This is a genomic window from Mycobacterium paragordonae (assembly GCF_003614435.1).
GTDB lineage: Bacteria > Actinomycetota > Actinomycetes > Mycobacteriales > Mycobacteriaceae > Mycobacterium > Mycobacterium paragordonae.
In genome coordinates this window covers 6,028,159-6,143,501 of the sequence record NZ_CP025546.1, presented here as the reverse complement: position 1 = coordinate 6,143,501, position 115,343 = coordinate 6,028,159, and the positions used below count along the sequence as shown (strand labels likewise).

Genomic DNA, 115,343 nt, shown 5'->3' with positions numbered 1-115,343 from the left:
AGCGCAGCCTGCAGGATTGCGGTCTGACTGCGAGAAGAGAAAGTCCGGTAGCCGCGCTCGGCGAGTTCACGCCGGGCTTGTTCGTCGGCGAGGAGTTGTACACACGTATCTGCCAGTTCGCTATATTCTGCGAACATGACGGCCGACTCCAGCTCACGCTCTTCAATTGAACTGACACCGCGCTCGGAAACCACCGCGCGTTTGTTGGCGAGCAGATATGACACACGCGCGATTTCAAAAACTTTCGTTTCCCAGTGATGGATGTTTAGGACGATCTTCGAGCGAGCGATCCAGGCATCGCGGCTGGCGCCGTAGACGCCGCAAAATCCAACGACACGAATATTCCGGGCCTGTAAATCTTCTAGGACAGCACGCCGCCGGTCGTTGATCACGCCATAAAAAAGCACGTCGATGTCCTCCGCGATGGGTGCGATCCGCGTCAGTTCGGGGACATATCCGATCTGAACGTATACGGGCCGAGGGACATCCATGGCGGCGAGCTGCTCGATGTTTGCCCTGCTGTAGTCCCAGACCGGATAGTGCCGGAAAAGAGTGAGCAGCTCAGGCGCCATCTGCGGCCAATTGCTTCCAACCTGTTCGAGGTTGTAGAAGATCGGCTTTTTTGGCAGCCGCAAGCCGTAGTGGATGGCGACACTCGGGTTGAGCAGAATGGTAAAGCGCTCGTCTAGATCGAGGCGATCAGTCAGCACCGAGTCGTAGCCGAGGGCAACGAGAGCGTAATGCACACCCTCGGCGACCTCCCGTACTGCTTCGCCGTGCTGGTAGTCGGGGGGTGACACAACTGCGACCGCGAACCGCACGCGTGAAACGTATCGCAGCTCAATCGATGCTGGTGGGCAGCACGCGGCGCAGGATGTCGGCCTGGCTGCGTGCGGAGAAAGTCTGGTAGCCGCGTTCGGCGAGTTCACGGCGGGCGTCCTCGTCGGCGACTAGCTCCACACACCGATCGACCAGTTGGTCGTAATCCGCGAACGCGATGCCCGGCTCTAAGTCGCGCTCCTCAGTGGGATCGGCACCGCGCTCGGAGACCACGGCGCGCCTATTGGCGAGTAGGTATGACACACGGACGATTTCGAAGACTTTCGCTGTCCATTGGTGGATGTTGAGGACGATCTTCGAACGCGCGATCCATGCATCGCGGCTCGCGCCGTAAACCCCGAACAACGATTCAACGCGAAGACCTCGAGCGCGAAGGTCGTCCAGAACGGCACGTCTGCGATCGTTCGGCGAGCCGTAGAACAGCACGTCGATGTCCTCGTGAGCCGAGGCGATCCGGGTCAGCTCGGGGACATATCCGATCTGAACATGCGTTGGTCGACAAACTTGCCGGGCAGCGAGCCGCTCGATGTTGGACCTGCTGTAGTCCCACACCGGGAAGCGGCGGAAAAGCTCGGGTATCAACGGTTTCATCCATGTTGAGTCGTCACCGACTTGCTCAAGGTTGTACAGGATGGTGTTTTCTGGCGGCAGCAAGCCGTAGTGGGCGAGGAATTGCGGCTGGAGCACGATAGTGCGGCGATCCTCGAGATCGAACCGATCGCTCAGCATCGAGTCGTGGCCGAGGGCCAGCAGGGCGTGGTGCAGGCCCTCTGCGACCTCCCGAAATATCTCGCTGTGCTCATAGCCGGGGCGTGTCAGAACCGCGACGGCGAACCTCACGGTTGCAAGGTACCGAAAGAGGGTGCTCCGTCAACGCGTACCCGCAGGCATGGCTCCGCTTCTCGACGATGGTATCCGCCAGCTAAGGTCGTCGCGGCAGCTTGCCGGCCAGCCACGTCCGTTACCCGTCACGCGCTTCGATCACCGAAACCCGACGCATCAAATAGACGCCTTCACATCGATCGACGTGAGCGATCCGATTCGGTCGTCGAGCGATCCCCAGCGGGAGCTAAAGCTAAGGCACCCCCCCGCCTTTGCCGCCGGTGCCGCCGGTGCCGCCGGTGCCGCCGGTACCGCCGCTGGTGCCACTGGGGGTAAGGCCGACGCCGCCAGATGTGCCGTTCACGCCGGAGCTGCCGGCAGCCAGGAGTCCGGTGCCGCCGGCGCCTCCCTTGCCGCCGGTGCCGCCGAGGCCGCCGTAGCCGCCACTCGCGGTGCCTGTGCCGGTGCCGCCTCTGCCGCCGGTGCCGCCTGCGCCGCCGGCCCCACCGGTGCCTCCCTTGAGGGTCGTTGTACCCGCGCCGCCGGTGCCGCCGAGACCGCCGGTGCCGGCGGTGCCGCCCGCGCCGCCGGTGCCGCCGGCACCGCCTCCGGTGGCACCGCCCTGCCCGCCAGTGCCACCGGCCCCGCCTGCCCCGCCGGTGCCACCAGTTGCGCCAGTAACCACGGTGTTGCCTCCGGTGCCTCCGGTGCCGCCGGTGCCGCCGATGCCGCCGACGCCGCCCTGGCCAGCCGTGCCGCCGGTGACGCCGGCGCCGCCGGTGCCGCCTTGGCCTGCGGCGCCGCCGGTGCCGCCGGCGGTGCCCGTGACATCGGTGCCGCGTTGCCGACCGGCGCCGCCGGTGCCGCCCTGGCCTCCGGTGCCTCCGGTGCCTCCGGTGCCCGCAGCTGCGGTGGCGCCGCCGCCGGTGGCGCCGGCTGTACCTGCCGTGCCGCCCGCGCCGCCGGCGCCGCCGGTGCCACCAGTGGCGCCGTTGACGGCGCCGCCGGTGTCGGGGCCGCCGGCGCCGCCAGTGCCGCCCTGGCCTCCGGTGCCGCCGACGCCGCCGCGGCCAGCGGTGCCTCCGGTGACGCCGGCGCCGCCGGTGCCGCCTTGGCCGGCGGCGCCGCCTGTGCCGCCGGCGGTGCCCGCAGTGTCGTTGCCCCCGGCGAGGCCGGAGCCGCCGGCTCCGCCCTGGCCGCCGGTGCCTCCGGTGCCGCCGGTGCCCGCAGCTGCGGTGGTGCCGCCGCCGGTGGCGCCGGCTGTACCTGCCGTGCCGCCCGCGCCGCCGGCGCCTCCGGTGCCACCAGTGGCGCCGGGAATGGCGCCGCCGGTGTCGGGGCCGCCGGTGCCTCCGGTGCCGCCCTGGCCGCCTGTGCCGCCGACGCCGCCGCGGCCGGCGGTGCCTCCGGTGACGCCGGCGCCTCCGGTGCCGCCTTGGCCGGCGGCGCCGCCTGTGCCGCCGGCGGTGCCCGCGACGTTGCTGCCGCCGGCGAGGCCGGTGCCCCCGGTTCCCCCTTGGCCGCCGGTTCCGCCGGTGCCGCCGGTGCCCGCAGCTGCGGTGGTGCCGCCGCCGGTGGCGCCGGCGGTGCCCGCCGTGCCGCCCGCGCCGCCGGCGCCTCCGGCACCGCCAGTGGCGCCGGGAGTGCCGCCGCCGGTGTCGGGGCCGCCGGTTCCGCCGATGCCGCCCTGGCCGCCTGTGCCGCCGACCCCGCCGCGGCCGGCGGTGCCTCCGGTGACGCCGGCGCCTCCGGTGCCGCCTTGGCCAGCGGCGCCGCCTGTGCCGCCGGCGGTACCCGCGGTGTCGTTGCCGCCGGCGAGGCCGGTGCCGCCGGTGCCGCCCTGGCCGCCGGTTCCGCCGGTGCCGCCGGTGCCCGCAGCTGCGGTGGCGCCGCCGCCGGTGGCGCCGGCGGTACCCGCCTTGCCGCCCGCACCGCCGGCGCCTCCGGCTCCACCCGTGGCGCCGGCGCCTACGGTGGCGGGGCCGCCGCCGCCGCCGGCGCCGCCCTGGCCGCCGGTGCCGCCGACCCCGCCGACGCCGGCGGTGCCGCCGGTGCCGCCGGTGCCGCCGGTGCCGCCTTGTCCGGCTGCGCCGCCTGCGCCGCCGGTAGCGCCCGCGGTGTTGTTGCCGCCGGTGGCACCGCCGCCGCCGGCTCCGCCCTGGCCGCCGGTGCCGCCGGTGCCGCCGGTGCCCGCAGTTCCAGTTGCACCGCCACCGGTGGCGCCGGCCGCACCCGCTGTTCCGCCCGCGCCTCCGGCCCCGGCGGTGCCGCCAGTGCCGCCGGTGGTACCCAGAGCGCTACCGGTGCCACCGGTGCCACCGGTGCCGCCTGCGCCTCCGGCGCCCCCGGTGCCAGCGGTGCCGCCAGTGAGGCCTGCGCCACCGGTGCCGCCTGCGCCGCCGGTGCCGCCTGCGCCGGCGGCGCCGCCTGCGCCGCCGCTGCCCGTGCCGGTGGTACCGGTGCCGCCAAGTCCTCCGACGCCGCCGGTCCCGCCGGTGCCGCCCTTACCGCCGGCCCCACTGGCCCCGGCGGTGCCGCCGGCTGCCGCACCGCCCGTGCCGCCGGCCCCGGCCGTGCCACCCGCGGCGCCCTGCCCACCGGTCGCGCCGACCGCCCCGAAGGTGGTGGCCGCCGCCCCGGTCAGACCGGTACCGCCCAGACCACCGACCCCGCCCGTGCCGCCCTTACCGCCGGTGCCGGTCGCCCCGGTCGCCCCGGCCGTGCCGCCCGCGGCCGCGCCGCCCGTGCCGCCGGCCCCGGCCGTACCGCCCGCCGCGCCCTGGCCACCGGTCGCGCCGACCGCCCCGAAGGTGGTGGCCGCCGCCCCGGTCAGACCGGTACCGCCCAGCCCACCGACCCCGCCCGTGCCGCCCTTACCGCCGGTGCCGGTCGCCCCGGTCGCCCCGGCCGTGCCGCCCGCGGCCGCGCCGCCCGTGCCGCCGGCCCCGGCCGTACCGCCCGCCGCGCCCTGGCCACCGGTCGCGCCGACCGCCCCGAAGGTGGTGGCCGCCGCCCCGGTCAGACCGGTACCGCCCAGCCCACCGACCCCGCCCGTGCCGCCCTTACCGCCGGTGCCGGTCGCCCCGGTCGCCCCGGCCGTGCCGCCCGCGGCCGCGCCGCCCGTGCCGCCGGCCCCGGCCGTACCGCCCGCCGCGCCCTGGCCACCGGTCGCGCCGACCGCCCCGAAGGTGGTGGCCGCCGCCCCGGTCAGACCGGTACCGCCCAGACCACCGACCCCGCCGGTGCCGCCCTTACCGCCGGTGCCGGTCGCCCCGGTCGCCCCGGCCGTGCCGCCCGCGGCCGCGCCGCCCGTGCCGCCGGCCCCGGCCGTACCGCCCGCCGCGCCCTGGCCACCGGTCGCGCCGACCGCCCCGAAGGTGGTGGCCGCCGCCCCGGTCAGACCGGTACCGCCCAGCCCACCGACCCCGCCCGTGCCGCCCTTACCGCCGGTGCCGGTCGCCCCGGTCGCCCCGGCCGTGCCGCCGGCTGCCGCGCCGCCCGTGCCGCCGGCCCCGGCCGTACCGCCCGCCGCGCCCTGGCCACCAGTCGCGCCGACCGCCCCGAAGGTGGTGGCCGCCGCCCCGGTCAGACCGGTACCGCCCAGCCCACCGACCCCGCCCGTGCCGCCCTTACCGCCGGTGCCGGTCGCCCCGGTCGCCCCGGCCGTGCCGCCGGCTGCCGCGCCGCCCGTGCCGCCGGCCCCGGCCGTACCGCCCGCCGCGCCCTGGCCACCAGTCGCGCCGACCGCCCCGAAGGTGGTGGCCGCCGCCCCGGTCAGACCGGTACCGCCCAGCCCACCGACCCCGCCCGTGCCGCCCTTACCGCCGGTGCCGGTCGCCCCGGTCGCCCCGGCCGTGCCGCCCGCGGCCGCGCCGCCCGTGCCGCCGGCCCCGGCCGTACCGCCCGCCGCGCCCTGGCCACCAGTCGCGCCGACCGCCCCGAAGGTGGTGGCCGCCGCCCCGGTCAGACCGGTGCCGCCCAGCCCACCGACCCCGCCCGTGCCGCCCTTACCGCCGGTGCCGGTCGCCCCGGTCGCCCCGGCCGTGCCGCCGGCTGCCGCGCCGCCCGTGCCGCCGGCCCCGGCCGTGCCGCCCGCCGCGCCCTGCCCACCGGTCGCGCCGACCGCCCCGAAGGTGGTGGCCGCCGCCCCGGTCAGACCGGTGCCGCCCAGCCCACCGACCCCGCCGGTGCCGCCCTTACCGCCGGTGCCGGTCGCCCCGGTCGCCCCGGCCGTGCCGCCCGCGGCCGCGCCGCCCGTGCCGCCGGCCCCGGCCGTACCGCCCGCCGCGCCCTGCCCACCGGTCGCGCCGACCGCCCCGAAGGTGGTGGCCGCCGCCCCGGTCAGACCGGTGCCGCCCAGCCCACCGACCCCGCCGGTGCCGCCCTTACCGCCGGTGCCGGTCGCCCCGGTCGCCCCGGCCGTGCCGCCGGCTGCCGCGCCGCCCGTGCCGCCGGCCCCGGCCGTGCCGCCCGCCGCGCCCTGCCCACCGGTCGCGCCGACCGCCCCGAAGGTGGTGGCCGCCGCCCCGGTCAGACCGGTGCCGCCCAGCCCACCGACCCCGCCGGTGCCGCCCTTACCGCCGGTGCCGGTCGCCCCGGTCGCCCCGGCCGTGCCGCCGGCTGCCGCACCGCCCGTGCCGCCGGCCCCGGCCGTGCCACCCGCGGCGCCCTGCCCACCGGTCGCGCCGACCGCCCCGAAGGTAGTGGCCGCCGCCCCGGTCAGACCGGTACCGCCCAGACCACCGACCCCGCCGGTGCCGCCCTTACCGCCGGTGCCGGTCGCCCCGGTCGCCCCGGCCGTGCCGCCGGCTGCCGCACCGCCCGTGCCGCCGGCCCCGGCCGTGCCACCCGCGGCGCCCTGCCCACCGGTCGCGCCGACCGCCCCGAAGGTAGTGGCCGCCGCCCCGGTCAGACCGGTACCGCCCAGACCACCGACCCCGCCGGTGCCGCCCTTACCGCCGGTGCCGGTCGCCCCGGTCGCCCCGGCCGTGCCGCCGGCTGCCGCACCGCCCGTGCCGCCGGCCCCGGCCGTGCCACCCGCGGCGCCCTGCCCACCGGTCGCGCCGACCGCACCGAAGGTAGTGGCCGCCGCCCCGGTCAGACCGGTACCGCCCAGACCACCGACCCCGCCGGTGCCGCCCTTACCGCCGGTGCCGGTCGCCCCGGTCGCCCCGGCCGTGCCGCCGGCTGCCGCACCGCCCGTGCCGCCGGCCCCGGCCGTGCCACCCGCCGCGCCCTGGCCACCGGTCGCGCCGACCGCACCGAAGGTAGTGGCCGCCGCCCCGGTCAGACCGGTACCGCCCAGACCACCGACCCCGCCGGTGCCGCCCTTACCGCCGGTGCCGGTCGCCCCGGTCGCCCCGGCCGTGCCGCCGGCTGCCGCACCGCCCGTGCCGCCGGCCCCGGCCGTGCCACCCGCGGCGCCCTGCCCACCGGTCGCGCCGACCGCACCGAAGGTAGTGGCCGCCGCCCCGGTCAGACCGGTACCGCCCAGACCACCGACCCCGCCGGTGCCGCCCTTACCGCCGGTGCCGGTCGCCCCGGTCGCCCCGGCCGTGCCGCCGGCTGCCGCGCCGCCCGTGCCGCCGGCCCCGGCCGTGCCACCCGCGGCGCCCTGCCCACCGGTCGCGCCGACCGCCCCGAAGGTAGTGGCCGCCGCCCCGGTCAGACCGGTACCGCCCAGCCCACCGACCCCGCCGGTGCCGCCCTTACCGCCGGTGCCGGTCGCCCCGGTCGCCCCGGCCGTGCCGCCGGCTGCCGCGCCGCCCGTGCCGCCGGCCCCGGCCGTACCGCCCGCCGCGCCCTGGCCACCGGTCGCGCCGACCGCACCGAAGGTAGTGGCCGCCGCCCCGGTCAGACCGGTACCGCCCAGCCCACCGACCCCGCCGGTGCCGCCCTTACCGCCGGTGCCGGTCGCCCCGGTCGCCCCGGCCGTGCCGCCGGCTGCCGCGCCGCCCGTGCCGCCGGCCCCGGCCGTACCGCCCGCGGCGCCCTGCCCACCGGTCGCGCCGACCGCCCCGAAGGTGGTGGCCGCCGCCCCGGTCAGACCGGTGCCGCCCAGACCACCGACCCCGCCGGTGCCGCCCTTACCGCCGGTGCCGGTCGCCCCGGTCGCCCCGGCCGTGCCGCCGGCTGCCGCACCGCCCGTGCCGCCGGCCCCGGCCGTGCCACCCGCGGCGCCCTGCCCACCGGTCGCGCCGACCGCCCCGAAGGTAGTGGCCGCCGCCCCGGTCAGACCGGTACCGCCCAGCCCACCGACCCCGCCCGTGCCGCCCTTACCGCCGGTGCCGGTCGCCCCGGTCGCCCCGGCCGTGCCGCCGGCTGCCGCACCGCCCGTGCCGCCGGCCCCGGCCGTGCCACCCGCGGCGCCCTGCCCACCGGTCGCGCCGACCGCCCCGAAGGTGGTGGCCGCCGCCCCGGTCAGACCGGTACCGCCCAGACCACCGACCCCGCCCGTGCCGCCCTTACCGCCGGTGCCGGTCGCCCCGGTCGCCCCGGCCGTGCCGCCGGCTGCCGCACCGCCCGTGCCGCCGGCCCCGGCCGTGCCACCCGCGGCGCCCTGCCCACCGGTCGCGCCGACCGCACCGAAGGTAGTGGCCGCCGCCCCGGTCAGACCGGTACCGCCCAGACCACCGACCCCGCCCGTGCCGCCCTTACCGCCGGTGCCGGTCGCCCCGGTCGCCCCGGCCGTGCCGCCGGCTGCCGCACCGCCCGTGCCGCCGGCCCCGGCCGTGCCACCCGCGGCGCCCTGCCCACCGGTCGCGCCGACCGCACCGAAGGTAGTGGCCGCCGCCCCGGTCAGACCGGTACCGCCCAGCCCACCGACCCCGCCCGTGCCGCCCTTACCGCCGGTGCCGGTCGCCCCGGTCGCCCCGGCCGTGCCGCCGGCTGCCGCACCGCCCGTGCCGCCGGCCCCGGCCGTGCCACCCGCGGCGCCCTGCCCACCGGTCGCGCCGACCGCACCGAAGGTAGTGGCCGCCGCCCCGGTCAGACCGGTACCGCCCAGACCACCGACCCCGCCGGTGCCGCCCTTACCGCCGGTGCCGGTCGCCCCGGTCGCCCCGGCCGTGCCGCCGGCTGCCGCACCGCCCGTGCCGCCGGCCCCGGCCGTGCCACCCGCGGCGCCCTGCCCACCGGTCGCGCCGACCGCACCGAAGGTAGTGGCCGCCGCCCCGGTCAGACCGGTACCGCCCAGCCACCGACCCCGCCGGTGCCGCCCTTACCGCCGGTGCCGGTCGCCCCGGTCGCCCCGGCCGTGCCGCCGGCTGCCGCACCGCCCGTGCCGCCGGCCCCGGCCGTGCCACCCGCGGCGCCCTGCCCACCGGTCGCGCCGACCGCACCGAAGGTAGTGGCCGCCGCCCCGGTCAGACCGGTACCGCCCAGACCACCGACCCCGCCGGTGCCGCCCTTACCGCCGGTGCCGGTCGCCCCGGTCGCCCCGGCCGTGCCGCCGGCTGCCGCACCGCCCGTGCCGCCGGCCCCGGCCGTGCCACCCGCGGCGCCCTGCCCACCGGTCGCGCCGACCGCACCGAAGGTAGTGGCCGCCGCCCCGGTCAGACCGGTACCGCCCAGACCACCGACCCCGCCGGTGCCGCCCTTACCGCCGGTGCCGGTCGCCCCGGTCGCCCCGGCCGTGCCGCCGGCTGCCGCACCGCCCGTGCCGCCGGCCCCGGCCGTGCCACCCGCGGCGCCCTGCCCACCGGTCGCGCCGACCGCACCGAAGGTAGTGGCCGCCGCCCCGGTCAGACCGGTACCGCCCAGACCACCGACCCCGCCGGTGCCGCCCTTACCGCCGGTGCCGGTCGCCCCGGTCGCCCCGGCCGTGCCGCCGGCTGCCGCACCGCCCGTGCCGCCGGCCCCGGCCGTGCCACCCGCGGCGCCCTGCCCACCGGTCGCGCCGACCGCACCGAAGGTAGTGGCCGCCGCCCCGGTCAGACCGGTACCGCCCAGACCACCGACCCCGCCGGTGCCGCCCTTACCGCCGGTGCCGGTCGCCCCGGTCGCCCCGGCCGTGCCGCCGGCTGCCGCACCGCCCGTGCCGCCGGCCCCGGCCGTGCCACCCGCGGCGCCCTGCCCACCGGTCGCGCCGACCGCACCGAAGGTAGTGGCCGCCGCCCCGGTCAGACCGGTACCGCCCAGCCCACCGACCCCGCCGGTGCCGCCCTTACCGCCGGTGCCGGTCGCCCCGGTCGCCCCGGCCGTGCCGCCGGCTGCCGCACCGCCCGTGCCGCCGGCCCCGGCCGTGCCACCCGCGGCGCCCTGCCCACCGGTCGCGCCGACCGCACCGAAGGTAGTGGCCGCCGCCCCGGTCAGACCGGTACCGCCCAGCCCACCGACCCCGCCGGTGCCGCCCTTACCGCCGGTGCCGGTCGCCCCGGTCGCCCCGGCCGTGCCGCCGGCTGCCGCACCGCCCGTGCCGCCGGCCCCGGCCGTGCCACCCGCGGCGCCCTGCCCACCGGTCGCGCCGACCGCACCGAAGGTAGTGGCCGCCGCCCCGGTCAGACCGGTACCGCCCAGACCACCGACCCCGCCGGTGCCGCCCTTACCGCCGGTGCCGGTCGCCCCGGTCGCCCCGGCCGTGCCGCCGGCTGCCGCACCGCCCGTGCCGCCGGCCCCGGCCGTGCCACCCGCGGCGCCCTGCCCACCGGTCGCGCCGACCGCACCGAAGGTAGTGGCCGCCGCCCCGGTCAGACCGGTACCGCCCAGACCACCGACCCCGCCGGTGCCGCCCTTACCGCCGGTGCCGGTCGCCCCGGTCGCCCCGGCCGTGCCGCCGGCTGCCGCACCGCCCGTGCCGCCGGCCCCGGCCGTGCCACCCGCGGCGCCCTGCCCACCGGTCGCGCCGACCGCCCCGAAGGTAGTGGCCGCCGCCCCGGTCAGACCGGTACCGCCCAGACCACCGACCCCGCCGGTGCCGCCCTTACCGCCGGTGCCGGTCGCCCCGGTCGCCCCGGCCGTGCCGCCGGCTGCCGCACCGCCCGTGCCGCCGGCCCCGGCCGTGCCACCCGCGGCGCCCTGCCCACCGGTCGCGCCGACCGCACCGAAGGTAGTGGCCGCCGCCCCGGTCAGACCGGTACCGCCCAGACCACCGACCCCGCCGGTGCCGCCCTTACCGCCGGTGCCGGTCGCCCCGGTCGCCCCGGCCGTGCCGCCGGCTGCCGCACCGCCCGTGCCGCCGGCCCCGGCCGTGCCACCCGCGGCGCCCTGCCCACCGGTCGCGCCGACCGCCCGAAGGTAGTGGCCGCCGCCCCGGTCAGACCGGTACCGCCCAGACCACCGACCCCGCCGGTGCCGCCCTTACCGCCGGTGCCGGTCGCCCCGGTCGCCCCGGCCGTGCCGCCGGCTGCCGCACCGCCCGTGCCGCCGGCCCCGGCCGTGCCACCCGCGGCGCCCTGCCCACCGGTCGCGCCGACCGCACCGAAGGTAGTGGCCGCCGCCCCGGTCAGACCGGTACCGCCCAGACCACCGACCCCGCCGGTGCCGCCCTTACCGCCGGTGCCGGTCGCCCCGGTCGCCCCGGCCGTGCCGCCGGCTGCCGCACCGCCCGTGCCGCCGGCCCCGGCCGTGCCACCCGCGGCGCCCTGCCCACCGGTCGCGCCGACCGCACCGAAGGTAGTGGCCGCCGCCCCGGTCAGACCGGTACCGCCCAGACCACCGACCCCGCCGGTGCCGCCCTTACCGCCGGTGCCGGTCGCCCCGGTCGCCCCGGCCGTGCCGCCGGCTGCCGCACCGCCCGTGCCGCCGGCCCCGGCCGTGCCACCCGCGGCGCCCTGCCCACCGGTCGCGCCGACCGCACCGAAGGTAGTGGCCGCCGCCCCGGTCAGACCGGTACCGCCCAGACCACCGACCCCGCCGGTGCCGCCCTTACCGCCGGTGCCGGTCGCCCCGGTCGCCCCGGCCGTGCCGCCGGCTGCCGCACCGCCCGTGCCGCCGGCCCCGGCCGTGCCACCCGCGGCGCCCTGCCCACCGGTCGCGCCGACCGCACCGAAGGTAGTGGCCGCCGCCCCGGTCAGACCGGTACCGCCCAGCCACCGACCCCGCCGGTGCCGCCCTTACCGCCGGTGCCGGTCGCCCCGGTCGCCCCGGCCGTGCCGCCGGCTGCCGCACCGCCCGTGCCGCCGGCCCCGGCCGTGCCACCCGCGGCGCCCTGCCCACCGGTCGCGCCGACCGCACCGAAGGTAGTGGCCGCCGCCCCGGTCAGACCGGTACCGCCCAGACCACCGACCCCGCCGGTGCCGCCCTTACCGCCGGTGCCGGTCGCCCCGGTCGCCCCGGCCGTGCCGCCGGCTGCCGCACCGCCCGTGCCGCCGGCCCCGGCCGTGCCACCCGCGGCGCCCTGCCCACCGGTCGCGCCGACCGCACCGAAGGTAGTGGCCGCCGCCCCGGTCAGACCGGTACCGCCCAGACCACCGACCCCGCCGGTGCCGCCCTTACCGCCGGTGCCGGTCGCCCCGGTCGCCCCGGCCGTGCCGCCGGCTGCCGCACCGCCCGTGCCGCCGGCCCCGGCCGTGCCACCCGCGGCGCCCTGCCCACCGGTCGCGCCGACCGCACCGAAGGTAGTGGCCGCCGCCCCGGTCAGACCGGTACCGCCCAGCCACCGACCCCGCCGGTGCCGCCCTTACCGCCGGTGCCGGTCGCCCCGGTCGCCCCGGCCGTGCCGCCGGCTGCCGCACCGCCCGTGCCGCCGGCCCCGGCCGTGCCACCCGCGGCGCCCTGCCCACCGGTCGCGCCGACCGCACCGAAGGTAGTGGCCGCCGCCCCGGTCAGACCGGTACCGCCCAGACCACCGACCCCGCCGGTGCCGCCCTTACCGCCGGTGCCGGTCGCCCCGGTCGCCCCGGCCGTGCCGCCGGCTGCCGCACCGCCCGTGCCGCCGGCCCCGGCCGTGCCACCCGCGGCGCCCTGCCCACCGGTCGCGCCGACCGCACCGAAGGTAGTGGCCGCCGCCCCGGTCAGACCGGTACCGCCCAGACCACCGACCCCGCCGGTGCCGCCCTTACCGCCGGTGCCGGTCGCCCCGGTCGCCCCGGCCGTGCCGCCGGCTGCCGCACCGCCCGTGCCGCCGGCCCCGGCCGTGCCACCCGCGGCGCCCTGCCCACCGGTCGCGCCGACCGCACCGAAGGTAGTGGCCGCCGCCCCGGTCAGACCGGTACCGCCCAGACCACCGACCCCGCCGGTGCCGCCCTTACCGCCGGTGCCGGTCGCCCCGGTCGCCCCGGCCGTGCCGCCGGCTGCCGCACCGCCCGTGCCGCCGGCCCCGGCCGTGCCACCCGCGGCGCCCTGCCCACCGGTCGCGCCGACCGCACCGAAGGTAGTGGCCGCCGCCCCGGTCAGACCGGTACCGCCCAGACCACCGACCCCGCCGGTGCCGCCCTTACCGCCGGTGCCGGTCGCCCCGGTCGCCCCGGCCGTGCCGCCGGCTGCCGCACCGCCCGTGCCGCCGGCCCCGGCCGTGCCACCCGCGGCGCCCTGCCCACCGGTCGCGCCGACCGCACCGAAGGTAGTGGCCGCCGCCCCGGTCAGACCGGTACCGCCCAGACCACCGACCCCGCCGGTGCCGCCCTTACCGCCGGTGCCGGTCGCCCCGGTCGCCCCGGCCGTGCCGCCGGCTGCCGCACCGCCCGTGCCGCCGGCCCCGGCCGTGCCACCCGCGGCGCCCTGCCCACCGGTCGCGCCGACCGCACCGAAGGTAGTGGCCGCCGCCCCGGTCAGACCGGTACCGCCCAGACCACCGACCCCGCCGGTGCCGCCCTTACCGCCGGTGCCGGTCGCCCCGGTCGCCCCGGCCGTGCCGCCGGCTGCCGCACCGCCCGTGCCGCCGGCCCCGGCCGTGCCACCCGCGGCGCCCTGCCCACCGGTCGCGCCGACCGCACCGAAGGTAGTGGCCGCCGCCCCGGTCAGACCGGTACCGCCCAGACCACCGACCCCGCCGGTGCCGCCCTTACCGCCGGTGCCGGTCGCCCCGGTCGCCCCGGCCGTGCCGCCGGCTGCCGCACCGCCCGTGCCGCCGGCCCCGGCCGTGCCACCCGCGGCGCCCTGCCCACCGGTCGCGCCGACCGCACCGAAGGTAGTGGCCGCCGCCCCGGTCAGACCGGTACCGCCCAGACCACCGACCCCGCCGGTGCCGCCCTTACCGCCGGTGCCGGTCGCCCCGGTCGCCCCGGCCGTGCCGCCGGCTGCCGCACCGCCCGTGCCGCCGGCCCCGGCCGTGCCACCCGCGGCGCCCTGCCCACCGGTCGCGCCGACCGCACCGAAGGTAGTGGCCGCCGCCCCGGTCAGACCGGTACCGCCCAGACCACCGACCCCGCCGGTGCCGCCCTTACCGCCGGTGCCGGTCGCCCCGGTCGCCCCGGCCGTGCCGCCGGCTGCCGCACCGCCCGTGCCGCCGGCCCGGCCGTGCCACCCGCGGCGCCCTGCCCACCGGTCGCGCCGACCGCACCGAAGGTAGTGGCCGCCGCCCCGGTCAGACCGGTACCGCCCAGACCACCGACTCCGCCGGTGCCGCCCTTACCGCCGGTGCCGGTCGCCCCGGTCGCCCCGGCCGTGCCGCCGGCTGCCGCACCGCCCGTGCCGCCGGCCCCGGCCGTGCCACCCGCGGCGCCCTGCCCACCGGTCGCGCCGACCGCACCGAAGGTAGTGGCCGCCGCCCCGGTCAGACCGGTACCGCCCAGACCACCGACTCCGCCGGTGCCGCCCGTGCCGCCGGTGCCGGTGATGCCGGTGGCCCCGGCTGTGGTCCCGGCGCCGCCCTGGCCGCCGGCCCCGGCGGTGCCGCCGGTCGCGCCGATGCCGCCGGTGCCGCCCAGGGCGCCGAAGGTGGTGGCCGCCGCGCCGGTCAGGCCGGTGCCGCCCAGGCCGCCGGCGCCGCCGGTGCCGCCCGTGCCGCCGGTGCCGGTGATGCCGGTGGCTCCGGCTGTGGTCCCGGCGCCGCCCTGGCCGCCGGCCCCGGCGGTGCCGCCGGTCGCGCCGATGCCGCCGGTGCCGCCCAGGGCGCCGAAGGTGGTGGCCGCCGCGCCGGTCAGGCCGGTGCCGCCCAGGCCGCCGGCGCCGCCGGTGCCGCCCGTGCCGCCGGTGCCGGTGATGCCGGTGGCTCCGGCTGTGGTCCCGGCGCCGCCCTGGCCGCCGGCCCCGGCGGTGCCGCCGGTCGCGCCGATGCCGCCGGTGCCGCCCAGGGCGCCGAAGGTGGTGGCCGCCGCGCCGGTCAGGCCGGTGCCGCCCAGGCCGCCGGCGCCGCCGGTGCCGCCCGTGCCGCCGGTGCCGGTGATGCCGGTGGCTCCGGCTGTGGTCCCGGCGCCGCCCTGGCCGCCGGCCCCGGCGGTGCCGCCGGTCGCGCCGATGCCGCCGGTGCCGCCCAGGGCGCCGAAGGTGGTGGCCGCCGCGCCGGTCAGGCCGGTGCCGCCCAGGCCGCCGGCGCCGCCGGTGCCGCCCGTGCCGCCGGTGCCGGTGATGCCGGTGGCTCCGGCTGTGGTCCCGGCGCCGCCCTGGCCGCCGGCCCCGGCGGTGCCGCCGGTCGCGCCGATGCCGCCGGTGCCGCCCAGGGCGCCGAAGGTGGTGGCCGCCGCGCCGGTCAGGCCGGTGCCGCCCAGGCCGCCGGCGCCGCCGGTGCCGCCCGTGCCGCCGGTGCCGGTGATGCCGGTGGCTCCGGCTGTGGTCCCGGCGCCGCCCTGGCCGCCGGCCCCGGCGGTGCCGCCGGTCGCGCCGATGCCGCCGGTGCCGCCCAGGGCGCCGAAGGTGGTGGCCGCCGCGCCGGTCAGGCCGGTGCCGCCCAGGCCGCCGGCGCCGCCGGTGCCGCCCGTGCCGCCGGTGCCGGTGATGCCGGTGGCTCCGGCTGTGGTCCCGGCGCCGCCCTGGCCGCCGGCCCCGGCGGTGCCGCCGGTCGCGCCGATGCCGCCGGTGCCGCCCAGGGCGCCGAAGGTGGTGGCCGCCGCGCCGGTCAGGCCGGTGCCGCCCAGGCCGCCGGCGCCGCCGGTGCCGCCCGTGCCGCCGGTGCCGGTGATGCCGGTGGCTCCGGCTGTGGTCCCGGCGCCGCCCTGGCCGCCGGCCCCGGCGGTGCCGCCGGTCGCGCCGATGCCGCCGGTGCCGCCCAGGGCGCCGAAGGTGGTGGCCGCCGCGCCGGTCAGGCCGGTGCCGCCCAGGCCGCCGGCGCCGCCGGTGCCGCCCGTGCCGCCGGTGCCGGTGATGCCGGTGGCTCCGGCTGTGGTCCCGGCGCCGCCCTGGCCGCCGGCCCCGGCGGTGCCGCCGGTCGCGCCGATGCCGCCGGTGCCGCCCAGGGCGCCGAAGGTGGTGGCCGCCGCGCCGGTCAGGCCGGTGCCGCCCAGGCCGCCGGCGCCGCCGGTGCCGCCCGTGCCGCCGGTGCCGGTGATGCCGGTGGCTCCGGCTGTGGTCCCGGCGCCGCCCTGGCCGCCGGCCCCGGCGGTGCCGCCGGTCGCGCCGATGCCGCCGGTGCCGCCCAGGGCGCCGAAGGTGGTGGCCGCCGCGCCGGTCAGGCCGGTGCCGCCCAGGCCGCCGGCGCCGCCGGTGCCGCCCGTGCCGCCGGTGCCGGTGATGCCGGTGGCTCCGGCTGTGGTCCCGGCGCCGCCCTGGCCGCCGGCCCCGGCGGTGCCGCCGGTCGCGCCGATGCCGCCGGTGCCGCCCAGGGCGCCGAAGGTGGTGGCCGCCGCGCCGGTCAGGCCGGTGCCGCCCAGGCCGCCGGCGCCGCCGGTGCCGCCCGTGCCGCCGGTGCCGGTGAGGCCGGTGGCTCCGGCTGTGGTCCCGGCGCCGCCCTGGCCGCCGGCCCCGGCGGTGCCGCCGGTGGCGCCGATGCCGCCGGTGCCGCCCAGGGCGCCGAAGGTGGTGGCCGCCGCGCCGGTCAGGCCGGTGCCGCCCAGGCCGCCGGCGCCGCCGGTGCCGCCCGTGCCGCCGGTGCCGGTGAGGCCGGTGGCTCCGGCTGTGGTCCCGGCGCCGCCCTGGCCGCCGGCCCCGGCGGTGCCGCCGGTGGCGCCGATGCCGCCGGTGCCGCCCAGGGCGCCGAAGGTGGTGGCCGCCGCGCCGGTCAGGCCGGTGCCGCCCAGGCCGCCGGCGCCGCCGGTGCCGCCCGTGCCGCCGGTGCCGGTGAGGCCGGTGGCTCCGGCTGTGGTCCCGGCGCCGCCCTGGCCGCCGGCCCCGGCGGTGCCGCCGGTGGCGCCGATGCCGCCGGTGCCGCCCAGGGCGCCGAAGGTGGTGGCCGCCGCGCCGGTCAGGCCGGTGCCGCCCAGGCCGCCGGCGCCGCCGGTGCCGCCCGTGCCGCCGGTGCCGGTGAGGCCGGTGGCTCCGGCTGTGGTCCCGGCGCCGCCCTGGCCGCCGGCCCCGGCGGTGCCGCCGGTGGCGCCGATGCCGCCGGTGCCGCCCAGGGCGCCGAAGGTGGTGGCCGCCGCGCCGGTCAGGCCGGTGCCGCCCAGGCCGCCGGCGCCGCCGGTGCCGCCCGTGCCGCCGGTGCCGGTGAGGCCGGTGGCTCCGGCTGTGGTCCCGGCGCCGCCCTGGCCGCCGGCCCCGGCGGTGCCGCCGGTGGCGCCGATGCCGCCGGTGCCGCCCAGGGCGCCGAAGGTGGTGGCCGCCGCGCCGGTCAGGCCGGTGCCGCCCAGGCCGCCGGCGCCGCCGGTGCCGCCCGTGCCGCCGGTGCCGGTGAGGCCGGTGGCTCCGGCTGTGGTCCCGGCGCCGCCCTGGCCGCCGGCCCCGGCGGTGCCGCCGGTGGCGCCGATGCCGCCGGTGCCGCCCAGGGCGCCGAAGGTGGTGGCCGCCGCGCCGGTCAGGCCGGTGCCGCCCAGGCCGCCGGCGCCGCCGGTGCCGCCCGTGCCGCCGGTGCCGGTGAGGCCGGTGGCTCCGGCTGTGGTCCCGGCGCCGCCCTGGCCGCCGGCCCCGGCGGTGCCGCCGGTCGCGCCGATGCCGCCGGTGCCGCCCAGGGCGCCGAAGGTGGTGGCCGCCGCGCCGGTCAGGCCGGTGCCGCCCAGGCCGCCGGCGCCGCCGGTGCCGCCCGTGCCGCCGGTGCCGGTGAGGCCGGTGGCTCCGGCTGTGGTCCCGGCGCCGCCCTGGCCGCCGGCCCCGGCGGTGCCGCCGGTCGCGCCGATGCCGCCGGTGCCGCCCAGGGCGCCGAAGGTGGTGGCCGCCGCGCCGGTCAGGCCGGTGCCGCCCAGGCCGCCGGCCCGCCGGTGCCGCCCGTGCCGCCGGTGCCGGTGAGGCCGGTGGCCCCGGCTGTGGTCCCGGCGCCGCCCTGGCCGCCGGCCCCGGCGGTGCCGCCGGTCGCGCCGATGCCGCCGGTGCCGCCCAGGGCGCCGAAGGTGGTGGCCGCCGCGCCGGTCAGGCCGGTGCCGCCCAGGCCGCCGGCCCCGCCGGTGCCGCCCGTGCCGCCGGTGCCGGTGAGGCCGGTGGCCCCGGCTGTGGTCCCGGCGCCGCCCTGGCCGCCGGCCCCGGCGGTGCCGCCGGTCGCGCCGATGCCGCCGGTGCCGCCCAGGGCGCCGAAGGTGGTGGCCGCCGCGCCGGTCAGGCCGGTGCCGCCCAGGCCGCCGGCCCCGCCGGTGCCGCCCGTGCCGCCGGTGCCGGTGAGGCCGGTGGCCCCGGCTGTGGTCCCGGCGCCGCCCTGGCCGCCGGCCCCGGCGGTGCCGCCGGTCGCGCCGATGCCGCCGGTGCCGCCCAGGGCGCCGAAGGTGGTGGCCGCCGCGCCGGTCAGGCCGGTGCCGCCCAGGCCGCCGGCCCCGCCGGTGCCGCCCGTGCCGCCGGTGCCGGTGAGGCCGGTGGCCCCGGCTGTGGTCCCGGCGCCGCCCTGGCCGCCGGCCCCGGCGGTGCCGCCGGTCGCGCCGATGCCGCCGGTGCCGCCCAGGGCGCCGAAGGTGGTGGCCGCCGCGCCGGTCAGGCCGGTGCCGCCCAGGCCGCCGGCCCCGCCGGTGCCGCCCGTGCCGCCGGTGCCGGTGAGGCCGGTGGCCCCGGCTGTGGTCCCGGCGCCGCCCTGGCCGCCGGCCCCGGCGGTGCCGCCGGTCGCGCCGATGCCGCCGGTGCCGCCCAGGGCGCCGAAGGTGGTGGCCGCCGCGCCGGTCAGGCCGGTGCCGCCCAGGCCGCCGGCCCCGCCGGTGCCGCCCGTGCCGCCGGTGCCGGTGAGGCCGGTGGCCCCGGCTGTGGTCCCGGCGCCGCCCTGGCCGCCGGCCCCGGCGGTGCCGCCGGTCGCGCCGATGCCGCCGGTGCCGCCCAGGGCGCCGAAGGTGGTGGCCGCCGCGCCGGTCAGGCCGGTGCCGCCCAGGCCGCCGGCCCCGCCGGTGCCGCCCGTGCCGCCGGTGCCGGTGAGGCCGGTGGCCCCGGCTGTGGTCCCGGCGCCGCCCTGGCCGCCGGCCCCGGCGGTGCCGCCGGTCGCGCCGATGCCGCCGGTGCCGCCCAGGGCGCCGAAGGTGGTGGCCGCCGCGCCGGTCAGGCCGGTGCCGCCCAGGCCGCCGGCCCCGCCGGTGCCGCCCGTGCCGCCGGTGCCGGTGAGGCCGGTGGCCCCGGCTGTGGTCCCGGCGCCGCCCTGGCCGCCGGCCCCGGCGGTGCCGCCGGTCGCGCCGATGCCGCCGGTGCCGCCCAGGGCGCCGAAGGTGGTGGCCGCCGCGCCGGTCAGGCCGGTGCCGCCCAGGCCGCCGGCCCCGCCGGTGCCGCCCGTGCCGCCGGTGCCGGTGAGGCCGGTGGCCCCGGCTGTGGTCCCGGCGCCGCCCTGGCCGCCGGCCCCGGCGGTGCCGCCGGTCGCGCCGATGCCGCCGGTGCCGCCCAGGGCGCCGAAGGTGGTGGCCGCCGCGCCGGTCAGGCCGGTGCCGCCCAGGCCGCCGGCCCCGCCGGTGCCGCCCGTGCCGCCGGTGCCGGTGAGGCCGGTGGCCCCGGCTGTGGTCCCGGCGCCGCCCTGGCCGCCGGCCCCGGCGGTGCCGCCGGTCGCGCCGATGCCGCCGGTGCCGCCCAGGGCGCCGAAGGTGGTGGCCGCCGCGCCGGTCAGGCCGGTGCCGCCCAGGCCGCCGGCCCCGCCCGTGCCGCCCGTGCCGCCGGTGCCGGTGAGGCCGGTGGCCCCGGCTGTGGTCCCGGCGCCGCCCTGGCCGCCGGCCCCGGCGGTGCCGCCGGTCGCGCCGATGCCGCCGGTGCCGCCCAGGGCGCCGAAGGTGGTGGCCGCCGCGCCGGTCAGGCCGGTGCCGCCCAGGCCGCCGGCCCCGCCGGTGCCGCCCGTGCCGCCGGTGCCGGTGAGGCCGGTGGCCCCGGCTGTGGTCCCGGCGCCGCCCTGGCCGCCGGCCCCGGCGGTGCCGCCGGTCGCGCCGATGCCGCCGGTGCCGCCCAGGGCGCCGAAGGTGGTGGCCGCCGCGCCGGTCAGGCCGGTGCCGCCCAGGCCGCCGGCCCCGCCGGTGCCGCCCGTGCCGCCGGTGCCGGTGAGGCCGGTGGCCCCGGCTGTGGTCCCGGCGCCGCCCTGGCCGCCGGCCCCGGCGGTGCCGCCGGTCGCGCCGATGCCGCCGGTGCCGCCCAGGGCGCCGAAGGTGGTGGCCGCCGCGCCGGTCAGGCCGGTGCCGCCCAGGCCGCCGGCCCCGCCCGTGCCGCCCGTGCCGCCGGTGCCGGTGAGGCCGGTGGCCCCGGCTGTGGTCCCGGCGCCGCCCTGGCCGCCGGCCCCGGCGGTGCCGCCGGTCGCGCCGATGCCGCCGGTGCCGCCCAGGGCGCCGAAGGTGGTGGCCGCCGCGCCGGTCAGGCCGGTGCCGCCCAGGCCGCCGGCCCCGCCCGTGCCGCCCGTGCCGCCGGTGCCGGTGAGGCCGGTGGCCCGGCTGTGGTCCCGGCGCCGCCCTGGCCGCCGGCCCCGGCGGTGCCGCCGGTCGCGCCGATGCCGCCGGTGCCGCCCAGGGCGCCGAAGGTGGTGGCCGCCGCGCCGGTCAGGCCGGTGCCGCCCAGGCCGCCGGCCCCGCCGGTGCCGCCCGTGCCGCCGGTGCCGGTGAGGCCGGTGGCCCCGGCTGTGGTCCCGGCGCCGCCCTGGCCGCCGGCCCCGGCGGTGCCGCCGGTCGCGCCGATGCCGCCGGTGCCGCCCAGGGCGCCGAAGGTGGTGGCCGCCGCGCCGGTCAGGCCGGTGCCGCCCAGGCCGCCGGCCCCGCCGGTGCCGCCCGTGCCGCCGGTGCCGGTGAGGCCGGTGGCCCCGGCTGTGGTCCCGGCGCCGCCCTGGCCGCCGGCCCCGGCGGTGCCGCCGGTCGCGCCGATGCCGCCGGTGCCGCCCAGGGCGCCGAAGGTGGTGGCCGCCGCGCCGGTCAGGCCGGTGCCGCCCAGGCCGCCGGCCCCGCCGGTGCCGCCCGTGCCGCCGGTGCCGGTGAGGCCGGTGGCCCCGGCTGTGGTCCCGGCGCCGCCCTGGCCGCCGGCCCCGGCGGTGCCGCCGGTCGCGCCGATGCCGCCGGTGCCGCCCAGGGCGCCGAAGGTGGTGGCCGCCGCGCCGGTCAGGCCGGTGCCGCCCAGGCCGCCGGCCCCGCCGGTGCCGCCCGTGCCGCCGGTGCCGGTGAGGCCGGTGGCCCCGGCTGTGGTCCCGGCGCCGCCCTGGCCGCCGGCCCCGGCGGTGCCGCCGGTCGCGCCGATGCCGCCGGTGCCGCCCAGGGCGCCGAAGGTGGTGGCCGCCGCGCCGGTCAGGCCGGTGCCGCCCAGGCCGCCGGCCCCGCCGGTGCCGCCCGTGCCGCCGGTGCCGGTGAGGCCGGTGGCCCCGGCTGTGGTCCCGGCGCCGCCCTGGCCGCCGGCCCCGGCGGTGCCGCCGGTGGCGCCGATGCCGCCGGTGCCGCCCAGGGCGCCGAAGGTGGTGGCCGCCGCGCCGGTCAGGCCGGTGCCGCCCAGCCCGCCGGCCCCGCCGGTGCCGCCCGTGCCGCCGGTGCCGGTGAGGCCGGTGGCCCCGGCTGTGGTCCCGGCGCCGCCCTGGCCGCCGGCCCCGGCGGTGCCGCCGGTGGCGCCGATGCCGCCGGTGCCGCCCAGGGCGCCGAAGGTGGTGGCCGCCGCGCCGGTCAGGCCGGTGCCGCCCAGGCCGCCGGCCCCGCCGGTGCCGCCCGTGCCGCCGGTGCCGGTGAGGCCGGCAGTACCGCCATGAGCGTCTCCTGCCGCGCCACCGAGTCCACCGGTACCGCCCGCACCGCCCTGCCCGCCAGCTTCGCCATAAGACGTTGCCGTCCCACCGGTTGCGCCGATTCCGCCGGCGCCGCCGGTCCCGCCGGTCCCGGCCGTGCCCGCTTTGCCTTGAACACCCCCGGTGCCACCAAAACCGGCGTCGCCGCCACTACCGCCTAATCCACCGGTCGCTCCGGCCCCGTTATTGCTGCCGTCGACCCCGACGCCGCCCTGGCCGCCACCGCCACCAACACCGCCGGTACCGCCGACACCGCCCGCCCCCTGATGGCCATCTATCCCGCTGCCCGCGGCTCCGCCGACTCCACCGGTGCCGCCCGCGCCGCCCGCGCCGCCAGTAGCGCCCTGGACACCGGGCGCGGCAACACTGGCGCTGTTGTCGGTGCCGGCACCACCAATGCCGCCGGTGCCGCCTACGCCGCCGCGGCCAGCGGTACCGGTGGCACCAGGCGTCGACCCAACCCCGCCCGTCCCGGCATCGCCGCCGGCACCGCCTACACCGCCCTGACCACCCGCTGTCGCGGCCGTCGATGTCGTACCGTCAAGACCGGTACCACCGACGCCGCCGGCACCGCCGGTACCGCCCGCCCCGCCCTGGCCGCCGGCGCCTTGATTTGCGCCGCTTCCTCCGCCTGCTCCACCCGTGCCGCCCTGGCCGCCTGCAAAGCCGGTACCGCCGTCAGCCCCGGCAGCGGAAGCGCTGGCGCCGACCAGCCCGGCCCCGCCCGCGCCGCCGGCGCCACCGGTACCGCCCACGCCCATGCCGCCCGCCGCGCCACCGCAGCTGAGTAATCCACCGGACCCGCCGGCACCACCGTGTCCGGCCACACCGCCGGTACCACCACCCCCGCCGGTACCACCTATGCCGGCAAGCGCACCATCGCCGCCAGATCCGCCAACACCGCCAGTACCGCCCGCGCCACCGGCGCCGCCGTGCCCACCCGGACCCAGCAGCCACGCACCCTTGCCGCCGGCACCGCCGTCACCCCCGGCCCCGCCCAGCCCACCCGTTTGGCCCAGTACGCCGCCGCTGGCACCGGCAAAACCAAGCCCGCCGGCACCTCCGGCTCCGCCAGCACCACCCGGGGCGAACAGCCCGCCGGCCCCGCCGACCCCACCCTGGCCGCCCGCTCCGGCCGGACCTGCGAGAACGGCATCGGCGCCGGCTCCGCCCGCCCCGCCGGCGCCACCGTGTCCCCAGAAGAAGGACGCGGCGTGACCGCCGGCCCCGCCGGTCCCGCCGCCGTAGCCGCCGGCGCCGCCCGCACCGCCGCCGCCCCATAGCAGCCCGCCACCACCGCCCAGTCCCCCCGTACCGCCGCCGTAGCCGCCAGCGCCCCCGGCGCCGCCGCCGCTCCAGACCCAGCCACCGTGACCCCCCGCTCCGCCGGTGCCTCCGCCAGAGCCTCCCGCGCCACCGTCGCCGGCCGCCCCGAAGAACCATTCCCCGCGTCCGCCGGCGCCCCCGGTGCCACCGCCGACGCCGCCGTTACCCCCGGTGCCGCCACCACCCCACCACAGCCCACCGTTGCCACCCGCCCCGCCGGTCCCTCCGCCGGTCCCTCCCATTCCGCCGGTACCGCCGACACCCAGGAGCCATCCGCCGTTGCCACCGGCCCCGCCGCTGGCACCGGCGCCGCCCGCACCTCCTTGACCGCCGTTACCCCAGAGCCCTGCGGATCCGCCCGCGCCGCCGGCCTGACCGACAGCACCAGGGGCGCCGGCGCCACCGTTGCCGAACAGGATGCCGCCGTCTCCACCCGTGCCTCCCGGAACGGTTGCATTGGCGCCGTCACCGATCAGTGGACGTCCCAGCAGTGTCTGTGTCGGCGAGTTGATCACATCGAGCAATGTCTGCTGGACGTTCTCGATCTCGGTCCAAACATACGAGCCGGCGCCCGCTCGCAAGGCCTGCACGAACTGGGCGTTGAACTGCGCCACCTGAGCGCTCACAGCCTGGTATTCGCGGCCGTGTCCGCCGAACAGTTCTGCGATGCGCAGCGAGACCTCGTCGGTTGCAGCAGCCGCCACCTGGGTGGTCGAGAAGACGGCGGCCGCGTTAGCCGAGTTGACGTCCGAACCGAGTCTCGCTAACTCCGCGGCCACTCCCGCCACATAGGCGGGGGAGACCCAGAGGGACGACATCGGAGAACTCCAGGCGGCAGGGAACGAGTTCACAATCTCGACCCTCGCCGAAATCGCTTGCGCGAATCTTATGGTTTTGCAGGTAGCTTGTCATCGTTTCAGCAAATCTCAGTACTTAACGTGTTGTCTGAGTGAAATGAGCTGTTCATTGGGTCTGATGATGCGCCTTCGCTAAATGACCTGTGTCGACAGAAAGCGGACAGAGTCGTCTGCGCCATACCCGAGCGCTGATGCCGCGAACGGAGGCCGCGAGCCTGTTTAGCTAACGGGCGATGGGCGGATGTTGAGGCGCCAGGCTCGCCCTGTGTTACCTGCCTCGCCCGGGGTTGTCATTGCCGCTAACGCCTACGCCGCCCCGCCCATCGTTACCGGAAGTACCAACTATCAAGCCAAACTGACCCGGCGAGACGGCGTCCCCACCCGGGCCGCCCTGACCCTCGGCTCCAGACGCCACCAATGGGTCCCCCCGCACTCCCGCCGGCAACACCGGAGCCAACCCGCCCCGCGAACGTTGAATGGTGTGCTCGCACTGCCTTTACCGCCCGCACTGCCCAGCTCACCGCTACCACCGCAGCCCTCCCCGGCGGCACTGCAAACGACGTTCGAATTCTGGCCGCAAATGCTTGCCTTTTCATGAATTCAAAGTCACTTGCCGAGCGGGATCTGAAAGTGCTCATTGGGGCTTCGAGTTCGGTCCATAGGTCGCGCCGTCTACAGTCCGAGCGCATGTTGTGCATCAGCTCACCGGCGTCCACGTGACGGATTTCGTCAAGAGCAATCCCGCCGCCCCCGCCGGCTTCTTTGCCTGCGAGGCGGCCGGGCTGCGATGGCTCTCCGGCGTTGAGTGCGGCGTGCCGTGCGCGGAGGTACTGCACGTCGACGCCACCAGTCTGACCTTGCGCCGGCTCGAGTCGGTGCCACCCAGTCCCGACACCGCGCGCGAATTCGGCGCCGGGCTTGCCGTCATGCACGACGCGGGTGCCCCGGCATTCGGCGCAGGACCCGACGGATGGGACGACCAGGGGTTCTTCGGTCCGCTGTCACAACCCCTGCCCATGTCTTTGCGACGGCACCGGCACTGGGGTCCCTTCTACGCCCACGAGCGGCTGGCTCCAATGGTCGAGTTGGCGAACAAACGGCTCGACGCAGCGACGCGGGAAGCGATCAATGCGGTCATGGCCCGGTGCGCAGCGGGAGATTTCGACGACGACGACCCGCCGGCCCGGCTGCACGGAGACCTGTGGAGCGGCAACGTCATGTGGACCCCGGACGGCGTGGTGCTGATCGACCCCGCTGCCCACGGGGGTCATCGCGAGACCGACCTGGCCATGCTGGCGCTGTTCGGCTGCCCGCACTACGACGCGGTCCTGGCCGGATATCAGCAAGTCCGGTCGCTGAAAACCGGCTGGCGCAACCGGATCGGGCTGCATCAGCTCTACCCGCTGCTGGCGCACGTGGTGCTCTTCGGCAGCGGATACGTGCGGCAGACGAGCGCCGCCGCCCGTTCCGCGCTGGGTGCCTGAACACCAGCTGGTGTTGGATGGCCCGCCTCCTCGTCCCGGAGCTGCCGCGCCGGGCATCGTCGGCGGGCTATGGCTGGATTGCCCGCCTCCTCTTCCCGGCGCTGCCGCGCCGGGCATCGTCGGCGGGCTATGGCTGGATTGCCCGCCTCCTCTTCCCGGCGCTGCCGCGCCGGGCATCGTCGGCGGGCTAGAGTCAAATCCGCGATGACGATCGATGTGTGGATGCAGCATCCGACGCAGCGGTTCCTGCGCAGCGACATGTTGGCCTCGCTGCGCCGCTGGACCGGTGGGTCAATGCCCGATACGGAAATCCCGATCGAGGTCACCGTCGCCGCGATGGACGCCGCGGGCGTCGAACTCGGGCTGCTGAGCGCCTGGCTCGGTCCGGCCGGTCAGGACCTGGTGTCCAACGACGAGGTTGCTCAGTGGATTGCGTTGCATCCCAATCGATTCAATGGCCTGGCGACGGTGGATCTGGACCGCCCGATGGCCGCGGTCCGCGAGCTGCGCCGCCGGGTGGCCGAGGGGTTCGTCGGGTTGCGGGTGGTGCCGTGGCTCTGGAACGCCCCGCCCACCGACCGGCGCTACTATCCGCTGTTCGCCCAGTGCGTCGAGTCCGGCGTGCCGTTCTGCACCCAGGTCGGGCACACCGGTCCGTTGCGACCGTCGGAGACCGGACGCCCGATCCCCTACATCGATCAGGTCGCCCTCGACTTCCCGGAGTTGGTGATCGTCTGCGGACACGTCGGCTACCCGTGGACCGAGGAGATGGTCGCGGTGGCCCGCAAGCATGAGAACGTCTACATCGACACGTCCGCCTATACCATCGCGCGGCTCCCGGACGAATTGATCAGGTTCATGAAAACCGTTACCGGACAACGCAAAGTCCTGTTCGGCACCAACTATCCGATGATCGCCCATGCGCATGCGCTGGCGGGTCTTGACGATCTCGGCCTCAGCGACGAGGCTCGTCGGGACTTCCTGCGCGACAATGCCGAGCGGGTCTTCAGGTTGCAACGAAAGGTGGACACGTGAACGGTGCGCAGGCTCTGATCAACACCTTGGTGGATGGCGGCGTCGACGTCTGCTTCTCCAACCCGGGCACCTCGGAGATGCACTTCGTCGCGGCACTGGACACCGTCGACCAAATGCGGGGCGTGTTAACCCTTTTCGAGGGCGCGGCCACCGGGGCGGCCGACGGGTACGCGCGGATCGCCGGCCGCCCGGCGGCGGTTCTGCTGCATCTCGGACCCGGACTGGGTAACGGCCTGGCCAACCTGCACAACGCGCGCCGCGCCCGGGTGCCGATGGTCGTCGTCGTCGGCGACCACGCCACCTACCACAAAAAGTACGATGCCCCACTGGAATCCGACATCGATGCACTCGCCGGCACCGTATCGGGGTGGGTGCGCCGGACGGCGACGGCGGCCGATGTCGGCGCCGACACCGCTGAGGCGATCGCGGCCGGCATGTCGGGGTCGTTCGTGTCGACGTTGATCCTGCCCGCCGACGCATCCTGGTCCGAGGGCGCCCAGCCGGCCACCGTCGCCCCCGCCGCGCCCGAGGCGCCAAAAGCCGACATAAATGCGGTAGCCGAGGTGCTGCGCTCGGGCGAGCCCGCCACCATCCTGGTCGGGGGAGACGCCACCCGCGCACCGGGATTGGCGGCGGCCGCGCGGATCGCCGAGGCCACCGGCGCCCGCCTGCTGTGCGAGACGTTCCCCACCCGGCTGGAGCGTGGCGCCGGCGTGCCCGCCATCGAACGGCTGGGCTACTTCGCCGAGGCGGCGGCCGCCCAACTGGACGGCGCCAAGCATCTGGTGCTGGCCGGCGCCAGGTCGCCGGTGTCGTTCTTCGCCTATCCCGGGATGCCGAGCGACCTGGTCCCGTCCGGGTGCGACGTGCACGTCCTGGCCGAATTCGACGGTGCCGCAGCGGCTTTAGCTGCCCTGGCCGACGAGGTGGCACCGGGGACCACCGCGCCCACCGCGCCCGCCAATCGTCCCCAGCTGCCCTCAGGCGCCCTGACGTCCGCGTCGGCGGCCGAGGTCATCGGTGCCCTGCTGCCCGAGCGGGCCATCGTCGTCGACGAGTCCAACACCTCGGGCCTGTTGCTACCGCAAGCCACCGCCGGAGCGCCGGCCCACGACTGGCTGACCCTGACCGGCGGGGCCATCGGCTACGGCATCCCGACCGCGGTCGGGGCCGCGGTGGCCGCGCCGGACCGTCCGGTGCTGTGCCTGGAATCCGACGGGTCGGCGATGTACACGATCTCGGGGCTGTGGTCGCAGGCGCGGGAGTTGCTGGACGTCACCACCGTCATCTACAACAACGGCGCCTACGACATCCTGCGGCTCGAGCTGCAGCGCGTGGGGGTCGAAGCCGGTCCCGGTCCCAAAGCCAAGGATCTTCTCGACATTTCCCGTCCCACGATGGATTTCGTCAAGATCGCCGAAGGTATGGGGGTGCCGGCACGGCGGGCGACTACCTGCGAGGAGTTGGCTCAGGCGCTTCGCGACGCGTTCGCCGAGCCTGGGCCGCACCTGATCGACGCGGTGGTGCCTTCCTTGCTGGGGTAATCAAGGTCAGCGCGGAATCGCGAACACCGGTTCGCCGCAGTCGACGCCCTCGGCGGAGAGCTGTCGTTTGAGCACCTTGAAAGTCATCGTGCCGGGCAGCCCGGCGCTCACCCGCACGTACGACGGCCACTGCTTGGGTCCTAGATCGGCTTGCTCGGCCAGGAACTCCCGGAACCGGTCCGGGTCGAACTGCGTGCCCGGCGCCAGCACGACCGCCGCCATCACCTGGTCGCCCACCGCCGGATCCGGTACCGGGTAGACCGCCACCTCGGTCACCGCCGGATGGCGCAGTAGCACCCGTTCGATCGGGGCGGTGCCCAGGTTCTCGCCGTCCACGCGCATCCAGTCGCCGAGCCGGCCGGCGAAATAGGCGTAGCCCGCTTCATCCCGGTAGGCCAGATCGCCGCTGTGGTAGATGCCGCCGGCCATCCGTTCGGCTTCGGCGGCGGGGTCGTTGTAGTAGCCCTCGAAACCGCCGGCGCCCTTGGTGTTCACCAGCTCGCCGGCCACTCCCGGGGGACAGGGCGCTCCGGTCTCCGGGTCGACGATCTCGACGCCGTCCGGCAGCGGGCCCAGCGATCCCGCCGGCGTGTCGGGCGTGCGGGCGATCGCCACACCGAGTTCGGTCGATCCGAAGCCGTCTTGGACGCGGCAGCCGAATCGGGCGCCGAAGCGTTCGATGTCACGGGGCACCCCCTCGTTGCCATAGACGGCCCGCAACGGGTTATCCGCGTCATCGGGCTGCTCGGGGGTCGCCAGCACGTAGGACAGCGGCTTACCCACATAGTTGGCGTAGGTGGCGCCGTACCGGCGCACATCGGGCAGGAACCCGGACGCCGAAAACCGGCGCCGCAGGGCCATCGAGCCCTGGCACGCCGCGGCCACCGCCCAGCCGACCAGCACCGCATTCGAGTGGAACAGCGGCATCGACACATAGCAGACGTCGTCGGCGCCGAGTCGGAAACGCTGCGCCATTCCCATGCCGGCTCCCGCGACCTTGCCGTGGCTGCACTTCACCGCCTTTGGTTCCCCACTGGTGCCCGAGGTGAAGATCAGCATGAAAAGGTCTGCCGGAGAGGCGGACTGAAATGTCAGATCCGCATCCCTATAAGCGGCGACTTCGTCGGCCCACTCGGCTGAGTCGACGTTGAGGTGATCGATACCTTCCAGCGCCGCGGCAGAATTCGTATCCGCGAGCACCAACTGGCAGTCGGCGTGGTTGATGTCACGGGCCAGGGCCGCGCCACGGCGCACCGGATTCAGCCCCACCGGCACGATGCCGGACAGTCCGCCCGCAACCAGCATCGCCGAGAAGAACGGCGTGTTCTCCAGCAGCACCCCGACGTGCGGCGGCCGGGTCGGGTCGAGGCGCTCCCGCAGCGTCGCCACCAGGGCCGCGGCATCGCGGAGGTGTTCACGCCAACTGGTGAACGAGTCCTCGAAGTACACGCCGCGGTCGTCGATCTCGGCCAGCGGTCGCATCAGCGCGGCGACCGTCGGTTCGCTCAAGCGGGAGTCTCCGCGAGTTCGCGGCCGATCTGCCGCAACTGCCCGGTGGCTCCGCCCAGCGCGAACTCAGTTTCCTTGGCCGACAGGAAGTATCGGTGCACCGGGTGATCGGTGTCGACCCCGACACCGCCGTGCACATGCACGATGCTGTGCGCCACTCGGTGGCCGGCGTCGGCCGCCCAGAAAGCTGCGGACGCCACGTCGATCTCCGCCGGGATGTCCTCGGCGACCTTCCACGCGGCCTGGGTCAGCGTCAACCGCAGGCCTTTCACGTCGATGTATCCGTCGGCCAGACGCTGACCCACCGCCTGGAAGCTGCCGATCGGGCGGTCGAATTGCTCACGGGTGCGGGCATATTCGGCCGTAATCTGCAAACCGCGCTCCAGCACACCGAGTTGGTAGGCACTGCGGCCCAGCGTCGAGATGGTGCGCAGCCAGGTAACCACCTCAGCGCCTCCAACACGACGCGAATCGTCCACGGCGACACCGTCCAGCGCCAGATGCCCGACGCTGCCCAGCCCGGTGGTCTGCAGCGGCGTCACCGTCACCCCGGGGTCGTCCGCGGCGACCAGGAAAACCGCTGTGCCGGAGTGGGTTTCGGCGGGCACCAGGAAGGCGTCGGCGGCCGGGGCATAGAACACCTGGGTGCGACTGCCCGTCAGCCGGCCGTCCACCGCCTGCACCGGCCCGTCGCCCATCTCCCCGTCCAAAGCGACCGTCAGGGTCTTCTCGCCGCGCACCGCCTCGGAGCCCCAGCTCTGCTGCAACTCCTCGGAGCCGAACCGCGCCAGCGCGCCGGAGCCCAGCACGATCGACTCGAGGTAGGGCACCGCCGCCAACTGATGTCCCAGCGCGACCAGGATCGCGACCTGCTCGAGCACCCCGAAACCGTCGCCGCCCACCTGGGTGGCGGCCGCGCTGGTCAGGATGTCGCTGTCGATCAGCTTGCGCCACAGGTCGCGGTCGAATCGTTGGTCAAGCTTGTCCAGCTCGCGCTGGTGTGCGGGCGTGCACACCGAGTCGACGATGGTGTCGACCAGACCGCCCAGGTCCTGCGCCGCTTCGGTTGTCGAGAAATCCATGAATATCCTTCTCCTGCCGGAAAATTCAGCGGTTGGCCCGGGGCAGGCCCAGGGCAACCATGCCGATGATGTCGCGCTGGACTTCGTTGGTGCCGCCGCCGAAAGTCAGGATCAGGCACGCCCGGTGCATCCGTTCGACGCGGCCGCGCAGCAGGGCGCCGGGGGAGTCCTGACGCAGCGTCGCCGCGGTGCCCAGCACCTCCATCAGCAGCCGGTAGGCCTCGGTGGCCAGCTCGGTCCCGAACACCTTGGCGGCCGAGGCATCCGCAGGCGAGAGGTTCTCGCTCGACGAGGACGCCAGCTCCCAGTTGATCAGCTTGAGCACCTCGACCTTGGCGTGCACCCGCGCCAGGTTCAGTTGCACCCATTCCGAGTCGATCAGCCGCCCGCCGCCGGCGTCCTTGGTGTTCTGTGCCCACTCGCGAACTTCCCGCAGGCACATGAAGATCGGTGCCGGGGAGACCAGAGCGACGCGCTCATGGTTGAGCTGGTTGGTCACCAGCTTCCAGCCCGCGTTCTCCTCGCCGATCAGGTTGGTCACCGGCACCCGCACGTCGCTGTAATACGTGGCGCTGGTGTCGGGACCGGCCATGGTGTGCACCGGCGTCCACGAGAAGCCTTCGGCAGTGGTGGGTACCACCAGCATGGAGATGCCGCGATGCTTCTTGGCCTCCGGGTTGGTGCGTACCGCGAGCCAGACCCAGTCCGCGTAGGCGATCAGGCTGGTCCACATCTTCTGGCCGTTGATGACGTACTCGTCGCCGTCGCGGACGGCGGTGGTGCGCAGGTTGGCCAGGTCGGTGCCCGCCCCCGGCTCCGAATAGCCGATGGAGAAATGCAACTCGCCCGCCGCGATCTTGGGCAGGAAGAACTTCTTCTGCTCTTCGGTGCCGGAGGCCATGATCGTCGGCGCCACGCTGTTGATCGTCAGGAAGGGCACCGGCGCACCGGCGATGGCGGCCTCGTCGGTGAAGATCAGCGAGTCCATCGGCTCCCGGTCCTGGCCGCCGTACTCCTTGGGCCAGTTCAGGGTCAGCCACCCGTCCTTGCCCATCTGCGCGACGGTCTCGCGGTAGACGTTGCCGGTGCCGTATTCGCCCTGCACCGAACTCAGCGCCTCGCGGCGCTCCGGTGTCATGAGCTTGGTGAAGTAGGACCGCAGCTCGCGACGCAGCTCCTCCTGTTCGGGGGTGTAACTGATGCGCATTCCCGCCGCCTCCGATCGAGCGATCGTCTCTGTATGCCGGCCACCGAAACCCACGCCGGGGGCCACCCATTCGTTCTCCCGGTTGTAACACGTTCTAGTCTGGGAATCCAGCGACCCTATGGTCACGGGTATCGGGGCCCTATGGTGGTGCTACAAATTGATCGAGTTCGGACCAGGGGTGTTTCCTGACTCCAGCCCAGCTGCCAAGGAGGGTGCCGTGCGAGTGATTGTCGACCGTGACCGGTGTGAAGGTAACGCGGTGTGCTTGGGAATTGCGCCCGATATCTTCGACCTGGACGACGAGGACTACGCCGTGGTGAAGACCGATCCGATCCCGCCGGATCAGGAGGATCTGGCCGAGCAGGCGATCGCGGAATGCCCACGCGCGGCACTGTTGCGCGAGGACTGACGAAGAAACTAGAGGTATTCATAAATTGACTGCAGCGAATACGAACGCGACCGATCTCTCCGGCAAGGTCGCGGTGGTGACCGGTGCCGCCGCGGGCCTGGGTCGCGCCGAGGCGATCGGCCTGGCCCGGTTGGGCGCCACCGTCGTCGTCAACGACATCGCGTCGGGCCTGGACGCTTCCGACGTCCTCGACGAGATCAGCTCGGCGGGTTCCAAAGCGGTGGCGGTGGCCGGCGACATAAGCAAGCGCGAGACGGCGGACGAACTCATCTCCACGGCCGATGGTCTGGGCGGCCTGAACATCGTCGTGAACAACGCCGGCATCACCCGCGACCGGATGCTGTTCAACATGAGCGACGAGGACTGGGACCAGGTGATCGCCGTGCACCTGCGCGGTCACTTCCTGCTGACCCGCAACGCCGCCACCTACTGGCGTAGCAAGGCAAAAGAAGGCGACGGCCGCGTCTTCGGCCGCATCGTCAACACGTCGTCGGAGGCCGGACTGGTCGGCCCGGTGGGGCAGGCCAACTACGGCGCCGCCAAAGCCGGCATCACCGCGCTGACGCTGTCGGCGGCACGGGCACTGGGCCGATACGGCGTGTGCGCCAACGCGATTTGCCCCAGGGCACGCACGGCGATGACGGCCGACGTGTTCGGCGCGGCACCGGAAGACGCCGAGATCGACCCCCTGTCGCCCGAGCACGTGGTGAGCCTGGTGCAATTCCTGTCGTCGCCGGAGGCCGCCGCGGTCAATGGCCAGGTGTTCATCGTGTACGGTCCGCGCGTGACACTGGTGGCGGCGCCGACGGCCGAGCACCAGTTCGACGCCGGCGGCGCGGCCTGGGAGCCCGCGCAATTGAGCGCGACACTGAAGGACTACTTCGCCGAGCGAGACCCGGAAGTGAACTTCGCCGCGACCGGCCTGATGGACTGACAGGCGCCGGAACCCGCATTGACGGCTTAGGTAGAGGGGAAATACCAGCTAGGCATAATTGCCACAAAATTTTTGGAGCTTCATCGACACTCAGAACTTGTTCTAGTTACTTCGACCTGAAAAAGGGTTGATGGCGACGGCTTCGTCGGTGGCAGTGACGGCGGGTGCTCGGTGCTGGCGGGAGTTTGTTGTCATGAGGCCAGGGCGCTGATCTTGACGAGGTTGTGGGCGAACACCCCGTGTCCGCACCAGGTCCTGGCTCCGGTGAGGGTGGTCAATTCCGTGCGGTTCCAGCTGTAGCTGCGTTTGAGGTGGTTGATGCGTCCTTCGCATCCGGTTCGCCATTTGATTTTGGCGCGGAACGCTTTTCGGTGTTCGAACTCGCGGCGAGCGGCACTCGGTTTACTGGCACGCGGAATCGCGACATGGCGGACTCCTTGCTCGTGCAGATCGTTTTCGACCGAGGCGTATCCGTAGCCGCGATCGGCGGTAACTGCCCTGGGGGCGTGGCCGGCGCGGCGAGTGATCCGGGCGATCGCTGGAGCCAACTGCGGGGCATCGGCGGGGTTTCCGATCTCGACGCTGTGGTCGAGGATGACTCCATCGGCGTTATCGACGACCTGGGCTTTGTAGCCGAACTCCACGGGCTTGCCCAGTCGTCCTTTGCGGATCGGGCGGGCATCGGGGTCGTGGAAACTGACCAGCCGGCTCGCCGAGTCCGGCATCACCCCGGTCAGGCGGCTACGGGCTTGGGTGACCACGCGTTGGGCCTTATCCATGATCGCGGCCAAGTCGTTGATCGCTCGAGATAGCCGAGCCCGGCGGACCCCGGTCGCGTTGCGCACAGCCCGGCGGGCATTGCGCCGCACCGCGGCCGCTTCCCGCATCGCCGATTCGGCGATGCCGGCCAACTCCCCGGTGATCCGCGCGACCACGGCTTGAGCTTCCTCACGGGCCACCGCACCGCGAAGCCGCAGTTTGGAGGCGATCGAGCGGGCCCGCTGGCCCGCTGAGCGGCTGCGGTCACGGGCATGGGTACGCACCGCCCCGCCAGCGTTGTGGATGCGGGTGATGGTGCGGGCGATCGTGGTCACCGCCTTGGCCAGGAGCCCCGAGTCGGTCGGATAGGCCACTGCGGCCTCAACCACGGTGGTGTCAGCACGCACCTTGTCAGTGCGCAACAGTTTGGCGTCGGCGGCCTTGGCCAACAAGGCCTCATTGAGGCCGGCCACTGCAGCGTCCCCACACCGAGTGGTCAGTTTCATCAGCGTGGTGGGGTGCGGCACACGCGTCCCGAACGGAATCCGGCAAAACCGTTGCCAGGAAATCGAATCGCCGACCTCACGGCACAACGCCTCAAAGCCCAGCCGGTAGCGGAACTTCAAGAACATCATCCGCAGATAGGTCTCCATCGGAATCGACGGACGACCGATACGGGTGTCGAAGTACGGCGTGAACGGCGCGAAGAACACCGGATCATCTAGCAGCGCGTCTACCCGCCCCAACTCCCTCGGTAACACCAACAGCTCCGGCGGCAGGATTGCATCCCACAACGACAACTGGTCATTTACAGTTCTAAGCACGATGGCCTCGATCCCTTCTAGCCCAAGGGTTCGAGGCCATCATCTCGTCAAACAAAGCCCAATTCAGCCACCGCCACGCCCTGACTTTTTCAGGTCGAAGTAGTTAGTATGAGCCGGCTCACACCAAGCAACGAGTCATCCAACGGTGTGTTCAGGGCAGACAGCACTTCGCCGCGAGCAACAGATTGGGGGGACCGGGCTTGTTGCAGAAAGTTGCCGTGCCGGCCCGCGCAGTCGGCGGCTTCTTCGAGATGTCGATCGAGACCGCACGGGCCGCCTTCCGGCGGCCGTTTCAGATGCGGGAGTTCCTGGACCAGACCTGGATGGTCGCGCGGGTGTCGCTGGTTCCCACGCTGCTGGTGTCGATTCCGTTCACCGTGCTGGTCGCCTTCACCCTGAACATCCTGCTGCGCGAGATCGGCGCGGCCGACTTGTCCGGCGCCGGAACGGCATTCGGCACCATCACCCAGCTCGGACCGATCGTCACCGTGCTGGTGGTGGCCGGCGCCGGGGCCACCGCGATCTGCGCGGACCTGGGAGCCCGCACCATCCGCGAGGAAATCGACGCGATGCGGGTGCTCGGCATCGACCCCATCCAGCGACTCGTGGTGCCCAGGGTGCTGGCCTCCACGCTGGTCGCCCTGCTGCTCAACGGACTGGTGTGCATCATCGGCCTGTCCGGGGGCTACGCTTTCTCCGTTTTCCTGCAGGGCGTCAACCCTGGTGCGTTCATCAACGGGCTGACTGTGCTCACCGGACTGCGCGAGCTCATCCTCGCCGAAGTCAAGGCGCTGCTGTTCGGAGTCATGGCGGGTCTGGTCGGCTGTTACCGCGGTCTGACCGTCAAGGGCGGTCCCAAGGGAGTCGGCAATGCGGTCAACGAAACCGTCGTCTACGCCTTCATCTGCCTCTTCGTCATCAACGTCGTCATGACCGCCATCGGCGTCAGAATCTCGGCCAAGTAGGGGACGGGGTAACACATGACGGCGGACGAGCGATGGTGATCATGCGATGAGCTACGACGCCACCCTCCGCTTCAAGCGCTTTTTCTCGAGATTTGCCGCACCGGTCGACAACTTCGGGGAGCAGGCGCTGTTCTACGGCGAAACCGTGCGCTACATCCCCAACGCCGTCACCAAATACCGCAAGGAGACCATCCGGCTGATCGCCGAGATGACGCTCGGTGCCGGTGCGCTGATCATGATCGGCGGCACCGTCGGCGTCGCCGCATTCCTGACACTCGCCTCCGGCGGTGTGATTGCCGTGCAGGGCTATTCCTCGCTGGGCAACATCGGCATCGAGGCCCTGACCGGCTTCCTCTCGGCGTTCCTGAACGTCCGCGTGGTCGCGCCGGTCATCGCCGGCATCGCGCTGGCCGCCACCATCGGCGCCGGCGCCACCGCCCAGCTCGGCGCGATGCGGGTCTCCGAAGAGATCGATGCCGTCGAATGCATGGCGGTGCACTCGGTTTCCTACCTGGTGTCGACGCGGCTCATCGCGGGACTGGTGGCGATCATCCCGCTGTACTCACTGTCGGTGCTGGCCGCGTTCTTCGCCGCCCGCTTCACGACCGTGTTCATCAACGGCCAGTCCGCCGGCCTGTACGACCACTACTTCAACACCTTCCTGATCCCGTCGGACCTGCTGTGGTCCTTCGCCCAGGCCATCGCTATGTCGATCGCGGTCATGCTGGTGCACACCTACTACGGCTATAACGCCAGCGGCGGCTCGGTCGGCGTCGGCATCGCCGTCGGTCAGGCTGTTCGTACCTCGCTGATCGTCGTCGTCGTCATCACCCTGCTCATCTCGCTCGCGGTTTACGGAGCGACCGGCAACTTCAACCTCTCCGGGTAACGGCTATGGCAGGCATGGGATCACGACGAACCGCCGGCCGGGTGGCCGCGGCGACGCTCGCCGGTTTGATGGTGGCGGCGGCGGTCCTGACCTACCTGTCCTACACCGCCGCGTTCACCTCGACCGAGACCGTGACGGTCGCGTCCAAGCGCGCCGGACTGGTGATGGAGCCAGGTGCCAAGGTGAAGTTCCGCGGCATCCAGATCGGCAAGGTCGAAGACATCAGCTACAGCGGCGACCAGGCGCGACTGAAGCTGGCCATCTACAGCCACAACCTGCATTACGTCCCGTCCAACGCCACGGTGCACATCGCGGGGAACACCATCTTCGGCGCCAAGTCGGTGGAGTTCATCCCGCCCCAGACCGCGGCCGCGACGTCGCTGCGCCCGAACTCCACGGTGGAGGCCTCCGCGGTGCAGCTGGAGGTCAACACGCTGTTCCAGTCGCTGATCAACCTGCTGCACAAGGTCGACCCGGTCGAGTTGAACGGCACGCTCAGTGCGCTGTCGGAAGGCCTGCGCGGCCACGGCGACGACCTGGGGGCGCTGCTGTCGGGGCTCAATACGCTTACCCGCCAAGCGAATCCGAAGCTGCCGACCCTGCAGGAGGATTTCCGCAAGGCCGGCATCGTGACCAACATCTACGGGGACGCCGCACCCGACCTGAACACGGTGTTCGCGAACCTGCCGACGATCAGCAAGACGGTCGTCGACGAGCAGTCCAACCTCAACACCACGCTGTTGGCTGCGATCGGCCTGGCCAACAACGGTTACGAGACGCTGGCACCGGCCGAGCAGAATTTGATCGACACCATCAACCGGCTGCGCGCCCCGCTCAAGGTGGCGGCGGACTACTCGCCGGAGTTCGGCTGCCTGCTGGCCGGCATCGATCGCGGTATCAAGGAGTTCGCCCCGTTGATCGGTGTGCGGAAGGCGGGTCTGTTCACCTCGTCGAGCTTCGTCATCGGCGCCCCGTCCTACACCTATCCCGAGAGCCTGCCGATCGTTAACGCCTCCGGCGGCCCGAACTGCCGCGGTCTTCCGGACATCCCCACCAAGCAGACCGGTGGGTCGTTCTACCGGGCGCCGTTCCTGGTCACCGACAACGCGAACATCCCGTACGAGCCGTTCACCGAGTTCCAGTTCGACGCGCCGTCAACGCTGCAGTTCCTCTTCCACGGCGCCTTCGCAGAGCGGGATGACTTCTGATGGCCTCCGGAGCAATGCCGTCGCACCGGTCGATGATGATCAAGGTCGGCGTCTTCGTCGTGACGATGGTGCTGGCCAGTGCCGCGCTGGTGGTGGTGTTCGGCGACTTCCGGTTCGGTTCCGAGAACACCTACCACGCGACCTTCCTGGACGCCTCCAAGCTCAAGGGCGGCCAGAAGGTGCGCATCGCCGGCGTGCCCGTCGGCGCGGTGTCCGGCGTCAAGCTCAACCCCGACAACACCGTCGACGTGGAATTCGGCGTCGACGCCCGCTACACGCTCTACTCGTCGAGTCGCGCGGTGATCCGCTACGAGAACCTCGTCGGCGACCGGTTCCTGGAGATCACCTCGGGCCCCGGCGAACTGCGCAAGCTGCCACCCGGCGGGACGATGAACTCCCAGCACACCCAGCCCGCGCTCGACCTCGACGCGCTGCTCGGCGGGCTGAAGCCGGTGCTGAAAGGCCTGGACGCGGACAAGATCAACACGATCAGCAGCGCTGTCATCGAACTGCTGCAGGGTCAGGGCGGCGCGGTGGCCAACGTGCTCGCCGACACCAGCAGCTTCTCCAATGCGCTGGGTAAGCGCGACCAGCTGATCGGCGACGTGATCACCAACCTCAACACCGTCCTGGGCACCGTCGACCAGCGCAGCGCACAGTTCTCGGCCAGCGTCGACCAGTTGCAGCAGCTGATCGAGGGGCTGGCCAAGAACAAGGACACCATCGCCGGCGCGATCCCGCCGCTCGCCTCGACTACGACGGATCTGACTGAGCTGCTGCGCAATTCGCGCCGGCCGCTGCAGGGCGTCCTGGAGAACGCGCGGCCGTTGGCCACCGAACTCGACAACCGGAAAGCCGAGATCAACAACGACGTCGAGCAACTCGGCGAGGACTACCTGCGGCTGGCGGCGTTGGGCACCTACGGCTCGTTCTTCAACATCTACTTCTGCTCGGTGACGATCAAGATCAACGGGCCGGCCGGCTCCGACATCCGGATCGGGATGGGCGGCCAGGTGGATTCCAGCAAGGGGAGGTGCGCCTTTGCCAAGCAATAGCAAGAAGCCAAGCAAACGCGACCAGGATCCGCTCCGCACCGGCATCATCGGCCTGGCGGTGGTGACCTTCGTCGTCCTCATCGCATTCGGTTACTCGGGGTTGCCGTTCTGGCCGCAGGGCAAGACCTACACCGCCTACTTCAGCGACGCGGGTGGCATCACGCCCGGCAACAACGTGCTGGTCTCGGGCGTCAAGGTGGGCAAGGTGTCCGATGTGGCGCTGGCCGGTGACACCGCCAAGATCACCTTCAGCGTCGACCGGCACGTCGTCGTCGGGGACCAGTCGCTGGCCGCGATCCGCACCGACACCATCCTCGGCGAGCGCTCGGTCTCGGTGAGCCCGGCCGGCTCGGGCAACGCCACCACCATTCCGCTCAGCCGGACGACGACGCCCTACACCCTGGCCGGGGCACTCGAGGACCTCGGGCAGAACGCCAACAACCTGAACAAGCCCCAGTTCGAGCACGCGCTGAAGGTGCTCACCGAGACTCTGCACGACGCCACCCCCGGGTTACGGGGCGCGCTGGACGGCGTGACCACGCTGTCACGCACCCTGAACAGCCGCGACGAGGCGCTGCAGGGTCTGCTGGCCCACGCCAAGTCGGTGACGGCGGTGTTGTCCGATCGGGCCGGCCAGGTGAAGAAGCTGGTGGACCAGGGCGACCAGTTGTTCGCCGCGCTGGATGAGCGCCGCTCGGCGTTGAGTGCGCTGATCTCCGGCATCGACGACGTGTCCGCGCAACTGTCCGGCTTCGTCAACGACAACCGGAAGGAATTCGGCCCGGCCCTGACCAAGATCAACCAGGTGCTGGCCAACCTGAACGAGCGTCGCGACTACATCACCGAGGCCCTCAAGCGGCTCCCGACCTACGCCACCACGCTGGGCGAGGTGGTCGGCTCCGGCCCGGGATTCAACGTCAACGTCTTCGGCGCCATCCCGGCGCCGCTGGTGGCCACCATGTTCGACGTGGTCTTCCAGCCGGGCAAGCTGCCCGATAGCTTCGCCGACTACCTGCGCGGCATGATCCAGGAGCGCTGGACGATTAGGCCGAAATCACCATGATCGAGTCCATATGACAACAGCGAAGCGCTTCGGCAGCAAGGGCTGGCGGACCGTCACCATCGTCGTGTTGGTGGCGGTGCTGGTGGGCGGCGCCTACGTGCTGTTCTCGGCCGGGGGCGGTGGACGCAAGCTCACCGCTTACTTCACCTCGGCCGTCGGGCTCTACCCCGGGGACCAGGTGCGCATTCTGGGCGTGCCGGTGGGGGAGATCGACTCCATCGAACCGCGTGCGTCCGACGTCAAGATCACCATGAAGGTGAAGGACGGCGTCAAGATCCCGGCGGACGCCAAGGCCGTGATCATGTCGCCGAACCTGGTGGCGGCCCGCTTCATCCAGCTCACTCCGGCGTTCACCGGCGGCCCCTCGTTGCCGGACGGCGCCAGCATCGACCTGACCCGCACCGCGGTCCCGGTGGAGTGGGACGAGGTCAAGGAAGCGCTGACCCAGCTGTCCGTCTCGCTCAGCCCGGCGGCCGGCGAGATGCAGGGCCCGCTGGGCGCGGCGATCAACCAGGCCGCGGACACCCTCAACGGCAACGGCGACTCCTTCCACAACGCCCTGCGTGAGCTTGCGCAAGTGGCTGGGCGCCTTGGGGATTCGCGCAGCGACATCTTCGGCACGGTGAAGAACCTGCAGGTGCTCGTCGACGCGCTGTCGCAGAGCAACGAGCAGATCGTTCAGTTTGCTGGGCACGTGGCCTCGGTCTCCCAGGTGCTCGCCGACAGCTCCCGGGACCTCGACCACACGCTCGGATCACTGAACCAGGCCCTGTCGGACGTCCGGGGATTCCTGCACGAGAACAACTCGACGCTGATCGAGACGGTCAACCAGCTGACCGACTTCACCCAGACCCTGAGCGACCAGAGCGAGAACATCGAGCAGGTTCTGCACGTCGCGGGTCCCGGTATCACGAACTTCTACAACATCTACGACCCGGCGCAGGGCACCCTGAACGGTCTGCTGTCGCTGCCCAACTTCATGAACCCCGTTCAGTTCATCTGCGGTGGGTCCTTTGACACCGCGGCCGGGCCGTCCGGGCCGGAGTACTTCAAGCGCGCCGAGATCTGCCGGGAGCGCCTCGGCCCGGTGCTGCGCCGGCTCACCGTGAACTTCCCACCGATCATGTTCCACCCGATCAACATGATCACCGCCTACAAGGGGCAGATCATCTACGACACCCCCGCCACCGCGGCCAAGGCGGAAACCCCGGTGCCGGAGCTGACCTGGATTCCGGCCAAGGGTTCGGGCCAGCCGGCGCCGACCAACATCACGGACCTGCAGAACCTGTTCGTGCCCACCACGCCCGGCCCGGGCCCGGCGTCGCCGCCGGGGTACGGGCCCGCACCGGGACCTGCACCAGGACCCGCACCCGCGGCACCGGCCGCGGCGCCGGGGCCGGCACCCGGACCGCTGCCTGCCGAGCAAGGAGCGGGACGATGAAGCGAATCCTGTTGCGCGCCACAGTGTTTGTCGTCGGCAGCACGCTGCTGGCCGGGTGCTCGTTCGGCGGGCTGAATTCCCTGTCGATGCCCGGCACCGCAGGCCACGGCGGCGGCGCGTACTCGATCACCGTCGAACTGCCCGACGTGTCGACGTTGCCGCAGAACTCCCCGGTGATGGTCGACGACGTCACCGTGGGCAGTGTGGCCGGCATCTCGGCCGAGCAGCGTTCCGACGGATCCTTCTATGCCGCAGTGAAACTGGCGCTGGACAAGAACGTGGTGCTGCCGGCCAACGCGGTGGCCAAGGTGGCCCAGACCTCGTTGCTGGGTTCGCTGCACATCGACCTGGCTCCGCCGACCGACCAGGCGCCGACGGGCCGGCTGGTCAACGGGGGGCGCATCCCGGAGTCCAGGACGGGCCGCTTCCCGACCACCGAGGAAGTGTTCTCGGCTCTCGGTGTGGTGGTCAACAAGGGCAACGTCGGTGCGCTGGAAGAGATCACCGACGAGACCTACCAGGCCGTGGCCGGCCGGCAGGGCCAGTTCGTCGACCTGATGCCCCGGCTCGCGGAGTTGACTTCGGGTCTCAACAAGCAGGTCAACGACATCATCTCCGCGGTCGAGGGACTCAACCGGTTCTCCTCGATCCTGGCGCGCGACAAGGACAACCTGGGCCGGGCGCTGGACTCGTTGCCCGAGGCGCTGCGCGTGCTCAACAAGAACCGCGACAACATCGTCCAGGCCTTCAGCGCGCTGAACCGGCTGGCTCAGGTCACCTCAAACGTGTTGTCCAAGACCAAGACCGACTTCGCCGCCGACCTCAAGGACCTGTACTCGGCGATCAAGGCGCTCAACGATAACAAGAAGAACTTCGTCACTTCGCTGCAGATCATGCTGACGTTCCCGTTCCCCAACTTCGGCATCAAGCAGGCGGTGCGCGGTGACTACCTCAACGTGTTCACCACGTTCGACCTGACCCTGCGCCGGCTCGGTGAGACGTTCTTCCCGACGAGCTACGCCCTGGACCCGAACATGATGCACATGGACGAGGTGCTGAATGCGCCGGACTTCCTGATGGGCCAGTTGGCAAACCTGTCCGGGCAGGCGGCCGACCCGTTCAAGATTCCGCCCGGCACGGCGGCGCAGTAGAGGCGGCGGCGATGATCGACAGACTAACCAAAATCCAGCTGTCCATATTCGCGGCGATCACCGTGATCACGCTTACCGTGATGGCGATCTTCTACCTGCGGCTGCCGTCCACGTTCGGCATTGGAACCTACGGCGTGAGCGCCGATTTCGTAGCCGGCGGTGGCCTGTACAAGAACGCCAACGTCACCTACCGCGGCGTCGCCGTAGGCCGGGTGGAGTCGGTGCAACTCAACCCCAGCGGCGTCACCGCCGAGATGCGGCTCAACAGCGGCACCCCGATCCCGTCGAACGTCACCGCGACGGTCAAGAGTGTGTCGGCGATCGGTGAGCAGTACATCGACCTGGTGCCGCCGGCCAACCCGGCGCCCGGCAAGCTGCGCAACGGCGCCAAGATCGACCGGGCCAACACCCGCATCGGCCAGGACGTCGCCGACCTGCTGAAGAAGGCGGAGACGCTGGTCAACAGCCTCGGTGACACCCGGTTGCGCGAGGTGCTGCACGAGGCGTTCCTGGCTACCAACGGCACCGGACCCGAACTGGCCAGGCTGGTCGAGTCGGCGCGGCTGTTGGTCGACGAGGCCAACACCAACTACCCGCAGGTCTCCCAGCTGATCGACCAGGCCGGACCCTTCCTGCAGGCCCAGGTCCGCGCCGGCGCCGACATCAAGTCGCTGTCCGACGGGTTGGCGCGCTTCACCTCCGAGGTGCGCCGGGCCGACCCGCAGTTGCGTGACACGCTGGCCACCGCGCCGGGCGCACTGGACCAGGCCAACGAGACCTTCAGCGGTATCCGCCCGTCCTTCCCGGCGCTGGCGGCCAACATGGCCAATTTGGGCCGGGTGGGCGTGATCTACCACAAATCGATCGAGCAACTGCTCGTCGTCTTCCCGGCGCTGTTCGCCGCGATCACGACGGCGGCCGGCGGTGCACCGCAGGACGAAGGCGCGAAGCTGGACTTCAAGCTCGACCTCAACGACCCGCCGCCGTGCAGCACCGGCTTCATACCGTCACCGTTGATGCGCACGCCGGCCGACGAGACGGTGCGGGAAGTCCCGCGCGACATGTACTGCAAGACCGCACAGAACGACCCGACCACCGTGCGTGGCGCACGCAACTATCCGTGCCAGGAGTTCCCGGGTAAGCGGGCGCCGACGGTGCAGTTGTGCCGCGACCCGCGTGGGTATGTGCCGATCGGCACCAACCCGTGGCGCGGGCCGCCGATCCCGTACGGCACCCCGGTCACCAACGGGCTGAACGTGCTGCCGCCCAACCACTTCCCGTTCATCCCGCCGGGAGCCGATCCCGATCCGGGGACCCCGATCGTCGGTCCGCCGCCGCCCGGGGTGACGCCCGGCCCGGGTCCGGCGCCGCATCAGCCTGCCTACGACCCGCCGCCGCCCAACAACGTCCCGCCACCCCCGGGTAACCCGTCGTGGATGCCGCCGAACTATCCGCCGGTACCCCCGCAGTTGCCCTACCCCAAGTTCATCGAGCCGCCGGGGCCACCGGTCGGCACGGGTCCGGCGGAGGCCAACGGGGCTGCCTACACCACCACCTATGACCCGTCTACCGGCCGGTTCAAGGATCCGGCGGGCGGCACTGGTATCTTCGCGTCCGGCGTTACCGGGACCTCCAACGCCGAGAGCTGGGTGGACCTCATGCTCGCGCCGAAAAACTCTTAGTGGATCCAGTGGTGACAGAAGAACACGCGACGACCCAGCGCGTCCGCCGCCGGGCGTCGCGCGCGGCCGGTCCGCCGAAGGACGCGGCGGTCAGCGCCCCGGTAGCCGACGACGGCGAGGTCCGTGCCGACGACACCGCGGTCAAGACCAAGCCCGCACCGACGCGCCCCGCGAAGAAGTCCACGTCCATCAGCGCCCGGCCGCCCCGGCGGCGCCGGCCGAATAGCCGGATGGTCGGCTGGGTGTCCCTGGCCGCCTCGGTTCTGGTGATCGCCGGACTGGTGTGGGGTGTCGTGGTTCTGGCCGGCCAGCACCGCGCGGCCGACGCGCGGCAGGCCCGCGAGCAGCGCTTCGTCGACACGGCCTCCCAGACCGTCGTCAACATGTACAGCTACACCCAGGAAACCATCGACGAATCGGTCACCCGGTTCGTCAACGGCACCAGCGGCCCGCTGCGCAGCAAGTTCGGCAGCGAGAACGTCGAGTTCCTCAAGCAGCTGTACCGCAAGACCAACGCGACCTCCGAGGCGGTCATCAACGGCGCCGCCCTGGAAGGCATCGACAACGTCAGCGACAACGCGTCGGTGCTGGTTGCGGTGCGGGTGACCGTCGCTGACATCGACGGTGTCAACAAACCGTCCGAGCCGTACCGGTTGCGGGTCATCGTGCACCAGGACGAGCGCGGCCAGATGACCGCCTAACGACCTGATGTATCCCAACGGAGGCAACTGATGCGCCGGCTGCGGTGGCTTCTCCCGGTCGCCGGCGCCCTGGCCATCGTCGCGGTGGTGGCGTTGTCGGCGATCGGCGGCTGGTTCTACTGGGACCGGGTGGAGACCCGCGGTGAACAGGCCGCCCGGGCGGAGCTGCCGAAGCTGGCCGAGAAGGAGATCCCGCAGTTCTTCGGCTACGACTTCCAGACCATCGAGCGCAGCCTCAACGACGTCTATCCGTTGCTGACGCCGGACTACCGCCAGGAGTTCAAGAAAGTCGTCAACGCGCAGATCATTCCCGAGGCGAAGAAGCGGGAGATGGTGGTCCAGGCGGACGTGGTGGGCGTGGGAGTCATGGCCGCCAAGCGCAATTCGGCGACCGCGATGGTGTACATGAACCGCATCGTGACGGACAAGTCACGCGAGCCGCACTATGACGGCAGCCGGTTGCGCGTCGAATTCAAGCGCATCGGCGGTAAGTGGCTGATCTCCTACATCACGCCGATCTAGCCGGCCGTTCCGTTAGAAGCACATCGCAATGTCGTTGCACCGCAACGGATAGCGCTCGATCGGGCTCGCCGGGGGGCCGATGAGCTGCAGTGAGAACGGCTCTTTCTTCATGTCCGACTGCAGGCCGCAGACCGCGCCGTGCAGGATCGTGTGCGTACCGGCCATCGTCTCGTTGTCGAACGCGTAGGTTTCCTGGGTCGGGCCGGTCCCGCCGCCCGGGCACGAAACGCCGGTGGCCTTGTCGACCTGGAATGTCCACAGTCCGTTGGTCAGCCGGGCTCTGCCGCTGAAGTTCTGCAGTTGGTCCTGGTTGGTGATCGGCGCCTGGGGCGTGGCGCTGACCACGTTGAGAGCGCAGAAGTCCGCCATGATGTCCGGGTTGTCATAGTCCTTGTAATAGCGGCTGCCGTTGACCTGAATGCACAGCACGCCGATCGTCCAGGTCGCCGGAACCCCGGGTCCGTTGAAGGTGTACACGCCATCCGCCGGGGGTGCGACCGCATGCGCCGGGTCACCCGATTGCAGCACGAACCCGGTCGAAACGGCCAGGGCTACGCCCGCACCGGCGGCCAGCCCACGACGGATCTTCACGGTGCTCTCCCTTCCTGCCTACAGGTTCCACGCGCTGCATCTGAGTATCACAGCGATTGGCCGCGAAAACCAAGGAATCGGGCGGTCAGGTCCGCGCGCTCGGTTGCGTGTCTTCGGCCCCCGACGCCAGCGCGTCGAGAAATGAACGGGCCCAACGGTCTACGTCGTGGGCGAGCACCTGGCGGCGCATCGCGCGCATCCGGCGGCGACCCTCGTCCTCGGTCTGGGTGAGCGCCGCCTCGATCGCGTCCTTCACACCTTCCAGGTCATGCGGGTTGACCAGATACGCCTGACGGAGTTCTGCTGCGGCGCCGGTGAATTCGGACAGCACCAGGGCGCCGCCCAGGTCGCTGCGGCAGGCGACGTACTCCTTGGCCACCAGGTTCATCCCGTCCCGCAGCGGGGTGACCAGCATGACGTCGCTGGCCACGAAGAAGGCGATGAGTTCGTCGCGGGGGACCGGGCGGTGCAGGTAGTGCACCACCGGGTGGGCGACCTCGGCGTACTCGCCGTTGATGTGGCCCACCTGCCGCTCGATGTCGTTGCGCAGGATCTGGTAGCTCTCGACGCGCTCGCGGCTGGGCGTGGCCAACTGGATCAGCACGGTGTCGTCCCGCTTGGCGCGGCCCTCTTCCAGCAGCTCGTTGAACGCGCGGAGCCGAACGTCGATGCCCTTGGTGTAATCGAGTCGATCGACGCCGAGCAGCACCTTGCGCGGGTTGCCGAGTTCGGCGCGGATCTCCCGCGCCCGGCGCCGGATGTTGCGGTCCCGGGCAGCGTGGTCGAGCGCGCCGGAGTCGATGGAGATCGGGAACGCGCCGACCCGCACGACGCGGGACTCGTATTCCACCTCGCCGAACCGCGACCGCACCCCGACCGAACCGCGCGAGGTGTTGGCGCCGATCAGTTGCCGGGCCAGGACCAGGAAATTCTGGGCGCCGCCGGCCAGATGGAAGCCCACCAGGTCGGCGCCGAGCAGACCCTCGACGATCTCGGTGCGCCACGGCAGCTGCCGGAACAGTTCCACCGGTGGGAAGGGGATGTGCAGGAAGAAGCCGATGGTCAGGTCCGGCCGCAGGCTCCGCAGCATCTTGGGCACCAGTTGCAGCTGGTAGTCCTGGACCCAGACGGTGCCGTTCTCGGCGGCCGCGCGTGCGGTGGCTTCAGCGAACCGGCGGTTGACGTCGACGTAGCGGTCCCACCATTCGCGGTGGTAGATCGGCTTGACGATGACGTCGTGGTACAGCGGCCACAGGGTGGCGTTGGAGAATCCCTCGTAATAGTCCGCGACATCCTCGGCGCTCAGCCAGACCGGATGAAGCTGGAGTTCGTCCTGGACGATCGGCTTCTCGTCCGGTTCAGCGACATCGTCACTGACCAGGCCGGGCCACCCTATCCAGGCGCCGCGGCGCTTGCGCAGCAGCGGCTCGAGAGCCGTGACCAGGCCGCCGGGGCTGCGCTTCCACGTGGTGCTGCCGTCGGGCAGCCGTTCCATGTCGACGGGTAGCCGGTTGGCCACCACCACGAAGTCGGAGTCGCCGAAGCCTGCCTTCGCAGACCGGCCGCTCCTGGCAGCCATTAGTTTTCGTGCTTCGCCGGACCAATACCGAGCATGGACAGGAAGACGCGGCACTCATCGGCGTCGGTGGCGTACGCGGCGACCACGCGCCGGGCCTGACTTGCGGTGCTGTCGGCCAGCGGTTCCACGTCGCCGATGTCACCATGGTCCGTTTTTGTTGGCATTGGTCAATGCTAAGCCAAGACGTGCTATGGGCCCGTCGCCAGTCGGCAACCCAGCCGTATCCCGGTTACACACTCGCCGTAATGTGTAAAGCCCAAGCCCCGTGACAAGTGAGGTGGGCGGAATGACACTTTCCGATCAGACCAGCGCTGGCGCTGAGTCCCAGAACGCCGATACCCCGCAGATGGTGGTCTACGAAACGCTGGATGAGGGCCGTATCGCGCGGATCTGGCTGAACCGGCCGGACGCCCACAACGCGCAGAACCGCACCCTGCTGGTGCAGCTGGACGAGGCGTTCGCGCGTGCCGAGGCCGACGACACCGTGCGTGTGGTGATCCTGGCGGCGCGCGGCCGCAACTTCTCCGCCGGCCACGACCTCGGGTCGGAGGAGGCGATGCTGGAGCGCAAGCCCGGGCCGCACCAGCATCCGACGTTCCGCTCGCACGGCGCCACCCTCGAGCCGATCGTTGAGAAGCTCTACCACCAGGAGTGGCACTTCTTCTTCGAGAACACCCGTCGCTGGCGCGACCTGCGCAAGATCACCATCGCCCAGGTGCAGGGCAACGCCATCTCGGCCGGGTTGATGCTGATCTGGGCCTGCGACCTGATCGTGGCCGCCGACAACGCCAAGTTCAGCGACGTGGTCGCGGTGCGGCTGGGCATGCCGGGCGTCGAATATTATGCGCACCCTTGGGAATTCGGCGCGCGCAAGGCCAAAGAGCTACTGCTGACCGGTGATTCGCTGGATGCCGACGAGGCCTACCGGCTCGGCATGGTGTCCAAGGTCTTCCCGCTCGACGACCTCGAGGAGAAGACCCTCGAGTTCGCGCGGCGCATCGCCGAACGACCCACCATGGCGTCGCTATTGGTGAAGGCCTCGGTCAACGCGGCCGCCGACGCCATGGGCTTCACCGAGGCGCTGCGCCACGCGTTCCACGTCCACGAACTCGGGCACGCGCACTGGGCGGCGCACAACGAGAACAGATTCCCGGTCGGGTTGCCGCCCGACGTCGAGGACTGGCGCACCGCCCGGCCGACCAAGGTCGCCCGCCGCGATATCCCATAGCGCGCATGGTTCGATAGTTAGAACCTGTTTCAGTTTCGGCGCGAGGGGCTCTCAGTGCAGCTTTCATTCACCGACCGGACATACCTGGTCACCGGCGGCGGCAGCGGTATCGGCAAGGCGGTGGCGACCGGCCTGGTGGACGGCGGCGCATCGGTGATGATCGTCGGCCGAAACGCCGACCGGCTGGCCGAGGCCGTCGCCGAGATCGAAGGGCTGCAATTGTCCGGCTCGATTCGCTACGAGCCGGCCGACGTCACCAACGAAGACGAGGTCGTCCGGGCCGTGGATGCCGCAACGGCATGGCATGGCCGGCTGTACGGGGTGGTGCACAGCGCGGGCGGCTCGCTGACGGTCGGACCGATCACCCACACCGATTCGGAAGCCTGGCGGCGCACCGTCGACCTGAACGTCAACGGCACCATGTATGTGCTCAAGCACGCCGCGCGGGAGTTGGTGCGTGGCGGGGGAGGGTCCTTCGTCGCCATCTCTTCGATCGCCGCCAGCAACACGCACCGCTGGTTCGGGCCGTACGGGGTCACCAAATCGGCCATCGACCACATGATGCAGCTGGCCGCGGATGAGCTCGGGGCGTCGTGGGTGCGGGCCAACAGCATCCGTCCCGGCCTGATCCGCACCGACCTGGTGGACGCCAGCGTCATCCAGTCGCCGGAGATCAGCGGCGACTACGCGCTCTGCACGCCGCTGCCCCGGATCGGTGAGGTCGAGGACGTCGCCAACCTGGCCATGTTCCTGCTCAGCGATGCGGCCAGCTTCATCACCGGCCAGTGCATCAACGTCGACGGCGGCCACATGGTGCGGCGCGGACCGGACTACTCCTCGATGATGGAGCAGATGTTCGGCGCCGACGCGCTGCGCGGAGTGGTGTAGGCCGCCCGAGCCGCCCGATTCGCCCGAGCAGCCCGAGCCGCGCTTTATTGCGGTGCGCTAAGTAATTGCGGGCAATTTGGTACGCCCGTTGCGCATTCCCCATTATTTGTGAAGTCCTTTGACAACACCGCCCTGTGTGTTCAAATTCGCTGTTTCTGAACACCCTGTAGACCAGTGCGTGCTACGTTCGGCCGATGTGTTCGTTATCCGTTCGATATATGCCTGTTATAGGCAGATATTGCTCGTGATCTAAGGAATTAGACATGTCGTATGTGATTGCCGAACCAGAGCTGCTGGCGGCCGCGGCGGCGGATTTCGCCGGTATCGGCTCGACGCTGACGGCGGCCAACACCGCGGCCGCGGTGCCCACCACCCAACTGGCGGCGCTCGGCGTGGACGAGATATCGGCCGCGGTCAACGGATTCCTCAACCTGCAGGCCAGGCAGTACCAGGCGATCAGCGCGCAGGTGGTTGCCGCCGTCAACGCCCGCATCGTGCAGGCGCTGAGCGCGGGCGCGCAATGGTATGCCGGCACCGAGACGGCGGTCGCGGCCTCGCTGCGCAACGCGGAGCAGCAGGTGCAGGCCCAGTTGCAGGGTGTGGTCAGCCTGCTGACGGGTCGCCCGGCTCCGGCCACCCCGTCCACGTCGACCCCGACCGAGCCCACGACTCCCACCACACCGACGACGCCCACCACGCCGACGACGCCCACCACCCCGACCACGCCCACCACGCCGACGACGCCGACCACGCCCACCACCCCGGCCGGTCTGTCCGCGACGTACACGACGGCCTCGCAATGGGACGGCGGTTTCATCGGCAAGTACACAATCACCAATTCCACGGCCACGCCGATAAACAATTGGCAGCTGCAATTCACCATGCCTACCGGCTCGTCGGTGTCCAGCGCCTGGGGCGGCCAACTCGCCCCGACGACAACGCAGCAGTACACCGTGACGCCGGCGAGCTACAACGCGACGATCGCACCCGGGACCTCCGTCGAGGTCGGGTTCCAGGCCGCCCACACCGGCGCCTACGCGCCCCCGACCAATCCGCTGATCACCGGCACCCCCGGCACCACGACGCCGACCACCCCCACCACGCCCACCACCCCGACCACTCCGCCGACCCTCCCGACCGGCGGAACCGTCATCTCCACGCAGTACGGATCGACGACGATCACCGGCGGCTACGTGGTGCAGAACAACGCCTGGAACAACCCGGGCGGTCAGGCCATCACGGTCAGCCAGACCGGGTTCACCATCACCACCGAAAACGGCTCCGCCCCCACCAACGGCGCCCCGCTGGGCTATCCGTCGGTCTACGCGGGCGTGCACTACGGCAACGCGTCGACGGGCACCAACCTGCCCATTCAGCTGGGTCAGATCAACAGCGCGACCACCAGCATCGACTACAACTACGTCACCGGCGGAACCTGGGACGCGGCCTACGACATCTGGCTGGACCCCACACCCAAGACCACCGGAGTGAACAACCAGGAGATCATGGTCTGGTTCAACCACCAGGGCCCCATCCAGCCGGTCGGCGCCCCGGTGGGCAGCACCACGATCAACGGCAAGACCTTCACGGTGTGGGACGGCAGCAACGGCCAGAACAACGTCATGTCCTACGTCGCGAACCAGCCCATCGAGGTGTGGACCTTCGACGCGATGGACTTCATCGACCACACCGCCACGATGGAGTCGATCACCGACTCGTGGTACCTGACCAGCATCCAGGCCGGCTTCGAGCCGTGGAGCGGCGGCGTCGGACTGGGGGTCGACTCGTTCTCGGCGACGGTGAACTGAGGTTCCCTGCGCGCGTTACGCTTCCGGCATGAAGCGACTGGATGGTCAGCGGATCCTGGTGACCGGCGCCGGATCGGGGATCGGGCAGGCCACCGCGCTGCGCCTGCTCGACGAGGGGGCCACGGTGGTGGGCGCCGACGTCGTGGTGGACGGCCTGGTGACCACACGGGACCGGGCGGCCGAGTCCGCCGAGCGGTTCACCACCAGCGTCATCGACGTCGCCGACGAGCGTTCGGTCACCGCCGGAGTGCGCAGTGCCATCGACACCCTCGGCGGGCTCGACTCACTGGTCAACGCAGCCGGCATCCTGCGCGCCGCGCACACTCACCAGACCAGCCTCGAGCTGTGGAACAGCATCATCACCGTCAACCTGACCGGCACGTTCCTCATGGTCCGCGAAGCGTTACCAGCGCTTCTGGACAACCCGCGCAGCACCGTCGTCAACTTCAGCTCCACCTCGGCGAGCTTTGCCCACCCATACATGGCGGCCTACGCCGCCAGCAAGGGCGGCGTGCAGGCGTTCACCCACTCACTGGCCCTGGAATACGCCGCCGCCGGACTCCGCGCGGTCTGTGTGGCCCCGGGCAGTATCAAGTCCGGTATCACCGACGCCACCGGTGGCTACATCCCGAAAGACGCCGACTGGTCGCTGTTCGGCCGTTTGATGCCGATCCTGTCCACCACGGAGAAGTCCAGCGGCGCCGGCATGGCGGACCCGTCGGTGATCGCCGGCGTCATCGCCATGCTGGTGTCTGAGGACGGCAAGTTCATCACCGGCACCGAGATTCGGATCGACGGCGGAACGCACGCCTGACGGCGCTGCGTCGCGGGCCTCAGTTGACGCAGGGCACCCCGCCGCCGTCGATCGGCTTTCCCCGATCGGGCGTCGGGTAATTGGTGTAGGTGCCGTTGTAGTAGTAGCCGCTGCTGCTCGGCTTGGTGGTTGTGGTGGTCGTCGTGGTCGTGCTCGTCGTGCTGGTCGTATCCGACAACTCGTCGGCGGCCGGCATGGAGAAGTTGGTGTCCACGGTGACCCGGATGTGCCCGGGTGCGATCAAGGCGTCGGCCTGCTTGGGTGCGTCGACACCGAGCAGGGTGGCCATGCTCTGCGCATCGGTTTCCGCGCCCGCGCCGTACTGGATCGTGGTCGTCGACGGGTCGCCCGATTGCCGGTCGCGGACCTGCCCGGCGGTGTAGCCGCGCTTCTTCAGCGCGTTGGACACCTGGGTCGCCAGCCCGCTGATGCTCCCGGCGTTGACGACGTCAACGATGGTCGACGGGTTCGGCTTGGCGCTCGTGGTGCTCGGTGCTGTCGTCGGCGAATCCGTTCCGAGGGCCGCGGCGATCTCGGCCTTGATGGCAGCCGGGTCGATGATGTTGACGTCCTGGCCGTCGATGTTGTCGTAACGCACCACGGGCAGCGTCCGGAACTCGACGTTCCCGCCCGCCAGGTCGCCCATCCGGCGGAACAGCGCCTCATCCCAGCCGGCGGACAGCACGACGTCCTTGCGTGCGACGGCCATCAGGCTGTTGAGCCGGTCGAAGTTCGTGAAGGTGCCGGTGTCCTGCAGTTCGTGCATGACCGAGGACAGGAAGGCCTGCTGACGGTGGGTCCGGTCCAGGTCGCCGTTCTCCAGGCCGTGCCGCTGTCGCACGAAGGACAGCGCCTGCGACGCGTCGAGGCGCTGCCGGCCGGCCGGGAAGTCGGCTCCGGAATACGAGTCGTAGACCGGATGGTTCAAACACACCTCGACGCCGCCCAGCGTCTGGGCCAGGTCGAAGAAACCGGCCAGGTTGACCTCGGCGAAATAGTCGATGGGAACTCCGGTGAGGCTGCGTACTGCGCGCAGTGTGGCGGCTCGCCCGGCTTCGCGTCCCCGCGTCTCGAGTTCGTGCTGTGAGCTCGCGCCCTGGTTGGCGAGTTGGTTGGCGACGTACTGCTTGGTGAGCCCGTACGCCTCCTTGATCTTGATGTGGTTGTAGCCGGGAACCCCGTTGAAGGGCACCCAGTCGTCGCGTGGAATGGAGAACGCGACGACCTTCCCGTCGGCGCTGACGTGCACGAGTATGAGGGTGTTGGTGTTGTAGCCACCCTGATCGGAGTCGCCGGCGTGCAGGTACTTCAAGATCGACCAGGGCAGGTCGTTGCCCTCCTGGTCCTTGCGGGAGTCCAGCCCGATCAGCAGGATGTTCATCGTGTTACCGGTGGACCGGGGGTCTTCGGCGGTCAGAGCCTGCGAAATGGTGATGCCGCCGAGCGCGCCGTGCGCCACGTAATAGCCCGCGCCGGTCATGCCCAGCGCCACCGCCGACACCAGCGTCATGAAGCCCCGCGACAGCCGTCGGCGAAGCTGCGAATGGTTCCCGCGCGCACGTTGATTCTTCTGTAGGCGGTGTGCGCCGCCGGAACGCCCCACTAGCGGCCCCGACCAGACACCAGCGCACCGGCCGGCAGCGGGCCGGCGGTTTGCGGTGAGGTCGTTCGACGCATGCCGTCTAGTATGCGGTAGCTTGCTGCGAACCCCCCAACAAAAAGTTGCTGATGTGGGCAGATTCACCTGGACACGCCGGCGGTAGCGGCGTCGCTAAAATGTCGCTACCAGCCGTTTCAGGCTACAATCCGCCAAGCCCGGCGGTCGTTTAGAGCTGTTGAGGCACGATCGGGTCGGAAGGGTCTGTTCAAAGATGGTTGCTGGGGAGGTCGACCCGGACTGGCCGCCCCCGGCGTATGACCCCACCGACGACCTGGATACCAGCGCACCCGGCCGGGGACGCATCGGCTGGGTGGTCGCCGCGTTAGTCATGCTGGTCTGCCTGGGCGCGGTGGCGGTGTTCGCTTTCGGCGGCGACGATCGAGGCCCACGCGCGGCCAGATCGGCGCCATCCTCCTCGACCACGGCGGCGCCGACGACCTCCGTCGCGGGCAACCCCGCCGCCTGTGGGCCGGACGAAGCCGCGGCCCTGACCGCGGCGCTGGGCCAGGTTGCTCCGGACCGCAAGACCGGCAAGCAATGGGACCGCAACGCCTCGGCCAGCAACTACAACGCGTGCGCGGACCTGTCCGCGATCGTGGTGACGGTGCAGGACGGCACCAGCAGTTCGCCCGACCTGGCGCTGCTGTTTCACCGCGGCGGGTATGTCGGGACCGCCACCCCCAGGGCTTACCCCTTCACCGAGCTGGAGGGCCCGGCGTCCACCAACGACACCGTCGTCCTCACCTATCGGACTCAGCAGAGCTGCTCCACCTGCACCGACGGGATCCTGACCACCGTCGGGTTCCAGTGGAAGGGCGACAAGGTGCAGATGCTCGACTGGCCGCCGGAATCGCTGGATTCGCCGCCTTAGGCGCCGGCCATCAGCACGCCCACCCCTGACTTCCGCCGATCGAATGGAGCTTGACCGTGCCGACTGCACCGCCGGCAGGCTGGTACGTCGATCCCGACGGTTCGCCGGGTCAGCGCTACTGGGACGGTGAGCGCTGGACGACGCACCGGCGGCCCAAGGGGACTAAGCAGCCGACCGGGCTGCGTCGGCGGTGGGACGTCCTGCCGGCACCGCTTCGGGTAGCACTGCCGGTCGTTCTGGTGGTGGCCCTGGCCGGCATCGGTTGGACCCTGTGGTCCGACCCGCCGCGCGATGACTGGGCCGGCCTGCCGGGCCGGCTGAACTGCCGGCTACAGGAAGGGCCGAAGCCGCCCGACAGCATCACCGTGTCCGGCGTCGAGGTGAAGCACCCCCGCAGCAGCGTGCTGCAGCTGACGATTCACTTCGCCAAGCCGCTGCCGCCGTCGCCCACGGGAACGCAATCGACCAAGTTCGTCGGCTACGTCCTGACCTACAGCGTGGCCAATAACGGCCGCAAGTTCGCCGAACTGGGTCCCGAGCAGGACACCGACGACCTGGCCATCACCAGCACCCTGGCTGCCGAGGGGACCGACGCGCGGATGCGGCCCGACCGGGACACCAATGCCCGCCGGGTGGCGCCGGACACCGTCCAGATCCTGCTGGACCTCACCCGCCTGGGCATCGACAACCAACCGGTGCAACCCGACTTGACGCTTGACGCGCAGTTCAACACGCCGTCGGTCACAACGGTGCGGTTCGCGGCGCAGGCGTGCCGCGGCTGAGTCTCAGCAGTACTGGTAGTCGATGTGCCAGCGGCCGTTGACGTAGTCGGCGACAAAGTGGCCACCGAGCTGCGGATCCGAATCGTTGATGGTTCCCGATCCACCGGTGTTGGGGGTGAACCCGGGCGGATCCCAGGTCACCGATTGCGGGTTGGCCGGTAGGTCGGGGGTGCAACCCGCCTGCTTGGCGACATAGCCGTCAGTGATTCGGCGTTCCGCGGTGGCTTGGTCGCCGCCGTCGGGCGCCGGGTCGGCGGGGCACAGGTAGCCGGCGCCGCAGAAATTCTCGTGCGCGGTGACGAGGGCGATATCGGTCACCGGCACCGACGCGATGGCACCGCCGATCAGCATCGCCGACACGACCAGTGCTGCTATGCGCGCATGCCCTGCCATTCAGCGGACCCTCTCGATCTCCTCGCCGGACGTGTAATACAACGGGATATTCGAACCAATCACACTTTCGATAAGGAATATGCCGAATGGTTCCACTTCGTAGTAATAGTGTACGTCGCCATTAGCGTCTACCGCGGTGGCGCAGGAGCGGCCCGGGGCCCCGCACCGCTGCTTGATCGGCATGGCCAGGGCCGCCACCACCAGCAGCACGGAGATTCCGATCACCAGCGGCTTTGTCATCGAATCGCGAGCTTTCGCCAGGGCTGCACCCACGGCAGTGTAGGCGACCGCAATTCCCGATGCCGCCTTCAGAAACTGTTCACCCGACATGTTCTGCCCAATTGCGCCGGCGGGTGATCGTCGGCAGTAGGTTGCTCAGCTATGGCCAACCCCAGCCCCGACGACGCGCCATCGCTACCCAAAGAATCGCACCCACGCGTCGAGGTTCTGGGCAATATCGGGCCCAACTGGTTCGCCTCGGTGATGGGCACCGGGATCGTGGCCATCGCCGGGGCCACACTGCCGGTACACGTGCCCGGTCTGCGAGGGTTCACCAGCGGTGTCTGGGTGCTCGCCGCGGCCCTGCTGGCGGTGCTGATCGTCCTGGTCGGCGGCCACTGGCTGCGCAACCCGACGGTGGCCCGCACCCATGCCCGCAATCCGCAGATGGCCCACTTCTACGGTGCCGCACCGATGGCGTTGATGACCGTCGGCGCCGGCGCGGTGCTGGTGGGCGGGGACCTGATCGGCCGGCGGGTTGCCGTCGACCTGGACTGGGTGCTGTGGACGGCGGGCACGGCCGGTGGGTTGTTCACCGCCGTCAGCATCCCGTTCCTGATGTTCACCCAACTGCACGTCGAACCCGACGCCGCGTTCGGCGGCTGGCTGATGCCGGTGGTGCCGCCGATGGTGTCGGCCGCTACGGGCGCGCTGCTACTGCCACACATGCCGCCGGGAACCGGCCGCGAAACCATGCTCTACGGGTGTTACGCGATGTTCGGCCTGTCCCTGATCGCCTCGTTGAACATCATCGCGATGATCTGGAGCAGGCTGGTGCTGTACGGCACCTCCGGCTCGGCGCGGGTGCCGACGCTGTGGATCGTGCTGGGTCCGCTCGGCCAATCCATCACGGCCGCAGGGCTTCTGGCGACGGCGGCCGCAACCGGTGCGGTCGATCACCAACTCGCGGCGGCGATGCACGACTTCGCCGTCATCTTCGGGGTGCCGGTGTGGGGGTTCGCGGTGCTATGGATATCGCTGGCCACCGCGCTGACGGTGCGTACGTTGCGGCGCGGGATGCCCTTCGCGCTGACGTGGTGGAGCCTCACCTTTCCGGTGGGCACCTTTGTCACCGGCACCTCTCAACTGGCCGCGCACACTCACCTTCCGGCGTTCAAGGTCGCGGCCGCCGTCGCCTACCTGGGTCTGCTGCTGACCTGGATCCTGGTCACCGTCCGCACCGCGCGCGGCAGCCTGCGGGGCAACCTGCTCACGCTGCCGCCGAGCTCGGCCCCGGTCAAAGCCCATAAGGAGGACCCGATCGTGCGCACGCGCCCCGTTTGACGGGTGAGCACGCGTGTTGAATGCGAAGATTGCTGCCCGTGACAGGAAATTGGGGCTCACTGCTTGCCACCCTCATTCCGCTGGCTCTGGTCATCGCCGTTTCTCCGCTGACGATCATCCCGGCGGTGCTGGTCTTGCATTCGCCGCGGCCACGGCCGACGAGCCTGGCGTTTCTCGGTGGTTGGATGCTGGGGCTGACCGCGCTCACGGCGCTCTTCGTGGCCGGATCCGGCTTGTTCGCCGGCCTGCACAAGTCGCCACCGGCGTGGGCGTCCTGGCTGCGCGTCGTGATGGGTTCGGCACTGATTTTGTTCGGCATCTATCGGTGGCTGACTCGCCACGGTCACGGCGAGGCGCCGCGGTGGATGCGGGCGTTCGACACCATCACTCCGAAGCGGGCCGGCATTACGGCGTTGGTGCTCACGGTGGTCCGGCTCGAGGTGTCGATCCTCTGCCTGGCGGGCGGGCTGGCCATCGGCACCAGCGGGCTGGGGATCGGCGGCAAATGGCTCTTCGCCGCGGTGTTCATCGTGCTGTCCGGGTCGACGGTGGCGATACCCATCCTGGGATATGCCGCCGCTGGCGACCGTCTCGATGAGCCGTTGAACCGTCTCAAGGAATGGATGCAGAAGAACCACGCCGCGATGCTCGCCGCGGTCCTGGTGCTGATCGGCTTGATGGTGCTCTACAACGGAATCAGCGCCCTGAAGTGACCCGCTCTACCGGGCCCGGCGGCGGCGCGACGAGGGTTTTGAGGGCTTGGCGACGGCCGCCAGGGTGACGCTGAGTGCCAGTGCGCCGACGACGGCCAGGGGGTGCCACCACTGCGCGCCCAGCCAATAGGCGTGGGTGCCCACCCAGCCGGGATGCGTCGCGTCGCCGAAAAGCCGGTGGCGTACCGTCGGCGTGGCCAGCGAAAGTACCGCGCCCACAAGCGTTGTCGACAACAGCGCGAACAGCAGCCGGGTGGAGAACTGCCAGGTTCCCAGGACCAGGAGGTAGGCGCCGATGCCGGCCGCGGCAAGGCCCAGCGCGCCGAACGTACCGTCGGATGCGATCGCCGCCGCCGTGCCCAGCACGAGTAGCGCTGCGCCGGCCATCAACGTCCACTTGGCCACCCCGCGGGTCAGCGACACCACGCGGTACCCGCCGAGGGCCACCGTCCGCAGGGTGGCCAACGGCGGCTTGACCACTGCGGGCAGCTGCCGGACCGAGCCCGCCGCCCCGGATGCCGTCGCGGCCGCTTTGGCCACCGTGTGCGCCATCAGGGGCGAACCCTTGTCGGTGGCGAAGGTCTCGGCCGCCACCGGATCCTCATTCAGCAGAGCATATTTCGCCGGCCCGGGGGCGGCGGCCAGTACCTGCTGCGCCCACTTGCGCGAGGTGGCCGGGCTCCAGTCGGGCCGTTCGCCCGGTTCGGTGTCGATCACGGTGGCGGCCAGTTCATCGAGTTCCTCGTCGAGAACTCGTTGCTGCCACGCTTGTGCCAACCACAGCGACGTCCGGGGCAGGCTGGGCGGTAGGTCCGCAGACGGGTCGTCGAGAAAGGCCAGTTCGGCGAGCAACATGTCCTCGGTCAGCCGCTCCGATTCCTCGCCGACCGTCGGCAGCCGATAGCCGGTTTTCGGAAAGGCCGGTGCACCAAGCTCTTTGAGTCGCTCGAGGAACCATTGCGCGCCGCCGGCGCGTTGCGCATCGTCGCCGGCGCGGTCTGATGGCGCCGCTCCTCCTCGCAACGCTGCGCGTTGCGCATCGTCGCCGGCGCGGTCTGATGGCGCCGCTCCTCCTCGCAACGCTGCGCGTTGCGCATCGTCGCCGGCGCGGTGCCCCACCATCCACCGCACCCGCCGCGGGTCCAGCAGCGCATGAACCAGCCAGCCGGCGCCGTCGAGCCGACCCCACATCCAGTCATTGGCCCGCCACGACCGCTTGTAGAACGCGCCGAAGTGGTGGAACTGCATACCGGTCAGCTTGCGCTGCGCGGTCTGCCAGTCCGGGGCGAGCAGGCTGCGCGAGTCCGCGCTCACCTGGACGAGCTCCACGGACTGTTCGATGTCCGCCTCGGCGGGAAGCATCGCGCGCTGCGCCGCAGCGAGGTCGAACAACGCCAATGCCGCGGTGTCCCCGTCCTCCGCCAGGTCCAGATACCTCAGGTAGGTGCGCAGCGGGGCCGCCGCGTCGCTGGCGGCTGAACCGTTGGCCGCCAACATGTTCAGCGTGCCGAAGTTGTCGAACAGCACTTGGCCGAGGTTGCTCCAGCCGACGGCCGGCACCGTGATCCGATGCAGATATTCCGCGGCGATCAGGGCCGCGGCGTCCGTCAAGGATCCCTGCCGGACCGTCGCATCGGTGCACACCTCGCGCACCAAAGTCCCGAGCTCAACCGGCGCCGGGGGCGGCCACGCCGCATGAATCCCCTTGGTGAGTTCGGCCAGGGCCGCGACGTCGTCATCGGACCGCGCCAGCTGATAGGCGGCGAGTACCACCGCGATCGCACACGACTTCGCGAGGTCGTGGGCCGGTTGGCCGTACCGGGCCAGGTCCGCAGGCCCGCGCGGCAGTGTCTGGTCATTCGGCAGCGTCCAGCGACTCACGATCGCCGTAGTGATCCGCTGCCGGCAGGCCCGATCGGAGTCACCGCCGACGGCGAGCTCGGGTTCCCAGTTCTTCGGAATGCTCTCGGCGAGATCACTCGATGCGGGAGGCCAGGTACCCAGCTGGCGCAGCAACGCATCCGTCAGCGTCTGCGCGAGCCGGGTAGCTTCCCGGGCCGCGTAGTCGGCCATCAGGCGAGGGGTGAGCAATCGCGAGCTGTGCGGCAGCGCCGCCGCCAGCTCGGCCAGCCGCAGCTTGGTGTCCGTGCGGGCTTCCATCCGGTCCTGATGAGCCCGAATGGCACGCAGGTCGGCCGCGATCGACTGCGTGGTGATGGCGGCCAAATCCTTCAGCAGCCCATCGATGAGTCCCAGCGGTTCGTTGACGTCATCCGGTGCCGCCTCGGCCACCAAATCTGGCGCCGGGCCCGCCGACGGCACCACGAACAGCAGGACCCGGCGCACCGGACGGCGGGCCGGCCGATCGAAGATGCGCTTGAGCAGCACGTCGATCGGCCGGTTGTCGAGCAGGCCCCCGTCCGCGGCCCAGTGCGGCCGCGTGATGTTGGTGAACGGCGCCATCGGCGGCCGCGCCGGCACCTTCCCCTTGGCTGGGGTGCCCTTGTTGAAGGGCAGGTACGACGGTTCGAACGCGATGGGGAACGACGCGGAGCTGCGCGCGGCCAGCGCCAGGGCCCCCACGGTGCCGGGCCGGGCCAGGTCACTTTCGGTGAAGGTGAACAGGCCGCGCCGGTCGACGTCCTGGACAAGGGTTCCGAACGAGTCGGTGAACCGGCTTGCCTCACCGGTCAGCAGCGTGGTGGTGACGTACAGCGTGGTGGACGGGATACGCGCGCCGCCGGGAAACTCTGCCGGCGGAAAAGGTCCCGGCGCCAGCTTGGGGATCTGTGTGGCCAGTGCGGCGAACATGCGCTCGTCGCCGTACAACAGCGACGGAGTGTATTTGTCGCGCGGGTCGCGCAACAGGTCGGTCAGGGCTCCGAGGTCGAGCCAGAGCTCACGCAGCCCGCCCAGGTCCGATCCCGACACCCGCGACGACGCCAGCAGCGCCGCGTTGATGCCTCCCGCGCTCGTCCCGGACAGGATGTCGACGTCGACGATCACGTCGAGCAGATCGATGAGGCTCGCGTAGAGCCGCAGCGACGCGGCCGACTCCTTGCTGAGCCGGCTGTCGGCGGGAAACGGGCCGCCCTCCCGGCGCCACTGCGACGCCTGCGCGAGCAGGTTGATCTCGCGGGCTACCCCGGCCATCCAGATGGCCAGGCTGACCCCTCCGGTCATGGTGGTGGCAAGGCGCAGTTCCTGCGTCAGTTCGGTGACCGGTGATGGTGTCTCGAATGGCATGTGCGCACCCCCTGGACCTACATCGGGAGTTCCCGGCTCTACGTTTCAGTCTGCGCTTTTCCGGCCGTGCCGCGCCTCGCTATCCCGGCTGCAATCGTTTCGTGATTAGCTAGTCAATACGGCCGTGCATCCCCGCTGGTGCGGCTCTAATGTTTTTTGCTGAGTATCCACCGAGACTTTCGCTGAGGGGGGCGGAGTGCAAGGTACGACATTCGGCCGCTACCAGTTCATCGAGTTGCTGGGCCGCGGCGGTATGGGCGAGGTGTGGCGTGCCTACGACACCGAGACCCAACGTGTCGTTGCGGTGAAAGTGCTGCCCGCAAACCTGGCCAATGACCCGACATTCGAGCAGCGGTTCCGTAGGGAAGCGCTGGCGGCCGCCGGGCTCAACGACCCCCACGTGGTGCCGATCCACCATTTCGGCGAAATCGAAGGCCGGCTGTATGTCGACATGCGGCTGGTCGTCGGCAGAGACCTGCAGGCCATCATCTCCGAGGGCCCGCTGGAGCCCGAGCGCGCGGTCAACATCATTGAGCAGATCGCCTCGGCGCTGCGGGCCGCCCACCGGATCGGCTTGGTGCATCGTGACGTCAAACCGTCCAACATCCTGGTCACCGAAGACGACTTCGCCTACCTGATCGACTTCGGCATCGCCCGCGCCGCGGGGGATTCGCACATGACCGGAACCGGCAATGTCATCGGCACCTGGGCCTATATGGCTCCCGAACGCGTGACCACCGGCCAGACCGACCCGAGCGGTGACACCTACGCCCTGGGGTGCGTGTTGCATGAATGCCTCACCGGCAGTCAGCCGTTCCCCGGCGGCAGCCTGGAACAGCAGATCGGTGGGCACCTCAGCCTGCCGCCGCCGCGGCCGTCCACCATCAGGCGCGGCATACCCGAAGAACTCGACAATGTCATCGCCACCGCGATGGCCAAGACCCCTCAGCAGCGCTATCCGACAGTGACGGACATGGCCGCGGCCGCCCGGGAAGCGGTCACCGGGACCCGGCCGATCCCGTTGCGGCGGCCCGAGCCCGTGCAGCAGCGAACCCAGCTGGCGCCCCCGCCCAAGCAGCCGCCGCCCGGTCCGCCGCCACCCAGGCAACCCCCGCCGCGGCGCGGTGGCCCCGGTTATGTCGACCCGTCGCAGCGCCGGCCGCCGCCCGAGCCGCAGCGCCGACCGCCTCCGGAGCCGAGTCCCTATCGACCGTCGTCGGATCCGAAGCTGTACCGGCCGCCTGCCGAGCCCAGCCCGCAGCGGCCGCCCACCGACCCGACCCAGCGCCGGCCCAACTTTGATCCCAGCCAGCCTCGGCATGGCAACGAGGAGCCGACCCAGTTCCGGTTGAGCGGCGAGCCGCAGCTAACGGCCCCGCCACCGTCTTCCGCGGAAAGCACGCCCGCCAAACCGGGCAAGAAGCGCCGCACCCCGCTGATCCTCGCGGGCGCGGGCGTGTTGCTGGTGGTCATCGCCGTCGTCGCCGGCATCGCGCTGAGCGGTGGTGGCAAGAGTGGCGACAATCAATCCACCGAGCATTCGGGCACGGCGGAGCCCTCCGGCGCGCCGAGCACTGGCGGTCCGTTCACCGGCACTTACACCGCTGACTTCGGCCCGAAGCTGTCCCTGGCGGGGAAAGAGGTGGCCAACTCCGAACCGCCGGCCAAGGAAACCTGGGTGCTGCGGTCGGCCTGCACCGGCAACAACAACAGTGGGTGCGTCGCGACCGCGCAGCGTACCGACGGGCCTTACAACCACATCCCGAAATTGGTGTTCGACGACGTTCGCGGGCGCTGGATCGCGGTGGCACTCGAGGGCGGAAACTGCAATGACAAGCCGATCGAGAAGTGGAACTACGTCTGGCTGCAGCCACACGCCGACGGCACCATGGTCGGCGAATGGATCACCGATTCTCTGGACTGCTACAGCAAGCGGTCGGTGACGTTCACCCGGGTCGGAGACGCCGACCTCAACAGCCTGCCCAACCCTGCCGAGCAGTCCGCGCGCCAGATCTCGCCGGCGGAGGCGCTGCACGGCTTCTACCATCTGGTGACGACCTACACCGGCGCCAACGCGCCCAAGCCGCAGGAAGCCGACTACAACGTCGACACCATCTGTCTCCGCACCGGTGACCGCTGTCTGAGCCGGTTCGTCCGAAACGGCAGTAGCGGCACCCAACTGCTGTTGTTTGCCAACAACGTATGGACGCGGGACGACGAGTACGACGCGTCCTGTCCGGCCGGCGGGACCTCGCACGTCAGGATCAAGGGCACCTTCCCGCTCCCGGAGCCGGAGCAGGACCCGATCATGTTGCTCACCGGCGGCGGCACCAAAGATGAGTCGGGCAGCGCCTGTAAGGGCGGCCCCTACGACATGAAGTTCAACCGCACCGGGGGCTGACGCCGAGAGCTCGCCTCAGGACGCGATCTTGGCCTGGACCAGGCTTTCTACCGCGTCGGCGCAGCCTCGCATGAATTCGGGGCCGGTCAGCTCTGGCGTGCTCTGCACGGACTGCGCTTCGTTGGCGCACACGGCATCGACTCGCCCGGAGATCTCGATGTCTTCCAGGCCGAATCCCTCCGCGCGCATCCGACTGGCGACGATCTCGTAGTCGCTGAATGTCTGGTGGTAGCCCAGTTGGTACGAGGGGCTGCTCGTGTCGACGCCGTCGGCAGGGGCGTTTTCCACCGGGTCGGCGTAGGCGCTGCCGGCAACCATGACCGCGGCCCCCACCGAGGCGATGGCGATAATCGCCAGCCGCCTACCGGTCGAACGCCTACCGGTGGACCGCCTACCGGTAGAACCTCGTGAAGATGACTGGGTGCGGCCGTCGCCCGAACGGTTGTGCATGGTGTCTCCCGCTGATCTGGTCCCGTGTGACGAAGCAGTTGCTCAACCACAATCTAACCCTTGAGTTCCAAAAATGAAACACTTTCTCAAAATCAGTCTGCCAATACGTATATCTGAACTACAAACCGCTATCGCTATCCTTTGACTGCCTACCGGCCGCCGGGTAGCGTTTTTGAGATGCCCAGGACGAACAAGGCCGGCCGGGATCTTCGCCGTGTCCTGGAGTGGTTGCTGAACCGGGATGTTCCCGACGGCGAGATCGCCACTGCCCTCAACCTGGCCAAAGCCACCTACTCGCGGCGCAAGGAAGCCGACGATTTCCCCAATTTCGCCGAGCTGACCGTCATGGGCGAGGCCTTCGGCCTCTCTGCCCGGGCACTGCAGATCGCCTTCGGCTGGCGCGGCGAGGACGAATTGGTCCTGCTCGACACCGACGAGATCCGGCAGTTCATGGACCAGGCCGGCGCGGCTTTGTTCGGCAACGAGAGAGTCCGTCGCTACATCCAGTCGCGCACCGACGGCGGCGACTACCCACTGGCCAATGCGGTCCTGCAGTTCGGGTCGGGCGACCCATCTGCCAAGCCGGTTGGCGATCAGCGCGGCGAATCCGGGCAGAACGCGACCGATTGAAACGCCGCGCGTTGGCCGCTGGTTTGTTTGGACGCACCGGCACGGCGGGTAGGCGACTGGGACGTCCCTGCCGAGTTGGGACCGGGCACGCCGTGCGAGGTGCTGACCACCGGAGCGGCTTGCGCCGAACGAAGCTGATCAAGAACGGAGCCAGGCATGCGCGCTGAAGAAGGCGACGAAAGCGTCAAGGACTACGCGGTCAAAGGTGAGCAGACGCTGGACAGGATCAACGACTCGCGGCGCGCGGGGGGAAATCCGCTGACGCGCATCGTCGGCCGGCTGCGGAAGCTGGTGCCAGGCGGTTCTCGAGGCTGAGAACGGGACGTGCCGGCTTTGCCTGCCCAGCCGGTCGCGTCCAGGTGAAAATCAGGGGGCTGCTGCGACCACCGTAGGATCCCCACTGATGTCCTCCGAACCCGAGCCGCTCGCCATCGAGGGAATGGGTGGCGTTCGTATCGTTGCCGATCGCCAAGGTGATCAAGCGGCCCGCGCGGTGGTGTTTCTGCACGGCGGCGGGCAGACCCGCCGATCGTGGGGCCGGGCCGCCGCCGCCGTCGCCCGTCGCGGGTACCAGGCCGTGACCGTTGACCTGCGCGGCCACGGCGAATCCGACTGGTCCGCCGACGGCGACTACCGGGTGACCAGCTTCGCCGCCGACGTGGTGGAGGTGCTGCGCACCCTGCCGCCGCGGCCGGTGCTCGTGGGCGCCTCCCTTGGTGGATTCACCTCGATGCTCCTGGCCGGCGAGATCGCGCCGGAACTGGCCAGTGCCGTCGTGCTCGTCGACATCGTGCCCAACATGGAGCAGTCGGGAGCCAACCGGATTCACGCCTTCATGTCCGACCGGGTGGAGTCGGGTTTCGAGTCGCTTGAAGAGGTGGCCGACGCGATCGCCGAGTACAACCCGCACCGGCCGCGGCCCACCGACCTGGACGGTCTGACCACCAATCTGCGTCGCCGCGGCGATCGCTGGTACTGGCACTGGGATCCCCAATTCATCAGCGGCACTGCGGCTTTCCCGCCGTTCGAGGTCACCGACGCCGATCGCATGCACACCGCCGTCGCGGCCATCCTGCGAAATGGCTTGCCCATGTTGCTGATTCGAGGCCAAATGAGTGACCTGGTCAGCCAGGAGCGCGCCGAGGAGTTCCTCGAGCGCTTCCCACAGGTCGAGTTCGCCGACGTCCGCGGTGCCGGACACATGGTTGCCGGCGACCGCAACGACATCTTCGCCGGGGCCGTGCTGGATTTCCTGGAGCGTCACATCACCGACTGACGGCCGGTTGCCGACTTTCTTGTGAACACCGAATGACGTTGTTTGCAAATCGTGACCTGCGGGTACTCGGCCGCCACGCGTCGTCGCGAAGCGCGTCGGCGTCGTTGCACCGGTCGCAAGGAGACAGTGGTGAAGCGAGAGATCTGGGTTGGTGTTACCAGCGTGGCGATCGCGGCGGCGGCCTGCGCCGGATGCTCGAGCAACAAATCCGACACGGGCCAACCGAGTTCTCCACCGGCGGGTCCCCCCGCCCCGAAGGTGGTCGTCGACGGTCAGACGCTGAATGTGTCGGGACCCGTGACCTGCACGACGGCGGGTTCCAACATCAACATCGGTATCGGCGACGTGGCGAACGGCGTCGGCGCGGTGGTCAGCACCGGCAACCCGCCGATCGTCCACTCCGTGGGCCTGGGCAACGTCAACGGGATCACGATGGGCTTCTCGGACGCGGCGCCCAATCAAGCCACCAACGCCGGAGCCGCGGTGGACGGCAAGGCCTATGGCATCAAGGGCACCGCCTCCGGCGTCGACATGTCCAATCCGACCGACCCGAAGCCGGTGTCCAAGACTTTCGAAATGAGCGTGACCTGCCCATAGTGCAGGTTTGCGAAGCCCGGGAAGGGGCCTAGAAGGACCCGAAAAGGGACCCAAGAAAGGACACTGCCATGGATGTTAAACGCGTTGCCGGTGCGGCGGCGATGGCGGTGAGCCTCAGCTTCGCCGCGGTGATGCTGGACTCCGGGCTCGCAAACTCTGCTCCGCTGGGACCGCTGCCGTTGGCGCCGGACACACCGGGTCCGGCGACTACCGTCGCGCCGGCGCCGCAGACCACCGTGGCTCCCGCCACGACGGCGGCCCCCGCCACCACCGCGCCGCCTGCCACCACCGCGCCACCGGCTACCACCGCGCCGCCCGCCACCACCGCGGCACCGGCCACGACGACGCCGCCGGCCGCGACCACGACGGTGCCGGCAACCACGACGACGCCACCGGCTTCGCAGACCACGACATCGGCCGCCGTGACCACCACCACCACGGCGAGTGGACAAACCACCACCACCGGTCAGACCACCACCACCGGTCAGACGACGACGAGCGGGCAGACGACGACGACGCCGGCCGGCCAGAGCTCGACGTCGGGCAGTTCAGCCACCACCACCGCGGCGGGGCAGACCACCACCACCAGCGCGGCGCAGATCCAGATCAACGTGATCATCAACGCGCCGCCCACTCAACCGCCGCACCCACCCTTCATTCCGCGGGAGAACCTGGTGCGGGCCAGCAACCAATTCGGCGGTCCCACCGATCTCCCCGCCGGCTTCGCCTTCCCGGGACGGGGCGCGCCGCCACCGCCGCCGCTGCGCGGTTACCGCTGGAACGACGGCCCGGCCCCCGGCCACCCGCCGCCCAACTGGGAAGGCCCGCCGCCTCCCGGAGGCTGGAACGGTGCGCCGCCCCCCGGCGGCTGGAACCGTCCATGGGACGGGCCGGCGCGCGACGTCAACTACGGGCGCAATGACTTCGGCCAGTTCAACTACAACACCTTCACCGTCCTACCCGTGTTCAACTGGCAGTACGGCGGTTGGGGTTACTGGTTCTTCGGCGTCTGGGTCCCCCTGTACTGACGCTTCCTCCAGCGGCTATCTGGTTGCGCCAGAACGTGATTGCGCCGACGCGAGCGTAGTGCTCGGTCGGTCACCGCTCCCGGCGCCGCCCCCGGAAGCGGCGCGAAGTGAAATCGGAGGGTCCGGCGGGCTGACTTTGGGCTACGGTCACAATCACCGGTGACACCGAGAAGGAGTAGCCCGTGAGCAAGACCGCCCGGCGGCTGGGCCCGCAAGACATGTTGTTCCTCTACGGCGAGACGTCCAGCACGATGATGCACGTCGGTGGGTTGATGCCGTTCACCCCGCCGCCCGATGCGCCGCGCGACTTCCTGCGTCAGCTCGTCGACGAGAGCAAGGCGAATGAAGTCGTCGCGCCGTGGAATCTGAAGCTCAGCCATCCGGACCTGTTGCTGAGCCCGATCCAGTCCTGGGTGTACGACGACAAGTTCGACCTGGACTATCACGTCCGGCGTTCCGCTCTGGCCAGTCCCGGTGACGAGCGCGAACTCGGAATCCTGGTGTCGCGCTTGCACAGTAACGCTCTGGACCTGCGTCGCCCACCGTGGGAAATGCACTTCATCGAGGGCCTCGAGGGTGGACGGTTCGCGATCTACGTCAAGATGCACCACGCGCTGATCGACGGTTACACCGGGCAGAAGATGCTGGCCCGTAGTCTGTCGACCGACCCGCACGACACCACGCACCCGTTGTTCTTCAACATCCCAACCCCTGGCCGGGTCTCGCCGACCAAGGAGGATTCTGCCGGCGGTATCGCGGGTGGTCTGCTCAACAGCCTCGGCGGTGTGGTGGGCAACCTCGGCGGGATGGTCAGCGGGGTGGGCAGCGCGCTCGGTTCGGTTGCGGGTGCGGGACGGTCCACATTCGATCTCACCAAGGCGCTGATCAACACCCAGCTGCGCAGCGACAACGAGTACCGCAACCTGATCGGCTCGGTACAGGCACCGCACTGCATCCTCAACACCCGGATCAGCCGCAACCGCCGTTTCGCCACCCAGCAGTACGAGCTCGATCGTCTCAAAAAGATTGGCGCAGCCAATGATTCGACGGTCAACGATGTCGCGTTGGCCATCTGCGGCGGCAGCCTGCGGCGCTTCCTCGACGAGTTGGGGGAGTTGCCGGAGAAGTCGCTGATCGCGATGTTGCCGGTGAACGTGCGCCCTAAGGACGACGAGGGCGGCGGCAACGCCGTCGCCGCGATCCTTGGTTCGCTGGGCACCAACATCGAAGATCCGCTGGAGCGGTTGGCAACGGTGACCGCGACGACCCGCATGGCCAAGGCCGAGTTGGCGAAGATGAACCGGGACGCGATCCTGGCTTACACCGCAGCGTTGATGGCGCCGTTCACCATGCAGTTGGCCAGTGCGCTCAGCGGGGTGAAAACGCCTCTGCCGCACGCCTTCAACCTCTGCGTCAGCAATGTGCCCGGCCCGCAGGACGTGCTGTATCTGCGGGGCAGTCGGATGGAGGCGTCCTACCCGGTCTCCCTCGTCGCGCACAGCCAGGCGCTCAACATCACCCTGCAGAGTTACGCGAGCACGCTGAATTTCGGGTTCATCGGCTGCCGCGACACGCTGCCACACCTACAGCGACTGGCCGTCTACACCGGGGAGGCGCTCGACGAGTTGGAGGACGCCAGCTCCGGCGCGTGACCATGACGGAAACCAGCTACGTCCGGCTCAGTCACCAGGGTGGCGTGTCCACCATCGAGCTGATCAACTCCAAAACGTTGAATATCATTGGCAGTCCCGCCATTTCGGCGCTCACCGAAGCGCTGCAAACGGCCGGGGAAGATCCTGACGTGCGCGTGGTGGTGCTGCGCGGCTCGGGTGACAGCGCGTTCATCGGCGGCGCCGACATCAACGAGATGGTCAAGCTCGACCAGGACAGCGGCCAGGTGTTCATCCGCCGGCTCGCCGGCCTGTGCGAGGCGATTCGCGAATGCCCCGTCCCGGTGATCGCCCGGCTCGCGGGCTACTGCCTCGGCGGTGGTCTGGAGGTCGCGATGTCCTGCGATCTGCGAATCGCCGAAACCGGCGCCAGGTTCGGCATGCCGGAGGTGGCCGTCGGAATCCCCTCGGTGATCCACGCGGCCCTGATGCCGGCGCTGATCGGCGCCGGACATTCGGCGTGGATGCTGCTCACCGGCGAGACGATCGACGCCGCCACGGCACTAGCCTGGGGCCTGGTCCACGAGGCCGTCGCGCCCGACGCGTTAGATGCCCGCATCGCCCAGCTCACAACAAGACTCGGCGGATTCGGGCCGGCCGCGGTCCGGCAGCAGAAGCGGTTACTGAACAAGTGGTTCGACATGTCGCTGCACGCAGCGGTCGAAGACAGCGTGGCGGAGTTCGGAACGGCGTTCCTGACCGGCGAACCGCAGCGGCACATGCAGGCGTTTCTTGACCGAAAGAGCCGAAAAGCGTAGCGGCAACCGCTCGATCACCGTTTGTTCACCCAGTTTTCTGATATGCGCTCATTTCCCGGCACGGGGCGCGATGATGAGGCTAAGCGCGATACCAACGAGGGTGGGCGATGTCATATGTGACCACGGCGCCGGGCTTGTTGACGACGGCGGCAACGGATTTGGCTCAGATCGGCGAGGCACTGCGGACCGGAAATCTCGGGGTGGTACTCCCGACGACCGAACTGGCGGCGGCGGCCGCTGACGAGGTGTCGTTGGCTGTCGCGGCATTGTTCGGCACGCACGGTTCGCAGTACCAGGCGGCGGCGGTTGAGGCGGCCTCGTACTACGAGCAATTCGTGCAAAACCTGGGCGTCGCCGCGGCGTCGTACTCGGGTGCCGAGGCCGCGGCCGCCGCTGCGCTGGACGGCCTGGATTCGGCTGTCGCGAACGGGTTTCAGAACTTGGTCTATGGTCCGATCCACCTGGCCGGTGACGCCTGGATCGCCAGTCCGCTGGGTCAGGCGCTGGACCCGATCATCAACACGCCGACGACTCTGTTGTTCGGACGCGGGCTGATCGGCCACGGGGTCGCCGGCACCGCGGCTCACCCCACCGGCGGCGCCGGCGGCTTCCTGTTCGGTGACGGCGGCACGGGCTACTCGCCGACGGCCGGTGTAACACCGGGCGGCACCGGCGGAAACGCCGGCCTGATCGGCAATGGCGGCGCCGGTGGCGCCGGGTTCGGCGGCGCGATCGGCGGCACCGGCGGTGTCGGCGGCTGGCTGATGGGCAACGGCGGTCTGGGCGGAGTAGGCGGTACCGGAGGCAGCGGCGGACAGGCGCTGTTCTTCGGCAACGGGGGCGCCGCCGCAGGCGGTGGGTTCGCCGGTCGAGGCGGGTTGTTCGTCGGCGTCCCCGGCGCGGGTGTGCTGCCCACCGCCGGGCCGGGCACGCTCATCCAGATCGATTTCGTGCGCCATGCCCAGTCGATTGCCAATGCACAGGGCTGGATCGACACCGCGGTCCCGGGCGTGGCGCTCACAGCACTGGGTCAGCAGCAGGCCCAGGCCATCGCGAATGTGCTTGCGCCGCCGAACAATTACGCCGGAATATTCGCGTCCGAGTTGCTGCGGACGCAGCAGACCGCGAGTTACCTGACCGCCAACCCGCAGATCCTTGCCGGACTGAACGAGATCAACGCGGGCATCTTCGAGGGCCTGCCGCAGATCAGCCCCGCGGGCATCCTCTATCTGATCGGCCCGGTCGCGTGGACGCTCGGCTTCCCCCTGGTGCCGATGCTGGCGCCGGGTTCCACGAACGTCAACGGAATCGTGTTCAACAACGCCTTCACCCAGTCGGTGCAGACCATGTACAACACCGCGATGGGCAACCCGGTTGTCTCGCCGGTGACCGGCCACATCACCGAGGCGGCGTACTCGAGCGCCTTCACGATCGAGGTCGGCACGTTGATGAACGTCAACAACCCGAACCCCTTACTGCTGCTCACCCATCAGCTCAACAACACCAGCGTTGTCGTCATGCAGGGCGATCCCAAGGGTGGTTGGAACCTGGTCAGCTGGGACGGCGTGCCCGTCGGACCGGCGAATCTGCCGACCAAGTTGTTCGTCGACTTCCGGAACCTGATCGTGCCGCCGCAGGTGGCAGCGTGGAACGCCTTCGCGGGCTTGCTTTCCGGCGATCCGACGACGTTCGCGATCGCGGTCCGCGACGGTCTCGAAGGGGTCGGCACCGCCACCGCCAACTTCCCCTTGGCGGTGGCCGAGGACTTCATCGACTCGCTGATGCATCCCAGCCTCAGCGATCTGACCGGGCTGCCCGTCCCGGTCTAGCCGGCTCAGTCCCTGATCCGGGTGAAGACCTGGTCGTAGGGGCCGCCCTTGCACGCGCTACCCGAAACGTCCTCCATGCCGTGGCCGGAGAGCGACGTGATCGGGTCCTGAGCCGGTTTGGGAAGCGGGAAGACACCGGTCATCCGGACGTGACTCGTTCCGCCGGCCGGGCAGGGGGCGTCTTCCTCGGAGTTCTCCGTCCAGGCGTTGTTGGCGAAGATGAACAGCTGGTGGTCGGAGAAATCGGTCAGCACGAACCGGCTCAGGCATCGGTCCCCGGCTCGCAGGCAGAACGTGTCGACGCTGAAGTCCTGGTCGGCCAACTTCGGTTGGCCGGTCGCCGTCGTCACCTTCGATCGGTAGAAGCCGCGGAGTCCCAGCGCCGGGGACGCCACCCGTGCGGGTAGCGCGGCCGGGTCGGGCAGGCCGGCCACGTCGGCGTCGCCGCTGCGGGTGAATGTCACGCTGCGTTTGCTGTAGCACTCGACGGAATCGTCGATCCATTCCCCGGCCATGCTGCCGTCCGGCCGCGGGAGCAGATAGACCCAGTGCCACTCCTCGATGTCCCGGCCGTGGCAGGACTCGGTGTCCAGGGTGACGGCGATCCAGCGGCCGCTGATGTCGTCGAACACCAGGTTGGTCGGGTGCTTCAGTGCTCCGGTGCTTCGCGCCGCGGTGGCCACACACCCTTTCGCGCCGCACACCGACCGCATTTTCCACGTCTCTTTGTCGGCCGGCTCCCCACCGGGCTCGGGCCTGCCGGACAGGCCGATGCTCTGCCCGAAGGTGGCGGTGTACGTGCCGGTCAGCGGACCACTGTTGGCCAGCGGGACGTCCGCGCGGCTCGCCTTGTCGTTCGGGATCAATAACAGGGCGGTGACCAGGCCGATCACCGCAAGCACCGCGGCGGCGGCGCCGGCCAGGATGGCGCGGCGACGCTTGGGATTCGGCTTGGGATTCGGCTCAGCACCGGGCGGCGCCGGCCGTGCCGGAGGAGGTGTCGGGCCGGCCGGAGCGTCCGCGCCGTAGGGCCGGTACTGGGTCGCGTCGGTGGGGGACACCCCGCCGCCCGGCGTCGCCGGGTAGTAGTTGCGCGGCACGGCCAACCGGTGGGTCTCGGACTCGGACGGGTCCCGGGAGGGCAGCGCCGTCGGCTGGGTGATCGCCGAACGCGCCGCCGCGGCCAGCTCGGTCGCGGACGGATAGCGCTGGTCGGGATTCTTGGCCATCCCGATCGCGATGACCCCGTCGAGTTGCACCGGCAAACCTCGGCGCAGCGTGGACGGACGCGGCGCCGGCAGCCCGAGATGGCCGCCGATCTGCTGCTCGATGCTGCGGCCGGGAAACGGCTGGCTGCCCGTCAGGCATTCGTGCAGGACGCACGCCAGGGCGTAGGTGTCGCTGCGCGGATCGTTCTGGCCGCTGCTCAGCCGTTCCGGCGCCATGTAGGCCCAGGTGCCGATCACGCTGCCGGTGCCGGTCATCCGCGTCTCCCCGGACGCGGCGGCGATCCCGAAATCGATCAGATACGCGAAGTCGCGCGGGGTGACCAGGATGTTGGACGGTTTGACGTCGCGGTGTACCAACCCGATCTGATGCGCGTCGTGCAGCGCCGAGGCGACCTGCTCGATGATCGCCACCGCCCGCGCCGGGTCCATGGCGCCTTCGGCGATGATGCTCTGCAGGTCACGTCCGTTGATCAGGCGCATGTCGACGTACAGGCGGCCGTCGATCTCGCCGAAGTGGTGGATCGGGATGACATGCGGGTCGTTGAGCCCCGCCGCGGCCAGGGCCTCGCGGCGGAACCGCTGCACGAACGTCGAGTCGTTTGCCAGGTTCGCCGGCAGTACCTTGACGGCGACCACCCGCTGCGTTTCGGTGTCGTAGGCCCGCCACACCTCGCCCATGCCACCGCGGCCGATCAGCTCGATCAGCCGATAACGGCCGAACGGCGTCCCCTCCTGCTCCAACGACTTTCCCCCCGAAACGATGTATTGCGCAAAGCTCCGATTCAAGCCGCATCACGAAGCCACCGCGCCGTGCCGGGGCAGACTCAGGGCGAAGTCATATATTGCACACCTGTTCAGCCGCAAAGGGATTCGTCTGCGGAGGGCACCGCGTGCAGGTGGCGCCGTGAGCGTCGCCGGTTGATCCTTTGGGTCGCGGTCCGCGACCGCGCGCCGGCGTGCTGCGCCGCCGACCACTCGGCCAGCGAGACGGCAGCGTCCGCGTGCTCCTCGTCAGATCCGATGAAGTCGTTGATGAGTCGTGCCACGGTGTCGGCGCATTCGGTGTGGGGATGGTGGGCGACGCCGGGGATGACGTGCATCCGGCTCTGCGGCATCGCCTGGTGGGCGGCGTACGCGTGGGCAACCGGAATGACGGGGTCCTGATCGCCGGTGATGATCAGCACCGGCCGGTCGGCGTTGAGGTGCAGGCGGTTCAGCGCGCAGACGGCCTGTCCGCGGCTGTCGACGACGGCGCGCAGGGTGCGCAGGAATGCCTGCCGGTTCTCCCGGTTCGACAGTGCGGCGTGGGCCTCCCAGTGGTGGCTGAGGTCCGCGTGGTTGCCGAGGGCCGACAACGCCATCCGGGCTTTGATGACCGGCTTCGAGGACGCCAGTTGCAGCAGCATGCCCGATCCGGGCAGCGACGCCAGCCGCAACGTCCGGTTCACCTCGTTGCCCAGGCCGCCGCTGCTGATCAGGATCAGTCGTTCGCAGTAGTCGCGGTGCTGGTGGGCGAATTGCATCGCGATGCCGCCGCCCAGCGAGTGGCCGACGATCGTCACCCGCGGAATACCAAGGGCGTCAAGCAAATCCCGCAACCACACCGCGAAGGCACCCAGCGAGTAGTCGCCCCGCGGCTTGGCGCTCTGACCGTGGCCCATCAGGTCCGGTGCGATGACGCGATACTTCTTGGCGAGCGCGGGGATCATCTCGCGCCAGTTGTTGGAGTTGCCGCCCATCCCGTGGATCAGCAGCAGCACCTCGCCGGCGCCCTCGTCGCGGTACGCGACACGTTCGCCGTGCAGTTCGATCGTTCGGAGAGTGGTCATGTTGGCCTGCTTGGTCACTTCGGTGTGGACGGATTGTTCCTGTTGAAGTGAGTCTCTGGTGCAGGCCTTGTGCCTTTCTTGCGTCCTTCTAAAAGCTTTCTAACCGATCCGGTCCAGGTAGCCGCGGCGCCGGTGTTCGTCGAAATGGCCGGGGGGTTCGTTGCGGGTCGCGATCCGCTTGAGGCGTTGCATCAACGGTTCGGGTGTCACTTCCTCGATGGCTCCGAACGGTGCCAGCCACCACGGCACGGTGACCTCCCGCCCGGGGCGTCGCGCACTGTCGGAGATGGTCTCGGCGATTTGCTCGGGCTGCCTGGTTGGTAGCAGGTTCAGCGACACGCCTGCGGTCAACTCGGTGTGCACGGCCGTCGGCATCAGCGTGGTGATGGTGACGTCGGTGTCGGCGATCTCGGCGCGCACCGCGCGCGAAAGTGCCGCCACCGCGTACTTCGTCGCGCAGTAGACGGAAATGCCGGGAGTGGTGACCTTGGCCGCCATCGACGCCACGTTGACGACGTGGCCGTAGTTGCGCTCGAGCATCTCGGGCAGGAATATGTGCATCCCGTTGATGACGCCCACCAGGTTCACCGCCACTTCGCGGTGATATGCCGAAAGTTTCTGGTCCACAAAAGAACCCATGTACTGGATGCCGGCGTTGTTCACCAGCATCGACACCGGCCCGTCCGCGGATGCGGCGCGGTGGAACGCTGCGACGCTGGATTCGTCGGTCACGTCCAGATGTGCTGCCTTGACCCCGATCTCGCGGGCGGTGCGGAAGCACTCATCGGCATCCAGGTCACCGATCCATACGGTGGCTCCGCGCGCTGCCAGCGAGTTGGCCGTGGCGCGGCCGATGCCGCGCGCGCCACCGGTGACGCAGACGACGGCTCCCTTGAGTTTGATCATCGCGTGGCGCTCTCATCGGTGAACTCCCGCAAACCGAAGTAAGCGATGAGTCGCACCTCGCCGCTGTGCATCGTCAGCAGCGCCCGCCCCAGGTAGAGGCCGGGCAGCAGTTCCACAATCTCGTCGCGGGTCCGTTTGATCGGGAAGGTCCGCACGCTGGGATTGCCGTATTCCTCGGGGCTGTAGTCCAGTGCGCGCACGGTGTTGTACGGCGAGATGGCGGCGGTGTCGATGCGGTGGTTGAAGCCGAAGCCCTCCATCTCGGCCCCCACCCGGCGCAACCCTCGGTACAGCGGCGCGATCACCGGCATGGCGTATCTGGCCAGCGGGGCCAGCCGGTTGAAACCGGTGTCTGCCTCGAATGTCTTGCCGCGCCAGGTCGGATCGATTTTCAGCAGCGGGTTGGCCAGGTACGCCTCCGGGATGCCGAACAGGTTGCCGATGATCAGGCCTTCCAGCGCGCCGTGCGGCCCCTCGGGGGCATCGCCGCGTGCGAACAGGGCGGCCAGTTGGTCGCGTCGACCGCTGCTGCCCAACTCGCGCAGGTAGTCCCAGCCCTGGCGGCGCGCCAGCACCGGCGCGGTGCGGGCCAGTTGCCGAAGATCGTCAAGAACCGAGGCATGCAACTCGGGCGTCTTGGTGTTGGTGGCTGCTTTCGTCATGTGCCCTCCGTCTGCCGCGATTCTGGTACGAAGTTGTGCCAAATATCTGGTACGAAAATGTGCCAGAGTTTGGTGGTGTTGTCAACGGCTGCGAGTATTTGACTGTGTCCGAGTCACCTCAGCGGGCCTACGGTGGGCAGTCCGCACCGGAGCGCCGCCGGCTGCGGCGCCGGCGGCTGCTGGATGCGGCGATGGACGCGATGGCCCGTAATGAATGGCGCAGCGTCACGGTCGACAAGCTCTGCGCCGCAGCCGGATTGAACAAGCGATACTTCTACGAGAGCTTCGCTGACGTCGACACGCTGTCGGCAGCGGTCGTCGACGACATCGCGGACGAGGTTCGCGCGGCAACCTTGACGGCCGTCGAGGCGGTCATCGAGCAGCCACTGGAGGCGCAGGCGCTGGCCGGTGTGGCGGCCGCCGTACGCGCCCTGGTCGACGATCCCCGGCGGGCCCGGGTCCTGCTTGGTGGCGTCGCGGCCTCACCCGAACTGCAGGCGCACCGCAACACGGTGATGCACCGACTGACCGACGTGCTGATCGACCACGGCCGCGCGGTGCACGATGTCGAACTGGAGGCAGATCCGTTGGCCAAGGTGGCGCCGTCGTTCATCGTCGGCGGGACGGCCGAGGCGATCCTCGCTTTCGTCAATGGTGACGTGGACCTGTCGGTGGATGAGCTGATCGGTCAGCTCGCCACCCTGTGGTTGATCACCGGCAACGGCGCCGTTCAGGTGGCTCGGGCGCGGACGATGTAGCTGCATTGGCCAATCCGGCTGTCCCGCTTGGGGAGTCGGTTCGGTGGCCGACAGTTGTCAGACCCCGGTGGGAGGATGGGGTTATGTCGGTGACTGCCTTGGCGGGCTCATTTCAGCGGCCTCCGGTCAAGCGTGTGGATGTGTTGTTCGAGGAGTTGTCGGAGTTGGCGGGGCAGCGCAACGCGATCGACGGGCGGATCGTGGAGATCGTCGCGGAGATCGACGGGGACGGGTTGTGGGGGATGACGGGGGCGCGCTCGGTGGCCGCGGTGGTGGCCTGGAAGCTGGGCACCACCCGGGGCAATGCCGAGACGATCGCGACGGTGGCGCGGCGGGCCCGGGAGTTTCCTCGGTGTGTGGCAGGCCTGCGCGAGGGGTGGTTGTCGCTGGATCAGGTGGGGGTGATCGCCGCGCGGGCCGGGGACGGCTCAGACGCTCATTATGAGCAGTTGGCCCGCTATGCCTCGGTCAGCCAGTTGCGCACCGCGATCAAGGGCGAACCGCGCCCGAAACCGGATCGGCGCCCGCCCCCGGCGATCAGCAAAACCAGCACCGATGAGGCCACGTGTTGGCGGATCACCCTGGCGGCCCCGCAGGCGGCGACGTTCGAGGCGGCGCTGGCCTCGCATCGGGAGGCGCTGATCACCCAGTGGAAACACGACCGCGCCGACAGCGGCGAGTCGGAGTCCGCGCCGCCGATGCCTGACACGATGGATGCGTTTATGCGGCTGATCGAGGCCGGCTGGGACGCTGAGGCCACCGCCCGCCCACACGCCGCGCACACCACCGTGGTGGTGCACCTCGACGTCGACAAGCCCGCCGCCGCACTGCACCTGGGCCCGCTGCTCACCGAGTGCGACCGCCAGTACCTGACCTGTGATGCCACCTGTGAGGTGTGGTTTGAGCGCGACGGCCGCCCGATCGGCGCCGGGCGCACCACCCGCACGATCAACCGGCGGCTGCGCCGCGCCCTCGAGCACCGCCACCCCTGCTGCGCGGTGCCTGGCTGCGGGGCCACCCGCGGCCTGCACGCTCATCACATCCGGCACTGGGAACATGGCGGCCCCACCGAGCTGATCAATCTGATCCTGCTATGTCCGTATCACCACCGCGAGCATCACCGCGGGGAGATCACCATCACCGGCGACGCCGACCACCTCACCGTCACCGACCGCGACGGCGCCATCCTGCTGCCCGGATCGCTGGCCCGACCACCCACCACCAGCCCACCCGACGTCGGCCCCTACCCCGGGCCCACCGGCGAACGCGCCCAATGGATGTGGTACACCCCCTTCCAACCTCAACCACCGCCCACCACCAACTAGGACGCGTCGAGCAGCCTCGGGCCACGGCTCAAACATGTTGCCGCGCAGCGCACGTCAGTCCGTTGGGGTGTGCGCCGCGGTGCAACTCGCGCGCCTGCGTATGCCTTGGCAATCCGTAGGTGATGCCCTGCCAATTCCTAGGCGAGGAAGGGGTTGAGCACCGGCGGGATGATCTGGTTGCCGGTCACGCCGGTGAACCGGCACCAGATCTGTGCGGGGATGTTAAGTGCCTGGTAGACGCCCGCGCCGATCCAGGAGACGGGCACCTTCAACAGTTCCGGCACCGCGTTGACGATGTTCTGTATCGGTCCGTAAGCCAGATAGGGGATCGTCGCCGCGACCGTGCGCGAGTCCAGCACATAGTTCGTCACGGGATCGGGATATCCCTGTCCGGCGAAGGACGCGCTGAGCACGCTGAACAGGTTGGCGCCGGGATCGACATAGGTGCCCTGGAAGACAGGCGACGTCAGCGGCGCACCCTGCATGTACGGCAGGGGCGAAAGGCCGAACTGCTGCATGATCGTCGGCGTCACACTGACGGTCTGCCAGGAGTTGTTGATCCACCCGTCCCGCAGATCATTGCCGGCCTGATCGAAGATGAGGAATGTCGCTGTCTCACGCGGCGATTGGAAGCCGTGACCGCGGCCGAACTGGTTGGGCCCGATCTCACCGTGGTCGGTGACCACCAGCGTGGACCATTGTTCGCCGTTATCGTGCTCCCACTGCGCCACCGCTCCCAGTAGGCCGCCTCCGCCGATGGTCTGCTTACCGAGGTTGTAATCCAGGTTCCGAAGGGCCGCCGCGTACTGCGGCGAATCGCCGCCGTACTGGTGCGCGTTGTTATCGACCCCGGCAAAGGACGCGAAGATGAGATTGCCCTGGTTCCGGTCGGCGGCCAGGATTGCCGCCTGGGCCTTCTGGCCGACCAGGTTCTGCGTCGCTATCCAGTCCGTGTCGCCAGGAACCTGCGGAACGAATTCGATGTGGTCGGCGGGGAACGCGCCGGCGCCGGCGATCCGGGTGTTGATGCCGCTCGTGGTGCCCTCGCCGTTGGCGATGACCGTCGTGTTGACCAGGTCGCCCCAGGTGGCCTCGAGTTGGTTGTACACGGTCGGCCAGGTGTCATAAGTCCACGGAGTGAAGACGTTGTTGCTCACGCCGGCGGTCTCCATCCAGACGCCCGTCTGGATCGTCGTCCACGACGGGTTGGAGATGGTGGTGTGCCCGACGATCGTCGACGCGGAGGTGACGCTCTGTTTCATGAACTCGTGGAAGTTAGGGGTACCGGCGGGGTCGGCCAGGATCGCGGCCAGGTTCGTGCCGTCCGTGCCGATCAGCAGGAAGTTCATGTCCGGTGCCGCCGTGAGCAGAGCGAGCGCTTGCTGCTGGGACACCTGCAAGACCGCGGGATGCTCCCCGACGCTGCCGGTGGCCCCCGGCGCGCCGAAGAACGACAGCGCTCGTCCGCCCAATCCGCCCGGCCCAGCGGCGATGGGCCCCAGCCCGGTCCCTCCGGCACCGCCGGCCCCGCCATTGCCCACCAACCAGCCGCCCGTGCCGCCGATCCCGCCGGACCCGCCTCCGACACCGCCTTCGCCGCCCATGCCGCCGTTGCCGATCAGGCCGGCACTGCCACCGGTCCCTCCCCGCTGGCCCACCGCACCCGCCCCGCCGGAACCGCCGTTGCCCCACAGGATCCCGCCCGCCCCACCGGCTTGCCCGGTGCCCGGCATGCCGTTGACGCCGTCGCCGATCAGCGGGCGCCCCAGCAGGAAGGTCGTGGGCGCGTTGATCACCCCCACGACGTCGTCGACGAGGCCGGGCACGCCGGCTGAGCTGGCCAATGACGCGGCGATCGTCGCCTCAGCGGTGGAGTAGGAAGTCTGCGCGTTGTTCAGCAACTGCGCGAACCGGGTCTGCGCCTGCAGCACCCGATCGCTTACCGAAAGATATTGCAGCCCATAGTCACCGAACCACTTCGCGATCGCCGCCGACACCTCGTCTTCGGCGGCCGCCAACAACGCGGTCGTCGGCGTTGCCGCGGCTGCGTTGGCTCGCGTGACCGCCGCTTCGATGCCCGACACGTCTGCCACCGCGGCCGCAATCTGCTCAGCACCAGCGATGACAAACGACATCACGACTTCCCCTCGCTCGGTGGCTACGGTCACTCACAGTCGGCAACTGACGACAGGAGCATCTTGCCAGCGACACCGGCCGTTGGGCAGCTAATCAGGTACCGGATGCGGTCAGCGCGTCGGCGGCCCTGCCCGATTCGGTGAGTGCACTGTCGGACGGCATCCGGCTCATCGCGCCGGCCAGGACGTCGCTCGCATCCTGTCCGCGGAGTTCGAAATAATCCAGGGCGCAACGCAATTCGAACAGATTCGCGCCCTGCTGGCGGGCCAGTTGCAGGGCGCTCTCGAGGTCGGCGCGACGCGCGGCCTCATCGGTCTGGACGTGCGATCGGAGCCGGAGCAGTTCGGAATCATAGAACGCCATACCGGTCTCGCGGGCCATCGCCAGCGCGGCGTCGAGCCGGGCGCTGTCCCGCCGGCCGGCAGCGATCATCAACCGGGCGAGCGCGCCTTCGAAAAAGGTGAGGTAGACATTGAGATCCGCGGAGCGCAATTCGTCGACCAGGGCGGTGATATCCGCGATGCGCTCGTCGACTGCGGGGGATGGTCCGGTCGTCGTCGCCAGAGCGTCCGCGATGGCTTGCTGAATCGTGCCGCGCAGCCGCCACTGATTGAAGCCGTGCCGCTGGGCATCCTCGACCAAATCGACCGCCAGCGCCGACGCGCGGTCGAATTGACCGGTCTCGATCAACACCCAGATCTTCACGAACCGCAGGTACGCGAGGCTGTAGGGACCTTGCGGGAAGCCCATGCCCTCAACGGATTGCGCGGCGGCGGCCAACTCCGCCTCGGCCGCGGGCAGACTGCCCTGGACCAGCCGGACCAGAGCGAGGTGGATGCGTGCCGCCACGATGGGGTCGATCGGTAGGTAGCTCACCGTCTCCGTGCTGCGCTCATTCGATCGGGCGGGGTCGGTAGCCAGCTCCAATTGTTCTCGCGCTGAGGCGAATTCGCCTCGCAGAAATGCCAAGACTCCGGCCCAGGCATCGGTGCGCGGCCAGGACCCCGGCTGCCATTGCTCCAGGGCGGCGCGGAGCAGCTCGAGGGCTTTGGAGGCGCGACTCAGATCGGCGCGGCCGGTGTAGTAGCCGGTCAGCACGCCCAACGTCGAGAACAGTTCCTCCGCGGTCGACGTCTTCCCCGGGTTGTTCACCGGTACGTCAGCCCCGATCAGTTCCAGGCAGCGCTCGAGGTCGGGGGCAACCACGGGACTCGACGGACTCACCGCGCTGCCGGCGAGGAATCCCCGCCCTAACCGGAAGGCGATTTCGCGGCGGTCGCGGTCGGGGCTGGGCGCGCACCGGTCCAGCTGCGCAAGGGCCTGGCTCAGGTGCGAGCGCGCCTCGGTGAGGGCGCCGCGGCGCCGCGCGGCTGCCGAGGCCTGCTGGTATGCGGAGGCGGCGTCGTCGAACCGTTCGGCCTGCCGGTAGTGGCCCGCGACCAGGCCCCAGTCCGGCTCGCCGCCGAAGCTGCACAGGGCGTCGCCGACCCGGGCGTGCAGCGTCCTGCGCACGCTGGGTGGTGCCAACTCGGTGGCGACCTCGCGCAGCAGCTCGTGGCGGAAGCGCCAGCCGTCGGTGCTCCACCGTTCGAGCACCTGTGCGTCGGCAAGCTCGTCGATGACACGTTGCAGGTCGTCGGCGTCCATGTCGACCACGGTTCTGAGCAGGCCGGTATCGATGTAGCGCCCGATGACCGCCGCTGCTTCGACCACCGGCACCACCTCGGCACTTGCCCGGAGCCGGGCGAACAACGGCTCGTAGAGCGCCTCCGGCACGCCGACCTCGGTGATCCCGGACACCACCTGCTCGATGTAGAAAGGCACGCCGTCGCAGCGGGATTGGACGGTGGCCCGCTCCTGCTGCGTCAGGCCCGGATTGAGTGCGACGATCAGCTCATCGGACTCCTGCTCGGTCAGGGGTTCGAGGTCGAAAACCGTCGCCCGCCAGCTGTCCGGCAACCATCCTTTGTCCCGTCCGGTGACGACGAGCAGAAGATGTCCGCCTGCCGCGTCCAGCAGCCCGCCGAGCACCTCGAGGCTGGTGGGATCGAACCAGTGCGCGTCCTCGGCGATCACCAATCCGGGCGCGCCGTCCAGGCAGGCCAGGAGATAGTCCTGGACCGCCTCGGCGATCAGATCGTAGAGCTCGCGGCCTTCGTCGGCAGCGGGTTGGTAGCCGTGTTGGGCGTCGATGCCCAGCACCGGTGCCAGCAAGGGAACGAAACGACCGGGATCCAGTCCGAGTGTGGCCAGTTCGGCGTTCAGCAGCGCCAGGCGGTCCGCCGGATCGGTGAGACGGCCGATGCCGCAACGGCGTTCGATCAGGGCGCGTACCGGATACAGGCCGGCTTCGGCGTGGAAGGGCGAGCCGATCAACTCGATCACGGTGTTCCCGGTTTGACTGACCAGCGCCTGAGCCGCGGCCGCCAGCCTGCTCTTGCCGATGCCGGGCTCACCGCAGAACGCCACGGGCGTGCTCAATTGTCCGGCCTGGGCCCGTGCCCAGCTCGTCTTCAGGTGCTGCCATTCGCCGGACCGGCCGACGAACGGGCCGGGCGCAACCCGCGCCGGTGAAGACCTTTCGCCGAGCACCCGGTGGTGGTCGATCAGGCCTTCGACGCCCTTCACCGGTGCGGCGGGGCGGGCCTCCAGGTCGAACGCGTCGTGCACCAGGCGGGCGACCGGATCGGAGATGACGACCGTACCCGGCGGCGCCAGGCTGCATACTCGGGCCGCCAGGTTGGCGCCCAACCCGTAGACGTCAGCCTGAGTGGTGTCCAGATACACCACGCCGCGGTGCACACCGACTCGCACGCTGATCTCAAAGCCGAAGCGCGCCTTGGCTTTCGCGCTCAATCGGGGGACGGCGCGGGTGATCTCCAAGCCGGCCAGGACGGCGCGCCGCACATCGTCCTCATGGGCGACCGGGTGGCCGAACACCGCCAGCAAACCATCGCCCGCGGTGGAGCCGATGTGACCCCCGAAGCGGTTCACGATGTTCAGCACCTGTTCGCGATACCGGCCCACCACGAGGCGGTACGTCTCCGGCTCGACTCGGGTCGACAGCGCGGTGGAATCCACCAGATCGGCGAAAAGGATTGTCAGCCGCCGAATCTCGCCACCGCGGGCCGGGGCGGCGAGCAGTTCCTCGGCGTCGGCATTGCCCTCGTCGGCGGCAAGTACCTGCCCCGCCAACGCTGTCGCCGCGGCGTGATCACCAGTGCCGAGTGCCGCCACCGCGCGATCCAGCAGCGCGTCGATCAGTGCGGGCCCGTCCCGATCGTCCACGTCGTGTCACCCCCGACGAGATAACCCCGAGTTTTCCGGATTTATCTTCGCCGACGTCAAGCCGTGCGGCAAACCCGCAACGGCAATGGAGCCCCCTGTCAGGATTGAACTGACGACCGCTCGGCAGCGGGTTATCTCTTAGTAAAGTTTGCTGTAGTCCTGTTAAATCCAACAAACGGGGATGCAAGGTTTAGCTGCAGTCCGCGACAGGCCATGACGGTATGCGGCGTGTCGCGGAGGTTTGTATCCCTAAAGTAGCCCCGGTGTCCAGCGCAGCGGGAGTTCGCGGAGAACCTGCCTCAGGTCCGCTGACCCGAGGCATCGGTCCGGGTAATGCAGCCGGGGAACGTAACCCGGCTCGACGTCGAACACCGGAATGCGGGAAAGCCATTCCTCGATGAATGCGACCAACAGACTGCGGACGAAGTAGCCCGCTGGGCAGCGGCGCGGCCCGACTCCGAAGGAGTAGTGGCAGTGTCGGCCGTCCATCCGCAGTTCGTTGGTCGACATCTCGTCGGAGTCGTCCCGGTTGATGTAGCCCATCTCCAGGAGCAGGGTTGCGCCGGCCGGGATCGGCACGCCCGCCACGGTGACCGGCTCCGCAGTCCGCCGTCCGGCCACCCCGCCACCTTCCAGGCGGAGCACCTCGTTGACGAAGACCAGTTGGTCCTGGGGGTTGGCGCGCAGCCGGTCGCGTAGCTCGGGACGCCGTGCCAGCTCCAAGAGTGCAGCCCCGATGGGTGTCATCAGGAAGACGATCGAGGGCCAGATACCCGACACCACCATCGATTGGATTTCCTCGTCGGGAAGGTGTGGAGCCTCCTGGGTGATCTGAGAGATGACGTCCGCGCCGGGGTCGTGCCGCCGCGTAGCGATCAATCCTGCGCGCAAATGCAGCTCGAGCGGATCGGTGTCGATACGGGCGTCTGCGTGGCGCAATCCGCACATGTCCCAGAACACGGCCAATACGAATGGCCAGGCCACCTCACTGATCCCGTCACAGCCTGCGCGCGCGGCCACGCCGTCGATGATGTCCGCGGCCCGCTGCCGCAGCGACGGCAACATCGACGCGGTTGCGGCGGTGTCAAGCAGTCGCACGAACAGGTCATGCTGATCTTTGGTGATCGGCAATCCCGTGACCGGCGAGGTTCCCGCCGGGGGGAACATCCACGGATTCCGCAGTACCGCCAGCATGTCTGGCCGGCGGGTCAAGCAGTACACCCCGTCGCCAACCATCCCGACCGGGCCGAGGTCGCGCCGCATGGCAAACGCCGCCCCTCGGTCGACTGGGAACAACTCGTGGTAGGCCGGTGAAAGTTGCTGTTGTACAACGTGATTCGCTGATGTCATGTGAGCGAATCCTGTTGGTACATGGCCGATTTCGCGAGGGAAAAAAGTGCGCCGGTCGTGCAGTGACGCGCCGAACTGGGGGGGCGGTCGGTGGGGGTACCGCGTTTGCGATGCCCCACCCACCCCCGGGTCTCCTCGAAGTGATTGCAGCGCAGCATAATCCATCTAACCTGCGCTTTCTGCCGTCTGGAGGCATGGACACAACCACCTTCCCGACTGCAATGGGCCGCAAGGACCAGTCGGATTAGGCGGTCGTGGTCACCTTCAACACGCGGAAGGCGTTGTTGACCAGAACGTCCGAGCCGGTGCGGAACCAGGCGAAAAAGCCGCGCTGTCCGGTCGGTCGCCTGTTGGCTCCGAACACGGTTTGCACCAGCTCGATGGTGGATCCGATCCGATCCGAGATAACCATCTGGCTCCAATCGCCCAGCACCAGTGGGTACACGGTGTCGGTCACCGCCGCGTTGACGCTCGCCATGTGGCTAACCTCGAAGATCGGCCGCCCGCACAGCATCGGCGGCTTGTCCTGCAGCGACGGAAACTTGAGCGCTCCGGCGCTCGTCTCCGCCTGGCGCAAAACATTCGTTGTGGTCAAGTTCGCCGCGAACGCCGAATTCGCCTGGAAGCGCGCAGGTAGCGCTGATTGCAGGGCGAATGGGTCAGCGGCTGCAACCGTTTCACTTCCGGCTCCATTGACCGCCCATGTCGGGACGCCTGTCAGCGCGGGGATAAACCCTGTGGGTTGGCCGGTTCCGCTGCCGTTGACGTAGGCCGCCGCGGTGAGCTGTTCAACCGAATCCATGAGCAGCCGGCCGATTTCGCTGACGAACCCGATTCCGTCGCCTTCCAGCTCGATGCTGAACGGCACCCACGCGCTGCCCCGGTAGTTCGGGACGGCGGGCTGTTCGAGTGCAGGTGAGTCGTCGGAGACCTCCGCCGCTTCGGCGTACCAGTGCGCGTCGACCCCCTCAGACGACACGAAGTGGTGAACGTCGGACACGGTTTGCACAACCCGCGCCATCTGGCGCAGCGGATTCGCCGAGCCGTCGCTGGACAACAGGATTGCTGGATCGAGCTGAGCCGGTGCGAGGAACCCACCTGCGGTGTCGGTCAGCGACATCGCCCGCTCAGCCTGGACTTGCGCTGCGGTGCGCCACGCCTCGGCCTCGGAGCCGGTGAACAGCGTATGCCCCATCTCGGGGTTGGCGACCTTCTTGGCGAACGCCCGCAGGTAGTGCTCGGAGCCGGTCGCGGCCGCCCACCGGGCAGCCCACGAACGGGCTTGTGGCGCACCAGTGGTCAGCAGCCGCTCGATGGCTTCGGCGCCGCGGGCGACCATCGTGCCGTCCTTTATCGAGCGGTCCAGCACGCGCATCGCGGCATCACGTTCCCGATTAATGACCGGGTGGTCCTCATCGCCCGCGCGGGGACGCTCGTAGCCGGGCAACGGACTGCCGTTAGTGCGACGCATTCCGGCTTCACCTTCCAGAGCCAGGGTGGAGTCACCGGCCGCGAAGCGGCGCACCATGTCCCGCGCTGCGGTGTCGCGCTGTTCCTGCCGCTGGCGCAGCGAGTCGGCGTGCCGGGTCAGCGCTTGGAATCTTTCAGCGTCAGCGCCGGTCAAATCGCCGGTGGTGCTGTCGAGCAGCTCTTGCGCCGCGGCGCGGGTCTGCTCGATGGTCATGTGCTCAATGAGCTCGGTCATATTGTTTCACCAATCAAGAGGCGACAGCCGGGCTTCGGCTATCGAACGGGGAATGACAAGAGACTGCGATCGCACGCCCGCGACTTCGGCGCCCGAGTAGGCAGCGACGCCGACCAAGCTGACTTCGAGCAGTGCGGCCTCGTCGCGCACCGTCACGCCATTGTCCCGATGGTCACGCATGCCCCTGAAGCCAACTGAGAATGAGTCGGCCACACCGGAGCGGACCAGCTCGAGCGCCTCGTTGCCGGCGGCCGTGTCAGCCACCAAGAACTCTGCGTGAACGCCGTCGCCCTCGTCGCGCAGTGACGTTGCTTTGCCGATGGGCAGCCGTCGAGTGTCGTGGCCGATGAACAGCCGCACTTTGTGGCCGCGTTCGGTCAGGGAACGCCGGAAAGCGCCTGGCGCGAACCGCTCCCGGTATTCGCCATAGCCGTCGTCAACCGAGATGGTCTCGCCATAGGGCACGACGCGGCCGTAAATGGTTCTACCCGAACCCGGTTCAAGGGTCGCGGTGCGAAACAGAATGCTGCTCAACGGTCACCTACTTGGACATGCGGAAATCGCAATGTGCATGGTGACCCGTGTCCGGGTTGGCCGCCCCTGCGGCTCCCGGCGCTTCGGAGATACCGAGCTGGGTTCAGCATACCCGACCCAGCCGACAAGTCCCATTTTTTCGGTGAAACCTGTTCTCGTGCACGTTCGGACACCGGGGCGGTGTCCTGGCGGGAGCGGTTCACGGCTTTGATCCGCCCCCCTGGCCGTCGGTGCCTGGCCGGAACTCCTCGGCCAGCAGCAGCTCGATCTGCGCTTCGATCCAGGCGATGCCTGCCCGCGAGGTGAGCTCAGGTAGGGCGGTCTCGTAGATCCATAGCAGCTGCAGAAAGACGTGAGTGGCGCGCTGCTCGGCGGTCGCGGCCGTCATCTCCAAGCCGATGCCGTCGTGGTTGCCCTGTCCGTGGTGTTCGAGGATCTGCGCGGCACGCCGGATGTCCATGCCCTCGGGATTGATGGGTTCGTGCACAGCCAGGCCGTGAACGTAGTCGGACACCAGCATCAGCCCTTCCTCGGAGCGGAGCCGGGTGATGAGGTGGCGGTGGAACCCGAGGACGGCGAACAGCAGCTCTCGCGCTCGGTCCTCGGCGTTGGTTTCGTCGACGATCGCAAGTACTCCGGGGGTGTTTCCGCGGCGGTGGTGCAGGGTGAGGACGGCGGCGCGACGGTAGTCGCTGTAGTCGGTCTCGTGGTGGTTGGCCATTGTGGCTTTCTCCATTTCTAGGGACGGTTTCTCTTTGGATGGTCGGTCCGCCCATTGGTTGATTCGGCCGGCAACGACACCGACAGGGCGTTGTCTAGGTGGCAGGCTGTTGAACCATTGCGAACACGCCACCAGCGCCGGGCACCGCGTGCACAGGCCGAGAGCCTGGTCGTGGCGGGCCTGGGCGTGCTCACCGAGATCAGCCGGGTCGAATAGGTGGTGGCGGCCGCGACAGCGCGCACCGGGCAGTGACGGGGCACCGGCGAGGGCCTCGATAAGAACGGTGTACGGGGTCGTCATCCGGCCCGCTCTCGTTCGCTCGGTACCCGATGATCGTCGGCGGTGATGGTGCCGTTGTGCACCACTCGAAGGGCGTACTCGTTCGTCGTCTTCTTCGGCGGCACCGGGCGTTCCGGGGCGTCGATGCAGTCATCACAGAACGCTGCGGTACTGGCCTTTGGCAGGCTGACGTAGCAACGCTGGCAAACTCCTACACGGGCTAGTGCCACGGGCTCCTCGCTTATCTGGGCGCTTGAACGCCGATCTTCAGAACTAGGCCCAGAAGGATCCGGGCTGCGGAAGTTCGGTTGCGCGGTATCTTCCAGTTGGTCACCCTGACCGACCGGGTCACTCTCTCTGAGCTGCAACAATGGACCCTGACCACACTGGTCACCCTGACCGGTGGGGCCCGGCGACGAAGGTACACCCTGTACCGGGGGTACACCCTCTGTGAGCTGCGGATATATACCCTGTACCGGGGGTACACCCTGTACTTCTTTGTTGAGCCGGTACCGGGCACCCCGGTCGACATGAATCTCGGCGATCAACCCCTCGGCGACCAACTCTGCAGTGGCCGCACCGAAGTGGTCCCGCAAATCCGCCTTGAGCTTTGAGCGGAGTTGATTGGCCGCCAGCTCCGTGTCTCGGCCGAGCCAGCGGATCACTGCCGACTTCGCGCGCAGCAGCTTGTGATCAGAGACAAACTCTTCACCACGGGCACGCGCCATCGCCCGGTCCCGGATCTTTGCTCGATCCGCTTTCAGGGCCTCGTTGACGATCCACTCACGGGTCTGATCGGAGACCGCCATCACCGTCGCCGACATCTCCCAGTCCGTCTGGGAGACCACCGATCGTTGGTGCATGATCGCCAGCAGCGCGGCCACCTTGCAGCGGGTCAGCATCCAGTGCCCGTTCAGCGGGTCGGCGTCCCCGCGCTGGCGGGCGATGTGCGCGGCGATCACCGTCTGTGTGATCTCGGGCGGCCCGTAGATGATCTCGACCGCACCGTCCTCTGCGGGTTTCCACAGCGGCAGTGCCGTGTCCAGCGGTGCGGGATCTGGTGAGTTGGTGTCTGGCATCTCTGGGTCGGTGGTCGGTGACCATAGGAATCGCTGCGGGGTTCCGCCGGTGGTGTCGTTGAAGATGACGCCGGTGTGGCCGGGCTGGGCACCGACCGACAGACAGCACCGGTAGGAGTGGGCAGGCACTATCCGGCTGGTCGCCTTGGAGGCGTTGGATTGGCCGAGTTGTTCGCCCATCGCCATCGACTTGAGCTGTGCGAGAAGGATGGAGCCTTGGCGGGATGCGATGCCCGACAGCGTGTCGATCTCGGGGATGTTGAAGACCGCCGCGGTGATCGGTTCGTTGTCCTCGTCGGGCTTGTCGGGTCGCTTAAAGGCGGCGGCGATGCCTTCGCCGCTACCTATGGGTAGCTCAACTATCGACGCCGGCCACGCCATACGCCCGACCTTGTCACTGATGCCTTTGCCGCCGCCGGAGGCGCTGACGAAAGCCACCAAAAGGTTGAGGCTGGCACGGCCGCCGATGACGCCGGGGAGCTGGACGTGCGGGCCGACACTGGCCGCGACCCGGAGTAGCACGGCGAAAAACACCGCCCACGGCGCTGCGTACCGAGCCCTGGCCCACCGGTAGATCTTCGCGAGCTGATCACTTCCGGATTCAAGGAAGAACTGCTCGGTGTCGATCACGCTGACCTCCGGGGTATGTAGACCTCACGGTGGCGGCCGATGGATCGCGCGGTGGTCGACCAGTCTGCCGATCCTGCAATGGCTTTCGATGCTTCGGCGCGCTGCTCTTGGGCGGTTTCGATCCGCAAAACTTGGTGTTCGCCGTCGATCGCTACAGCCAACAGCTTCCGTGGGTCACCGTCGGCAAGCGCGCACCATGACGGAGTACCGGCAGCAGGGATCGGACCGTAGTTCGCTAGGGCTACAACGGCTTCAAGGAACTGATGTACCGGCCACCAGGCACGTTGTTGGGAGGGTGGAGCGCCGGCCCGTTGGGGGCCGGTACCCTCCTTGCTTTCGGTCACTTGGTACCACCACCGTCGTGCGGCACGTGGTAGTACTCACCGACAGCATCGGGATCGAGGTCGCAGCAGACGAGGGCAGCGTGCAGGTAATCGCCGATCGCTCGATGTAGTAGCACGGCCTCGGGTAACGACATGTCTGCGTCAGTGTCGACATTGTCCGGTCCACCATGGATGTGCAGCCACAGAATCGGCCCCGCGTCGACGTCAGCGTTGTAGCGGAGGCCCACACCCACCGACGTAACCGTCTCCCCATAAGCGCTTCCTGAACGGCTGATGCTGTCGCCGGTAGCAGAGCCGTACCAACCCTGGTTCGTATGCTCCATTCGTTGAGCTTTGGAGGCATTCCGGTCGCTGGTGCACCAGGCGTATCGGCAACCGTGGGTTGTGCTCACCGTGCTGCCCCCTCGGCGTCGCTGATGCTGTCCAGCGCGGCACGCAGATAGTCACCGACATTGCCCGGCAATTCCCGAAGCTCGATGTACGCCGCAAGCACGGCGTCTCTGGCTGCGGATAAGACGGTGATCTGATCCTCTTGTGCTTGCCCGGCCCACCGGTCCGCGATCCCGGCTGCGCGAATGAGGTAGCCGGCCAGCTCCCGAGCCTGCTCAGCGGTCAGGTCGACGTCGGCCTCGATCGCGACCCTTATTCGGTCGACCACTCCCGCTCGGTCCTGGCGGGCGATCGTCGTGACCAAAGGGCACCGCAGGATGTCTTGGCGGGCAAGCACGCAACCCACGGAGGTGTAGACGTCTCGGCGGCCGTCGCTCTCCCAGATGTCCGGCTCAGCGCCAGATGGTGGAGTCGGGTCGGGTTGACGGGCTATTGTGGTCATGAACTTTCCTTTCGGGTGAGGGGTTGGTTCCGGCGGCTCCCGCCCGGTGTTGCAGCACCTGGGTTTGCGGGGGCCGTCAGCATTTCGGTCCGGTCGTCATCGACCACACCGCGATCCTCGATCGCATCGCGATCAGCCTGGGTTGTGTGCGGATGGCTCACTAGGCAGCCGTTCCGCCGGGGCCGCGTGCCTCGGACTCGAGCCGCTCGATGTAGTCGGCAATCTGGGCATCTGTCGAGAATCTGCGGCGGCCGATCTTCACTGAGGCAAGATCTCCCGACGCCCATAGCGCGAAGACTGTCGATCGGCCGACCCTGCCGAGCTTCGAGGCCGTGGCCTCCCAATCGTTCATGATCGCTCCTCTGCGTGTTGTATTCAACGACATATCATTGTCGTATCAAACGACACTAGCATGAATGCCGACGGACTCGACAGAACTTTGTGTAAGAATGTCGCGATGGACGACACCGATGACGTCAGCTGGCCGGCTCTGTTGGCGCAGAGGCTGGGCGAACTGATCTACGCGGCGCGGAAGGCGCGGAATATGACTGCTGTGAAGCTCGCCGAGGAGGCAGAGAAAATCGGTGTGCCAATCCATCGCGTTGCGATCACGCGCATTGAAAGGGGGGAGCAGTCGGTAGCCGTTCCAGAGCTAATTGCACTAGGTGTCGCGCTCGACACCGACTGGACGTGGTGGCTAATTAAGGCCGCTGATGGGCTTTCAATAAAAGGTGAGAGCGGACGGCGTGATGACCTGCGAGCGATTCTGGCGGACACGAACGCACAAATTGCCGCAATGTGGGAGAACCTTCGGCAGGCGATTGAAGCACCGAAGCACTACGACCTACCGGACGCGCTGCGCGAGAAGCTACAGGAAGACGCCGAGAGCTATCGGGGGATGCTTGCCTCACTGCAGGCCAATCGGGATCTAATATTGAGAATGCTTGAGGAGGTGCCGCCGGGTGCCTAGGCAACGGATGGAGCCGGGCGAGCACGGCCGGATCACTGTAACCGAATGCGAGAAAGGACTTTTCGAGGCTCGCACCTACGTTCGGGATGGTGATGGGACCCGTCGCAAAGTCCGCAGGACTGGCCGGTCGGGCGAGGATGCGCGCCGCGCTCTTCAGCGCCATTTGAGGCAGCGGACGGCGCCGCTGGTAGGTCAAATCATCAGTGAAAAAACAACTCTCGCCGAACTCTTCGAAGTATGGATCGCGTGCAAGGTCAGTGAGGACCGGTTGATGCCTCAGTCAGAAGCCCAGTACCGCAAAGTGTGGCGTATCCACGGCGTTGGCAAGTTAGGCGCGTTGCGGATTCGTGAGTTTTCGACGAGTCGCGCGGATGCGCACCTGAAGAGCGTCGAGTCGGTGCGGCAGGCGCAGTTGTTGCGGATCGTGCTCAAGGGCATGTTCACACTCGCTGTGCGGTTCGACGTGATCGCGGTGAATCCGATCGTGGAAGCGCGGCCGAACAGAGCATCGAAGCGGGTGGTGCGCGCCGCAACTCCCGAAGAGTTCCGGCGGATCAGGGACGCAGTGGCCGAGTTCGCCAGCACGCCGATCCGCGGGCCGCAGCGGGGCCGGTACCTGCCGGCGTTCGTGGAACTGGCGATGGCCACCGGCGCGCGGCCCGGCGAGGTGTTGGCGATCCGCTGGGAGGACGTCGACCTGTTGGCCGACCCGCCAACCGTCAAGATCAACGGAACGATCATCGACCACCAGACCATCCCGGGTAGGCCAGCACACCGCCAGGACGTCCGCAAGCACGGAGCCCCACCACTGACCACGATCCTGCCGAAGCACGGTGTGGAGGCGCTGACCGACCTGTTCGGCACCACTGGACCGGCTGGACTTGTGTTCAAGAATCGCGACGGCGGTCCGCTCTCGGCGAACAACCTCCGCCGGTCGATGCGAGCCGCACTGCCCGACGATCTGCGCTGGTGTACTCCACACTCGTTTCGTCGTACCGCGGGCACCGTGGTGCGGGACGCGCACGGCGTCGAGGCCGCGCAGCAGCAGCTCGGCCACGCGCACCTGGCCACCACCGAGGGGCACTACATCGAGAAGAAGGCCGTCGGCCCCGACGCGCGGCAGGCGCTGGACGCGTTCATGGAGGGAAAGTAGGCGGCGAAAGTAGTCGGAAAGTAGTCGATCATGTCCAGCATGTGAGACCAACGGAGCATCGACCAGCATTCCTGCTGGTGAGAGAGCCCCCTGTCAGGATTGAACTGACGACCGCTCGCTTACAAGGCGAGTGCTCTACCACTGAGCTAAGGAGGCCGGTAAAACCGGTGCCAGCCTAACCGGTCACGGCTCGCCCTCGACGATGCGTTGCGAGCGCACCGGCCGCGACGACGAACGCGGCCGTCGGCCCGGCAGCGGGAAGCGGTCGGCGATGCTGCTCAACGGATTGACCACCATGGTCAGCGAGATGACCGCGTCCTGCAGGGTGGCGATGGCGGGTTCCAAGGCCTCCATCCCGGGTGCCAGACGGGCCAGGGTGTCGGCCACATTGGCCAACTGCTCCAGTGGCCCGTTCTTCGCTGTCAGGGTGTCGATCAGGCCGCCCTCGGAGAGCAGCTTGTCGGCCAGCCCGTCCTCGGCCAGCACCCGCTCGATCATCCCGTCGGAGCCCATCAGCTGATCGGCCAGGCCGCCCGGCTGCAGCGCGCGTTGCAGTCCGCCCCCCTCGGCGGTCAGCCGATCGATCAGCCCGCCTTCGGCGGTCAGCAGATCGACCACGCCGCCCGGACGCAGCATCCGGTCCATCGGACCGTTGGGCGCAATCGCTCGCCCCAATGGCATGTCGTCGTCCAGCAGGCTTGCGAGCCGGTTGGCGCGCGCCAGCGTGTCGTCGATGCCCAGCATGTGGGCCATCGCGTTCGAAGAGCTCGAACCGCTCGGGCCGCTGGTGTCGCCCAGCGCCTGCTTGGCCAGGCTCACCCCCACCCCGGCAAGGTTCAGGCTCGCTTCCGCGGCGGCCAACCCGGCCCGCGCCGGAGCGGTCGCAACACCCATGAGGGCTTTGACGAGGTTCATTCTGAGAGTCTATTCGCGTCCAAAGCCCGGACGACACCGCGCAGGTCCCAAGGCCACCCGGCGACTCCTGGCAGACTGCTAGCAGATTACTTGCACCGACCTTTCAGGAAGTTTTCAATGATTCGGAAGCTAATACTCAAGTTCGGGAGATTGACGTGACACTGGGACACCCCGGCGGCGAGACCACCAAGCCGGAGGCTCGCATCCTTGTCGTGGACGATGAGGCCAACATCGTCGAGCTGCTCTCGGTGAGCTTGAAGTTCCAGGGATTCGAGGTCATCACCGCCACCAACGGCGCTCAGGCCCTGGACCGGGCCCGCGAAGCCAAGCCCGACGCGGTGATTCTCGACGTGATGATGCCCGGCATGGACGGGTTCGGAGTCCTGCGCCGGCTGCGCGCCGACGGCATCGATGCCCCCGCGCTGTTCTTGACGGCACGAGACTCGTTGCAAGACAAGATCGCCGGCTTGACCCTCGGTGGCGACGACTACGTGACGAAGCCGTTCAGTCTCGAAGAGGTGGTGGCCCGGCTGCGGGTCATCCTGCGCCGCGCCGGCAAGGGCAGCAGCAACGAACCGCGCAATGCCCGGCTGACGTTCGCCGATATCGAGCTCGATGAGGAAACCCACGAAGTGTGGAAGGCCGGCCAGCCGGTCTCGCTGTCGCCCACCGAGTTCACGCTGCTGCGCTACTTCGTCATCAACGCCGGCACCGTGTTGAGCAAGCCGAAGATCCTCGACCACGTCTGGCGCTACGACTTCGGCGGTGACGTCAACGTCGTGGAGTCGTATGTGTCGTATCTGCGTCGCAAGATCGACACCGGGGAGAAGCGGCTGCTGCACACCCTGCGCGGGGTGGGCTACGTGCTGCGCGAACCGCGCTGAGATGGCCGGTCGGTACCGCCGCGGCGTGCCCTTACGGGTGGGCCTGGTAGCAGCAACCCTGGTCCTGGTCTTGTGCGGCCTGCTCGGGTCGGGGATCGCGGTGACCTCGATCCTGCGCCACAGCCTGGTCAGCCGTATTGATTCGACCTTGATGGACGCGACCCGCACCTGGGCGCAGGCGCCGTGGAAGCACACGACGTCCAACGGGCAGGGCTTCGATCCGGCCCGGCCGCCGTCGAAGTTCTACGTGCGGGCGATCAGCCCCGATGGCCACCCCATGACTGCGATCAACGACCGCAACGCCGAGCCCGCGCTGCCCGCCAACAACGACGTCGGCCCCTATCCGACGACGCTGCCCTCGGTCAGCGATTCGGACATCCAGTGGCGCGCGGTGACGGTGCGCGGGCCGCAGGGCGGCATCACGACGGTGGCCATCGACCTGTCCGACGTCGACCACACGGTCCGGTCGCTGGTCTGGTTGCAGGCCGGAATCGGCACCGCGGTGCTGATCGTGGTCGGCATCGCCAGCTTCGTGGTGGTGCACCGCAGTCTGCGGCCACTCGCCGAAGTCGAGCAGACCGCGGCGGCGATCGCCGGGGGACAGCTGGACCGCCGCGTCACCGAGCGTGACCCGCGGACCGAAGTGGGCCGACTTTCCTCGGCGCTCAACGGAATGCTGTCGCAGATTCAGGAAGCGGTCGCGTCCTCGGAATCGTCGGCCGAAACCGCGCGCGATTCCGAGGAACGGATGCGGCGGTTCATCACCGATGCCAGCCACGAACTGCGCACCCCGTTGACCACCATCCGCGGGTTCGCCGAGTTGTACCGCCAGGGCGCCGCGCGCGACGTCTCGATGCTGCTGTCGCGGATCGAGAGCGAGGCCAGCCGAATGGGCCTGTTGGTCGACGACCTGCTGATGCTGGCCCGCCTGGATGTGCAGCGTCCGCTGGAACACAACCGGGTGGACCTGCTGGCGCTGGCCAGCGATGCCGTGCACGACGGGCGCGCCATCGACCCCCAGCGCGCCATCACGATGGAGGTGTTCGACGGGCCCGGCACCCCGGAGGTGTTGGGCGACGAGCCGCGCCTGCGTCAGGTGCTGAGCAACCTCATCGCGAACGCGATCCAGCACACGCCGGTGACCGCTGACGTCACCATCCGGGTCGGCACCGACGGCGATGACGCGGTCCTCGAGATCGTCGACAAGGGGCCCGGCATGAGCCAGGAGGACGCGGACCGGATCTTCGAGCGCTTCTACCGGACCGATTCGTCGCGGGCGCGGGCCAGCGGCGGCACCGGGCTGGGATTGTCGATCGTCGACTCGTTGGTGAAAGCCCACGGCGGCACCGTCCGCGTGACGACGGCGCCGGGGGAGGGCTGCTGCTTCCGTGTGGAGCTGCCCCGGGTCAGCGATGTGGTCGCTCAGGTCAGCTGAGGCCTTAAAACGCAGCGCCCGGCGCCCGGTCGCATTGAGCCTGCGCTGAGGGTGACGACACGCCGCACGGCCGCGCCCTGGACGCAGAATCAGTGCAAAGAGATTTGCGCCAGCGCCGCCTTGATCTTGGCCTGCGCCTCGTCCAACGACTCGGGTGAGGGGTTGCGGTCGACGTGGGCGAACCCGAAGTCGCTGAGGTTGCGGGCGGGGAAGACGTGGACGTGCAGGTGCGGCACCTCCAGCCCGGCGATGATCACGCCGGCCCGGTCGGCCGAGAAGGCCTTCGTCACGGCCTTCCCGATCAGCTGGCTCACTTCCATGACGCGGGCGAATGCCGGCGGGTCCACGTTCTGCCATTGATCGATCTCCGCGCGGGGCACCACCAGGGTGTGGCCTTGCGTCATCGGCTCGATCGTCAGAAACGCGACGACGTCGTCGTCCTCGTAGACGAAGCGGCCGGGGATTTCACGGTTGATGATCTTGGTGAAGATCGATGCCATTGCCCCAGCATAGGTTCGGCCCAGGCAATAGGGTCATCCGCGTGCAGGTACGGATCGCGCGACGCACCATGCTCGCGCTGGCGGCGGCCGGCGCACTCGGTGCGTCGCTGCCGGCCTGCGGTGCCGAAGAAGACGAGCCCTACGAGCTGACCTCCTACGGCTACGATTCCGACGTCTCGGAGCCAGGAACCCCCGAGACGCCCAAGTCTCCTGGCACCCTCCCGGCGCAGGCTTCCGTGAAAACGGAGTGGTTGCCGCCGGTGGGCAGGCAGACCATGCCGAACTGTTTCGTGTGGGCCACGGTGTACGGCCTGGCGACGTTCCACGCCGCGCGCGAAAGCAGTACTCCGCCAAGCACTCCGGCCCGCCGCGCCGGCCCCGACTACGCCTACATCCGGTATCAGCTGGCGAACAAGCTCACCGAGAACACGTGTAAGGGCGGCCAAATGGTCAAGTGCCTGAACTGGTTACAGGAAAACGGTGGGACGCCGTCCCTGGCGGTGGCGCCCAACATCGGCAGGCGAAAGTCCACTACGTCGTGTGAGGCCAACTGGTCCGACTACGGTGCGCGCATCATCGACCCCGACCCGATGTTTCGGATTCCCGGGCACAAATTGATCAGGATCACCGGACCCGACGGGCTGAACCACCTGAGGACGGTCATCGCAAAGGGCTCGCCGGTCGCGTTCGGCGTCAACCTGTACAGCGACTTCCCGCGCTATCGCGGAACTCCGTCCCCGTATGTCGGCAACGGGCAGTGGATGCTGAACGCCTCCGGCAAGAAGGCCGGTCACGTCATGGTCATCACCGCCTACGACGACAACAAGAGTTCCGGCGCCGTGCGAGTCCAGAACAGCTTCGGAAAGCGTTGGGGCGAAGAAGGATTCATGTGGATGGCCTATGAAACTCTGGCCAAGATGGCGCAGGGAACCGGGGTGTACATCCCTGACCGGGTCTAGCGCCGCGCGGCGGCGCGGCCGAATTGTTAACGCACCGTTGCCGTGTCGTGTTCAAGGACCGCCAAAATCCCAGGTGACCTAATTAACGGGAGGCGACCTTGGTGCGTTTTCCCAAAGCGCTGCTGGCGATTCCGGTGGCGGTGCTCACCGCATGCGCGGTGTCCCTGGTACCCGCAATCACGCCGGCCCGGGCCGCCGATGCGTTCGGGCCGCTGGGCCCGCCCAACCCGTACATGGCGCCGAACGGCCTGGCCTCGATGCACAACGACGCCGGATCGGCAGATGCGGGACCGCTTCCCGGTCCCGGTGCACGCCTGGCGCCGGTCTTCGCCTACCCGTTGTTGGCGGCCTGTCCGACGATCACCCAGGGCACCGACGGTCTGGTGCTGGCGCTGTGCACCACGATCACCCAACAGGCTCCGGTGCTGCATCTGATCGATCCCGGTGGCATCCTCCCGCAGATTATTCCGTTGGCCAGCATGGACATTGTCAAAGGCGGCCTGCTGGGCGGCGTCTACGCCTATCTGGACAACAACAACGAGATGGTGCTGATCGACGGCAACAACCGCTTGCTGCGCATCACGCACGCGAAGGATGAACGGGGCCGCTGGCAGTTGGGCGTCACCCAGAACACCGATCTGTCCAGCGTCATACCGCCCGGCGACAGCTCCGTCGGCGTCGTGCCCGACTATCAGGGCAATGTCTGGTTCGCGACCGCCGGCGGCGTGGTCGGCGTCGCGAAAGCCGCTGGGGGCGTTGCCAGTCTGCAGCTGCCCGCCGGACAGCAGGTGGCCAACAGCATCTCGGCATCGCCACTTAACCGCATCGCCGTGGCCACGACCTTCGCGATCTACGAGATCAACCTCAACGGCGGTGGCAACCCCCAGGTCATGTGGAGCCAGAACTACGACCGGGGACCCGCCCGCAAGCCCGGCCAGCTGAGCTGGGGAACCGGTTCCACCCCAACCTATTTCGGTCCCACCGGCGCCGATTACGTGACCATCGTCGATAACGCCGAGCCGCAGGTGCACGCCATGGTCTACCAATCCGGCACCGGCAACGTGGTCTGCCAGCAGACCGTTCTCACGCAGGGCGGACCGGGCAGCGAGAACTCGCCGATCGGAGCCGGCAACTCGATGTTCATCGCCAGCACGTACGGCTATCCCTATCCGGCGGTCCCGCCGGGCGCGGGTCCGGCGGTGCCGCCGACGGCGCCGTTCGTCGGCGGGATGACCCGGGTGGACATGGACAGTCCGGGTCCGGGTTGTCATACCGTGTGGGAGAGCAAGGTTCGTAGCGCCGCGCTGCCGCACCTGTCCACCGGCGACGGCCTGATCTACACGATCACCCGGATCGGGCTCGACCAGACCACGCCGTTGGACGTGTTCGCCTACGCGGTCATCGACCCGTCCACCGGCAGAGTGGTGCATCAGCAGCCGAAGTCGGCCACCATCCTCAGCGACCCGATTCAGACGGCGTGCATGGTGCTGATGGGCGGCAAGATCATGCAGGGAAACATCACCGGAATCGGGCGCATCGGCTGATCGCCGAGCAGACGGGTCACTCCTGCGCGAACTTCATCATCTCGAGGTTCCAGTACCCGCGCATGCTGTTGATCAGCCCTTCGTCGTTGACGCGGTAGGTGAACACGCCGCGCACCTCGCTGGTGAAGCCGCCCTCGAACTTGCTGTGCAGCACCAGGATATGGGCGATCTCGTTGGGTGAGCTGGAGGGAAAGGTCTCCTCGCAGGTGATCGTCAGCTGATTCGCCGCGATGTTGGTGTCGTAAAAGGTGGCGACGCCTTCCTTGCCCTTCACTCCGGTGCCGTCCGGATTGGTGACGGACTTACCGATCGGGTCCTCGACGACCACGTCGTCGGCCATGAGCGCCAGCCAACCCTCCCGGTCGTGGGCCTGCACGCAGCGCCAGGACGACTGCGACGCGGTCAGTGCCGGGGATTGGGTCGTTTGCGTCATTGCGGATCTCCTTCTCTAGATTGCACACGCGGCGCGAGCGCCGTCTTCGGTGGCTTTGCGGATCAGGCCCAGCCCGGTGCAGTCACCGGCGGCGTGAATAGGGGTACCCGGCAGGGCGTCAGTCAGTGCGTCGAACATGCCGGTGTCCGGCTCGACGCTGCCGGCGATGACGACGCTGTCGGCGGCCAGTTGTCGCCTGACGCCGCCGGCCGGCGTGAACACCACCGCGTCCCGAGTGATTCGTTCGACCGCGGCGCGGACGTGGACGGTGACGCCCAACCGGTCCAGGCGGTCGGTGTGTTCGGTCTTGCGCTTGTTACCAATCTCGGGGGCGATGTCCTTGCCGCCCTCCAGTATCGACACCAATCGTCCACGCGCCGCGAGGAATTCGGCCAACTCAAGGGCCACCAGGTCGCCCCCGATGACGGTCACCCGGTGACCGAACGGCATCCAGGCGCGGCTGGCCATCCGCACCGCGCCCGGCCGCACAAACCGCCGGCCGTCAAGCATTTTCCGCAGACCGGGGCCGGTGTGCACGTGCGGTAGGTCGGCGCCCGGTAGGGCCGGCACGGCGACCCGGCCACCGGTGGCCACCACGACCGCGTCCGGTTCCGATGCGGCGACGTCGTGTGCCGAAACATTGCGGCCCAGAAGCACTTCGGTGCCGCTGAGTTCGATCTCCCGGCGCAGGTATCGCAGGAAGGGCTGGTTCTCGGGGTGCAGCATGCTTGCCCAGCGCAGTGCTCCGCCCAGTTGCCGGCCACGCTCGAAAAGTGTCACACGGTGCCCGCGTTCGGCGGCCACCCGCGCCGCTTCCAGCCCCGCCGGTCCGCCACCGATCACCGCCACCCGTTTGGCACGAGCCGCGGCGGGTGCCGCGAGCACGCGTTCCCTGCCGGTCCGGGGATTCACCGCGCAGTCGACCGAGAAGCGTTGTTCCATTGCGTCGATGCAGTTTTCGCAGGAGATGCACTTGCGAACCCGCTCCAGCTGTCCGCGTCCGAGCTTGGCCGGCAGGTCGGGATCGGCCAGCAACGGACGGCCCATGGCGATGAAGTCGGCGCGCCCGTCGGCCAGGATCTGCTCGGCCCGGACGGGGTCGTGGATACGGCCGACGGCGATCACCGGGACGTCGACGACCTGCTTGACGGCAGCAGCGGCGCTTACGTTGACCTCGTCACCGTCGTCGGCGCCGTTGACCATGCCGGTGACCAGCCGGTCGATCACACCACCGCTGACGTGGAACGCATCGACGCCCGCCGCAACGAGTTCCGGTGCCATCCGGGCGGTTTCGTAAATGGGCCGCCCGCCCGCGACGCGCTCGTACCCGGAGATGCGCAAGGTGATCGGCAGGGCGTCGCCGATTTCGGAGCGGATCGCGGACAGCGCTTCCAGCACCACCCGCAGCCTGCCGTGCGCGGTGTGGCCGCTGTAGCAGTCGGTGCGCCGATTGCGTTGCGGCGCAAGGAAGGATCCCAGCAGCATGTAGCCGTGTGCGGCGTGCAGCTCGATACCGTCGTAGCCCGCTTCGACGGCCCGGCGCGCGGCGGCTTTGAACAGATCGAGCACCTCGGTGAGTTGCGCACTGGTGATCTCCACCGACGGACGGCCGGTGAGGTACGACGGAATCACCGACGGCCCCAGCGACGTCGCGCCGAACATCTCCGGTCCCAGTCCGTCGGGCCCGGCGTGCACGATCTGCGGTTGGATCTTGGCGCCGTGTTCGTGCACCTCGTCCACCAATGCCCGGTGCGCGTGCACAGCGTCGTCGGTGCCCAGGTGCAGACCGCTCGGCGTTTCCGGGTGCTGCGGGTCAACTCCGGTGGCGCCCAACGTGATCAGACCGACACCGCCCCTGGCGCGGGCGGCGAAGTAGTCACGGGTGCGCTGGGATGGTAATCCGTCCGGGGTGCCGTACATCGTCTCCATCGGAGACATGACCACCCGGTTGCGCACCGTCATGGCGCCGATTCGCCCCGGCGCCAACAGGTGCGGAAAGCTGGTCACTCAGGACCAGGGTTACCGATCAGCGTCCGTGTAGCGGATGACGCCGCGAATGTTCTTGCCCTCCAGCATGTCCTGGTAGCCCTCGTTGATCTGCTCGAGGCGGTACTGGGTGGTGACCATGTCGTCCAGGTTCAGCTTGCCGGCCTTGTACATCGACAGCAGCTGCGGGATGTCGAACTGCGGGTTCCCGCCGCCGAAGATGGTGCCCTGCAGGTTCTTCTGCATCAGCGTCAGCATCGCGAGGTTGAGGTTGACGTTGGTGTCGAGCAGGCTGCCGATGGCGGTCAGCACGCAGGTGCCGCCCTTTTGGGTGATGTTGAGGTAGTTGTCGATGTCGGCACCGTGCAGCTCGCCGACGGTGACGACCACCTTGTGGGCCATCAGCCCGTAGGTGACCTCCATGATGCCCATCAGCGCGGCGTTGATGTCGGGGTAGACGTGGGTGGCACCGAACTTCAGCGCTTGGTCGCGCTTCCACTCCACCGGGTCGATCGCGAAGATGTAGCGGGCGCCCGCGGCGACCGCGCCCTGCAGGGCGGCCATGCCGACTCCGCCGACGCCGACGATCGCGACGTCCTGGCCCGGCCGGATGTCAGCGGTGCGGACCGCCGAGCCGTAACCGGTGGTGACGCCGCAGCCGACCAGCGCGGCCACCTCGAACGGGACGGACGGGTCGATCTTCACCACCGAGCTGCGGTGCACGACCATGTACGGGGAGAAGGTCCCGAGCAGCGTCATCGGGAAGACGTTCTGACCGCGGGCCTGGATGCGGAAGGTGCCGTCACTGACGGCCGCGCCGGCCAGCAGTCCGGCGCCGAGGTCGCACAGGTTGCGCATGCCGGACTGGCAGGTTGGGCACTGCCCGCAGGACGGGATGAAGGACAGCACGACGTGGTCGCCCGGGGCGATGTCCTCCACGCCGGGGCCGACCTCGGTGACGATGCCGGCGCCCTCATGGCCACCTAGCACGGGGAAGCCGGCCATCGGGATGCCGCCGGTCACCAGGTGGTGATCCGAGTGGCACATGCCGGCCGCTTCCATCTGGATCTTGACCTCGTCCTTGGCGGGGTCGCCAATTTCGATGTCCTCGATGGACCACGGTTGGTTGAATTCCCAGATCAGTGCGCCTTTTGTCTTCACGGTGGACCTGACCCCATTTCGCCTTTGAATTGAGTAGTGCCTGGCCCCATGATGCCCGGCACGGTGGTGATGAGTGCCACAGGGCACTCCTGAGGTGTCAGCATAGCGCGTTTAACAAATCAAATGCTTGGTTGGGTGCGGCTGACAGTTGGGCCGGCTCACCAGATGGGTGCCGGCGCCTCACCCAGGGGGTAGTAACCCGGCAATTTCTCGCCGGCCAGGCTGCGCTCGATGCGCTTCTGCATCCCCGGGGACAGCTTTCCGGCCTTCATCAGGTCCAGGTAGAGGGCCTGGACGTGGCCGAAGTCGAAGAAGTCGCGTTGCCACTCGATCTTGGCGTCGCCGTTGAGCCGGAACCAGCTACCGCCGATGCCGTAGATCTCCGAACGGCCGCCGTCGGAGTCGATGGCGACCTGTTTCCAGAACCCGACGATCTCGCCCTGCTTGTCGTCGATGAGGACTTTCTGGTACGGGTACTGCCAGTTCTCCAGCCCCTCCATTTCCAGGCCGAGGGCGATGTCGCGGATCTCGTCGATGCCGACGCACATCACGTCCTCTTTGGGGCCGATGTTCCAGCCGTAGGTCGCGTCTTCTGCGTAGAAGTCGGCCAGCGGTTTCCAGTCGCCGTTCCGCTCGGCCTCCCGGTTGACCTCCAGCCAGCGCTCTACCCAGTCTTCCAGGACCTCGCGGGGGTGTGACGCCATCAGCTTTCCTTCTCTTTGATGAACAGGGCTTGGGTGGGACAAGATTCGACGGCCCGCTCGACCTCGTCGCGGGCGTCTTCCGGCGGCTCGGCGTCGATGATCTCGACCTTGCCGCGCTTGGGCACCCGGAAGTAGTCCGGTGCCTCCAGCTCACACATGGCGTGCCCCTGGCACAGGTCCAGATCCGCTTCAATCCTGAATGCCATCTTGGATCCCCTTGCGGTTATGCCTGAGCGCGCTTGCGGTAGCGGACCTTGGCGGGCCGGGCCAGCTGCACCACCATCTTGGAGTGGTCGTTGTGGTAGCTGTCGGCGGGTTGCGCCATCTCGAACTCGTACTCGCGCAACAGAACCGAGAAGATCGCCTTGATCTGCATCTGGGCGAACGCGGCGCCCACGCAGCGGTGCCGACCGGCGCCGAACGGAATCCAGGTCCAGCGGTTGACCAGGTCTTCCTGCCGGGGCTTCTCATAACGGTCCGGATCGAAAGCGTCGGGATCGGGGAAGTCCTCCGGGATCCGGTTGGAGATCGCCGGGGACGCGGCGACGAAGTCGCCCTTGTGAATCGGGTATCCCTCTACCTCGAACTCGCCCTGGGCCACCCGCATCAGGATGATCAACGGCGGGTGCAGCCGCAGCGTCTCCTTGAGCACGTTCTCCAGCTTCGGGATCTGGCGCAGCGCATGGAAACTCACCTCCTGGCCGTCGGCGTACAGTTCGTCGAGTTCCTTGACGACATCCGCGTAGGCCTCGGGGTGGCGCATCAACTCGATCAGCGTCCAGGCCGAGGTGCCCGAACTGGTGTGGTGGCCGGCGAACATCAGTGAGATGAACATGCCGGTGACTTCGTCGGCGGAGAACCGGAGGTTGCCGTCCTCGTCCTTGATGGACACCAGCACATCGAGCATGTCGCGATCGCTTTTGTCCATGGGCGGGTTGGCAATTCGCTGGTCCATGATCTCCTGCACCAGCGCCACCAGGCCCACGCGGGATTCGTCGCGGATGCGGAAGCTCTCGATCGGCAGATAGGGATCGACGTAGCACAGCGGGTCGGTGCCCCGTTCCAGCTGGTGGTAGAAGTGCGCGAACCGGGAGTCCAGCTGGTTGCGGAACTTCAACCCGATCAGGCAGGCGGTCGAGGTGTAGATGGTCAGCTCGGCGAAGAAGTCGAGCAGGTCGATCTCGCCTTCGTCGCCCCAGTCGGCCACCATCTTTCGCACTTCGCCCTCGATGGTGACGGCGTGGCCCTTCATGTGTTCGCCACGCAGCGCCGAGTTGTGCAGCATTTCCTTGCGCCGCTCCGGACTGGCGTCGAACACCACGCCCTTGCCGAAGATCGGTGTCATGAACGGGTAGGCCTCGGCCTGATCCAGATCCTCGTCGGCCGAACGGAAGAAGAACTCGTTGGCGCCGGCGCCGGTGAGCAGGATGACGTGCTTGCCGGCCAGCTGGAACCAGCCGACGTCGCCGCATTCGTCGCGCACCCGCTGCATCAGACCGATCGGGTCGGTGCGGAACTCTTCGAGATGGCCGTGTTCTCCTTCGCCGCCGGACACCCGCGGCACGGTCGCTGTACGAGTCATGAATTCAGCGCTTTCTCATCGACTTTCAGTTGCTGGCGCTCTTTGGTGGTCGTCAACGGCGCTTCGGGCTGAAGCTCCATGTTGACCACGAACCCGCCCCGCGGCGTCTCGGCGACGAAGGTGATCGCCCGCGCCAGATCGGAAGCCCGCAGGAAGTAGTCGTGCCGCGCCTGGCCCCATTTGGCCCAGTCCTCGAGCGCCGGGCCGATCAACTCGGCAGGCAGGCTCCAGCCCATTCCCGTCTTGGTCGGGCCGGGGTGGACGATCGATGCCCGCACGCCGGTGCCCTCCAGCTCCATCTGCAGGTTGGTGACCATCGCGATCAGTCCGGCCTTGGCCGCCCCGTAGGCGCCCATGTGCGGGCGCTGCCGCAATGCGACGTCGGAACCCACGAAGATCAGGTCACCGCGCTGACGCTCGAGCATCCCCGGAAGCACGGCCGTGGCAAGCCGATTCGCCCCGATCAAGTGGATCTGCAGCTGCGATTCGAAAGCCTCGCTGTCGATCTCGTGCAGCTTGCCGAAATACGTGTCACCGGCGCCGGCGACCAGCACCTCGATGTCTCCGAGCTGCTCGGTGGCTTGCCGCACGAAGTCCTTGACCGACGCCGGATCGGTGACGTCCAGTGGCAGTGCCACCGCTTCGCCGCCCGCTGCGCGGATCTTGTCGACGAGTTCCTGGCACTTCTCCACCCGCCGCGCTCCCAGCGCCACCGGAAAACCATGAGCCGCAAGCTCAATCGCGGTCGCGGCACCGATACCCGACGACGCGCCCGCGACGATGGCGGGCCGGCGTGCGGGATGCGGCTCAAAGCGGGGCATCAGCGGACCTCCACGGTGACGGGTAAGTGAGCGAACCCGCGGACGTTGCTGGAGTGGACGCGGACGGCGTTGGCCTCGTCCACCTCGTATCCGCGGATTCGCTTGAACAACTCGGTCAGCGCTACCCGCGCTTCCATCCGGGCCAGGTGGGCCCCCAGACAGAAATGGGCTCCACTGCCGAAACTCAGAAGCTTCGAGCCGATGTCGCGGCCGATCACGAAATCGTCGGGTTGGTCGAACACGCGCTCGTCGCGGTGGGCCGAACCGGGTAACAGCAACAGCACGTCCCCTTCGGAAAGCGTGGTGTCGTAGAGCTCCAGCGGACCGGACACGGTACGGGCCAGGATCTGGCTGGACGTGTCGTACCGCAGCGTCTCCTCGACCCACAGCGGAATCCGAGACAGGTCGGTGTACATCGGCGTCAGCTGATCGGGGTTCTTGTGCCCCCAGAAGGCGGCGTTGGCAAGGAGTTTGGTGGTGGTCTCATTGCCCGCGATCACCATCAGGAACATGAACCCGAGGACTTCCTCGTCGGTGAGCCGGTCGCCGTCGATCTCGGCCTCCAGCAGCGCCGACGTCAGGTCGTCGGTGAGCTTCTTGCGGCGTTCGGCGATCATGCCCTGGTAGTAGACGATCAGGTTGATCGACGCTTCGATCGCCGAGGCCGGCACGTCGGTGACACCGTCTTCGCGGTGCATGACGCCGTCGGCCCAGGCGCGGATGCGGTCGCGATCAGCCACCGGCACGCCCATCAGCTCCGAGATCACGTCCATCGGGAGCTTGCCGGCGAATTCGGCGACGTAGTCGACGGTTCCGGACGCAGCCTTCTCCAGCATCACGTCGAGGTGCTGCACGGCGAGTTCGGTGACCCGGGGTTCGAGTTCGCGAATTCGCCTGGGAGTGAACCCTTTCGATACCAGGGTGCGCAGCCGTAGATGCGCCGGGTCGTCCATGGCCAGGAACGACATCGTCTTCGACGCGTGCGGGCCGCGCGAGACCGGGTCCAACGAGACTCCGTCGCGGTTGGACAGTGTGGTGCTGTTGCGAAAACCCTGGTGCACATCGCTGTGCCGCGAGACCGCCCAGAAACCGAGCGCTTCGTTGTGGTAGAGCGGCGCCTCGTCACGCAGCCGCCGGTAGTACGGGTACGGGTCCTCGTGGAAGTCGTAATCGTATGGGTCCAGAATCAATTCCGGATCCCCGACATGAATCGTCATGCATCACCGCCCTTTTCGGCCCCGGTCAGGATGAGGCCCACCACGTCGGCCAACCGGTCGGCAATCTCGTGATAAGTGAACTCGCCGCTCCCGGCCTGAACCAGGGCGCCATAGAAGGCCATTTGCAACGCCGCGACGGTGCCGGCCTCGGCGCCGGGCCCGATGGCCGAGGCGATGCGGCGGTGGATCTCCGCTCCGATCCGGTCGCGCACGGCGCGTACCGCGGGGTCGGTGCCGCCGCCCAGCAACGCGGCCGTGCACGCCGCGCCAACTTCGGGTTCGTCGGCGACGACCAGCGCCAGGTGCCGCAACGCCTGGTCCACCCGGGTGTGCATCGCGACGTTGACGTCGGTGAAGAACGGCACATGCCGCACCAGATCGAGGTAAACCTCGGCGATCAGGTGGTTCTTGGACGAGAAGTACGTGTACGCGGTCGCCGGCGCCACTTTCGCCTTGGCCGCAACCATCCGGACGGTCAGGTCCGCGTAGGAGTTCTCCCGCATGGTCTCCATGCCGGCGGCCAGTACCTTCCGGAAGGTTTCCTCCTGGCGGCGGTTCCGCGGAGTCCTGCCGACCGGGTGCTGAGCCTGGTCGGCTACCGAAACCACAGCATCACTGGACACATGTCCAAACTAGAGGATGGCCGCGCCGTGAAGCAAGCCCCGTGCACGAATATGCACGTCAGGTACATCGAGTTGCCGGATTGCCGTTGGCCTGCGGATCGGCTCTTGCACCCGTGGCGACTGCGGCGCTATGGTTCGAAGGAACAATATCGGACAGTTGTCCATTCAGGATGAGGACTCGGCTTCGGACGGCTGAGCGCATGTGGTGGGAGTGGTAGATGGCCCTGTTGGCCGACGGCGTGAGTGCACTGTTCATCGACGGCAAATTCTCGGAAGGCAGCGCGGGCACCTTCCCCACTGCCAATCCGGCTACCGAGGAGGTGCTGGGCGTAGCGGCGGACGCCGACGCACAAGACATGGGCCGTGCCATCGATGCGGCGCGGCGTGCCTTCGACGACACCGACTGGTCGCGCAACACCGAACTGCGGGTGCGGTGCATCCGGCAGTTGCGCGAAGCGATGCAGCAGCACACCGAAGAGTTGCGCGAGCTGACGATTTCCGAAGTCGGCGCGCCGCGGATGCTCACCTCGATGGCCCAGCTGGAGGGTCCGGTCAATGACCTCGCGTTCGCGGCCGACACCGCCGAAAGCTATGTCTGGAACCAGGATCTCGGGCAGGCGGCCCCGATGGGCATCCCGACCCGGCGCACCATCGCCCGGGAGGCGGTGGGTGTCGTCGGCGCCATCACGCCGTGGAACTTCCCGCATCAAATCAACCTTGCCAAGTTGGGTCCGGCTCTCGCGGCGGGCAACACCATCGTGTTGAAGCCGGCGCCCGACACTCCCTGGTGCGCGGCGGTACTCGGCGAGCTCATCGCCGAGCACACCGACATTCCGCCGGGCGTGGTCAACATCGTCACCTCCAGCGACCACAGCGTGGGCGCGTTGCTCGCCAAAGACCCTCGGGTGGACATGATTTCGTTCACCGGCTCCACCGCCACCGGCCGCAGCGTGATGAGTGACGCGGCCGCCACCATCAAGAAGGTGTTCCTGGAACTGGGTGGGAAGTCGGCGTTTGTGGTGCTCGACGACGCCGATCTGGCCGGTGCGTGCGCGATGGCGGGGTTCACCGCGTCCATGCACGCCGGGCAGGGCTGCGCGATCACCACCCGATTGGTCGTTCCGCGGGCGCACTACGACGACGCCGTCGCGGCGGCGGCGGGAACCATGGCGGGAATCAAGCCGGGCGATCCCAATGATCCCGGAACCGTCTGCGGCCCAGTGATCTCCGCGCGCCAGCGGGACCGCGTGCAGGGCTACCTGGACTCGGCGATCGCCGAGGGCGGGACCTTCGCCTGCGGTGGCGGCCGGCCGGCGGGACGCGATGTCGGCTACTTTATCGAACCCACCGTGATCGCGGGTCTGGGCAACGACGCCCGGGTGGCCCGCGAGGAGATTTTCGGGCCCGTGCTCACGGTGATCGCGCATGACGGTGACGAGGACGCGCTGCGTATCGCCAACGACTCGCCATATGGTCTGTCCGGCACCGTTTTCAGCGCGGACGCAGACCGGGCCGCCCGGTTCGCGTCGCGGATGCGGGTTGGCACCGTCAATGTCAACGGCGGTGTCTGGTACTCCGCGGACGCGCCGTTCGGCGGATACAAGCAGTCCGGCAACGGCCGCGAAATGGGCCTGGCCGGGTTCGAGGAGTATCTGGAAATCAAAACCATTGCGACTTCAGCTAGTTGAAAGCCAACCGAGGGGATGCCACCGTGCAGTTTGAAAACAAGGTAGCCATCGTCACCGGGTCCGGTGGCGGTATCGGCCAGGCATACGTCGAGGCGCTGGCCCGCGAAGGCGCTGCGGTGGTGGTGGCGGACATCAACGCCGAGGCGGCCGAGGGGGTGGCCAAGCAGATCGTCGCGGACGGCGGAACGGCCATCAGCATCCCGGTGGACGTGTCCGACCCGGCGTCGGCCAAGGCGATGGCCGATCGCACTCTGGCCGAGTTCGGCGGAATCGACTATCTGGTCAACAACGCCGCAATTTTCGGCGGAATGAAACTCGACTTCCTGCTCACCGTGGACCCCGAGTACTACAAGAGATTCATGAGCGTGAATCTCGATGGCGCCCTGTGGTGCACCCGCGCGGTCTACAAGAAGATGGCCAAGCGCGGCGGCGGGGCGATCGTCAACCAGTCGTCCACGGCAGCGTGGCTCTATGCCAACTTCTACGGCCTGGCGAAGGTCGGCATCAACGGCCTCACCCAACAACTGTCCCGGGAACTGGGCGGCCAGAACATCCGGATCAACGCCATCGCACCCGGTCCGATCGACACCGAGGCCAACCGAACCACCACGCCCAAGGAGATCGTCGACGACATCGTCAAGGGACTCCCGTTGTCGCGCATGGGAACCCCCGACGACCTGGTGGGCATGTGTCTGTTCCTGTTGAGCGATCAGGCCCGCTGGATCACCGGGCAGATCTTCAACGTCGACGGCGGACAGATCATCCGCTCATGAGCGAACAGTTGAAGCTCGGATACATCGGCCTGGGCAACATGGGCGCGCCGATGGCGACGAAGATGACCGAATGGCCGGGCGGGGTGACGGTTTACGACATCCGCGCCGAGGCGATGGCGCCGCTGCTGGATAAGGGCGCCAACCGGGGCGACAGCGTGGCCGACATCGCGGCCGCTGACATCGTGCATATCACCGTGCTCAACGACGCGCAGGTGCGTGAGGTCGTCGGCGAACTGGCCGCCAGCGCAAAGCCTGGGACTGTCATCGCAATTCACTCCACGATCAGCGACACCACCGCTGTCGAGCTGGCGGCCGAACTCAAGCCGCAGGGCATTCACGTCGTCGACGCACCGGTGAGCGGCGGGGCGGCGGCGGCGGCCAAGGGCGAGCTCGCCACCATGGTCGGCGCCGAACGCGAGGTGTACGAGCGGATCAAGCCGGCCTTCAAACACTGGGCGGCGATGGTCATTCACGCCGGTGAACCCGGCGCCGGCACGCGGATGAAGTTGGCCCGCAACATGTTGACGTTCACCTCGTACGCGGCGGCGTGCGAGGCCATGAAGCTGGCCGAGGCGGCCGGGCTGGATCTGCAGGCGCTGGGCCGGGTGGTCCGCCACACCGACGCGCTCACCGGCGGTCCGGGCGCGATCATGGTGCGCGAGGACATGAACGACCTCGATCCGGAGAACTTTCTGTACCAGCCGTTCCTGCACACCCGGGGGTTGGGGGAGAAGGATCTGAGCCTGGCTCTGGCGTTGGGAGAGTCGGTTTCGGTCGACCTGCCGCTGGCGGAGTTGGCTCGGCAGCGGTTGGCTGCCGGCCTCGGAGTACCGCACGACGAAGAGAAAGACGCGTGATGGACGAACTGCGCCGCAAGGGCCTGGACAAGATGAACGAGGTCTACGGCTGGGAGATGCCCAACATCGAGGGCGATCCCTACTTCGACCTGACGGTGGACCACCTGTTCGGTTCCATCTGGACCCGGCCGGGGTTGTCGATGCGGGACAAGCGCATCATGACCCTGACCGCGGTCACCGCCATCGGCAATCGCGACCTGGCCGAGATCCAGATCAATGCCGCGCTGCTCAACGGCGAACTCAGCGAAACCGAGCTGAAGGAAATGGCTCTGTTCCTCACCCATTACCTCGGTTTTCCGCTGGGTTCGGCGCTCAACGGCGCCGTCGACACGGTCGTGGCCAGGCGCAAGAAGGCCGCGGCCAAGGGTGCGGAGGAAGACAAGAAGGCCAACGTCGAGCGCGCCCTGAAGATGAACGCGGGCGACTAGCCTTCAGTAGGGGCGACCTCCCGCCGGCATCACGTATTCCGAGATCGGCGCCGACACGCCATTGACCGACGTGCCGCCGTTGATGATGCCCGGCGCCATCTCGATCATGCTCTGCGGGAAACCGAAGGCCGGCCTGGTGAGAGCGTCCAGCCGCGCTATGTCGTCGGCCGTGAGGTTCACGTCCACCGCGCGCACGTTCTCGTCGAACTGCGAAAGCCGGCGTGCCCCAATGATGATGGACGTCACCGCCCGCTGCGCCTGCAGCCAGGCCAGCGCAACGCTGGAAACCGCGGTGTCGTGCGCCCGGGCGATGACCTCGAGTTCGTCGATCAGGGCGTACGTCTCCTCGTTGAGGAACGCGTCGACCATGGCACCGCGGCCGGACTCTTGTCGGTCGGCGTTGGTGCGGGTGTACTTCCCGCTCAGCACACCGCTTTTCAGCGGTGACCAGGGCGTGATGCCGAGCCCGAACTCGGCAGCCATCGGGACGAGTTCCTGCTCGACGGTGCGTTCCAGCAGCGAGTACTCGATCTGCAGGCCGACGAACGAGGACCAGCCGCGGAAGCGGGCAATCAGGTTGGCTTCCACGATTTTCCACGCCGGGGTGTCCGAGACACCGAGATAACGCACCTTGCCGGCCCGGACCAGGTCGTCGAGTGCGGCCATGGTCTCCTCGATGGGGGTGTTCTGATCCCAGATGTGCAGCCAGTAGAGGTCGATGTAGTCGGTCTGCAAGCGCCGCAACGAGTTCTCGCACGCCTTGATCACCGACTTGCGGCCGGACCCGCCGCCGTTGGGGTCGCCCGGGTAGAGATTGCCGCTGAACTTGGTGGCGATGACGACGCGATCGCGCCGTTCCGGATGCCGCCCGATGTGATCGCCGATGATCTTCTCGGAGTGGCTGCGCGTGTAGAAGTTGGCGGTGTCGATGAAGTTGCCGCCGAGTTCGAGGTACCGGTCGATGATCTGTTGGGACTCTTCGACGCTGGTGCCCCAGCCGAGGTCTTCACCGAAGGTCATCGCGCCCAGGCACAACGGGCTGACCCGCAATCCCGATCGACCGAGTGTCACGTACTGATCAAGAGGCATAGCGCCCGCTTTCTGGTAAGTTGTTCGACTATGCGATTGTTCATTAATAAACTAGTTCACGACTGAACGATCTGGCAAGTCGATGTCTGCAGTCGACGCGGCCAAAATCTGGTCGCTCAACTACCGGGTCCTGCTGTCGGTCATATCGTGCGCGGAACCCCGCATCAGTGCGCTTGGGCTGGAGTCCAAAGAGCTGTTCCTGCTCGCCGAGATCGACGAGCACCCTTACCCGGCGGAGCTCGCGGCGGCGTTGAGCATGCCCAAGGCAACCGTCACGCTCTACCTCAAACGGCTGGAAGCGGCGAAATTCGTGCGCCGTGAAATCGACCCCACCGACCTGCGGCGCCATCGCCTGCTGCTCACTCCGGAGGGGCGCCGGGCCAGCACCAAGGGGCTGGCGCTGCTCTCGGAAGAGTTCGACAAGCGCCTTAGCCGCCTCACCGTCGGGCAGCAGCACGACCTGAGGGACCTGCTGGAAAAGATTCTCTAGCGGCTTGCGGCTAGTCTGACCTGTCGTGCGCGTCCTGGTGATCGGCTCCGGTGCCCGTGAACATGCCCTGCTGCTGGCGCTCAGCAGAGACCCGCAGGTCACGGGGTTGATCGTCGCCCCCGGCAACGCCGGCACCACCCGGCTGGCCGAGCAGTACGATGTCGACATCAGCTCCGGCGACCAGGTCGTCGCCCTGGCGCGCAAAGTCGAGGCCGACCTGGTGGTGATCGGGCCCGAGGTGCCGCTGGTGCTAGGAGTGGCCGATGCCCTGCGCGCTGCCGGCATCGTCTGCTTCGGCCCCGGCAAGGACGCTGCGCGTATCGAGGGGTCCAAGGCCTTCGCCAAGGAAGTGATGGCCGCGGCCGGGGTCCGGACAGCGGCCAGCGAAATCGTGGACAACCCGGCGAATCTGGACGCCGCCCTCGAACGTTTCGGACCGCCGGCCGGTGACCCGGCCTGGGTGGTCAAGGACGACTCGCTGGCTGCCGGCAAAGGCGTCGTGGTGACCGCCGATCGCGACGCCGCACGCGCGCACGCGGCCGGTCTGCTCGAGTCGGGTCATCCAGTGCTGCTCGAGTCATTCCTGGACGGCCCGGAGGTCTCGCTGTTCTGCGTGCTCGACGGCGCGACCGTGGTGCCGCTGCTGCCCGCACAGGACTTCAAGCGGGTCGGCGACGGCGATGCCGGCCCCAACACCGGCGGCATGGGTGCCTACGCACCGCTGCCCTGGCTGCCCGACGACGTTTACCGCGAGATCGTCAGCCGCGTCGTCGAACCCGTTGCGGCCGAACTCGTCCGGCGCGGTAGCCCGTTCAATGGACTGCTCTACGCCGGCCTGGCGATTACCTCCAGCGGTCCCGCGGTGGTCGAATTCAATTGCCGTTTCGGCGATCCGGAGACCCAGGCAGTTCTGGCCCTGCTGGAAACGCCGCTCGGCCAGCTGCTGCACGCGGCCGGCAGCGGAAAGCTGGCCGACTTCGAACAGTTGCGTTGGCGCGATGGTGCCGCGGTGACGGTGGTGCTGGCGGCCGAGAACTATCCCGGGCGGCCACGGGTCGGCGACGTCATCGTCGGTTCCGAAGCCGAGGGTGTACTGCACGCCGGCACCACCCGCCGCGACGACGGAGCGATCGTCTCCGCCGGAGGACGGGTGCTGTCGGTGGTGGGTACCGGCGCCGACCTGTCCGAAGCCCGCGCCCGCGCGTACGAAATTCTTGGCTCGATTCGATTGCCGGGCAGCCACTTTCGCACCGACATCGGCAAGCGCGCCGCCGAGGGAAAGATCAGCCTGCAGTAGCCGGGCGGCCTATTGCTGGTACTGGGGACAGTAGACAGTGATCGCCGCGTTCAC

At 69.9% G+C, this 115,343-nt stretch carries 92 protein-coding genes, 1 tRNA gene and 3 pseudogenes (2 of these 96 only partly in view); 51 read left to right on the top strand and 45 right to left on the bottom strand.

Features of this window, described 5'->3' with window-relative positions:
* The 3 genes from C0J29_RS27390 to C0J29_RS27380 all read right to left on the bottom strand — a co-directional run.
* A protein-coding gene (locus tag C0J29_RS27390) for a glycosyltransferase family protein (RefSeq protein ID WP_120794151.1) crosses the window boundary here: on the bottom strand, positions 1 to 821 show its 5' portion. The gene continues 22 nt to the left of window position 1, outside the view; 821 of the gene's 843 nt are visible here — the first part of the coding sequence; its start codon is at positions 819 to 821; the stop codon falls past the left edge of the window.
* A gap of 19 nt (positions 822 to 840) precedes the next feature.
* Entirely contained in the window at positions 841 to 1,680 is an 840-nt protein-coding gene (locus C0J29_RS27385) for a glycosyltransferase family protein (RefSeq protein WP_120794150.1), read from the bottom strand.
* 235 nt (positions 1,681 to 1,915) lie between these two features.
* Positions 1,916 to 2,347 (bottom strand): hypothetical protein, encoded by a 432-nt coding sequence (locus tag C0J29_RS27380; protein WP_162951570.1) that lies wholly within the window; start codon positions 2,345 to 2,347, stop codon positions 1,916 to 1,918.
* Positions 2,348 to 2,449: 102 nt separating this feature from the next.
* On the opposite strand from C0J29_RS27380, the gene C0J29_RS27375 reads away from it, so the two are divergent.
* The 4 genes from C0J29_RS27375 (at position 2,450) to C0J29_RS33420 (ending at position 17,853) form a co-directional block, all read left to right on the top strand.
* A complete protein-coding gene (locus C0J29_RS27375) occupies positions 2,450 to 10,900 on the top strand; it encodes a hypothetical protein (RefSeq protein ID WP_162951569.1) in 8,451 nt (2,816 codons plus the stop codon).
* Complete coding sequence (locus C0J29_RS33015) at positions 10,900 to 11,844, top strand: hypothetical protein (RefSeq protein WP_162951568.1); 945 nt, start codon at positions 10,900 to 10,902, stop codon at positions 11,842 to 11,844. Before C0J29_RS27375 ends, C0J29_RS33015 begins: the two co-directional genes overlap by 1 nt.
* Before the next feature lie 445 nt (positions 11,845 to 12,289).
* Positions 12,290 to 14,110 (top strand): mucin 17-like protein, encoded by a 1,821-nt coding sequence (locus C0J29_RS33010; RefSeq protein WP_162951567.1) that lies wholly within the window; start codon positions 12,290 to 12,292, stop codon positions 14,108 to 14,110.
* A complete protein-coding gene (locus C0J29_RS33420; RefSeq protein WP_208659334.1) occupies positions 14,110 to 17,853 on the top strand; it encodes a hypothetical protein in 3,744 nt (1,247 codons plus the stop codon). The genes C0J29_RS33010 and C0J29_RS33420 overlap by 1 nt, the downstream gene beginning before the upstream one ends.
* 2,499 nt (positions 17,854 to 20,352) lie before the next feature.
* On the opposite strand, the gene C0J29_RS34875 is transcribed toward C0J29_RS33420, so the two are convergent.
* Positions 20,353 to 23,895, bottom strand: coding sequence for a PE family protein (locus C0J29_RS34875; protein WP_120794147.1), 3,543 nt, complete (start codon positions 23,893 to 23,895; stop codon positions 20,353 to 20,355).
* A 755-nt stretch (positions 23,896 to 24,650) separates the two neighbouring features.
* Between C0J29_RS34875 and C0J29_RS27350 the strand changes: the two genes are divergently transcribed.
* From C0J29_RS27350 to C0J29_RS27340, 3 genes are all read left to right on the top strand, one after another.
* Complete coding sequence (locus tag C0J29_RS27350; protein ID WP_120794998.1) at positions 24,651 to 25,418, top strand: fructosamine kinase family protein; 768 nt, start codon at positions 24,651 to 24,653, stop codon at positions 25,416 to 25,418.
* Between the two features lie 204 nt (positions 25,419 to 25,622).
* Positions 25,623 to 26,453, top strand: a complete 831-nt coding sequence (locus C0J29_RS27345) for an amidohydrolase family protein (RefSeq protein ID WP_120794146.1) — start codon at positions 25,623 to 25,625, stop codon at positions 26,451 to 26,453.
* Positions 26,450 to 27,997, top strand: a complete 1,548-nt coding sequence (locus C0J29_RS27340) for an acetolactate synthase large subunit (RefSeq protein WP_120794145.1) — start codon at positions 26,450 to 26,452, stop codon at positions 27,995 to 27,997. Before C0J29_RS27345 ends, C0J29_RS27340 begins: the two co-directional genes overlap by 4 nt.
* 6 nt (positions 27,998 to 28,003) lie before the next feature.
* Here the strand turns inward: C0J29_RS27340 and fadD17 are convergent, their stop codons facing one another.
* Genes fadD17 through C0J29_RS27325 form a run of 3 tightly spaced genes read right to left on the bottom strand, consistent with a single transcriptional unit; the run spans position 28,004 to position 31,795 of the window.
* Positions 28,004 to 29,506 (bottom strand): long-chain-fatty-acid--CoA ligase FadD17, encoded by a 1,503-nt coding sequence (gene fadD17, locus C0J29_RS27335; RefSeq protein WP_162951566.1) that lies wholly within the window; start codon positions 29,504 to 29,506, stop codon positions 28,004 to 28,006.
* Positions 29,503 to 30,588, bottom strand: a complete 1,086-nt coding sequence (locus C0J29_RS27330; protein WP_120794144.1) for an acyl-CoA dehydrogenase family protein — start codon at positions 30,586 to 30,588, stop codon at positions 29,503 to 29,505. The genes fadD17 and C0J29_RS27330 overlap by 4 nt, the downstream gene beginning before the upstream one ends.
* Positions 30,589 to 30,613: 25 nt before the next feature.
* Positions 30,614 to 31,795: an acyl-CoA dehydrogenase gene (locus C0J29_RS27325; protein WP_120794143.1), complete on the bottom strand. Its 1,182-nt coding sequence runs from the start codon at positions 31,793 to 31,795 to the stop codon at positions 30,614 to 30,616.
* Between the two features lie 217 nt (positions 31,796 to 32,012).
* Here C0J29_RS27325 and C0J29_RS27320 point away from each other — a divergent pair, with 217 nt between their 5' ends.
* Together C0J29_RS27320 and C0J29_RS27315 are read left to right on the top strand one after the other, a co-directional pair.
* Positions 32,013 to 32,204 (top strand): ferredoxin, encoded by a 192-nt coding sequence (locus C0J29_RS27320; RefSeq protein ID WP_055581977.1) that lies wholly within the window; start codon positions 32,013 to 32,015, stop codon positions 32,202 to 32,204.
* Between the two features lie 16 nt (positions 32,205 to 32,220).
* A complete protein-coding gene (locus C0J29_RS27315) occupies positions 32,221 to 33,138 on the top strand; it encodes a 3-oxoacyl-ACP reductase (protein ID WP_120794142.1) in 918 nt (305 codons plus the stop codon).
* Between the two features lie 191 nt (positions 33,139 to 33,329).
* On the opposite strand, the gene C0J29_RS27310 is transcribed toward C0J29_RS27315, so the two are convergent.
* Entirely contained in the window at positions 33,330 to 34,721 is a 1,392-nt protein-coding gene (locus C0J29_RS27310; RefSeq protein ID WP_425272101.1) for an ISNCY family transposase, read from the bottom strand.
* Positions 34,722 to 34,921: 200 nt separating this feature from the next.
* On the opposite strand from C0J29_RS27310, the gene C0J29_RS27305 reads away from it, so the two are divergent.
* From C0J29_RS27305 to C0J29_RS27260, 10 genes and pseudogenes are all read left to right on the top strand, one after another.
* A complete protein-coding gene (locus tag C0J29_RS27305; protein ID WP_055581978.1) occupies positions 34,922 to 35,686 on the top strand; it encodes an MlaE family ABC transporter permease in 765 nt (254 codons plus the stop codon).
* A 46-nt stretch (positions 35,687 to 35,732) separates the two neighbouring features.
* Entirely contained in the window at positions 35,733 to 36,575 is an 843-nt protein-coding gene (locus C0J29_RS27300; RefSeq protein WP_120794141.1) for an MlaE family ABC transporter permease, read from the top strand.
* A gap of 5 nt (positions 36,576 to 36,580) precedes the next feature.
* Entirely contained in the window at positions 36,581 to 37,783 is a 1,203-nt protein-coding gene (locus C0J29_RS27295; protein WP_120794140.1) for a virulence factor Mce family protein, read from the top strand.
* Complete coding sequence (locus C0J29_RS27290; protein WP_120794139.1) at positions 37,783 to 38,838, top strand: MCE family protein; 1,056 nt, start codon at positions 37,783 to 37,785, stop codon at positions 38,836 to 38,838. Before C0J29_RS27295 ends, C0J29_RS27290 begins: the two co-directional genes overlap by 1 nt.
* A complete protein-coding gene (locus C0J29_RS27285; protein WP_120794138.1) occupies positions 38,825 to 39,901 on the top strand; it encodes a virulence factor Mce family protein in 1,077 nt (358 codons plus the stop codon). The genes C0J29_RS27290 and C0J29_RS27285 overlap by 14 nt, the downstream gene beginning before the upstream one ends.
* A gap of 10 nt (positions 39,902 to 39,911) precedes the next feature.
* Positions 39,912 to 41,342 (top strand): virulence factor Mce family protein, encoded by a 1,431-nt coding sequence (locus C0J29_RS27280; protein WP_120794137.1) that lies wholly within the window; start codon positions 39,912 to 39,914, stop codon positions 41,340 to 41,342.
* Positions 41,339 to 42,493, top strand: a complete 1,155-nt coding sequence (locus C0J29_RS27275) for a virulence factor Mce family protein (protein ID WP_120794136.1) — start codon at positions 41,339 to 41,341, stop codon at positions 42,491 to 42,493. Before C0J29_RS27280 ends, C0J29_RS27275 begins: the two co-directional genes overlap by 4 nt.
* An 11-nt stretch (positions 42,494 to 42,504) precedes the next feature.
* Complete coding sequence (locus C0J29_RS27270) at positions 42,505 to 44,175, top strand: virulence factor Mce family protein (protein ID WP_120794135.1); 1,671 nt, start codon at positions 42,505 to 42,507, stop codon at positions 44,173 to 44,175.
* Positions 44,175 to 44,907: pseudogene (locus C0J29_RS27265) on the top strand (mammalian cell entry protein). The gene C0J29_RS27270 and the pseudogene C0J29_RS27265 overlap by 1 nt, the downstream one beginning before the upstream one ends.
* A complete protein-coding gene (locus C0J29_RS27260) occupies positions 44,907 to 45,398 on the top strand; it encodes a mammalian cell entry protein (RefSeq protein ID WP_120794134.1) in 492 nt (163 codons plus the stop codon). The pseudogene C0J29_RS27265 and the gene C0J29_RS27260 overlap by 1 nt, the downstream one beginning before the upstream one ends.
* A 12-nt stretch (positions 45,399 to 45,410) precedes the next feature.
* Here C0J29_RS27260 and C0J29_RS27255 read toward each other — a convergent pair whose 3' ends face one another.
* The 3 genes and pseudogenes from C0J29_RS27255 to C0J29_RS27245 form a co-directional block, all read right to left on the bottom strand.
* The gene (locus C0J29_RS27255) at positions 45,411 to 45,989 is read right to left on the bottom strand and encodes a hypothetical protein (protein WP_120794133.1); all 579 of its coding nucleotides are present in this window, start codon (positions 45,987 to 45,989) and stop codon (positions 45,411 to 45,413) included.
* 85 nt (positions 45,990 to 46,074) lie between these two features.
* Positions 46,075 to 47,626: pseudogene (locus C0J29_RS27250) on the bottom strand (alpha,alpha-trehalose-phosphate synthase (UDP-forming)).
* Positions 47,568 to 47,732 carry a hypothetical protein gene (locus tag C0J29_RS27245; protein WP_120794132.1) on the bottom strand — a complete coding sequence of 55 codons (165 nt, stop codon included), beginning with the start codon at positions 47,730 to 47,732 and terminating at the stop codon, positions 47,568 to 47,570. Before C0J29_RS27245 ends, C0J29_RS27250 begins: the two are co-directional and overlap by 59 nt.
* A 182-nt stretch (positions 47,733 to 47,914) precedes the next feature.
* On the opposite strand from C0J29_RS27245, the gene C0J29_RS27240 reads away from it, so the two are divergent.
* The 5 genes and pseudogenes from C0J29_RS27240 to C0J29_RS27225 all read left to right on the top strand — a co-directional run bounded on the left by C0J29_RS27240 (position 47,915) and on the right by C0J29_RS27225 (position 52,306).
* Positions 47,915 to 48,796, top strand: coding sequence for an enoyl-CoA hydratase (locus C0J29_RS27240; protein ID WP_370530961.1), 882 nt, complete (start codon positions 47,915 to 47,917; stop codon positions 48,794 to 48,796).
* Between the two features lie 54 nt (positions 48,797 to 48,850).
* Entirely contained in the window at positions 48,851 to 49,684 is an 834-nt protein-coding gene (locus tag C0J29_RS27235) for an SDR family oxidoreductase (RefSeq protein ID WP_065047186.1), read from the top strand.
* Between the two features lie 263 nt (positions 49,685 to 49,947).
* A pseudogene (locus tag C0J29_RS34045) lies at positions 49,948 to 50,742 on the top strand (cellulose binding domain-containing protein); the annotation flags it as partial.
* A gap of 135 nt (positions 50,743 to 50,877) precedes the next feature.
* Entirely contained in the window at positions 50,878 to 51,492 is a 615-nt protein-coding gene (locus tag C0J29_RS34040; RefSeq protein ID WP_231513245.1) for a GH12 family glycosyl hydrolase domain-containing protein, read from the top strand.
* Between the two features lie 28 nt (positions 51,493 to 51,520).
* Complete coding sequence (locus tag C0J29_RS27225; RefSeq protein ID WP_120794130.1) at positions 51,521 to 52,306, top strand: SDR family NAD(P)-dependent oxidoreductase; 786 nt, start codon at positions 51,521 to 51,523, stop codon at positions 52,304 to 52,306.
* Positions 52,307 to 52,325: 19 nt separating this feature from the next.
* Here the strand turns inward: C0J29_RS27225 and C0J29_RS27220 are convergent, their stop codons facing one another.
* Entirely contained in the window at positions 52,326 to 53,909 is a 1,584-nt protein-coding gene (locus C0J29_RS27220; protein ID WP_370530959.1) for an LCP family protein, read from the bottom strand.
* Between the two features lie 268 nt (positions 53,910 to 54,177).
* Between C0J29_RS27220 and C0J29_RS27215 the strand changes: the two genes are divergently transcribed.
* On the top strand, positions 54,178 to 54,837 hold the full coding sequence (locus C0J29_RS27215; protein ID WP_120794128.1) for an LppP/LprE family lipoprotein: 660 nt from the start codon (positions 54,178 to 54,180) through the stop codon (positions 54,835 to 54,837).
* 56 nt (positions 54,838 to 54,893) lie between these two features.
* The gene (locus tag C0J29_RS27210; protein ID WP_371872468.1) at positions 54,894 to 55,619 is read left to right on the top strand and encodes a DUF2510 domain-containing protein; all 726 of its coding nucleotides are present in this window, start codon (positions 54,894 to 54,896) and stop codon (positions 55,617 to 55,619) included.
* A 3-nt stretch (positions 55,620 to 55,622) separates the two neighbouring features.
* Here C0J29_RS27210 and C0J29_RS27205 read toward each other — a convergent pair whose 3' ends face one another.
* Entirely contained in the window at positions 55,623 to 56,012 is a 390-nt protein-coding gene (locus C0J29_RS27205; protein ID WP_065045445.1) for a hypothetical protein, read from the bottom strand.
* Entirely contained in the window at positions 56,013 to 56,252 is a 240-nt protein-coding gene (locus C0J29_RS27200) for a hypothetical protein (RefSeq protein WP_065045454.1), read from the bottom strand.
* A gap of 141 nt (positions 56,253 to 56,393) precedes the next feature.
* On the opposite strand from C0J29_RS27200, the gene C0J29_RS27195 reads away from it, so the two are divergent.
* Together C0J29_RS27195 and C0J29_RS27190 are read left to right on the top strand one after the other, a co-directional pair.
* The gene (locus C0J29_RS27195; protein ID WP_120794126.1) at positions 56,394 to 57,575 is read left to right on the top strand and encodes a TDT family transporter; all 1,182 of its coding nucleotides are present in this window, start codon (positions 56,394 to 56,396) and stop codon (positions 57,573 to 57,575) included.
* 20 nt (positions 57,576 to 57,595) lie between these two features.
* Positions 57,596 to 58,288: a GAP family protein gene (locus C0J29_RS27190; protein ID WP_065045447.1), complete on the top strand. Its 693-nt coding sequence runs from the start codon at positions 57,596 to 57,598 to the stop codon at positions 58,286 to 58,288.
* Positions 58,289 to 58,294: 6 nt separating this feature from the next.
* Here C0J29_RS27190 and C0J29_RS27185 read toward each other — a convergent pair whose 3' ends face one another.
* Complete coding sequence (locus C0J29_RS27185) at positions 58,295 to 61,534, bottom strand: patatin-like protein (RefSeq protein ID WP_120794125.1); 3,240 nt, start codon at positions 61,532 to 61,534, stop codon at positions 58,295 to 58,297.
* Between the two features lie 196 nt (positions 61,535 to 61,730).
* Between C0J29_RS27185 and C0J29_RS34545 the strand changes: the two genes are divergently transcribed.
* A complete protein-coding gene (locus C0J29_RS34545; protein WP_065162796.1) occupies positions 61,731 to 63,935 on the top strand; it encodes a serine/threonine-protein kinase in 2,205 nt (734 codons plus the stop codon).
* A gap of 15 nt (positions 63,936 to 63,950) precedes the next feature.
* On the opposite strand, the gene C0J29_RS27175 is transcribed toward C0J29_RS34545, so the two are convergent.
* Positions 63,951 to 64,268: a hypothetical protein gene (locus C0J29_RS27175; protein ID WP_082978065.1), complete on the bottom strand. Its 318-nt coding sequence runs from the start codon at positions 64,266 to 64,268 to the stop codon at positions 63,951 to 63,953.
* A 294-nt stretch (positions 64,269 to 64,562) separates the two neighbouring features.
* Here C0J29_RS27175 and C0J29_RS27170 point away from each other — a divergent pair, with 294 nt between their 5' ends.
* From C0J29_RS27170 to C0J29_RS27135, 8 genes are all read left to right on the top strand, one after another.
* Complete coding sequence (locus C0J29_RS27170; RefSeq protein ID WP_065045449.1) at positions 64,563 to 65,015, top strand: hypothetical protein; 453 nt, start codon at positions 64,563 to 64,565, stop codon at positions 65,013 to 65,015.
* A gap of 156 nt (positions 65,016 to 65,171) precedes the next feature.
* Positions 65,172 to 65,330 (top strand): hypothetical protein, encoded by a 159-nt coding sequence (locus C0J29_RS33005; RefSeq protein ID WP_156296608.1) that lies wholly within the window; start codon positions 65,172 to 65,174, stop codon positions 65,328 to 65,330.
* A gap of 88 nt (positions 65,331 to 65,418) precedes the next feature.
* Positions 65,419 to 66,291: an alpha/beta fold hydrolase gene (locus C0J29_RS27165; RefSeq protein WP_174814870.1), complete on the top strand. Its 873-nt coding sequence runs from the start codon at positions 65,419 to 65,421 to the stop codon at positions 66,289 to 66,291.
* Between the two features lie 129 nt (positions 66,292 to 66,420).
* The gene (locus C0J29_RS27160) at positions 66,421 to 66,888 is read left to right on the top strand and encodes a lipoprotein LpqH (RefSeq protein WP_065045450.1); all 468 of its coding nucleotides are present in this window, start codon (positions 66,421 to 66,423) and stop codon (positions 66,886 to 66,888) included.
* 68 nt (positions 66,889 to 66,956) lie between these two features.
* Positions 66,957 to 67,916 (top strand): MAP_0585 family protein, encoded by a 960-nt coding sequence (locus C0J29_RS34030; RefSeq protein ID WP_231513237.1) that lies wholly within the window; start codon positions 66,957 to 66,959, stop codon positions 67,914 to 67,916.
* Between the two features lie 182 nt (positions 67,917 to 68,098).
* A complete protein-coding gene (locus C0J29_RS27145) occupies positions 68,099 to 69,568 on the top strand; it encodes a WS/DGAT/MGAT family O-acyltransferase (RefSeq protein WP_065045451.1) in 1,470 nt (489 codons plus the stop codon).
* Between the two features lie 2 nt (positions 69,569 to 69,570).
* Entirely contained in the window at positions 69,571 to 70,344 is a 774-nt protein-coding gene (locus tag C0J29_RS27140; protein WP_065045452.1) for an enoyl-CoA hydratase, read from the top strand.
* A 107-nt stretch (positions 70,345 to 70,451) separates the two neighbouring features.
* Positions 70,452 to 72,173, top strand: coding sequence for a PE domain-containing protein (locus C0J29_RS27135; protein ID WP_120794122.1), 1,722 nt, complete (start codon positions 70,452 to 70,454; stop codon positions 72,171 to 72,173).
* Positions 72,174 to 72,178: 5 nt separating this feature from the next.
* Here the strand turns inward: C0J29_RS27135 and C0J29_RS27130 are convergent, their stop codons facing one another.
* From C0J29_RS27130 to C0J29_RS27115, 4 genes are all read right to left on the bottom strand, one after another.
* A complete protein-coding gene (locus C0J29_RS27130; RefSeq protein WP_242460681.1) occupies positions 72,179 to 74,080 on the bottom strand; it encodes a serine/threonine-protein kinase in 1,902 nt (633 codons plus the stop codon).
* A gap of 176 nt (positions 74,081 to 74,256) precedes the next feature.
* Complete coding sequence (locus tag C0J29_RS27125) at positions 74,257 to 75,231, bottom strand: alpha/beta fold hydrolase (protein ID WP_120794994.1); 975 nt, start codon at positions 75,229 to 75,231, stop codon at positions 74,257 to 74,259.
* Positions 75,232 to 75,330: 99 nt separating this feature from the next.
* Entirely contained in the window at positions 75,331 to 76,137 is an 807-nt protein-coding gene (locus C0J29_RS27120) for an SDR family NAD(P)-dependent oxidoreductase (protein WP_120794120.1), read from the bottom strand.
* Positions 76,134 to 76,799: a hypothetical protein gene (locus C0J29_RS27115; protein WP_065162789.1), complete on the bottom strand. Its 666-nt coding sequence runs from the start codon at positions 76,797 to 76,799 to the stop codon at positions 76,134 to 76,136. The genes C0J29_RS27120 and C0J29_RS27115 overlap by 4 nt, the downstream gene beginning before the upstream one ends.
* A 104-nt stretch (positions 76,800 to 76,903) precedes the next feature.
* Between C0J29_RS27115 and C0J29_RS27110 the strand changes: the two genes are divergently transcribed.
* Both C0J29_RS27110 and C0J29_RS27105 read left to right on the top strand, forming a co-directional pair.
* Positions 76,904 to 77,557: a TetR/AcrR family transcriptional regulator gene (locus C0J29_RS27110; RefSeq protein WP_162951565.1), complete on the top strand. Its 654-nt coding sequence runs from the start codon at positions 76,904 to 76,906 to the stop codon at positions 77,555 to 77,557.
* Between the two features lie 83 nt (positions 77,558 to 77,640).
* On the top strand, positions 77,641 to 78,882 hold the full coding sequence (locus C0J29_RS27105; RefSeq protein WP_120794119.1) for an HNH endonuclease signature motif containing protein: 1,242 nt from the start codon (positions 77,641 to 77,643) through the stop codon (positions 78,880 to 78,882).
* 137 nt (positions 78,883 to 79,019) lie between these two features.
* Here the strand turns inward: C0J29_RS27105 and C0J29_RS27100 are convergent, their stop codons facing one another.
* The 11 genes from C0J29_RS27100 to C0J29_RS27050 form a co-directional block, all read right to left on the bottom strand.
* Entirely contained in the window at positions 79,020 to 81,017 is a 1,998-nt protein-coding gene (locus tag C0J29_RS27100; RefSeq protein WP_120794118.1) for a PE domain-containing protein, read from the bottom strand.
* A 94-nt stretch (positions 81,018 to 81,111) separates the two neighbouring features.
* Complete coding sequence (locus C0J29_RS27095) at positions 81,112 to 84,306, bottom strand: ATP-binding protein (protein WP_120794117.1); 3,195 nt, start codon at positions 84,304 to 84,306, stop codon at positions 81,112 to 81,114.
* Positions 84,307 to 84,555: 249 nt separating this feature from the next.
* A complete protein-coding gene (locus C0J29_RS27090; protein ID WP_162951564.1) occupies positions 84,556 to 85,656 on the bottom strand; it encodes a cytochrome P450 in 1,101 nt (366 codons plus the stop codon).
* A gap of 244 nt (positions 85,657 to 85,900) precedes the next feature.
* Complete coding sequence (locus tag C0J29_RS27085; RefSeq protein WP_120794115.1) at positions 85,901 to 87,361, bottom strand: phage major capsid protein; 1,461 nt, start codon at positions 87,359 to 87,361, stop codon at positions 85,901 to 85,903.
* Positions 87,362 to 87,367: 6 nt separating this feature from the next.
* Positions 87,368 to 87,895 (bottom strand): HK97 family phage prohead protease, encoded by a 528-nt coding sequence (locus C0J29_RS27080; RefSeq protein ID WP_120794114.1) that lies wholly within the window; start codon positions 87,893 to 87,895, stop codon positions 87,368 to 87,370.
* Between the two features lie 199 nt (positions 87,896 to 88,094).
* On the bottom strand, positions 88,095 to 88,631 hold the full coding sequence (locus tag C0J29_RS33000; protein ID WP_162951563.1) for a hypothetical protein: 537 nt from the start codon (positions 88,629 to 88,631) through the stop codon (positions 88,095 to 88,097).
* A gap of 281 nt (positions 88,632 to 88,912) precedes the next feature.
* A complete protein-coding gene (locus tag C0J29_RS27070; protein WP_120794113.1) occupies positions 88,913 to 90,604 on the bottom strand; it encodes a hypothetical protein in 1,692 nt (563 codons plus the stop codon).
* Complete coding sequence (locus C0J29_RS27065) at positions 90,601 to 90,948, bottom strand: DUF2742 domain-containing protein (RefSeq protein ID WP_120794112.1); 348 nt, start codon at positions 90,946 to 90,948, stop codon at positions 90,601 to 90,603. The genes C0J29_RS27070 and C0J29_RS27065 overlap by 4 nt, the downstream gene beginning before the upstream one ends.
* Complete coding sequence (locus C0J29_RS27060) at positions 90,945 to 91,271, bottom strand: hypothetical protein (protein ID WP_162951562.1); 327 nt, start codon at positions 91,269 to 91,271, stop codon at positions 90,945 to 90,947. Before C0J29_RS27060 ends, C0J29_RS27065 begins: the two co-directional genes overlap by 4 nt.
* A gap of 65 nt (positions 91,272 to 91,336) precedes the next feature.
* The gene (locus C0J29_RS32995; protein WP_162951561.1) at positions 91,337 to 91,780 is read right to left on the bottom strand and encodes a hypothetical protein; all 444 of its coding nucleotides are present in this window, start codon (positions 91,778 to 91,780) and stop codon (positions 91,337 to 91,339) included.
* A gap of 160 nt (positions 91,781 to 91,940) precedes the next feature.
* Positions 91,941 to 92,132, bottom strand: a complete 192-nt coding sequence (locus C0J29_RS27050) for a hypothetical protein (protein WP_120794109.1) — start codon at positions 92,130 to 92,132, stop codon at positions 91,941 to 91,943.
* A gap of 105 nt (positions 92,133 to 92,237) precedes the next feature.
* On the opposite strand from C0J29_RS27050, the gene C0J29_RS27045 reads away from it, so the two are divergent.
* Together C0J29_RS27045 and C0J29_RS27040 are read left to right on the top strand one after the other, a co-directional pair.
* Positions 92,238 to 92,750, top strand: a complete 513-nt coding sequence (locus C0J29_RS27045; RefSeq protein ID WP_162951560.1) for a helix-turn-helix domain-containing protein — start codon at positions 92,238 to 92,240, stop codon at positions 92,748 to 92,750.
* Positions 92,743 to 93,903: a tyrosine-type recombinase/integrase gene (locus C0J29_RS27040; protein ID WP_120794107.1), complete on the top strand. Its 1,161-nt coding sequence runs from the start codon at positions 92,743 to 92,745 to the stop codon at positions 93,901 to 93,903. Before C0J29_RS27045 ends, C0J29_RS27040 begins: the two co-directional genes overlap by 8 nt.
* 84 nt (positions 93,904 to 93,987) lie before the next feature.
* Here C0J29_RS27040 and C0J29_RS27035 read toward each other — a convergent pair.
* Together C0J29_RS27035 and C0J29_RS27030 are read right to left on the bottom strand one after the other, a co-directional pair.
* Positions 93,988 to 94,059, bottom strand: a tRNA-Thr gene (locus C0J29_RS27035).
* A 27-nt stretch (positions 94,060 to 94,086) separates the two neighbouring features.
* Positions 94,087 to 94,818: a hypothetical protein gene (locus C0J29_RS27030; protein WP_065050233.1), complete on the bottom strand. Its 732-nt coding sequence runs from the start codon at positions 94,816 to 94,818 to the stop codon at positions 94,087 to 94,089.
* A 155-nt stretch (positions 94,819 to 94,973) separates the two neighbouring features.
* Between C0J29_RS27030 and phoP the strand changes: the two genes are divergently transcribed.
* Positions 94,974 to 95,702 (top strand): two-component system response regulator PhoP, encoded by a 729-nt coding sequence (phoP, locus tag C0J29_RS27025; RefSeq protein ID WP_065050231.1) that lies wholly within the window; start codon positions 94,974 to 94,976, stop codon positions 95,700 to 95,702.
* Position 95,703: 1 nt separating this feature from the next.
* Positions 95,704 to 97,137, top strand: coding sequence for a sensor histidine kinase (locus C0J29_RS27020; RefSeq protein ID WP_120794106.1), 1,434 nt, complete (start codon positions 95,704 to 95,706; stop codon positions 97,135 to 97,137).
* Between the two features lie 89 nt (positions 97,138 to 97,226).
* On the opposite strand, the gene C0J29_RS27015 is transcribed toward C0J29_RS27020, so the two are convergent.
* The gene (locus C0J29_RS27015) at positions 97,227 to 97,637 is read right to left on the bottom strand and encodes an HIT family protein (protein WP_065050227.1); all 411 of its coding nucleotides are present in this window, start codon (positions 97,635 to 97,637) and stop codon (positions 97,227 to 97,229) included.
* Positions 97,638 to 97,678: 41 nt separating this feature from the next.
* Between C0J29_RS27015 and C0J29_RS27010 the strand changes: the two genes are divergently transcribed.
* Together C0J29_RS27010 and C0J29_RS27005 are read left to right on the top strand one after the other, a co-directional pair.
* Positions 97,679 to 98,596, top strand: a complete 918-nt coding sequence (locus C0J29_RS27010) for a C1 family peptidase (protein ID WP_162951559.1) — start codon at positions 97,679 to 97,681, stop codon at positions 98,594 to 98,596.
* A gap of 101 nt (positions 98,597 to 98,697) precedes the next feature.
* Positions 98,698 to 100,140, top strand: coding sequence for a hypothetical protein (locus C0J29_RS27005; protein ID WP_065162364.1), 1,443 nt, complete (start codon positions 98,698 to 98,700; stop codon positions 100,138 to 100,140).
* Between the two features lie 16 nt (positions 100,141 to 100,156).
* Here the strand turns inward: C0J29_RS27005 and C0J29_RS27000 are convergent, their stop codons facing one another.
* The 9 genes from C0J29_RS27000 to C0J29_RS26960 all read right to left on the bottom strand — a co-directional run bounded on the left by C0J29_RS27000 (position 100,157) and on the right by C0J29_RS26960 (position 108,667).
* A complete protein-coding gene (locus tag C0J29_RS27000; protein ID WP_065050221.1) occupies positions 100,157 to 100,573 on the bottom strand; it encodes a ketosteroid isomerase family protein in 417 nt (138 codons plus the stop codon).
* Between the two features lie 15 nt (positions 100,574 to 100,588).
* Positions 100,589 to 102,580 (bottom strand): FAD-dependent oxidoreductase, encoded by a 1,992-nt coding sequence (locus tag C0J29_RS26995; RefSeq protein WP_120794104.1) that lies wholly within the window; start codon positions 102,578 to 102,580, stop codon positions 100,589 to 100,591.
* 12 nt (positions 102,581 to 102,592) lie between these two features.
* Positions 102,593 to 103,720, bottom strand: coding sequence for an NDMA-dependent alcohol dehydrogenase (locus C0J29_RS26990; RefSeq protein WP_065162366.1), 1,128 nt, complete (start codon positions 103,718 to 103,720; stop codon positions 102,593 to 102,595).
* A gap of 158 nt (positions 103,721 to 103,878) precedes the next feature.
* The gene (locus C0J29_RS26985) at positions 103,879 to 104,424 is read right to left on the bottom strand and encodes a nuclear transport factor 2-like protein (RefSeq protein WP_120794103.1); all 546 of its coding nucleotides are present in this window, start codon (positions 104,422 to 104,424) and stop codon (positions 103,879 to 103,881) included.
* Entirely contained in the window at positions 104,424 to 104,630 is a 207-nt protein-coding gene (locus tag C0J29_RS26980; protein WP_065162368.1) for a ferredoxin, read from the bottom strand. The genes C0J29_RS26985 and C0J29_RS26980 overlap by 1 nt, the downstream gene beginning before the upstream one ends.
* Positions 104,631 to 104,647: 17 nt before the next feature.
* On the bottom strand, positions 104,648 to 106,006 hold the full coding sequence (locus C0J29_RS26975; RefSeq protein ID WP_120794102.1) for a cytochrome P450: 1,359 nt from the start codon (positions 106,004 to 106,006) through the stop codon (positions 104,648 to 104,650).
* A complete protein-coding gene (locus C0J29_RS26970; protein WP_120794101.1) occupies positions 106,003 to 106,827 on the bottom strand; it encodes an SDR family oxidoreductase in 825 nt (274 codons plus the stop codon). The genes C0J29_RS26975 and C0J29_RS26970 overlap by 4 nt, the downstream gene beginning before the upstream one ends.
* Positions 106,827 to 108,044 (bottom strand): cytochrome P450, encoded by a 1,218-nt coding sequence (locus C0J29_RS26965; protein WP_120794100.1) that lies wholly within the window; start codon positions 108,042 to 108,044, stop codon positions 106,827 to 106,829. The genes C0J29_RS26970 and C0J29_RS26965 overlap by 1 nt, the downstream gene beginning before the upstream one ends.
* On the bottom strand, positions 108,041 to 108,667 hold the full coding sequence (locus C0J29_RS26960) for a TetR/AcrR family transcriptional regulator (protein ID WP_371872467.1): 627 nt from the start codon (positions 108,665 to 108,667) through the stop codon (positions 108,041 to 108,043). The genes C0J29_RS26965 and C0J29_RS26960 overlap by 4 nt, the downstream gene beginning before the upstream one ends.
* A 218-nt stretch (positions 108,668 to 108,885) precedes the next feature.
* On the opposite strand from C0J29_RS26960, the gene C0J29_RS26955 reads away from it, so the two are divergent.
* From C0J29_RS26955 to C0J29_RS26940, 4 genes are read left to right on the top strand one after another with little or no spacing between them, the layout of a single operon-like run.
* On the top strand, positions 108,886 to 110,355 hold the full coding sequence (locus C0J29_RS26955) for an aldehyde dehydrogenase (RefSeq protein WP_120794099.1): 1,470 nt from the start codon (positions 108,886 to 108,888) through the stop codon (positions 110,353 to 110,355).
* Positions 110,356 to 110,378: 23 nt separating this feature from the next.
* Positions 110,379 to 111,128 (top strand): SDR family oxidoreductase, encoded by a 750-nt coding sequence (locus C0J29_RS26950; protein WP_065050202.1) that lies wholly within the window; start codon positions 110,379 to 110,381, stop codon positions 111,126 to 111,128.
* Entirely contained in the window at positions 111,125 to 111,985 is an 861-nt protein-coding gene (locus C0J29_RS26945) for an NAD(P)-dependent oxidoreductase (RefSeq protein WP_120794098.1), read from the top strand. Before C0J29_RS26950 ends, C0J29_RS26945 begins: the two co-directional genes overlap by 4 nt.
* Entirely contained in the window at positions 111,985 to 112,413 is a 429-nt protein-coding gene (locus C0J29_RS26940; protein ID WP_065050198.1) for a carboxymuconolactone decarboxylase family protein, read from the top strand. The genes C0J29_RS26945 and C0J29_RS26940 overlap by 1 nt, the downstream gene beginning before the upstream one ends.
* 3 nt (positions 112,414 to 112,416) lie before the next feature.
* Here the strand turns inward: C0J29_RS26940 and C0J29_RS26935 are convergent, their stop codons facing one another.
* Positions 112,417 to 113,502, bottom strand: coding sequence for an aldo/keto reductase (locus C0J29_RS26935; RefSeq protein ID WP_065162375.1), 1,086 nt, complete (start codon positions 113,500 to 113,502; stop codon positions 112,417 to 112,419).
* Between the two features lie 82 nt (positions 113,503 to 113,584).
* Here C0J29_RS26935 and C0J29_RS26930 point away from each other — a divergent pair, with 82 nt between their 5' ends.
* Together C0J29_RS26930 and purD are read left to right on the top strand one after the other, a co-directional pair.
* Positions 113,585 to 113,992 carry a MarR family winged helix-turn-helix transcriptional regulator gene (locus C0J29_RS26930; RefSeq protein WP_120794097.1) on the top strand — a complete coding sequence of 136 codons (408 nt, stop codon included), beginning with the start codon at positions 113,585 to 113,587 and terminating at the stop codon, positions 113,990 to 113,992.
* Positions 113,993 to 114,017: 25 nt separating this feature from the next.
* The gene (gene purD / locus C0J29_RS26925) at positions 114,018 to 115,289 is read left to right on the top strand and encodes a phosphoribosylamine--glycine ligase (RefSeq protein WP_120794096.1); all 1,272 of its coding nucleotides are present in this window, start codon (positions 114,018 to 114,020) and stop codon (positions 115,287 to 115,289) included.
* A gap of 9 nt (positions 115,290 to 115,298) precedes the next feature.
* On the opposite strand, the gene C0J29_RS26920 is transcribed toward purD, so the two are convergent.
* Positions 115,299 to 115,343 carry the end of a serine/threonine-protein kinase gene (locus C0J29_RS26920; protein ID WP_120794095.1) on the bottom strand. 1,539 nt of this gene lie beyond the right edge of the window, so 45 of the gene's 1,584 nt are visible here — the last part of the coding sequence; the start codon falls outside the window, past its right edge; its stop codon occupies positions 115,299 to 115,301.

Excerpts from the sequence above, each read along its gene's own strand:
- C0J29_RS27030 (WP_065050233.1), bottom strand. The coding sequence starts at position 94,818 with ATGAACCTCGTCAAAGCCCTCATGGGTGTTGCGACCGCTCCGGCGCGG.
- C0J29_RS26940 (WP_065050198.1), top strand. The coding sequence starts at position 111,985 with ATGGACGAACTGCGCCGCAAGGGCCTGGACAAGATGAACGAGGTCTAC.
- C0J29_RS27240 (WP_370530961.1), top strand. The coding sequence starts at position 47,915 with ATGGTGGTCTACGAAACGCTGGATGAGGGCCGTATCGCGCGGATCTGG.
- C0J29_RS27200 (WP_065045454.1), bottom strand. The coding sequence starts at position 56,252 with ATGACAAAGCCGCTGGTGATCGGAATCTCCGTGCTGCTGGTGGTGGCG.
- C0J29_RS27280 (WP_120794137.1), top strand. The coding sequence starts at position 39,912 with ATGACAACAGCGAAGCGCTTCGGCAGCAAGGGCTGGCGGACCGTCACC.
- C0J29_RS27020 (WP_120794106.1), top strand. The coding sequence starts at position 95,704 with ATGGCCGGTCGGTACCGCCGCGGCGTGCCCTTACGGGTGGGCCTGGTA.
- C0J29_RS26935 (WP_065162375.1), bottom strand. The coding sequence starts at position 113,502 with ATGCCTCTTGATCAGTACGTGACACTCGGTCGATCGGGATTGCGGGTC.
- C0J29_RS27290 (WP_120794139.1), top strand. The coding sequence starts at position 37,783 with ATGGCCTCCGGAGCAATGCCGTCGCACCGGTCGATGATGATCAAGGTC.
- C0J29_RS27125 (WP_120794994.1), bottom strand. The coding sequence starts at position 75,231 with ATGACCACTCTCCGAACGATCGAACTGCACGGCGAACGTGTCGCGTAC.
- C0J29_RS27270 (WP_120794135.1), top strand. The coding sequence starts at position 42,505 with ATGATCGACAGACTAACCAAAATCCAGCTGTCCATATTCGCGGCGATC.
- C0J29_RS27195 (WP_120794126.1), top strand. The coding sequence starts at position 56,394 with ATGGCCAACCCCAGCCCCGACGACGCGCCATCGCTACCCAAAGAATCG.
- C0J29_RS26985 (WP_120794103.1), bottom strand. The coding sequence starts at position 104,424 with ATGGCGTCACACCCCCGCGAGGTCCTGGAAGACTGGGTAGAGCGCTGG.
- C0J29_RS26965 (WP_120794100.1), bottom strand. The coding sequence starts at position 108,044 with ATGACGATTCATGTCGGGGATCCGGAATTGATTCTGGACCCATACGAT.
- C0J29_RS27000 (WP_065050221.1), bottom strand. The coding sequence starts at position 100,573 with ATGACGCAAACGACCCAATCCCCGGCACTGACCGCGTCGCAGTCGTCC.
- C0J29_RS34030 (WP_231513237.1), top strand. The coding sequence starts at position 66,957 with ATGGATGTTAAACGCGTTGCCGGTGCGGCGGCGATGGCGGTGAGCCTC.
- C0J29_RS27140 (WP_065045452.1), top strand. The coding sequence starts at position 69,571 with ATGACGGAAACCAGCTACGTCCGGCTCAGTCACCAGGGTGGCGTGTCC.
- C0J29_RS26970 (WP_120794101.1), bottom strand. The coding sequence starts at position 106,827 with ATGCCCCGCTTTGAGCCGCATCCCGCACGCCGGCCCGCCATCGTCGCG.
- C0J29_RS33000 (WP_162951563.1), bottom strand. The coding sequence starts at position 88,631 with ATGGAGAAAGCCACAATGGCCAACCACCACGAGACCGACTACAGCGAC.
- C0J29_RS27060 (WP_162951562.1), bottom strand. The coding sequence starts at position 91,271 with ATGGAGCATACGAACCAGGGTTGGTACGGCTCTGCTACCGGCGACAGC.
- C0J29_RS27275 (WP_120794136.1), top strand. The coding sequence starts at position 41,339 with ATGAAGCGAATCCTGTTGCGCGCCACAGTGTTTGTCGTCGGCAGCACG.
- C0J29_RS27185 (WP_120794125.1), bottom strand. The coding sequence starts at position 61,534 with ATGCCATTCGAGACACCATCACCGGTCACCGAACTGACGCAGGAACTG.
- C0J29_RS27245 (WP_120794132.1), bottom strand. The coding sequence starts at position 47,732 with ATGCCAACAAAAACGGACCATGGTGACATCGGCGACGTGGAACCGCTG.
- C0J29_RS32995 (WP_162951561.1), bottom strand. The coding sequence starts at position 91,780 with ATGACCACAATAGCCCGTCAACCCGACCCGACTCCACCATCTGGCGCT.
- C0J29_RS27325 (WP_120794143.1), bottom strand. The coding sequence starts at position 31,795 with ATGCGCATCAGTTACACCCCCGAACAGGAGGAGCTGCGTCGCGAGCTG.
- C0J29_RS27090 (WP_162951564.1), bottom strand. The coding sequence starts at position 85,656 with ATGACATCAGCGAATCACGTTGTACAACAGCAACTTTCACCGGCCTAC.
- C0J29_RS27130 (WP_242460681.1), bottom strand. The coding sequence starts at position 74,080 with ATGGGCGAGGTGTGGCGGGCCTACGACACCGAAACGCAGCGGGTGGTC.
- C0J29_RS27105 (WP_120794119.1), top strand. The coding sequence starts at position 77,641 with ATGTCGGTGACTGCCTTGGCGGGCTCATTTCAGCGGCCTCCGGTCAAG.
- C0J29_RS27170 (WP_065045449.1), top strand. The coding sequence starts at position 64,563 with ATGCCCAGGACGAACAAGGCCGGCCGGGATCTTCGCCGTGTCCTGGAG.
- C0J29_RS26980 (WP_065162368.1), bottom strand. The coding sequence starts at position 104,630 with ATGGCATTCAGGATTGAAGCGGATCTGGACCTGTGCCAGGGGCACGCC.
- C0J29_RS27085 (WP_120794115.1), bottom strand. The coding sequence starts at position 87,361 with ATGACCGAGCTCATTGAGCACATGACCATCGAGCAGACCCGCGCCGCG.
- C0J29_RS27115 (WP_065162789.1), bottom strand. The coding sequence starts at position 76,799 with ATGACGAAAGCAGCCACCAACACCAAGACGCCCGAGTTGCATGCCTCG.
- C0J29_RS27190 (WP_065045447.1), top strand. The coding sequence starts at position 57,596 with ATGCGAAGATTGCTGCCCGTGACAGGAAATTGGGGCTCACTGCTTGCC.
- C0J29_RS27295 (WP_120794140.1), top strand. The coding sequence starts at position 36,581 with ATGGCAGGCATGGGATCACGACGAACCGCCGGCCGGGTGGCCGCGGCG.
- C0J29_RS27215 (WP_120794128.1), top strand. The coding sequence starts at position 54,178 with ATGGTTGCTGGGGAGGTCGACCCGGACTGGCCGCCCCCGGCGTATGAC.
- C0J29_RS26945 (WP_120794098.1), top strand. The coding sequence starts at position 111,125 with ATGAGCGAACAGTTGAAGCTCGGATACATCGGCCTGGGCAACATGGGC.
- C0J29_RS27135 (WP_120794122.1), top strand. The coding sequence starts at position 70,452 with ATGTCATATGTGACCACGGCGCCGGGCTTGTTGACGACGGCGGCAACG.
- C0J29_RS34875 (WP_120794147.1), bottom strand. The coding sequence starts at position 23,895 with ATGTCGTCCCTCTGGGTCTCCCCCGCCTATGTGGCGGGAGTGGCCGCG.
- C0J29_RS27300 (WP_120794141.1), top strand. The coding sequence starts at position 35,733 with ATGAGCTACGACGCCACCCTCCGCTTCAAGCGCTTTTTCTCGAGATTT.
- C0J29_RS26930 (WP_120794097.1), top strand. The coding sequence starts at position 113,585 with ATGTCTGCAGTCGACGCGGCCAAAATCTGGTCGCTCAACTACCGGGTC.
- C0J29_RS27050 (WP_120794109.1), bottom strand. The coding sequence starts at position 92,132 with ATGAACGATTGGGAGGCCACGGCCTCGAAGCTCGGCAGGGTCGGCCGA.
- C0J29_RS27165 (WP_174814870.1), top strand. The coding sequence starts at position 65,419 with ATGTCCTCCGAACCCGAGCCGCTCGCCATCGAGGGAATGGGTGGCGTT.
- C0J29_RS27045 (WP_162951560.1), top strand. The coding sequence starts at position 92,238 with ATGGACGACACCGATGACGTCAGCTGGCCGGCTCTGTTGGCGCAGAGG.
- C0J29_RS27015 (WP_065050227.1), bottom strand. The coding sequence starts at position 97,637 with ATGGCATCGATCTTCACCAAGATCATCAACCGTGAAATCCCCGGCCGC.
- C0J29_RS27260 (WP_120794134.1), top strand. The coding sequence starts at position 44,907 with ATGCGCCGGCTGCGGTGGCTTCTCCCGGTCGCCGGCGCCCTGGCCATC.
- C0J29_RS27205 (WP_065045445.1), bottom strand. The coding sequence starts at position 56,012 with ATGGCAGGGCATGCGCGCATAGCAGCACTGGTCGTGTCGGCGATGCTG.
- C0J29_RS27100 (WP_120794118.1), bottom strand. The coding sequence starts at position 81,017 with ATGTCGTTTGTCATCGCTGGTGCTGAGCAGATTGCGGCCGCGGTGGCA.
- C0J29_RS33005 (WP_156296608.1), top strand. The coding sequence starts at position 65,172 with ATGCGCGCTGAAGAAGGCGACGAAAGCGTCAAGGACTACGCGGTCAAA.
- C0J29_RS27330 (WP_120794144.1), bottom strand. The coding sequence starts at position 30,588 with ATGGATTTCTCGACAACCGAAGCGGCGCAGGACCTGGGCGGTCTGGTC.
- C0J29_RS27120 (WP_120794120.1), bottom strand. The coding sequence starts at position 76,137 with ATGATCAAACTCAAGGGAGCCGTCGTCTGCGTCACCGGTGGCGCGCGC.
- C0J29_RS27345 (WP_120794146.1), top strand. The coding sequence starts at position 25,623 with ATGACGATCGATGTGTGGATGCAGCATCCGACGCAGCGGTTCCTGCGC.
- C0J29_RS27225 (WP_120794130.1), top strand. The coding sequence starts at position 51,521 with ATGAAGCGACTGGATGGTCAGCGGATCCTGGTGACCGGCGCCGGATCG.
- C0J29_RS26975 (WP_120794102.1), bottom strand. The coding sequence starts at position 106,006 with ATGACTCGTACAGCGACCGTGCCGCGGGTGTCCGGCGGCGAAGGAGAA.
- C0J29_RS26955 (WP_120794099.1), top strand. The coding sequence starts at position 108,886 with ATGGCCCTGTTGGCCGACGGCGTGAGTGCACTGTTCATCGACGGCAAA.